Below are 113926 nucleotides of genomic sequence, written 5' to 3'. Positions count from 1 at the left end.
GCACGGACCCAGCAGATGCTCGCAGTTGTCCAGCACCAGCAGCACCCGTTTGTCGGCCAGACGCTCCACCAGCAGAGTCACGAGGTCCGGTCCGGTGTCATGGATTCCCAGCGCGGCGGCCACGGCCGGGGCCAGCAGGTCCTCATCGTCGATGGTGGCCAGCTCTACCAGCCGGACCCCGTCCCGGTACTTCTGCTGCGCGATCTCGCTGACACGTCGCGCCAGCCGCGTCTTGCCGACACCGCCCGCGCCGGTCAGGGTCAGCAGGCGGGTCTTGGGCAGGACCCGCTTGATTTCGGAGATCTCATGCCTTCGTCCGATGAAGGCAGGGGTGTCGGGCTGCGACCCGTCCGCCGCCGGCTGTTCGGCAGCCGGGACGTTCCGGATCGTGTCGTTCGCCGTCATGCTCGTGCTCCGCCGGGAGGTTCCTCGCCGGAGAGGCGGGCCTGCTCGACGACCCAGCCGGCGATCTGGGCCCTGGAGTTGAAGCCGAGTTTGCGCAGGATGTGCTGGGTGTGGGCCTCGGCGGTGCGCTGGGCGATCACCAGCGTCGCCGCGATCTCCTTGTTGCTCTTTCCCTGGGCAATGAGGCGGGCGATCTCGATCTCCCGTCGGGTGAGGGTCGAGCGCTCACCGGTCTCGCCGGACCGGCCGCGGGACGGCGCCTCCTCCATGAGGGCGTAGGCGACCGCCTGCTCACGGGAGAGCTTGGCGCCCCGCTCGATGGCGGCTTGGAAGGCCCGCTCGCCAAGGGCGCGACGCGTACGGGCCTCGCATTCGTCGTGGTATCGGATGAGGTGGCCGATTCCCAGGAGTGGCACGCCGATCGGCTCCCAGAGGTTACGCAGGATGCCCAGCAGCTCGCCGGCCCGCGTGAACGCCCTTTCCGAGGCGGCGATCCAGGCCAGCACCTCGACGTTGCCCCCGACCCCGACCGTGTCGTCCACTGCGTGGAAGACGCGCAGGCTCTGCTGTTGCAAGGCCGCCGCGCGGCGCGTGTCGCCTTGGCGCCAGAACTCGACGCCGAGCGCCGTCATCGCGTACGACTTGTGCCAGCTCTCGCCATGAGCGTCGCAGACGGCGATGCCCTCCTCGGCGGCGGCGACGGCGCGTTCCGAGTCGCCGAGGTCGGAGTGCGCGAAGGTGAGCCAGGTCAACGCCTGGACCTCGCCCGCCGGGTCTCTGACGGCGCGATGACGGTCCAGCGCTTCCTGGAAGGCGCTGACAGCCGATGCGGTGTCTCCCTCCTCCATTGCGATCATGCCGGAGTACTGCGCGACGTAGCCGAGAACCGGTTCGAGCCCGAGCCGCTCGCCGAGCGCTCTGCTCTCGGCGAGCCGCTCGACGGCCGAAGCCAGATCACCCTGGAGGATGGCGAGCCGGCCACATGCCCACAACGCCCGAGCCCTGACCTCGGACAGGCCGGCGGTGTCCGCGAGTCCCCGTTCGAGCCAGTCGCGTCCTTCGCCCAGGTGGCTGCTGGAGATCCAGTGGTAGAGGAGGTCGCTGGCCATGTCGATACAGAGCCCGGCGTGCTCGGCGTGGCAGTATTCCAGAGCCGTGCGCAGGTTGGGATGCTCGACCCGCAGCCGGTTCAGCAGTTTGACCTGCGCGGGGCCGAACAGCTGCGCCCGCGCCTCGCGCGACAGCTGCCGGTAGTAGTCGCGATACCGGCGTTTCAGCTGCTGGTCCTGCCCGGAGGCCATCAGCCGCTCCCTGCCGTACTGCCGGATCGTGTCCAGCAGCCGGTATCGCACTCCCCACGGATGCTCCTCCCTGATCAGGACGGACTTCTCCGTCAGGCCGGCCACAAGGCCGACGATCTCGTCATGGGCGATGCCGTCCCCGGCGCAGACTGCTTCCGCCGCCTCCAGATCCAAGCTGCCGCTGAACACCGAGATGCGTGCCCACAGCAGGCGCTCGTGCTCGGTGCACAGGTCGTGGCTCCAGTCGATCAAGGCGCGCAGCGTCTGGTGGCGCGGCGCAGTGACACTCGATCTCGCGGTGAGTAGCCGGAAGCGATCGTCCAGCCGGTCGAGCAATTGGTGGACCGACAGCGCGCGCATCCGCACGGCGGCGAGCTCAATGCCGAGCGGCAGGCCGTCCAGGCGGCGGCAGATCCGCTCGATGATGTCCTGGTTCTCGTGCGTGACGGTGAAACCGGGCAGGACGGCCTCGGCCCGCTCGGCGAAGAGCCGGGCCGCGTCGGACATGGGGTACGGCCCGCCGTGCCGGGAATCGAGGCCCGACAGCGTCGGCACCGGGAACGCGTGCTCGCTGGTGATTCCCAGCAGCTGCCGGCTGGTGGCCAGGATGCGCAGCTCCGGGGCGGAGCTCAGCAGCGTCTGGGCAATCATGGCGGACTCGTTGAGTACGTGTTCACAACTGTCCAGGAGGATCAGCGCCCGCTGCTCCCGCAGGTGATTCGTGAGCACCTGGATGGGCGGGTGGGCGGAGTGATCCTGGATCTTCAGCGCGCCGATCACGGCCTGAGGCAGCAGTGCGGGGTTGTTGAGCTCGGCGAGTTCGACCAGCCAGACCCCGTCGGGGAATGCCCGTCGCAGGTCGGCGGCGACGCGCAGGGCCAGCCGCGTCTTGCCGACGCCGCCGGGCCCGGTGAGGGTCACCATGCGGGCGTCGGCGATCAGGCGCTTGACCGTCGCCACTTCGTGCCGGCGCCCGATGAAACTTGTCAGCTCGGCAGGTAGTCCGTCGGTGTACGTGTGCGCCAAGGTGCGCAATGTGGCATTGGTCATCGATGCCTCGCATCGGCTCTGGCGAGTAGGCGACCGCACGCGAAAATCGAGCCGACCTAACCAACATATGCCCGATGGCGTGTCCTGGACACCGGGACGATATGCCTGGTCATCGCGTATGCCGGGCCACATACCCGATCGCCGGCAACCCATGGCGAAGATCAGGCTCGCACATGGGACAGATTTTGCAAGGAGCTGCCCGGCGTCCCTCCGGCGCGTCGTGCCGGTCGGTGGTGACCTCGGGGTGCGTGTTCGACGTCGGGGACGACTGCATCGCGATCAAGGCGGGGCGCGGGCCCCACGGGCGGCGGGTCGGGGTGCCATGCGAGGACGTGCTGATCGACGACTGCGACATGCGCTACCGGTACGGGTCGGTCGCGATCGGGACGGACACGACCGGCGGGATCCGGAACGTGTTCGTCCGCCGCTGCAGGTGGGGCGGGCCGGGGCTGTACTTCGGGGACTACATCAAGACGAACTCGGTGCGGGGCGGGATTATCCCGAGCAGCCGCTGCGGGACATCACGGTCAGGGACAGCTCCTTCGAGCGGGTGCAGCGGGCCGACGTGGTGAGCGACGTCGAGGGCCTGTCCGTCACCGGGGTCACGGTGGGCGGGAGCCCGGTCTCACGACGCACGGCCTTCCAGCACGCGGGCGAGCGCGTGCAGGGTCTCCAGGGGCGTGCCGGGCGGCGGGGACACGCGCAGCACGGGCTCGCGCAGGTCGAGCGGCGCCCGGGCCACGGGGGCTGCGCCCACGAGCAGGCATGCCCCGGCCGCTCGTGACCTGGCGTCTTCGGCCGAGTCACCCGGCGGCGGCCTGAGGGTGACGAGTGCGGAGGGCTCGTCGAGCGGCTCGACCACCCGCCAGCCACCGGCGCCGTCGAGGACACGCCGGGCGATGCCGCCGAGTCCGGCCAGGTGAGCGTGGACGGCGGCGGGATCGAGGGCCTGGTGTTCACGGGCGGCGACCCCGAGCCCGGCCCGGGCCGCGATCGCCCCCTCCGAGCCCTCGTAGCGGATCGCGCCGGGCAACGGCGACGGGAGGTCCCGCATCGCCCTCGGCAGAGCCGGCACGCCCGGCAACCCCCGCGTCGGCGTGCCGGCCGGCCAGAAGTGGCCGCCGAGCGTCGGGGCGGCGGCGTCCATCTCCTCCGTGAGGCCGGGCACGACGAGGAAGCCGGCGCCGCGTGGCCCGGCCAGCCACTTGCGGGAGGTGCCCACGTAGGCGGTCGCGCCCACGCCGGTGACGTCGACCTGGCCGAGCGACTGGCAGACGTCCAGCACCAGCGGGACCCCGGCGGCCCGGCACAGCGCGCCGATCTCGGCGGCGGGCTGCACGACGCCCCGGTGCGAGGCGATGTGAACCACGCTGACCAGATCGAGGCCCGCCGCCAGCCGGGACCGCAGCCCGTCCAGGTCGAGGCGGGAGTCGTCGTCCACGGGCAGCTCGACCAGCGTCCAGTCGCGTTCCGCGGCGAGGCGGCGCAGCAGCATGAGCGTGCTGCCGTACTCCGTGCGGGCGAAGCCGACCCGGCTGCCCGGCGGCAGTCGCCAGCCGCCGAGCAACGCCGCCATCGCCGCCGTCCCGCTCTCCGTGAAAGCGACGTCGGCGGGACCCGCCCCGACCAGGACGGCCAGCGCCGACCGGGCCGGGGTGAGATCAGGTTCGGCCGCGTAGCCGCCGTGCTCCCGTTCCAGGCGCAGGTGCCCGACGACGGCATCGAAGACGCGGTCGCTGGGCACGTTGCACCCGGCGGCGTCCAGGAGCCCCGGCGGCACGACGGACCGCGCCGCTCGCCACGCCTTCGCGACGGTCTCCGCCGTCTCCCGGTCCGCTGTGGTCTCTTCCCGGGTCACGCCTCGGCCAGGAGGAGGGCGAAGTCGCCGGACGGGTCGGTGTACCAGCGGCGGACCGCGAAACCGGCGGCGGCCAGTTCCCTGCGCAGGCCCTCCGGGCGGAACTTGGCGCTGATCTCGGTACGCGTCTCCTCCCCTTCTGCGAAGTCCACGACCAGGCCGAGCCCGCCGACCCGCACCCGCATGGCCCTGGACGCGCGCAGCCGCATCTCGATCCAGTCGTTGTCGTCGTCGTACAGGGCGACGTGCTCGAAGGCGTCGGGCTCGAAGCCGGCGTCCAGCTCCCGGTTGATCACGTGCAGCACGTTGCGGTTGAAGGCGGCCGTCACGCCGGCCGCGTCGTCGTAGGCGGCGACCAGCCGTCCCCTGTCCTTCACCAGGTCGGCCCCGAGCAGAAAGGTGTCGCCTGGGAGGAGGCTGTCGCGCAGCTCCTTCAAGAACACCTCACGGGCGGCGGGATCGAGATTCCCGATGGTGCCGCCCAGGAAGGCCACCATGCGCCGCCCCGTACGCGGCAGCAGGCGCAGGTGCCGTTCGAAGTCCGCGCACACGGCCTGCACGGCGAGCCCGGGGTAGCGGTCGGCCAGCCGGTGCGCCGCCGAGCGCAGCGTGACCGCGTCCACGTCCACCGGCGTGTAACCGCGCAGCGTCCCGGCCTCGGTGAGCGCGTCGAGCAACAGGACGGTCTTCTCGCTGGTCCCCGACCCCAGCTCGACCAGCGTGTCCGCCCCGCTGGCCGCCGCGAGCTCGCCGGCCCGCGCCCGGAGGATGGCCAGCTCGCGCCGTGTGGGGTAGTACTCGGGCAAGCGGGTGATCTGGGAGAACAGATCGCTGCCCACCTCGTCGTAGAACCACTTGGGCGGCAACCATTTGGGGGTGGCGGTCAGACCGGTGCGGACGTCGTGTTCGAGGGCATGGCGCAGGTAGTCGCGGTCAAGATGGTTGATCGGCTGCACGGTGGACTGGCTGATAGGCACAAGATCTCCTGGAGGTCACAAGGGCTGGACGCATACGCCGCCGGAGGAGCCGGCCAGCAGCAGGCTGCGCTCCGGCACGGCCTGCCAGCCGGGCAGGTCGTCGAGCGGCTCGCTCGCCACGAGCAGGCCGTCCTCGGCAGGCCGGTGGAAGAGGGTGTCGCCCCAGACGGTCGCGGCGAGCGAGGCGCCGTCGCAGGCGAGCAGGTTCAGGCGGGCGCCGGGGTCCCTCGCCCCGGCTTTCACGACGACCTCGGCGACGGACTGGCCGAGGTCGAGCCCGGTGCGCAGCCGCTGGAACACGGCGGCGGCGAGCCAGGCGGAGTCGCAGGCGCTCTCGGCGTCGTCGGCGAGGTCCCTGACGGCCTCCCGCGCGACGCGGCCGTTGTGGCTGAGCAGCCACAGCCCGTCGGTGAAGGGCGCGGTGGCGCTCTCCTCGACCGGCATGCCCGTGGTGGCGCAGCGCACGGCCGCCAGCAGGCAGCCGGAGCGGGCGACCTGGGCCAGGGCGGGCAGGTTGGCGTCCGCCCAGATCGGGATCGAACGGCGGTAGCGTACGGGTTCGGCGCGGGCGGGGTCGTACCAGCCCATGCCGAAGCCGTCGGCGTTGACCGTGCCGTGCCGCTGCCGCCGGGGCGCGTAGGACTGCGTGTGCAGGCCGTGCTCCGGCTCGTGGATCAGCGTGGCGGCGGGTCTCGGTGCGCCGAGCCAGGCCGCGTGGCGGCACACTAGCGCCGCTCCGCGGTGCGGGCGCAGCGGAAGCCGGTGAAGATCTGCCGGCGGATCGGGTAGTCCCAGTTCCTGAACGTGGTGCGGACCGCCGCGGGGTCCGCCGCCCACGAGCCGCCGCGCAGCACGCGGTAATCCCGGCCGAAGAAGACCTCGCTGTACTCGCGGTAGGGGAAGGCGCTGAAGCCGGGATAGCCGTCGAACCACGTGCCGGTCCACTCCCACACGTCCCCGACCATCTGCTCGGCCCCGTACGGGCTCGCCCCGCCGGGATAGGCGCCGAGCGGCGCGGGCCGGGCCGCTCGGTGGCCGAGGTTGGCGAGCTCTGGGGTCGGGTCCTGGTCGCCCCAGGGATACTTGCGCGCCCGGCCCGTGGCGGCGTCCCAGCCGCAGGCCTTCTCCCACTCGGCCTCGGTCGGGAGCCGTTTGCCTGCCCAGCGGGCGTAGGCGTCGGCCTCGTACCAGCACACGTGCTGGACCGGCTCGTCCATCGGCACGGGCTCGGTGCGGCCGAACCGGCTGCGCCACCACGTGCCGCCGTCCTTGACCCAGAACAGCGGGGCGAAGACGCCGCTCTCCTGCCGCCACTTCCAGCCCTCGGGCGTCCACCAGCGCGGGTCGTGGTAGCCGCCGTCCTCGATGAACGCGGCGTAGGCGGCGTTGCCGACGGGGCGCCGGTCGATCCAGTAGGCGGGCAGGTCCACCCGGTGGGCGGGACGCTCGTTGTCGTAGGCCCAGGGCAGGGTGTCGGTGCCCATCAGGAACGGGCCGGCGGGGACGTACACCTCGTCGGCGCCGCCGGGGCGGCCCGGCGGCAGGGCGCCGTCGCGTACCATGCCGGGCTGCCGCGACAGCTGCAACGTGGCGAGCATGGTCTCGTCGTGCTGGTGCTCGTGCTGGATCACCAGCCCGAACACGAACCCGTCGCGGCGCAACGGGCTCGGGTCCTCCAGGTCGACGGCGTCCAGGACGTCGAGCACGCGGCCGCGTACGCCGCCGATGTAGTCACGGGCCTCGGCCGGGCGCATGAACGGCAGCGTGGGCCGGTCCTTGCGCGGGGTCTTGAACGCGTCGTAGATGTCGTCGATCTCGGGCCGGAGCGGCGTGATGCCCGCGGCCGCCCGCAACACCCACAGTTCCTCGTAGTTGCCGACGTGCGCGAGGTCCCACACCAGGGGCGACATCAGCGGCGAGTGCTGGCGGACGAGCAGGTCGTCCTCCGCCTCCGTGTAGGCCAGTGACCGGTCGCGCACCGCGATCAGCTCGGCCGCGATGCGTTCCTTGAAGTCGTTCACGTTCGTCCCCCTTCGGTCAGCCAGGCCTCCGGGCCCAGATCTATGAGGTCGGCCGCCGGCGAGCGGCCGGGCGTCACGTACCGGTCGGCGAAGGCGGCCACCTCGCCGACCAGGGCTGGAGCCGCGCCGAGACGCGGCAGCGCCTCGATCGCGGCGCGGAAGCAGACGCCGGCGGCTCTCGCCAGCCGCGGGTCCGCCAGCCCGCACCGTGCGGCCTCCTGCCACAACTCCCGGTACGGTTCCGCGGCGGCCAGCGCCGCGTCCGCGGCCCGGTCGTCGGCGACGAGGGCGCAGGTCACGGCCACGCACACCGCCCAGGTCGCCGGGTGCTGGGCGTCGAGGTAGCGGATCTCCAGCCAGCCGCGGGGGCGTACCGGGGGGAACACCGTCGTGGCGTGGTAGGCCAGATCCGCCGCCGTGGGCTCGCCGGTGGCCAGCCAGTCGCGGAAGGTCGAGCCGTCGCGGACCGGGCGGCAGCGGTCCGCGTCCTCCCGCACCAGCATGAGGCGGGCGTCGAGCAGGTAGTCCGCCCACTCGGCCGCCGGGTCGCCGGACCCGCGGACGGGGGCCGTCCTGGTGGGATCGAGGTTTTCCCACACGGCCTGGCGGCCGGACATCCAGCCGCACGGGCGGCCACCGCTGAGCGGGGAGTTGGCGAAGGCCGCGGTCAGGACGGGGCCCAGCATGTGCGCCCGCTCCCACCGCGTTTCCGGCCGCTCCCCCAGGTCCAGGTTGACCTGGATGGAGGCCGTGGAGCACATCATCAGCGGCCCGTAGGGACCGCCGAAGAACTCCGCCATCGCGTCATATCTGGGCCGGCGCAACTGGCGTCGCGGTGGTCGTACCGGATCGAGGCCCACGCCCGCCAGCACGAGCCCCGCGTCGGCGAGGGCGCGGCGGGCGACGGCCACGTCGGCGGCGAGCCCGCCGATCGCGCCGGGCAGCGTGCCCGCCGGTCCGGAGAGCTCCAGCTGGCCGCCCGGCTCGAACGTCACCCGGCTGCCGCCGGGCAGCGGGGGCAGCGCCCGCGCGACCTCCTCCAGCGGCACGTGCCGGGCGACCGCCGTGCGGTCGAAGACCAGGAACTCCAGCTCGACGCCCACGCGGTCCCCGCCGTCCGCCTGGAAGCACCGGCGGGCGAAGGCGGCGACCTCTGATGCGTTGAGCGGCGTGTCGTCACGTTCCGCCGCGTCGTCGTCACGGTATGCTGTTGCGGAGGCGTCCCTGGAGGGCGCCCCCGGGGGCGGCGCTGCTTCCGCGGCCGCCTTGGGTGGGGTCGGCCCGATCGTCGCGTGGCGCATGAGTCTACAGACCCGCGAGCCACGCGAGCGTTACAGGAGAATTCTCAGGCGTGCCGCCGGTTCCTGAAGGCGGACATCAGTCGTTCCCGCGTGCGGTCCGACAACTTCTCCGGCGGCGGGTCGGCGAGGGCGCGGATGGTCGCGCGGAACTGGTCGACGTAGTGCCCGCAGTCTTCGCAGCAGGTCAGATGGAGCTCGACCCCGGCGCGGGACGGCTGGTCGAGGGCGTCGTCGAGGTAGGCGGTGATGACTTCCACCAGTTCGCCGCACGTGAACCGCTTCACGACGTTGCCCGCCTTACCCTCTGCGATATGAACCGTTTCACCTATTCTGACTGCTTCACCGTCTCGAAGTAGCCCTCCAGCCGTCCGCGGACCGCCGCACGGGCGCGGTGCAGCAGGACCCGCTGGTTGGCGGGAGAGATCTCCAGGATCTCGCAGACCTCCTCGGAGGTACATCCCTCTACATCACGCAGGGTGATCACGATCCGCTGCCGCGGCGGCAACCCGGCCACCGCCTCACCGATGAGGCCGCGCACCTCCGCGGCGAGCGCCTGGCTCTCCGGGGTCGGCCAGATCGCCGGCGACTCCTTCCAGCTTCCCGGCAGGGCGGCGTCCGCGCCGTGGAACCGCGAGGGATCGACGGTCGGTCCGGCGTCCTGATCGAGGGCGCTCCACGGAAGTGTACGGCTCTCCCGCACGCTGCGCTTCTTCGCCGTGTTCACGAGAATGCGGTAGACCCACGTCTTGACCGACGAGCGCCCCTCGAAGCCGTCGATCGCACCGATCACCGCGAGCCAGGTGTCCTGCACCACCTCCTCCGCGGAGTCGTCGGTGGACACATATGTTCTGGCCACCCGCAGCATGCCCCGCGACCAGGTGTCGAGCAATATCGCGAACATCGCCTCGTCACCCGCCCGCAGAGCCGAGACGACGACGTCATCCGGGGGCAGCGTGCTGCCCGCGAAAGACCCCACGATCGCTTTCTCCCCCCGTCGCGCTTGGGGACATCATCACACGGCCGCCGGAGCCGTCGTTGCTCCCCCCATCTTGCGGGCGGCACGGCGGTGTGAAAACCCGGGCGGCTCAGTGCATGGGCGTCCACACGGTACCCCCTGGGCTCCCGCCGGCCACGTGGTCGCCTTCGGCCAGGCAAAGCTCGGCCGCGGCAGCCACCGCCGCCGGGATGACGGCGCAACGGCCCGGCCCGCACCGCGCCCGCCGGTGTCGGCTCCAGCGACGGGACCGGCGTTGTCCCCGCCGGTCGGGAGGCGGTGCTGCGCCGACCTGCGGGATTCCGGCCGCGTCTGGCTGAACCTGGACCATGGCCGGCAGGGGATCGGCAGCGCCTCCTGCGGGCCCGCGCTGCCCGAGCGGCACCGGCTGACGGTCCGCCGCTTCTCATGGTCGATGATGCTGGGGACGACGGAGAGGATGTTGATGGCATGACCGAGTTCGACTTCTGCCCGTGGCGGTTCTGGAGCGATGCGACCGAGGAGGACCGGCAGGCCCAGGCGGACCACGTGGCGGAGTTGCGCGGCCGGATGGAGCTGGAGGCGCCGGAGAAGGTGTTCATCTCGCCGCTGGCGGCCGTGTACGCGGATCGGCTCCGGATCGGAGAGCGCAGCTACATCGCGGCTCACGCGTACGTCACGGACGACGTCGTGATGGGCGACGACTGCACGCTCAACCCGTACTCGGTGGCGCGCGGGCGGGTGGTGCTCGGCAACGCCGTGCGGGTCGGGGCGCACACCTCCCTGCTCGGTTTCAACCACGGCGCCGCGCCCGACCGGCCGGTCTTCCGCCAGGCGATCACGTCGAAGGGCATCCGCATCGGCGACGACGTATGGATCGGGTCGAACGTGGTCGTGCTGGACGGAGTGACGATCGGCGACCACGCCGTCGTCGGGGCGGGCGCGGTGGTCACCAAGGACGTGCCCGCCTGGGCCATGGTCGCCGGCAACCCGGCCCGCCTGATCCGCGACCGCCGCACCCCGCGCCCCACCGCCCCGGCCCCCTCGTCGCAGGACGTGCCGTCGCCGTCGCGATCGGAAGGCGACCTGGCACGGCTGCTCGCCGACTTCGCCGACCGGGCCAGGGAGCAGGCCGATGCGGTGCTGCGCCGCTGCTGGACGGGTGAGCGTTACGTCGACCGCCCCGACGCCGAGCCGACCGTCCGCGCCTGGTGCGACGCCGTCGAGATCGCCGACCTGCTGCTCGGCGGCCCACCCCCGATCCCCGCCCGGGACGAGATCGTCGGGTTCCTGCAGGACCGGCAGGACGCCGCCACCGGCCTGGTCCCGGAGATCGGCGCCGCCGGAACGCCGACGCTCGACGGCATCGCCGCGTACCACGTGCTCTGCGTCGGCTACGCCCTCGACCTGCTCGGCGCCCGCTTCCGCCACCCGGTCCACGCCGTCACCGGCCTCGGCTCCCAGGACCTGATCGCCGCCCTGGACGCCCTCGACTGGAAGCGGAAGGCGTGGACGGCCGGCTCATGGGTGGACGCCGTCGGCACCGGCCTCTACCGCAACCTCGCCGACTTCGGCCTGCGCGGCGAGATCGAGACCCTGTACGGGTGGCTCCTGACGAGGTGCTCGCAGGCCCACGGGATGTGGGGCGAGCCGGACCCCGACGCGGGCCGGCTGCAGGTGGTCAACGGCTTCTACCGGCTCACGCGCGGGACGTTCGCGCAGTTCGGCGTGCCGCTGCCGTACCCTGAGCAGGCCGTCGACACCGTGCTCGCCCAGGCGCGCGACCCTCGCTACTTCGGCCCCGACACCGGGAACGCGTGCAACGTGCTCGACGTCATCCACCCGCTCTGGCTGGCGGGCAAGCAGACGCGCTACCGCCGCGCGGAGGGCGAGGCGTGGGCCAGGGAGCGGCTCGTCCGCGCGGTGGGCGGCTGGCAGGACGGCGCGGGCTTCAGCTTCGCCCTGACAGTGGGGAGCGGCACGACCCGCACGCCGGGACTCCAGGGCACCGAGATGTGGCTGGCCATCATCTGGCTGCTCGCCGACTATCTGGGCGTCTCGGACGCGCTCGCCTACCGCCCCCGCGGCATCCACCGCCCGGAACCGGCCATCCAGCTCCCCGGCCCAGGCCACTGACCGCGCCCGCCGCGGCTAACACCCCTTCCGGTACGGCCGGGCGGGCAGGTGGCGGCGCCACTCCGCCTCCGTCAGCACCCGTCCGGCCCGCGCGCACACCGCCGTCATCAGCGGCCCCACCGCCGTCGGCACCCGGGTCAGCCGCCCGCCCCGGCCGATGGCCAGCACCTCGCCGGTGGGCGAGAACGCGATCGACCGCGCGCTGTCCCACAGCCCGATCTCGGGCCCGACCCGCTCCCCCGCCTGCACGTCCCACAGGGTCAGCGACTTGTCCTGGGACGCGAACGCGAACAGCCGCCCGTCCCCGGAGAACACGCCGCCCCAGGGCGCCGAGCCCACCCGCATCCAGTCGCCGACCTGCCGCCCCGTGGTGGTGTCCCAGATGCCGATCTTGCCGGAGAAGTTCGCCGCCACCAGCTTCAGGTCGGCGCTGAACCAGACGTCGTCGGCCGGCGCGGGAAGCGGCACGCGCGCCCCCAGCGGCCGCCCCGTCTCGAGGTCGACCAGGCGCAGCAGGCTCGCGTCCAGGCCGACGAGCCGTCCCTCGGCGGTGACCGTCCAGCCGATCAACCGCGGCCTGGACACCTGCTTGAGCTTCTTCCCGCCGAGCAGCCGCCAGAGCGTGAACGAGTCGTCGGCGGCGGTCCAGAGCCCGGCCGGGGCGGGCTTGGCCGCGTCCGGCTCGAAGGTGCCCGCCCATTCCGGGCCCATGGTGGCCAGCCGGCGCCCGGTGGCGGGGTCCCAGACACTGACGTCGTCGCCCCGCCTGATCGCCAGCCGGCTGCCGTCCGGACTGAAGGCGAACATGCTGTCGTACGGATCGAACCTGCCCACCTCGAAGTCCCGGCCGTTCACCGTGACCTTGGTGGAGTCGAGTTCGTGGGTGGCCAGGAAGCGGCCGTCCGGGCTCAGGCGTACCTCGTCCATGGGCTGGTCCGCGGTGAGGGGAGCCTGGAGCGTGACGACCGTGTCCTCACTCAGGTAACGCAGCCCGTCCCCGGTGAACGCGACCGCCGAGATCGGGTCGGCCACCTCGCGCTCCAGCAGCAACGGCTCGTCGGCCCCCGGCTGGTAGACGCGGATGGCCGTGTCGAATCCCGCGATGAGCTCGCCGTCCGGGCTGAACACCGGCGTCGTCGTGTCCTCCCACTCCCCGATGGTGCCGATCTCCTTGCCGCTGCGGGCATCGAGCACGAGCAGGCCGTCGTCGCCGTTGATCGCCACCAGCCGCCCGTCGGGGCTGAACGCCGGGGTCCCGGCGCAGTCGGCGCAGGCGCCTGGAAAGCCACGTTGCCTCTTGCCGGAGGGCAGTGCCCAGCGCTGTGTCCCGGTCACCGCATAGTCGCCGCCGGGGTGCACGGCGGTCGCGAACATGGAGGGCAGGGAGGTCTTGGTCCCGGTACGCGGGTCGTAGACGTACGTGCCCTGCCCGAGGTCGATGACGAGCCGGCCGCCGCTGAAGGCGATGCGCAGGTCGAACTCCTCGGCCGCGGGGTGGCGGCGCCCGGTCGGCCGGCCGGTGGCCATGTCCCACAGCCCGACGCCCTGGCTGTCGGCGACGGCGAGCAGCTTGCCGTCCTCGCTGACCGCGGTCTGCCGCAGCCGCCGCCCGGTCAGGCCCAGCCCGCTGAAGCCACCGGTACGCCGTCCCGTCCCGACGTCCCACACCCTGACCTCATCAGGGCTGACGCTGACCAGTGAGCGGCCGTCGGCGCTGAGCGCCCGGACCACGTCCGGTCCCGTGTCCGGATCGTGAAAGGCCGTGCCTGCCGGGTCCACGACCGAGGCGAGCAGGCTCGACCTGGCCTCGGCCGTGGGCGATAGCCGCCCGGCGGCGGCGCTGAGCAGCATGCCGAGCACCGGATCCCGGCCCCGCACCGCGTCGGCGGCCGCGGCCAACCTGGCCGAGTCGGCCGCGTCGCGCTCGCCGGCGAGCGTGGCGCTCTGCTCGGCCAGGGTGGCGCTCTGGCGTACCGCCAGGCCGCCGGCGATCAGGGCCAGCGCCAGCAGCACGGCCAGGCCGGCGGAGACGAATCTGCTCCGGCGCGAGCGTCGCCTGGTGAGCGCGGCGCTCGCCTCCAGGAAGTCCCGCTCCGCCGGGGTGAGCGTGATGTTCCTGCGCTCGGCGGCGGCCCAGCGCAGGGCGGCGTCCAGCGAGCTGCCGTGGAACAGGTCGGCCTCCCTGCGACCGTGCTCCTGCCAGCGCTCGGTGGCCGCGCAGATCTGGCGGTGCACGGCCAGGCCGTCCCTGTTGGCGGCGATCCAGGCCCGCAGGCGCGGCCAGGCCAGCGGGAGCGCGGGACGCAGCAACCGTACCGGGTCACCACCGGACACCACGTACGTGAACGCCTCCAGCACCCGCTCGGCGCCCTCGGGCAGCTCGGACCTGCGCGGCTCGCGCAGCGTCAGCTCCCCCTCGTCGGTCACCGTGACCAGGCGCAGGAAGACCTCCGGGACCAGCTCCTTTCCTTCGGGTGAGAGCGCGGCATAGGCGTCCTCGGCCAGGACGCCGAGCGCCGGATCGTCGGCGGGCGAGCCCACCCGCCGCCCGTCACCGGCGCCCAGCTCCAGCAGCCGGGCGAGGTCCGTGCCCGCACCGGCAGCGACCCCCGCGCCGCCGCGGGAGCCCGCCGGCCGTGCCCGCTCCACGTCCCCGTCCCCGCTGACCAGCGCCAGCAGCAGTTCTCGGGCGGCCGGGCGGAGGGCGGGCTCCTTGGCCAACGCCGCGCGTACCGGGCCGCGCAGCGTGCCCGGCAGCACGCTGAGGTCCGGCTCGTGGCTGAGCACGCGATGCATGACCGCGCCGAGCGCCTCCCCCGTGAACGGGTCCTGGCCGGTGGCCGCGTACAGGACGACGGCGCCCCACGCGAACACGTCGGCCGCCGGCCCGGCCCGCTCGCCCGAGAACACCTCCGGCGCCATGTAGCCGGGCGTGCCGGTGACCAGCCCGGTGGAGGTGAGCGACATCTCCAGCGTCCGGGCCACGCCGAAGTCGATCACGCGCGGCCCGTCCGGACCGAGCAGCACGTTGTCGGGCTTGAGGTCACGGTGCACGACGCCCGCGTCGTGGATGGCGGTCAGCGCCGTGGCGATCGCCGTGGCCAGCCGGTGCAGGTCGTCGCCGCTGAAGACGCGCCCGGCCGTCCGCAGGCTGGGGCCCTCGACGTACTCGCTGACGATGTACGGCCGCGGCCCGTCCAGCTCGACGCCGAGCACCCTCGCCGTGCAGAACGACGCCACCCGCCGCGCCGACACGGCCTCCTTGGCCATGCGCTCACGCAATCCCGGCTGCCCCGTCGGATCGCCGCGCAGCACCTTGATCGCCACTCGGGCGCCGGCCGGGTCGTACGCCTCGTACACGACCCCCTGGCCGCCCGCTCCGAGACGGCTCGACAGCCAGTACTCCCCGAGCCGCCGCGGATCCCCGTCAATCAACGCGCTTCCCATGCTGGGTTCGACTCGGGATCCCGGCAAGTCGTTCACGCGCGTTCCGATGACCGCCCGGAGACGTCAGGCGGCGGACTCGTCCGAGACCGGGACGTCGAAGTGGGCGGCGCTCATGTCGACCAGCATGGCGCGACCCTTGATCTCAGCGGTGGCCTCGGGACCCACGATGCCGTCGTGGCCGGGCAATTGGCCGGCGCCGCCCTCCGGGCCGAGCGGCACCAGGATCATGGCCGGCCGCCGTTCGTACGCGGTCATCTCGCCCTCACCGGTGATGAGGGTGCGGAGATTCTGTGCGAGCAACTCGCCCTGCTGCCGGGCGAAGGCCGCCATGTTCCGGTCCGCGTCGGCCATGTCGCCGATGGCGAAGACCCGGTCATGCCCTCTGACCCGCAGGTGCTCGTCCACACGCAGGTGCCCCTGGGCGTCGCGGGACTCGGCGAGCGAGCCGCGCAGGTAGCCGGTGTGCGGGGTGACGCCGAAGCAGCGGAACCAGATGTCGGCGCTCAGCTCATCGCCCGCCTCCGTGGTGACCGCGACCGGCGCGGCCGTGGCGGGCGGGGTGCCGGGGAGCTCCCGCAGCGGACTGCCCAGCTTGAGCTCGACCCCGAGCTTGTCGAGCTGCGCGCGGAGCTCGTCGCGCAGCGCCTGGTCGAACGGCCCAGCCAGGATGTCGGGGGCGACGTCGGCAAGGGTGACGTGCTTGTCGGGGAAGGTGGACTTGATCTCCCCGGCGAGCTCGATGCCGACCGGACCGGCGCCGATCAGCAGCACGCTCCGGGAGCCGGCCAGCGCCTCGTGCGCCTCCCTGACCTTGGCCTTGGCCGCCTCGGACGCCGCCTCGTCGATCTTGGCCGGGAACGGGTACGACGACCCGGTCGCCAGGACCAGGTAGTCCGGCTCCAGCCGGGTGCCCGACGCGAGCGTGACCTGGAGCCCGTCCACGGCCACGGCACGGTCGCGCAGGAAGCGCCCCCGCGCCAGCAGCCGCTCGTACGGCAGGAAGATCCGGTCCAGCCACTCCGGCTCCACCAGGGCCCGCAGCGCCGCCAGGTTGTGCAGGAAGGAGTCGGACGGGTCGACGAGCGTCACGTCGGCGACGTCGTCGAGCAGCTTGGCCACGGTGTGGCCGCCGTACCCGCCGCCCAGGACCACGACGCTCGGCCGGCCACCAGCATTCTCGATCATCAGCTCTCCTAGCTAGCTTTCGAAGTGTCACTAGGCTATTCATACTCGCTTCGGAAATCAAAGCGGCATGGAATCTGCTAGTCTTGGAGACGCCATGGCGACGATCTCTCCCCACGACGCGGACTCCTGTGATCGCAGTGACGCCGCGCTGACACGGGCCTTCTCCGTCCTCGGAAAACGCTGGAGCGGTGTCGTGCTCGGCAGCCTCCGCCAAGGACCGGCCGGCTTCCGCGAGCTCTCGCGCGCCATCGGCCGCATCAGCGACTCGGTGCTGTCCGACCGGCTGTCCGAGCTGACCAAGAGCGGGCTCGTCGCCCGCACCGTCGACGAGGGTCCGCCCGTCACGGTGTCCTACGAGCTGACGGCGAGCGGCCGCGCGCTCATGCCCGCGCTGGACGAGCTCTCGAAGTGGGCACAGGACCACCTCTCGCCGGAGTGATGCGTTTCGGCCCCGGAAGGGATCTTCATCGGCTACGCTCCACCGCGGGCACTGCCGACTGCGGAGGAGCTCCCCCATGCGACGCGTCACCCGCGGCTTAGCCGCCCTGGTCCTGGCCCTCTCGACCGCCGCATGCTCCGGCGCCGCGGACAACACGCCGCCGCCGAAGCCCAGGCTCGAGAAGGACACCATCAAGGTGGGCGTCATGCCGACCACCGACGTGGCGCCGCTGTATCTCGCCCTGCTGAAGGGTTATTTCGAGCAGGAGGGGCTGACCGTCGAGCCGGTGACCGTGACCGGCAGCGGAGCGGCGGTTCCGCAGGTGATAAGCGGATTCCTGGATCTCGCGCAGACCGACTACGTCACCTCGTTCCTGGCCGGCTCCCACGACGTGCCCGTCAAGGTCGTCGGGGCCTTGGCCCAGGCGGGGCCGAACACCTTCGGCCTCGTGGCCAGGAAGGGCGCGAAGATCGAATCGGTGGAGGATCTCAAGGGCAAGAAGATCGCGGTCAACAACCTCAACGGGATCGCCACGCTCACCGTCACCGCCATGCTGCGGGACGCCGGCCTGAAGGCCGGCGACGTCAAATTCGTCGAGATGCCCTTCCCCGAGATGCCGGCCAGGGTCGCGGCGCGGAAGGCGGATGCGGCGTGGGTGGCCCAGCCCTTCCTCACCCAAGGCGAGCGGAGCGGCCAGTTGCGCCGGGTCACGGACCCCTTCGCGGACCGGATCGCCGACATGCCGGTGAGCGGCTGGATGGCGAGCGCTCCCTGGGCGAAGGAGAACCCGAACACGCTGGCCGCCTTCCAGCGTGCCATCGCCAAGGCTCAGCAGCTCGCCACGGGCAACCCCAAGGAGGTGGAGGCGGTGTTGCCGATGTACATAAAGATCGACCGGGAGACCGCCGCGAAGACGTCCCTGGGCGCCTATCCCACCGCCATAGACCCGCAGCGGTTGCAGCGCCTCGTCGACCTCATGCGGCAGAACGGGCACCTCAAGCGCCCCCTGGACGTGAAGACCGTCCTCGCCCCGTGACCGGGCGGCCGGTCAGACCTGGACGCTGAAGATGACGGCGGCACGCAGGGCGAGCACACCGGCCAGCACCAGCAGGGGCACCACCAGTGAGTGGCGCAGCGCCGCCGCGCCGTTCGCCGACACCCCCTCGGTGAACAGGCCGTACAGGCCCGGGACCAGGCCCGCGAGCACCACCAGCCACAACACCAGCCAGGGCGGGCCGAACACGATGCCTTGGGTGCCGGCCGCGAACAACGTCACCGCGAACACCACGATCAGCGCCAGCTCCAGCAGCGCGTACAGCCGCTCGGAGACCGACAACATCCCGGCGCTCAGCCGTGCCTCCGGCCGGAAGCGGGTCAGCAGCACCATCAGCGCGGCCGAACCGGCCAGGCCTGAGGCGAGGAAGAGCCCGCCGAGGGCCCAGGTGTCGCTCCACACCGGCTGGTTCGACACCGACAGCAGCACGCCCGTGTAGCCCGCGATGAACAGGCCGAACAGGGATCCGAGGACGTTGAAGGCGCGGTTGTCGAGCCACGTCACGAGCGGGAGCCGGAGCTTGCCGTCCCGGACCAGCGACGCGGCGAAGGAGACCGTGGTGATCGCGCCGAACACCACCAGCGCCCAGGAGCCGATCGACATCGGCGACCAGTACTTGAAGGTGAGCCCCGGGTGGCCGGGGGTGGTGTTCACCAGCATGTGCCAGAAGCGCCACGGCTGACCGAGGTCGAGGGCGAGCAGGAGCGGCGCGATGAGCATGGGCGGGAACGCGATGTAGTAGCCGATCCTGGCCATCGGCTCGTCGCCGGGGGCGTTGCGCAGCCTGAGCAGGGTGGCGAGGACGTACGAGCCGCCGGACAGGCCCGCGAGGAAGAAGTAGGCCAGGATGTACCAGAGCCAATCCGGAGGGCCGGCGAAGTGCTGGACGTCATCCATTCTCGGCCTCCACCTTCTCCTTGCGGCGGCGCAGCGCGATCAGGCCGCCGAGCACGCCCAGGACCGCGGTGACCGCGGCGGTCAGGTAGCCGCCGACGTTGTTGCGGCTGGGCAGGACCGCGTTGCGCTCGTCCGGCAGTCCGTACTTCTCCGGTCTGTCCATGAGCAGGAAGAACGCGTTCAGGCCGCCGTACACCTTCTCGTCATGGCCGTACAGGCGGGCCGCGGTGACGCCTTGGGCGTGCAGGGTCTCCAGGCGCTTGGCGGCGGTCTGGCGCAGCTCCGAGACCGGGCCGAATCTGATCGACTCGGTGGGGCAGGCCTTGGCGCAGGCCGGGGTCATGTCGTTCTGCAGGCGGTCGTAGCAAAGTGTGCACTTCTGCGCGATGCCGCTCGTGTGGCTGGTGCCGATCACGTCGTACGGGCAGGCCGCGATGCAGTTGCGGCAGCCGTTGCAGACGTCGGGCTGGATGAAGACGCTGTCGAACTCGGTGCGGATGATCGCGTTCGTCGGGCAGACCTCCATGCAGCTGGCCTGCTTGCAGTGCTTGCAGACGTCCGACATCATCAGCCACGCCTTGCCGTTGCCCGAGGTGAGGCTCTCGTCGGGCACGTTGTCGTGGAACTGCACGTGCCGCCAGTTCTCGGCGTCCAGCCTGCCGGTGTTGTCGAAGCCGTCCAGGAACGACGGTTCGTTGCCCTCCAGCTGGTTCCACTGCTTGCAGGCCACTTCGCAGGCCTTGCAGCCGATGCACACGCTGGTGTCGGTGAAGAACCCGTACGCCTGGCCCGGTGTGATGTGCGGCATCTTCAGAACCCCATCAGGTTGGGCGTGATCTTGGTGTAGCCGTGGTCGGCCATGTGCAGGTCGATGGGTATCGCGGCCAGCTCGTCCACGTGCGGCACGGCGCGGGGGTCGCGGCCCAGGTCGACGTCGATGAGGTAGCCGCGGCAGGTCTCGCACGATTCGGCCCTGAGGTGCGGGAACAACGCGTCGTCTGCGGCGCTCCCCCGGCCGACCCGCGGTTGCCCGCGCGGCGACTCTTCGGCGGCCTCGGCGTGGACGGTGCGTTTGCCGGTCTCGCCGCACTGGGGGCAGGTGGTGGCGGAGAAGCTCCACTCGTGGGCGCATCGCGCGCAGTGCAACATGCGGCGCCCGCTGACGAGCGGGTCGTCGCCGGCGGTGCGGTAGCTGAGCTGCGGCGCTCCGCCACAGGCGGGGCAGCGCCCAGGCTCCCGCCGCGGGTCACTTCGAACGGGCCCGGCGCCCGCCGCCTCGTGGTCGGGCGGCGTGGCGAGCGGGACGACACGCATCGTGGCGCGCGCGAGGTAGCGCTCCACGGGCGGGAGCTCCTCGCCCGCGAGCCAGGCGTCCAGCAGGCCACCGGCCGAGCGCCTTGCCGTCCCGAGCGGGCCGCCACCTGACCCTGCGGCCGTCCCGAGCGGCCCCTTGGCGGCGGCGGGCGGACCGGCCCGCGCATCCGGGGCCAGGAGGCCGTTGCCGACGGCGATGCGGACCGCGGCCGCGAGGAGCGGGGGGCCGTGCGCGGCGGTCGCCTCGATGACGCGGGGCAGCACGTGGACGTGCGCCCACTCCACCGCCCCATCGGACGGGACGCGGTCGCCCACCGACTCCCACGCCTCCACCAGCGCCAGGTAGAGCCCGAACACCTCGGCCGCGTGCGGATACCGTTCGCGTAGTTCCGCGGCTCGTGCCCGATCCCTGGCGAACATCAGATCTTCTCGATGTTCACCAGGAACGCCTTGTACTCCGGCGTCCGCGCGCTCGCGTCCCCCACGAACGGGGTGAGGGCGTTGGCCAGCCAGTGCTGTCCGGTGTTGATGCCCACGAACCCCCAGTGGATGGGGATCCCGATCTGGTACACCGTCCGCCCGTCCACGTCGAGCGGCCCGAGCCGGTTGGTCACCACGGCGCGCACCTCGAGCTTGCCGCGCCGGGACGACACGCGTACCCGGTCGCCGGTCTCGATGCCCTTCTCGCGCGCCAGCGCGGCCGGCACCTCGACGAACGCCTCCGGTTGCAGCTGGACGAGGTGCTCGACGTTCTGGGTGACGTAGTGCTCGTGCTCGGTCAGCCGGTACGACGTCGCCACGTACGGGTAGTCGGCCACCGTGCCGAACCGGTTGGGCCGCCCGGCCCGCTCGTCGTACCTGAAGGCGGCCGGCGTCGCCGACACCTCCGGATGCAGCGGGTTGGCGATGGGCGACTCGATGGGCTCGTAGTGCTCGGGGAACGGCCCGTCCGCCACCGCGTTGCTGAACAGGCGGCCCACGCCCTCGCCGGTCATGATGAACGGCAGCGGCGCGTCAGGACCCGGGCCTGTCGTGGGCGGGTAGTCGGGCACGTCGCCCACCCACGTGCCGTTCTCCCAGGCGATGCCGGGACGCGACGGGTCCCACGGCCGGCCGTTCTCGTCGGCGGAGGCGCGGTTGTAGAGGACGCGGCGGTTGGCGGGCCAGCTCCACGCCCAGTTCGGGTAGAAGCCCATGCCGCTGGGGTCGTTCCTGGCCGGGTCCTGCACGCCGTCGCGGCGCTTGGCCAGGTTGCCCTCCTCGGGGTAGTGGCCGGTGTAGATCCAGTCGCCCGCGCTGGTGGTGCCGTCGTCGTTGAGGTCGACGAAGGTTGCCAGCCGCTTGCCGGTCCGCAGGTCGCGGCCGTTGATCTCCTGCGCGATCTCGTCCAGCTCGGGTTTGCGCGGGTTGGCGTACGGCAGCGCCATCTTCAGCACCGGGTCGGGGAACTTCCCGCCCTGGGCCTCGTACAGGTCCCTGACCCGCAGGAACAGCTCGGAGAGTATCCAGTGGTCGTGCCTGGCCTCGCCCTCCGGCGGCAGCACCTGGTCCTTCCACTGCACCCAGCGGCCGCTGTTGGTGAACGAGCCGTCCTTCTCGATCCAGTGGGTGGCCGGCAGCATGAACACCTCGGTCTGGATCTTCGCCGGGTCCATGCCGGGCGCCTGCCAGAACTCGGAGCTGGTGGTGGCGAACGGGTCCATCACGCACAGCCACTTGAGGTTCGACAGCGCCTGGAGCACCTGGTTGGAGTCGGGGCCGATGCTGGTCGCGGTCATCCCGGACAACATGATGCCCTGCATCTTGCCGCGCAGCGCCTGGTCGAAGATCGAGATCCAGGAGGCGTTGGCGGCCGGTTTGGGCAGGTAGTGGAAGGCGAACTCGTTGTCCTTCGTCGCGGCGTCGCCGTACCAGGCCTTGAGGAGGCTGACCAGGTAGCGGCGGTAGTTCTCGCCGAAGAAATTCACCGCTCTGGGATGTTGTTTGATGCTGGCGCTCTCGTCGAGGTAGGCCTTGATGTCCTTCTGGCGCGGTGCCGGGATGCGGAGGTAGCCGGGCAGGATGTCCCAGGAGATGGCGTGGTCGGTGTTGCCCTGGATGTTGGCGTGGCCGCGTTCGGCGTTCATGCCGCCGCCGGGGCGGCCCATGTTGCCGAGCAGCAGTTGCAGGATCGCGCCCGAGCGGATGAGCTGCACGCCGGTGGTGTGGTGGGTGAGGCCGACGGCGTACACGATGGTCATGACCTTGTCCGGGCGGCCCATCTCGCCGACCTGCCTGGCCACCTGGAGGAACTGCTCGCGCGGGATGCCGGTGATGCGGGCGACGGTGTCGGGGTCGTAGCGCTGGTAGTGGGCGCGTAGCAGGTTGAGCACGGAGCGCGGGTGGTCGAGGTCGATCCTGGCGTGGCCCTCGTCATCGGTCTCGTACGCCCACAGCTTCGTGTTGTAGACGCCCTGCTCCCGGTCATAGCCGTTGAACATGCCGTCCTGGAAGGCGTACCCGTCCTTGACCACGAAGCCGGCGTTGGTGGCCCACCTGACGTAGTCGTCGTGATGGAGCCGATTCGTCAGGACGTAGTTGATGAGGCCGCCGAAGTAGGCCACATCGGTGCCGGTCCGAATCCTGACGTAGGTGTCCGCCACGGCCGAGGTCCTCGTGAACCGCGGATCCGCGTGGATGATCTTCGCGCCCCGGTCCAGCTTGGCCCGCATGAGCCAGCGGAAGCCCACCGGGTGGGCCTCGGCCGGGTTGGCGCCGTTGACGAGGATCAGATCGGCGTGCCTGATGTCACGCCAATGATTGGTCATGGCCCCTCGGCCGAACGTGGCAGCCAAACTGACCACCGTGGGACCGTGTCAAACACGGGCCTGTTGTTCGAGGTGAACCAGGCCCAACCCCCTCATCAGCTTCGTCGCGAGATAACCCTCTTCAGAGCTGAACGCCGCCCCGCCGGCGAAGGCGACGCCCTCGCAGCGGTTGACGACGTTGCCGTCGGCGTCCTGGGCGACGAACGTGGCGTCACGCGAAGCCTTGATGTTCCTGGCGAGCCGGTCGAGCGCGAACTCCCAGGACACCTGCTTCCATTCCGCCGCTCCCGGCGCGCGGTAGAGCGGGTGCGGCACCCGCCTGCGCGAGACGGCCAGTTGCAGTGACGTCGCGCCCTTCGGGCAGAGCGTGCCCTCGTTGACCGGGCTGTCCGGGTCGCCCTCGATGTGCAGCAGCTCCGTCTTGCCGTTCGCGGCCTTCTTGGTGTGAGCGATGAGCGAGCACCCGACCGCGCAGTACGGGCAGAGCGAGTGCGACAGCGTGGCGCCTTCGATGCGCAGCCGCTGCTTGATCCTGACGGACTCGGTCAGGTCGAACCCCAGGGCGGAGCCGCCCAGCACTCCTGCCGAACCGATGCTCAGGAACTGCCGCCGGCTGACGTCCATGACTGGACTCCCTCAGTGCCGTTCACTTTCTTCACCGTATGATCTGACCGGTTGTGCGTCTAGCCCTGGGCGAGTTGGAGGTCGTGGCGGCCCCCTGGATCGTCGGGGTTACGCAACAGGTCGAGCAGTCGCGGATCGGCCGGCACGAGCACGCCGTGGTCGCCGCGTTCGGCCGCGAGGCGCAGCGTCTCCCGCCAGGCGGCCCGCCCGGGCGGGACGGCGGCGGACACCCACCGTCCCACCCCGGCCACATCGGTCGTGCCGGTGATGAGGGTGAGCCGTCCGCGGCTCAATCGCTCCACCGTCGCCAGCACCGGCGGTTGGGACGGTTCCGGTACGGCCACGACGAGGAGCGATCGGTAGGTCAGCGCGGCGAGCGCGGCGGTCAGCGTGAGCGGATCGAGCGACGGCGCCGCACCGTGCTCCACCCACAGGGCGTCGGCCCCGGCCGCCTCGAACGCCACCGCGTCGGAGAGCCACTCCCCCGGATCGTCCGACGGCCTCGGCAACACGACGCCGACCTTCACCCGCTCAGTCATCGTGCCGCTCCCTGTCCACGACGACCCTCAGCCGGTCGTCGATCCTGCGGGTGAGGTGAAGTCTGTCGAGGTGCTCCAGCAGCGGGATCACGACCCGCCGGTTGGTGCCGAGCGCGGCCCGCGCGTCCCCCGCCGTGAACGGCTGCGGCAGCTTCGCCAGAAGCCGTGCCGCCTCGGTGTCGGCGCCGGGCAGGAGCACCACCCCGTCGGCGATGCGCAGCACCAGTCCGGCCCGCGCGGCCAGCGCGACCGCCCGCCTGCTGAGGCCGAGCGCGGGCAGCCGCGCCGCCTCCGGCGCCAGGTACGGCGTCCCGGCCAGCTCGGCACGCAGCCGCTCTACGGCGCTGACGACCTCCGACGGCACGCCGTCGCCGTCGATCCTGCCGTCGGACACGTGCAGCGGCGGGCAGCTCTTGACCAGCTCCTCGACCAGGTCGCGCGCCGGCAGGCCGAGCACGGCTCGCGCGGCGTCCACCGGGATGCCCGGTTGCTCGGCCACCACCGCCCTGAGCCGCTCCGTCAGGCCTGCCCACCACTCGGGATCGACCGCCCAGTCACCAGCCCCCGGCACGTCGAGCCCGCCCGGATCGCACCCCATCGCGGCCAGCTCGGACCGCCGCGCCACCCCACGCCAGCCCAGCACGGTGGCCGCATCGGGCACCCGACCCGCCGGGACAGGCTCCTCGGCCGGGACGGCGAAGGGCGCCAGCTCCGCAGCCCGTTTCGTCGCCGCGCCGCGGCGGCGCAGCGCCGGTGGCCGCACGTCCAGCACCAGCACGCTCGTGATCGGTCGCCCTGAACAGCGCAGCAGCGCCCGGTCACCGACACGCAGCGGGAGCGCCTGGGCCAGCGTCAACCGCGCCGCCCTCGTGCGACCGGGGAAAGGGCGGACGCGTACCGGCACCGAGGCCGACCCGATGTGCAGGACGGCCTCGCGCGGCGGTGGCCCGCCGTCCACCCGTACGTCCACCACGCCGGTCTCGATCCAGGCGTCGGGCGTGAGCAGCGTCTTGCCGCGGACCACGCGGTCGCGGTCGACGCCGCGCAGGTTGACCGCGACGCGGGCGGCAGCGGTGACCTCGGCGACCGGCTCTCCGGTGACCTGCAACGCCTTCACCCGTACCCGCTCGCCGTCCAGGACGAGCGTGTCACCTGTCCGCAGGGCGCCGGCGGCGAGCGTGCCGGTGACCACTGTGCCCGCGCCCGTGATCGTGAAGGCCCGGTCGATCCACAGCCGCACCGGAGCGCGGGGGTCGGGCGGCGGGAGCGAGGAGACCAGCAGGCCGAGCCCGCGGCGGAGGTCGTCGAGCCCTTCCCCCGTGGCGCCGCTCACCGTGACCACGGGCCAGGAGGTGATCCGCTCGCGAGCCTCCTCCACCGCCAGCGCGGGATCCATGAGATCGCACCGGGTGACCACCAGCAGGCCCCGCTGCACGCCGAGCGCCTCGATCGCCTCCCAGTGCTCCTGGGACTGGGCCTGCCAGCCCTGGTCGGCGGCCAGGACGAACATCACGGCCGGCACCGGGCCCAGCCCGGCCAGCATGTTGGTGACGAACCGCTCGTGCCCCGGCACGTCCACGAAGGCCAGGCGGCGGCCCGACGGCAGCGTGGTCCAGGCGAAGCCGAGGTCGATGGTCATGCCGCGGCGGCGCTCCTCGGCCCACCGGTCGGGTTCGATGCCGGTGAGCGCGCGGACCAGCGTGGACTTGCCGTGGTCGACGTGCCCGGCCGTGGCGATCACGTACATGCTCGCACCGCCTCCGCCAGCTCGTCGTCCAGGTCGGGCGATACGGAGCGCAGGTCGAGGAGGAGCCGTCCGCCTGCCACCCGGCCGACCACGGCGGGGTCGCCCAAGCGGAGCGGGAGCGCCAGCCGTACGGGCAGGGCGAGCGCCACACTCGGCAACTCGCAGCCTGGCGCTCCCCCACCGCCCACGACGGCCACGCTCTCGACCACCTCACACTCCACCGGGGCGTTGCCATCCGGCCCGCCGGCACCGATGAGGGCGGCCAGGCGGTGGGCGCGGCGGCGTAACCGGTCGATGTCGGTGTGGAGCGCGAGCCGTACCGGTGGTTCCGAGCGGAGCGTCGCCTCCAGGGCGGCCAGGGTCAGCTTGTCCACGCGTAAGGCGCGAGCGAGGGGATGGCGGCGCAGGCGCTGCACCAGGTCGGCGCGGCCCAGGATCAGCCCGGCCTGCGGCCCGCCGAGGAGCTTGTCGCCGCTTGCCGTCACCAAGGCGGCGCCGTCGCGCAGCGCCGTGCTCACGTCCGGCTCGTCCGGCACCAGCGGATCCGGCGCGAGCAGACCCGAGCCGACGTCGACCACCACAGGCACCGGCAGCGCACTCAGCTCGGCGACCGAGGCCGCGGCGGTGAAACCCTCGACGCGGAAGTTGGACGGATGGACCTTGAGCACGAACCCGGTCTCGTCGCCGATGGCGTCGGCGTAGTCGCGGGCGTTGGTGCGGTTGGTGGTGCCCACCTCGCGCAGCCTCGCGCCGGTGGATTCCAGCAGGTCGGGGAGGCGGAAGCCGTCCCCGATCTCCACCATCTCGCCGCGGCTGATGACGACCTCCCGCCCGGCCGCCAGCGCGGTCGCCGCCAGCACCAGCGCCGCCGCGTTGTTGTTGACGACGTGGACGTCCTCCGCGTCCGGAACCGCCGCCGCCAGCGCGGCCATCGCCGCCCGCCCGCGCCGCGCGCGCTCCCCCGTCACCAGGTCGAACTCCACGTCCGTACATCCGGCGGCCGCGCTCATCGCCTCGACGGCGGCCTGCGAGAGCGGCGCGCGGCCCAGGTTGGTGTGGACGAGGACGCCCGTGGCATTGATCACCCGGCGAGGGCCGGCGGCCAGGGCGGACACGGTGGCCGCCACGACGTCCTCGGGCGCGATCAGCCCCTCCCTGGCCCGCTGCTGCGCGGCGACGACCGCGGCCTTGGCCACGGCCCGGCCCGCGCCTCTGACCGCCTCGGCCACCCGGGGGTCGGCCAGGACGGTGTCGGTACGCGGAATCCGGCGACGGGGATCATCCTTCATCTGAGACCTCACGCGGAGGCGCACGGGAATCGAACCCGCCGGCGACGCCGCGCGCCGCCCACCGGTTTTGAAGACCGGGGTGCCCACCAGAACACAAGCGCCTCCAAGGTCAATAATTCACGATATGACGGTCCTAGTCGTTGAGCACGTCAGGATCGTGACATCTCCGTGAAGCGAGGCCGATCTGCTGCCCGTTGGCGGAACATCTCCTTGGCTGCGTCGAGCTCGCTCTTGCCCCGCCACGCGCCACACGCAGGCGCGTGCCGGACCGTGAGGAACACCCCGTTGCCATCACATGTGGCCGCCGTTCTGGGGACCCCGCCTTTCAACAGCGAGCACACCTGGTCACGGACACTAGGCAGCCCGTCACGGTGCAGGCGGCGGGTCCGCACGCCTGGCCAGCGACCGGCGCTACGGCGAGCTCGTGGCCGCCGGAGAGCGGGCCCCTCTGATCGTCCGGTGGCCCGGCCGGGCCTGCCAGGTTACGTTGAGCAGAACCCCCACTGAGACCTGCGAAGGAAGTGGTTCCCGTGCTCTACCTGTTCGGTTTCGAGCGGATCGGCGTGGCCGTGGGCGACATCTACTTCGTCGACCCTGACCCGATCCCGGGCCAGGAGGGGGCCGAGCGGGGGGTGCGCCTGGAGATCCGCAGGCTCGAACCCGGCGAGTTGAAGGGCTCGATGTACTCGGCTCGGCCGATCGCCGTCGATAGGCCGCTCTGGCGCATCGACCTGCTGGAGTCGGTCGACAGCCCGCCGGGAAGCTTCGACCGCACCCATCATCACCCGTCCATCGACGGGTGGGAGCCGGGGCCGCGGGTGTTCGACAAGGAGTTGTCCGGCAAGCCGCTGAAGTGGCTGCACGATCGGCTGTCCGATCTGGAGGGTGTGCTGGAGGAGGTCGGATTCGATCGGAGCGAGGTGTCCGCGGCGGATGTGGCGGCGCTGCGCGACCGGGCACCGGAGATCGTCGACACCGTCGGCCGGCTCCTGGAGCGTATCCGCGCCGGGGAACTGGGCACCCCTCCGGACGCCGAGTCGGCCGACAGCGTACGGGCCAGCTGGCTCTGACCGGGACCTTCGGCTTTCTGATCAGCCGTCCTGGCCGGTGAGACGGGGCTGTGTGGTCAGGCGGGTGGGTGGCCGGGGAGCGCGGGGCGGCGGTGGAGGAGGCCGAACTTCGCCCACATGGCCTCCGCCGCCTCGATCGAGCCGCCCGTTCGGGCCGGGTCCACCGCCGCCAGCTGCGTGACCAGCGCCTGCGCCACCGCCATGCCGGCCTGGCGGGCGAGATCGGCACGCTGGCGGTGGGCGCGCATGCCGACCTGCTGGTGCTCGACGGCGACCCGCTGGCGGACATCGGCGTGCTGGCCGACCCGAAGCACATCCTCCACGTGGTGCAGGCGGGCGTACCGTTTGATGCGTGACGTCAGTGACGCGGGCCGCTCTCGTGATCGTCGCGGTGCTGCTTCTGCTGCTCGGGCTGCTGTGGTTGTTCCAACGGCAGCTCATCTACCTGCCTGACCGATCGCCTGTGCCACAAGCGGGGAAGGTCATCCCGGGCGCGCGGGACGTCTCGCTGACCACGAGCGACGGCCTGCGGCTCAACGCCTGGTACGTGCCCGGGGACCGCGACGTGACCGTGCTCATCGCGGGCGGGAACGCGGGCAACAGGCTGCACCGCGCTCCGCTGGCCAGGGCGCTGGCGGCGTACGGGCTGCCGGTGCTGCTGATGGACTACCGCGGCTACGGCGGCAACCCGGGCACGCCCACCGAGGAGGGGCTGCACCTCGACGCCCTCGCCGCCCGCGCGTTCCTCGGGGACGGGCGGGTCGTCTACTTCGGCGAGAGCCTGGGCGCGGGGGTGGTGACCCGGCTGGCGCTGGAGCACCCGCCGGACGGGCTGGTGTTGCGCTCGCCGTTCACCGATCTGGCGGCGGCGGGGCAGGCCAACTACCCGTTCCTGCCGGTACGGCTGCTGCTGCGCGATCGCTTCCCGGTGGCGGAGCAGATCGCCGCCGTACGGGCGCCCACGGTGGTCGTGTACGGCACCCGCGACACGATCGTGCCGGCCCGGCTGAGCCGGGCGGTCGCCCAGGCCGCCGGGGGCCGGGTGACGACCGTGGAGCTGGCCGGGGCGGGGCACAACGACCTGTCCATGCTGACCGGCGACGAGCTCATTGACGCCGTGGTGCGGTTGACCGACGGGATCTAGGCGAGAGGCGTGCGCGCGTGTACGGTCGGGGCGCCCACGCGTGTACGGTCAGGGCGCTCCCCGCCGGAAGGAGATCTCCGTGCGCCTCATTCCCGCCGTGACGATTCTGCTCCTCACCACCGCCCTGGCGGCCCCGGCCGCGGCCGACGCCCGCTCCCCGGCGCTGGTGCGTACCGACAAGGGCGTGGTCAAGGGGGAGGTGCTGCAGGACCACCGGGCGTTCCGCGGCATCCCGTACGCCGAGCCGCCGGTCGGCGAGCTGCGCTGGAAGGCGCCGCGGCCGGCCCGCTCGTGGGCGGGCGTCCGGGACGCGACGGCCCCCGCCGCCCAGTGCGCGCAGCCCGCCACCCCGTACGGAGGTCAGGCCTCGTACGGCGAGGACTGCCTCTACCTCAACGTCAGCGCCCCCCGGCACGGCACGCGGCTGCCGGTCATGGTCTGGGTGCACGGCGGCGGCAACACCACGGGCAGCAGCGCGCTCTACGACCTGTCCAAGCTGGTCGTAGAGGGCGACGTGGTGGTGGTGTCGGTCAACTACCGGCTCGGCGTGCTCGGCTGGCTGGCGCATCCGGCGCTGGAGGCCGGCGAGCGCTACCAGGCCGGCAACTACGGGCTGCTCGACCAGCAGGCGGCGCTGCGGTGGGTGCGGCGCAACATCGCGGGGTTCGGCGGCGACCCGGGCAACGTGACGGTGTTCGGCGAGTCGGCCGGTTCGGCCGACATCTGCGCCCTGCTGGCGTCCCCGACCGCGGCCGGGCTCTTCCACAAGGCCATCGGCCAGAGCTACAGCTGCGCCTACCCGACCCGTACGGAGGCCGGCGCGGAGGCGAGCGCGGTCACGTTCGCACAGCAAGTGGGATGCGCGGCCGACGCCGTCGCGTGTTTGCGGGCGCTGCCGGTCAAGACCCTGGTGGACGCCTTCCAGGACCCGAACCCCTACGCGGTCGCGGGAGGCGATCAGGTGCTGCCCGCGCAGCCGCACGAGGCGATCGCGAGCGGGCGGTTCAACCGCGTTCCTGTGATGCACGGCAACAACCTGGACGAGATGCGCCTGTTCGTCACCGACCCGATCAGCGAGGCGGAGTACGCGGCGTACGTGCGCCAGACGTTCGGTGCGGCCGCCGACGCGATCCTGGCCCGCTACCCGGCGGCGAGCTACCCCGACCCGCGCACCGCCCTGGCGACCGTGCTGACCGACTTCGGCGGGCCGCTGGCGACCTGCGGGCACCAGGACGCGCTCCGGCTGTTCGCGCGGGCCGGGGTGCCGACGTACGGCTACCAGTTCGCCGACAGGACCGCGCCGCCGCTGATCGACGTGCCCGGTTTCGAGGAGGGCGCCGCGCACGCGGCGGAGCTGCCGTACCTGTTCCCCGGCCTGTTCGGAGGGCCGCTGAACGCGGAGCAGGAGCGGCTGTCGGACGCCATGGTGGCCTACTGGACGTCGTTCGCCAGAGACGGCCGGCCCCATGCCGCCACCCGGGCCCCGCGCTGGCCACGGTTCCGCACGTCCGGCGACGTGCTCAGCCTGGCGCCCGGCGCCGGCGGCATCCGGCCGGTCGACACGGCCGTGCCGAGCAACTGCGCCTTCTGGGCGTCCCTGCCCATCAGCCGGCGGTAGTGCCCGCGAAGAGGGGGCGGTACCGCGCATTCCCGCCCCCTCTTCGCGGACCGTCGCGGCGTCCCGTGCTGTGCTGGGGCGACAGCGTACGAGCACGGAGAAGATCGCGACCTCAGTATAGTAATTAGGCAAGCCTTGCCTAATCAAGCAGTCAAAGCAGAGACGGCGTTCACGAAGCCCGACATGGCCCGGTTCGGCGGTTGGCGGGACAGGTGCGCGAAGGAGGCCGGGGAGTACGATGAGCGCGTGGATCGTACTCACCATCCTGGGTACACTCCCGCGACCGAGACCCGGCGTCTCATCGCCCACGGTCTGCCGAAGGTCCTGCCGGAGACCCTCGGCGGACGGCACCGCTTCTCACCGCTCTCCCTTTACGTCGGCGACCGGCTGGCCGCGGCGGCCTTCGCCCGGCTCGACGAGGTCGGCCTGTTCTGGCTCGACGTCTGGGTCCTGTCACACAGCCGCGCCGGCCGCTGGACCCTGCGCGACGGCATCAGCACCGCGGCGGGACCCGACGACGACCTGCTGGCCCCGGCGGCCGCCACGCCGCACGGGCACGGCCGTGCCGACGGCACGACGCGCTCCAACATCAACGCGGAGCGGTGGTTTCCGTGGCCGGCGAAATGGGTGGCGTACGGTGCCCTGCGGCTGTCGTCGGAGGTGGGCGCCGTCAGGTTCGAGGGCCGGCACATCACGGTCCCGGAGCACGGCCTGCAGGTGCTGGCCTGGTCACCGAGCCGCAAGAAGGAGACGAACGTGGAGTTGCTCGACCAGAGGGGCGAGCCGATCTCCACACTCCCCCTCATGTAGCGAGCCGGCTCAGGAGGCGTGGCCGAGCAGGGACTCCAGCTCGGCCACCGCGTGGGCGCGGTGCACGTCGAGCGTGGCGACGGCCTCGTCGGCGGCGCGGCGGCGCAGGGCGTCCAGGGTCGCGCGGTGTTCCTTGATCACCCGCTCCCGGTTGCCGGCGTCCCCGTAGTACATCGACCGGTACGCGTCCGTCGTGTCCCAGAGCGTCCTGATCAGCCGGGCCAGCCGCGGCATGCCCGCGCACTCGAACACCGTCATGTGGAACAGCCGGTTGGCGGTGGCCATGGCGAGGACGTCCCCCGCCGCCGCGGCCCGCTCGACCTCGTCCTGGGCCGCTTCCAGCCGGTCGAGGTCGGCGTCGGTGAGACGATCGACGGCCCGCCGCACGGCCTCCTCTTCCAGCAGCTCGCGGATGCGGTAGACCTCGCGCAGGTCGTCGAGCGAAAGCGTGGCGACGCAGTAGCCCTTGTGGGCTTTGTACGTCACCAGGCCCTCGCCCTCCAGCGTCTTGAGCGCCTCGCGCAGGGGGACGCGGCTGACCTGGAGCTCCTCGGCCAGCGCGTCCTGCCGGATGGGGGTGCCGGGACGCAGGCGGCCGGTCGTGATGGCACGGCGCAGCTCGCCCAGCACGAACTGCTGGGCCGTCGGCGGCCTGCGTCGTGCCTCGTCCGGACTCACGGCCCCAATATCTCACGAACCCACGCGTCGTCCTGCCCGAGCGCCGGGGGCGGACGCCGGTAGGAGGGCGGGGTGGCGCTGAGGCGGATCGGGTTGGCGACCTGGCCCACGCCGCCGAGCTCCACGGCCGGCTCCAGTCCGAGCTCGTCGGCGAGGGCGAAGGCGGCGGCCAGGTCGTTGATCGGACCGCAGGGCACCCCGGCGGCGGTGAGCAGCTCGAACCACTCGTCGGCCGGGCGTTCCCTGAGGGCGGCGTTCAGCTCGGCGACCAGCTCCTCGCGGGCGGCGACCCGGCCCGCGTTGGTGGCGTAGCGGGGGTCCTGCGTGAGGTCCTGGCGGCCCAGCGTCTCGCAGAGGGCCTGGAACAGCCGGTCGTTGCCGGCCGCGATCACCAGCGGCCGGTCGGCGGTCTCGAACACCTCGTACGGGACGATGCTCGGATGCCGGTTGCCCATGGCCCGCGGCACCACACCGGCGGCGGCGTAGGCGGAGGCGTGGTTGGTCAGCGCCGAGAGCAGCGAGGACAGGAGTGAGACCTCGATGCGCTGGCCCTCGCCGGTCCGGTCGCGGTGCCGGAGCGCGGCCAGGATGCCGAGCGCGGCGTGCAGGCCGGTGATCACGTCCACCAGCGCCACGCCCGCCTTCGTCCCGGGCCCGTCCGGCTCGCCGGTGACGCTCATGAGCCCGCCCACCGCCTGCGCGATCAGGTCGTATCCGGGCAGCCCGGCCCCGGCCCCCGACCCGAACCCGGTGATCGAGCAGTGGATCAGCCCCGGGTTCAGCTCCCGGAGCGCGTCGTACCCGAGCCCCAGCCGGTCCATCGTCCCCGGCCGGAAGTTCTCCACGAGCACGTCCGCGCGGGCCGCCAGGGCCCGCGCGACGTCCACGTCGGCCCGCAGGTCGAGCGCGATCGAGCGTTTGTTCCTGTTGACGCCGAGAAAGTACGTGGCCTCGCCCGCGGGCCCGTACGGCGGCCCCCACGCGCGCGTGTCGTCCCCGGACCCGGGCCGCTCCACCTTGACCACCTCGGCCCCGAGGTCGGCCAGCAGCATGGTGGCGTACGGCCCGGCCAGCACCCGGCTGAAGTCGGCCACCAGCAACCCGGACAGAGCCGCACTCATGCGCCCTCCTTCGTCGGTCGCATGAGCGTGCCATTGCTGTGTCTCATTGTTCGCTCGCTACGCTCGCTCACGCGGCGTCCCGAGGTAGACGGTCATGGTCTGGGTGAAGAACTCGCGTGCGGCCCGCCCCTGCTCCTTCGGTCCGAAGCCGCTCTGCTTGGTCCCGCCGAACGGCACGTACGGGAACGTCCCCGCCGACTCGGAGTTGACGTGCAGCACCCCTACCTCCAGCCGCTGCACGGCCTGCAACGCGACCCCGAGGTCCCGGGTGAAGAGAGCGGCGGACAGGCCATGGTCGCTGAGGTTCGCCAGGCCCAGCGCCTCCTCGGTCCCGTCCGCGCGCACGGCGCCGACCACCGGTCCGAACAGCTCGGTGTGCCAGAAGTCCACGCCGGTCCCCGGCAGGTCGAGCACGGTCGGCGGCGCGAACCACCCGTCACGATCGCGGAAACCGTCGCCGGCGAGCTGCTTGGCCCCCTCCTCGACGGCCCGCACGATCCCGGCCGACACCCGGTCCCTGGCGGCCGAGCTGACCAGCGGCCCCATCTCCACGCCCGCTTCCAGCGGGTCACCGACCACGAGGGCCGAGGCCCGGGCGACGACCCGTTCGAGCAGCTCGTCGGCCACCTGGGACGCCAGGATGAGCCGCGACGTGGCCGTGCACTTCTGCCCCGTGGAGCGGAACGCGCCCAGGCACACCTGCTCGGCGGCGTGTTCCAAGTCGGCGTCGGCGAGCACGATCGAGGCGTTCTTGCCGCCCATCTCGGTCTGCACCGGCTTGCCGAGCTCGCCGCAGCGGGCGATGACGGCCCGGCCGACCGCCGTGGAGCCGGTGAAGGAGACGGCGTTCACGCCGGCGTGGTCGACGATGGCGGAGCCTGCCTCGGCCTCGCCGTACACGAGGTTGAGCACTCCGGCCGGCAGGCCGGAGTCCGTCAGGGCCTGTGCCAGCCGGTACGCCAGCAGCGGCACCAGCGACGACGGCTTCCACACGACGGTGTTGCCGTAGCTGAGCGCGGGCCCGATCTTCCAGGCCGGGATGGCGATCGGGAAATTGAACGGCGTGATCATGCCGATGACGCCAACCGGCTTGCGCACGACGAGGACGTTCTCGCCCGGCCGTGGCGAGGCGTAGATCTCACCGTTCTCCCGGTCGGCCTCGCCCGCGTAGTACCGCAGGATCCGGGCCGCGCCGCGCACCTCGGCGACCGCCTCGGGCAACGTCTTGCCCTCCTCGCGGGCCAGCTCGGCGCCCCACGTGTCGGCCTCGCGGTCCACGATGTCCGCCGCGCCCAGCAGGACGGCGGCGCGGGCGTGGTGAGGGGTGGCCGCCCAGCCGGGTGCGGCCTCACGGGCCGCCGCGACCGCCCGCTCGACCTCCCGCGCCGAGGCGAACCGGCCGTGCGCCACCACTTCCGCCGGCCGGGCCGGGTTGGTGTCGGCGAACTCCTCGCCCTCCCCCTCGACCCAGCGACCACCAATGAGATTCAGAAGGTCCATGGTCAACGCACCCTAACTGTGTCATATTGGATTTTCAATATTGGATCCAAAATACAGGAGGCTTGCTGCGATGATCGCCCCGACCGCGCTGTTCGCCGTCGACACGCTGCTCACCGATGAGGAACGCGAGATCAGGAAGACGGTCAGGAAGGTGTGCGACCGGGAGATCCGGCCGCACATCACCGGCTGGTTCGAGAGCGGGGAGCTGCCGGCCCGCGAGCTGGCCCGCGCTCTTGGCGAGGTCGGCGTGCTCGGCATGCACCTGGAGGGGTACGGCTGCGCCGGCCTCGGCGCGGTCGCGTACGGGATGGCCTGCCTGGAGCTGGAGGCCGCCGACTCGGGCCTGCGCAGCCTGGTGTCGGTGCAGGGCTCGCTGGCCATGTACGCGATCTGGGAATACGGCAGCGAGGAGCAGAAGCAGCAGTGGCTGCCGGCGATGGCGGCCGGCGAGCGCATCGGCTGCTTCGGCCTGACCGAGCCGGACTTCGGCTCCGACCCTGCGGGGATGCGGACCACGGCCAAGCGCGAGGGCGGCGACTGGGTGCTCAACGGCACCAAGATGTGGATCACCAATGGCTCGGTCGCGGACGTGGCCGTGGTCTGGGCCCGCACGGATGAGGGGATCAGAGGCTTCCTGGTCCCGGCGGGCACGCCCGGCCTCACCGCCAACGACGTCAAGCACAAGGTGTCGCTGCGCGCGAGCGTCACGAGCGAGCTGGTGCTGGACGGGGTACGGCTGCCGGAAGAGGCCATGCTGCCGGGCGCGCGCGGCCTGTCCGGCCCGCTGGGCTGCCTGAACGAGGCCAGGTTCGGGATCGTGTTCGGCGCGATGGGGGCGGCGCTCGACTGCCTGGAGACGGCCATCGCGTACGCCGGCGACCGCGAGGTGTTCGCCAAGCCGCTGTCGGCGTACCAGCTCACCCAGGAGAAGCTCGCCGACATGGCGCTGGAGCTGGGCAAGGGCCTGCTGCTCGCGGTGCACCTCGGGCGGCTGAAGGAGGCGGGCACGCTCACGCCCGAGCAGGTGAGCGCCGGCAAGCTGAACAACGTGCGCGAGGCCCTGGAGATCGCCAGGACGTGCCGGACGCTGCTCGGGGCGAGCGGCATCACCCTCGAATACCCGGTGATCAGGCACGCCGTGAACCTCGAGTCGGTCCTGACCTACGAGGGCACCTCGGAGATCCACACGCTGGTCCTGGGCAAGGCGCTGACCGGGATCCCCGCCTTCCACTGAGCGGCTCAGAAGGTCTGCCAGGTCTCCTCCGTGACCTGGCAGGGGCCGCCCTTGTGCACCCGCAGCCGCCCTGCGGGCACGTCGAGCGCGATCGTGGCGACGGTCTCCCAGCGCTGATTGATCGGCTGCGTCAGGTCGGGGTGGGCGCAGACGGGCGCGCCGGGGCCGTGGCTGAGCATGGCCAGCGCCCGCGTGGTGTGGTCGTCGCTGCTCAGGCCCTCGGTGTTGGCCTCGAGGTGCTGGAGCCTGAGGTATGTGCTGGGCCGGTCGGTGGCGTGCCGCTCCCCCGCCGCAAGGTCAGCGTCGAGGAAATGGTTGCAGTGTTGCAGCACGCCGCGCTCCGGTCCGATGACCCCGATCCCGGCCGGGGAGATCTCGATCGAGGCGGCGTCGTCCGAGGTCACGGCGGTGATGACGGTGGAGGCGGAGACCGGGGCGGACCGGGCGACGGCGATGGCGTCCTCGACGGTGGCGGCGTCCTCCAGGATCCTGCGGGCGATCAGGTGCACCGGGACGCCGAGGTCGGCGGAGTCGGACTCGTGGCGCAGGATGTTGAAGTGGATGCCGAGGCCCGCCGTGTTGACCCCGATCTTGGCCACCGCCCCGGCCTCCGTGAACGTGCGCACCACGTGCCCGGGACTGCTCTCCAGCTCCCACAACATGGGCGCGTCACGCAGGTGGTCGTGCCAGTCCCAGGTCTGCACCGTACGCGGCCCCGGCAGCACGACGGACGTGGAGCACTCCCCCTCACCGACCGCGTCGACGGCGGCCAGGATCTCGGTGCGAGCGTTGATCATGGCCACCTGCCACGGCTCCAGCCCGGCGCCGGACGCGATCCCGGCGATCTCCTCGGCCAAGTGGGGCGCCCAGTCGGCGGCGCGGTCGAGCGCCTGCTCGCCCCATGCCCGGACCTGCGCGGCGGTGGCGCCCGCGACGGCGAAAAGGTCGGAGTAGCCGGCGAGGTTGGCGACGATCGCCTCTTGCCGATGCGTGCCGAGCTCCTTTCCGCGGGCGCGGGGATCGATCTGCGTGGACGTGAAGCTGGGGAAAGTCATGAACCACCCATCAGGTCGGCGAGCCTGGGGTTCTCGGCCGCGAGCGAGGCGCGGACGCGCGTACCGCTCGGCGTCGAAGTCCTGGCTCAGCTTGAACATGCTCTTCTCGGTATGCACATGCACCCGAAAAGCCACTACCCGTGGCAGCAGCGCGGCGAACCTGTCCCGTGACGCCGCGGTCGGCGCCCGGGAAGGCGAGCGGAGCGACTCCAGCGCCGCGACCGTCCGCTCCACCACCTCCAGCGTGTCGTCGATCAGCCCCACCCGGCCGGTCACGTGCACGGCCGCGAAGTCCCAGGTGGGGACGGCCGGGTCGGTAGCGTACACGGTGGGCGAGACGTAGCCGTGCGCCCCGGAGAACACCACGAGCACGTCGGGCGAGGACTTGCGCCCCAAGGAGGCCGGGGCCGGTTGCGCCGAGTTGCTCTTCGAGCTGCTGTCGGGTGTGGCGCCGGTGGGGAGGGAACGTGTGCACCCCATCGAGCCGGCCGTCCGCGCCTCAACGCACCGGCGCACCTGACGCCTGCCGCGCTGCGTGTGGCGCCCGATCAGGCCTCGAGCCGATCCCAGCGTGTGGCGCCCCGAGCACAACGCCGCCCGCCGGACGCGCGAGGGCCGTCCGGCGGGCGGCATTGCGTTGTCTCCGTGTTCAACCGGGGGTCCGGATGATCGGAGCGCTCCCGTCGGGGACGGTATCTGACACCACCGATCCGCACAAATACCGGGGCGATGTCAACGCCGTCCCGCGCCGCCGCGCATTCCCTTCAATGCCAGGACGAGCAGCGAAAACATCCTTCCGGCGCCGGCACGGACCTGCTGAAAGTTTCGACGGCCACGGCCGGAAGCCCAGGCGTCGTCCGGCGCCGCCGATCCCGATGGATGAATCCAACGACGCAAAGGTCCGACCAGCCATCAGTCCCCTCCGTGGATGAGGCTCCGGCGCCCACGGCGCGCCGCCGGACGCGCGAGGCGCCCGGCGGCAGTGTGCAGGCCGTCGGCTCGACCGGCTCGACCGGCTCGACCGGCTCAGGTGAAGTTGACGTCGCTGCAGAAGTAGTAGGTCTGGTCCATGTGCGAGGCCTTCCAGATCGTGTAGATCACGTGGCGGCCGGTGCGCGACCCCTTGCTCAGCCCGTTGATCATGTACGTGTCGCTGGCGGCGTACCTGCCGGTCTCGCGGACCAGCTCCAGGTGACCCCACCCGAGGGGCGTGGTGAGCGCGTTGTAGCCCTGGCGGGTGATGTAGACCCTGATGTAGTCGGCGCCGTGCCTGGCCTGGTCGGTCAGGCGGATGTTGAACGTGCTGGGGAGGTTCGCCATCGTCCACGCCCCCGGCGTGTCCATCGAGCGGTAGCGGCCGCCCTGCGTCTGGCCGGCGCTGCACAGTTGCCCGTCAGGAATGACGGCCTGGTGGTTGCCGCCGACGTTGTCCCGGTAGAGCCCGTTCCAGTTCCACATGGCGTTGGTGTTGTCCTGCCACGCCTGCCAGCACATCGGGTCCCGCTGCTGCATGGTGGGGTTCTGGAAGTCGTTGCCCCAGCGCAGCCAGCATCCGTAGTTGCGGGAGGCCGGGTCGGTGACCGACCCGTGCGCCGACGCGGTGTCGGCGAGGGGGACGGCGAAGATCATCGCCATGGACATCAGCACGGCCAGGGCGCGCAGCGCCCAGCGGTTGTGTGCGACTTGGGGCATTGTGCGGTCTCCGTGTTCCGGTCGGGGTTCCGGTGTCTGGGAGCGCTCCCAATACGGACGCTATCTGACCGCATCCACCCGGCCAAGTGATGGCCATTTGTCAATGTCGCGGTCGCCACGCCATGCCTGGTCAATGCGGCGTATGAACAGCGGAAAAGGCTTTCCGAACAGCGGTCGCAAGGGTGAAAGTTTCACCGCAGGCCGCCACCGGTCGGGCACAAGGACGAGGGCCCGGCCGGAGGCGACGGCGGTCAAGGGGTGAAGTCGAGAGGACCATCGTTGAACATGCCGTCGACGTGCCTGTAAGGCCATTCGGTGATAGCCGACTTCAGCCGCTTCTGCTCCTGGTATTCGGCTCCGCGCTGGTAGCTGCCGGAGCCGTAGTCGTCCTCGAGGTACCTCTCGCGAGCCGCTTCCTCGTAGCCGAGCTGACGCCGCGCGTGTCGCCGTCCAGGATGACCCGCACGTCCACGTCGCGGCGGTGCGCCTTGATCAGCTCGTCGGCGAACTCCGTGCCCGCCGCGCCCGACATGACGAAATGGGCGATCTGGATGCGGGCCTCCGCAGGCGCCTGCCGTACCATGCCGCACAGTTCGCGCCAGATGGCGACCGGGTCGCCGCCCACCGGCTCGCTGAACACCGCGCTCGTCGTCACTGGCCTCGCCGCGGCGTCCGCGCACGTGGCGGCGGCCGCGGCCGGGCTGCCGCCGGCGAGCGCCGCCGTGGTCAGGCGCCCGTGGTCAGCGTGGACAGGAACGTGCCGGGCATGGATCACTCCTTCGCGAGGCGGCCTTCTGGCCCGCCGCCGCAGTGGGGGTCGCAACCGCTCCGGGGAAAGGGGCAGGCGACCGGGCGACCCGGGTCTCGGTCGGTCAGCGCCGGCTCCTCGTCGCGGCGTCGATCCTGGGCCCCGCCGCGGCGCGCCTGGGAACGCCCGCCTGTCGGCGGGTTCAACAGTGAGGAAACATCTCCTGTCAGGACGTCAGCGATCCTCGCGGCATGGCGCCATCCACAGATCTCAGCGCGACAGCTGCGGGTGGGCGGCTCCTCGTCGGTCGCGACGGCCTGCGCCACGTTATGGTGCAGGGAATCCATATTCTCCGGCAACCGCGGCTCGCACTCAGAAAGCTCAACAAATGGACACTCGCGCTCGGACCGCTGGATATCTGATGGCGACGGTCGGTGCCGTTGTCACGCTGAGTGCCTGTGGCCGGCAACCGCAGTGGTATGACATCGCGTCCGCGACTGTATCCCCCGATGGGAAGACGGTCACTGTCACCGCGCAAGTGGGTTCCTGCCATGAGATAACTAGTTCGACAGTCTCCGAACAGGCTACCGACGTGACTATTGGGATAAGGGTTCGTGATAACTGTGAGCCGCTGTTTCCCTGGGAGGAAGGATTAGCGCACACGGATATGGCCTATTACCGCAAGGTCGAGCTTCACCTCAAGAACCCATTGGCTGATCGGCGGCTCATAGACCAGACGGCCCAGCGGGAGATCCCCATACTTGAACAGCAGGGAGGGCGGTCAGCACTGGGCGAATTCCCCAGAAATGCCGCCTTCGATGCAGTCTGTGATCGCCCCGACGACTTCAGGTGACGAAAATCGGGGAAGTAGCATGTGAGCGAGGGCGAGACTCCCGATATTGAGTGGGTGACCGCAATGGCAACGATCGAACCAGCCAAGATTCCTTTCGGCAAGCCGGCGTACACGGTCGACGACCTGCTCGAGTTCCCAGATGACGGGAACCGCTACGAGCTCTTCAACGGGAGCCTACTGGTGAACCCTTCCCCTACCCCCCTCCACCAGCGCGTCATCCGTCGGCTGGAGCGCTTACTCGAGGTGCGCTACCGCTTGAGTTGGAGCCCTTGTCGACCGTCAATCTGAGGGTGACGGACAAGGACTACTACATACCCGACCTCGTCGTCGTGCGCGAGGAGTCCTCGGAATCCGTGGGACTCATGTTCTCTCCCCGCGACATTCTGCTCGCCGTAGAGGTCGGCAGCCCGAGCACAAGAATGCGGGACGAGGGTCTCAAGGCTCTTGCGTATGCCAGGGCTGGCATCCCCCTCTACTGGCGGATCGAGCCGGACGAAGGACCGACCCTCTACGTCTATCAGCTCAACGGCGACAACTACGATCCACCCACCGCCTACAAGGCCGGTACCATCGCCAATTTGACGACGCCGTTCCTGGTCAGTTTCGACCCTGCCGAGCTTCTCCGCGGACGCCGATGACCTGGACCCCGGTCCTGCCGGCCCCCTCCTGCCGGTAGGCCCGAGGTCCAGGAGATTCATCCCTGGTCAGGCGACGTCTTGGCAGCCAGGGACGTGTAGATGATGACCTCGTCGGGTTGGATGAGGCCGTCCTGGATGGCGCAGATCAGGAGTTTCTCCTTGGTGGGGGCGGGGCGGCCGGCCGCCGCGTACTTGACGCGGGCCCGGTCGATGTACTGGCGCACCGTCCGCTCCTTGATCCCCATCCGCGCCGCCACCGACGCCTTCGACATCGACTGGAACCAGAACAGCAGGGCCTCCCGCTCCTTGTCCGACAGCTGCGGCCGGTGCGGCCGCTCGTCGGTCGCGATCGCCTGCGCCATCGGCGGCGTCACGCTGGGCCGGTCGGCGGCCACCTCCAGGATGGTCTCGACGCACGATTCGCGCGTGGCCCGGCCCTTGCCGATGAACGCCGAGGCCCCCGCATCCAGCACGGCGCGTACCGTCTCCGGCTCCTCGTGCTCGGAGAAGACGATGACCCGCTGCCCGCCCTGGCACAGCTCGGCCACCCGGTCGATGACCATGGTGCCGTTGAGGTTGAGGTCGAGCAGCAGCACGTCGGCGTCGGTGCCGGCGACCGACTCGATCGTGGGCCCCTGGGCGACCAGCTCGACCGGCCTCGGCTCGAGCTCCGACGGCCCGGAGGCGGCGGAGCTCGCGAACCATGACCGCACCCCGTCCACCACGACCTGGTGGTCCTCCACCAGGGCGACCGTCACGGGCCTTGCCAGATGCTGTTGACCCATACCTCACCTCCCTGCCGCTGATAGGTGACGACGACGCCGCTCGGCTCGTGTACGGGTGCGGCGCTGATCGGCAGGTCGTCATTGTCGGCCACGACGGCCACGCTGACCATGGTGGACATCGCGGACACAGTGACGCGCGCCCGCGACCTCGCGCCGTCGAGCGCCCGGATGGGTGCTCTGAGAAGATCCTCCCGTACCCCGTCGGGCAGGCCGGGCAGGTAGCCGCCGAACGGCGGGGCCGTCACCATGACCTTGCGCCGCTCGGCCGCCTCGATGCGCTCGCGCAGCGTGGCCACCAGCTCATCGGGTACGTCCTCCCGTTCCGTGATGAGCCGCCGCAGCCGCAGGGCCCCGGCCGTGCAGTCCTCGCGCACGCGCGGGTCGCCCGGGTCGGCGCCGTCGCCGAGCTGCTGGAGCAGCGACTCGGCCACGTCGCGGATCGCCGCGTACCTGCGGATCCGGTCGGCGTGGATGCGCTGGGCGGACTCGCGCAGGGCGTCGTCGGCGGCGAGCCGGCGGGCCAGCAGGACTGCGTCCTCGGCGCGGGACAGCAGCATGCGGCAGCCCCACGTGTAACCGAGCTGCATGGTGACCCCGCCGGCGATGACCACCAGGTATTTGGAGATGGACACGCGGTCCAGCGTCCCGGTCAGGATCATGGCCGCCAGCATGATGCCGGCGTTGGCGGCGACGAAGGCGATCAGCTCGGCCCGCCAGCGGGCCCGCCCCCACACCAGCATGACGGCGACCCAGCCCACGGACCCCCACGCCCAGTCGCTGATGCCGAGCAGCTCTCCTGGGCGGAGCGACAGGATCACCGCGACGTCGATGGCCAGCGTGACGACGGCGAGCTCGCGGATCCTCGCGGGACCGCGCGACGTGCGCGTGAGGGAGCGCAGGGCGACCACGAAGATCGCCGAGTACGCGGTCCAGGCCGCCAACGCCAGCCACGGCCACCGGAAGGCGGACCAGCCGGTGATCGTGACGGTGAGGTCGTACCCGATGTGCCACACGGCCGCGATCACCGCGGCGCCGAGTGCGGTGAAGCGGGCGTACCGCTCCGCCACCTGCTCGATCTCTTCCGTCATGGCCGCCACCACAGGCTCACGCGGGTGCCGTGCGCGCTGGAGGAGATCTCGGCGCCGCCGTTCGGCAGGGAACGCATCATGTCGAGGATCGAGCCGCGGACGCCGAACCGGTCGGGCGGCAGCTGATCCTGATCGAAGCCGCGGCCCGCGTCGGCCACCTCCACCAGGATCTGGCCGTCGCGTCTGCGGGAGACCAGCTCGGCCTCGCGTACGCCGGCGTGCAGGGCGATGTTCGCCAGCGCCTCGGTGACGGCACGGGCGAAGCGCTCGGCGACGTTGCCCGGCACCGTCTCGGGTGTGAGGTCCCTGCGGACCTCCAGGCCCGTGACCCGCCCGGCGACCTCGTCCAGCAGGGTGTCCAGGGCGATCGGGGCGGCGTCGGCGCGGGGCGCGTCGCGCAGTTTCTCCAGCGCCGCCAGGTCGGTCCTGACCTGGGCGCTCAGCGTGGGCGACGGCTCGTCGTAGGTGCCCAGGCCGACCATCGTCAGCGTGTGCAGCGCGGTCTCGTGAATGCTGCCGACCTGCTTCAGCTCGTCCTCGCGGCGTAGCCGCTCGACCATGAGCGAGATCTCGGCGCGTACCTTCCGCTCCAGGAAGGTGTCGGTCGCGGCGGCCGAGCGGCGCAGCAGCGTCATCAGCAGGACGATCGCGAGCAGCTGCACGAGGTGGATGCCCAGGGTGCCGGCCACGTCGTGGGAGGGCGAGGCGATGCGTACGCCGGCCGCGTACGCCCCCGCGACGGCCAACCCCACGGGGACGACCACCTGAGGTTTCCAGGTGACCCCGGCGATGACGATGGTCATCGTGACCAGCCCCGCGACCCAGCTCGACCCCGTGTCGAGCGCCTCGGTGGCGACGAGATGGCGCTGCGCGAGGCACAGCGCGACCGTGATGACCACATCACCGGCCACCAGCCAGTGAGGCAACGGCGCCTTGCGCCACCACACGCCCACGAACAGGGCCGTGCACACGAGGTGCGTCGCCACCATGGGCGCCAGCCACGACCAGGAAACCGGCGCGACGGCGCCGAACGCCGCCGAGACGACCGCCACCGCACCCACCACACTGCGCGCGCCCGCAGCGGTGCGCGCAGTGGCCTTTTCGAACTGCCTGGTCGCCGAGTCGTACCTCGTGGAACCGGGGTGAGCCATGGGCCGTCCGCACGCGCTGGGAGCACAAGACGGGTCTCACGATAACGCAGCGCAGGGTGGGCAAAAAGAAACGGAATGGGGTTTCCCCGGTGAATCGGGACCGTCTTTCCGTAGTCGTGACGGCGGTCGTCGCGGCCGTCATCGTGCCGGTCGTCGTGGCCGTCATCGTGCCGGTCGTCGTGGCCGTCATCGTGCCGGTCGTCGTGGCCGTCATCGTGCCGGTCGTCGTGGCCGTCATCGTGCCGGTCGTCGTGGCCGTCATCGTGCCGGTCGTCGTGGCCGTCATCGTGCCGGTCGTCGTGGCCGTCATCGTGTCGGTCGTCGTGGCGGTCGTGACGGCGGATGAGGTCATGGGTCGCATGGCTCTTTTCCTGGGGCCGGCTTTCCTGCGGTGTTCATCGCCGTTCTCACCCTGGTGCGCCGTCCAGGGGGCGGCACGACGGCCGATCGGCCGTCAGCCGTTTCGCCACGTACAGGCGTCTACTGGGCGCGGGCCGCGACAACCGCGGGTGGGAGGGGACCCATGACGCTCTTCGTGATCTCGTTTCTGATCGGCTGCCTGTCCGTGATGACCGTGCGTGGCAAGCGGGGGAATTGGCCGCCCGGCATGCCGGTGACGCGGCCCGAGGTGGGCACGGTGCCCATCCGTCCCGGCGACAGGGTGGTCATCGTGACGCACAGCGTCATCCAGGCTCTCTGACCGCTCAGCGCCCGTGGGACTTCTACGGCTACAGCCCCACACATGGGAGGAAGATGCCCTAAATGCTCTAAATCCGAGCATGACCTAGGATTCTGGTCGTGAGCGAACCTCAGGGGATCAACCCGAACATCCCCCACTCGGCCCGCGTCTACGACTACTGGCTGGGCGGTAAGGACAACTTCGAGGCCGATCGCCGGGTGGCCGAAGCGACCATGGCCGCGGTGCCAGGGGTCCGCGAGAGTGCCAGGAACAACCGAGCTTTCCTCGGCCGGGCCGTACGCCACCTCGCGCAGCTCGGCATCCGGCAGTTCCTCGACCTGGGCACGGGCATCCCGACCCAGGGCAACGTGCACGAGGTCGCGCAGGCCGAGGCGCCGGAGTCGCGGATCGTCTACGTCGACAACGACCCCATCGTGATGGCTCACGCCCGGGCCCTGCTGACCGGCACGCGCGAGGGCAAGACCGCGTACATCGAGGCGGACGTGCGCGATCCGCGTTCCGTCCTCGACCACCCCGAGGTACGCGAGACGCTGGACTTCACCCAGCCGATCGCGCTCATGATGGTCGCGATCCTCATGCACATCCCGGACCAGGACGACCCGGCCGGCATCGTCAAGGCGTTCGCCGACGCCCTGCCCGCCGGCAGCTATCTGGTGCTGAGCCACCTGACGCTCGACCTCGTGCCCAAGCAGATCGCCGACGACTACCTGGCGGCGACCCGGAGCCAGGCGATGCACCGCACGCCGCGCACCGGCGCGCAGATCGCCCGCTACTTCGACGGGTTCGACGTGATCGAGCCGGGCCTCGTCGGGGTCTCCCAGTGGCGCGAGACCCCGCTCTTCCCCGACACGGCGACCTGGATGTACGGCGGGGCCGGCCGCAAGCGCTGACACGGCCTGGTGCGCGCTCGCCGCGCACGAATCCGTTTAAGGTTCAAGTTGTGATGCCAATCGGGGGACAGGACTGCGGAGTGAGCACGACGGTCGGGACCGAGCCGGCCGCGGCGGACGCCCAGCCGGCGACGAAACGCCGGCGACGCAGGAGATGGATGTCCTGGACGGTCGTCGCCTTGCTGGCCCTGTGGGCCGCGATCAGGGCCGGCGGCCTGGAGCAGGGTTCGTTCGTCACCCAGCTGATGACCGTGACGCCGTACGGCGTGGTGCTGGCAGCGCTGACCGCCCTCTTGCTGATCAGGCGCAACCGGCCGGCCGCACTCGTCGCCGCGCTCGCCTGCGTGGTCATGGCCGCCTGCGTGGCGCCGCGGCTGATGACCACGGACCAGCCTGCGGCGACCGGCGCGCCGCTGCGGGTGCTGACGATCAACCTGTTCGGCCGGGGCGATGCCCCGACCGTGGTCGACCTCGTGCGGCGGTACGACGTCGATGTCTTCACCGCGCTGGAGCTGACCCCGGACGCGGTCGAGCGGCTGGACGCGGCCGGTCTGAAGCAGCTGCTGCCACATCGTGTGCTGCAGGAGGAGTTCGGCGCGACCGGCAGCGGCATCTACGCCACGCACCCGGTGACCGAGCTGACGGGGCTGTTCACCCCGATCGGGCACAACATGCCCGCCGCCACCATGGCGTTGCCCGGCGGCAGCAAGGTCGAGATCGTGGCCATCCACCCCAATCCACCGCTGGGCCGCATGGAGGCGGAGTGGAACGCCGCGCTGGGCGCCCTGCCGCCCGCGTCCCCGTCGGCTGTCCGGGTGCTGGCCGGCGACTTCAACGCCAGCCTCGACCACCGCGCGTTCCGCGATCTGCTGAGCCGCGGCTACGTGGACGCGGCCGACCAGGTGGGCAAGGGCCTGGTCCCGACGTGGCCGAACTTCCGGGCGATCCCGCCCATCATCGCCATCGACCACGTCGTGGCAGACCGGCGGGTGAGCGTGCACCGGGTCGAGGTCGCGGACGTGCCGCGCACCGACCACCGCGGCGTGTTCGCCGAGCTCCGCCTCCCCTAGCCCCCTGTCACCTGTCCAGGGCTTTCGCATGGCGGCGCCCGCTCTCCTGCGCGAGAGCGGGCGCCCCCCTTGTGCGGCTGGGAAAAGTGGTCAGGCCACGTTCTCCTCGGCTTCGCGCTCCAGCGTCCTGAGATCGAACGCGCCCGACTTGACCGCCGTGGTGAACGCCTCCCAGTCGTGCCGGGGGACCTCGAACACGACGTCGGGGTTGTCGACGTGGACAAGCTCGACGTGGTCGTTGATCCGCTTGGCCGCGACGCGGCCGGCGCCTTGAGTCATCGGAATTCCTCCGTGGATACTCCGGCATTCAGGCCGGAGAGGAAACGGACTCCCGCGTAGCGGGTTAGGGAAAGCCGTCTCGCCGTCCGGGCGAACCGGCGTCAAGGTATGCGGTGCCACCCCGCGGCCAGAAGCACGCGGGACGGCACGGGGTGCGGTCTCACGACCGCGTACGCCGCTCGCGCGGGTGACGCCCGCCGCGTCAGGTGAGGCGTGGCGGGTCTCCCCTCGACCATGTTGGGCACTCTGCTGCCCGAAGGCGTCCGCGCCCCGTTTCGTCCCTGCTCCAGGGGTGTCTGCTGACGCGGATTCCAGGGTCCGCCGCTGAGGAAGCACGGCGGAGTGGATCTGCTGACGTGTGTCCAACGTAGCCACCAGGGTCACCTCCCTCTCGGTGGTGGCTGGGTCTGGTCACTCCGGCCGTCCCAGATCAATCGGGTCAGGCCCTGGCCTTCAGACCGGCGAGCGAGTGACGCCGCATAGCGAGCGCCAGCAACAGTTCGTACCCTGCCATCCTTTGGGGGCACCGGCCACCGGTTCCGATCGGAGAGCGGGCGACAAAACCCCAACGCGGGAGTCGAATCTCTTTCCCCTCGGTACAAGAATCCCCCACCAGTCGGTGGCCGGGTCTGCGGAGGTCGACCATGTATCCGAGCACTCGCGTCCTTCGTGACAAGTGGGGTCAGGCACCGCAAGGGCATCTAGTCAGAAGTTGGCGAAGGGGCATGGCGCTCGGCTCAAGATCAGTGGGCCAGGACGGCGAAGCGGTGGGCGGTCGCCTTCAGGGGGTGGCCGCGTTCCATGGCCTCGTGCAGGACGCGGAGCCGGGCGTCGTAGCCGGTCGCGTCGAAGTCCGGGATCTGCCACGGGATGACGCGCAGGAACAGGACGAGCGCGCCGATGTCGTGGAATGTGGTGGTGAAGCGCGCCTCCTGGCTCCAGGTGACGTCCAGACCGGCGGTCGCGGCGGCAAGATCCCAGCCGCGGTTCCGGTGCGGCGGGGCGCCCAGCGTCTCGTTGATCTCTTCCAGGTCTCGGCCGGAGACCTGCTGGGTGACGAACGTGCCGCCGTCGGCCAGGAGGCGGTGGATCTCGCTCGGGTCGTACGCCTCGTGGCGGTTGATGATGAGGTCGAACGAGCCGTCGGGGAACATCCCGGTGGTCTCCGTCACCTCGACGCCGAGCGGCTCCAGGCGGCGGCGCGCCACCGGGATGTTCGGCGCATGGCCTTCGGTGGCCACGGTGCGGGGCGGGAGCGGGGCGAGGGACGCCAGGAGCTCGCCGCCTCCGGTGCCTAGGTCGAGCAGCGCCGACGCCTTCGGCAACCGGTCGCGGACCAGTTGCTCGTAGTCCCAGGGCAGCGTGCCGTCGTCGGTGACGCGGCCGCGGAGCACGCCGAAGTCCCAGCCCTCGAAGGGGGTCGTCAGCGCCTCGTGGATCAGCTCGTCATAGCCCATGGCTCCTGATCATGCCCCGGGGCGGGGCCGGCGCGCCTGCCGTTTTCCGGCCGGCGCGCGGCGCGGGGTGCTCTCGCGGAGGACGACGTCGGCCGGGAGGCGGACATCGCCGGTGTCGTCGGAGAGCGCGAGCCGCATCGCGGCCAGGCCCGCTTCCTGGAGCGGCACCGCCACGGACGTCAGCGCCGGCACCACGTCCACCGCCGAGCCGATGTCGTCGAAGCCCGCCACCCCGATGTCCACCCCGGGCACCACCCCGGCGTCGCGGAAGGCCGTCATGGCGCCGATGGCCATCACGTCGTTGACCGCGAACACCGCCTCCACGCCCTCGATCCCCTGCTCGACCAGCCGGCGGGCGGCGCCGTAGCCGCCCGCCCTGGTGAAGCCGGTCTCGATCGCGAGCGGTTCGGGGACCCCGGCCGACCGCAGCGCGGCCACGAAGCCGGCGTGGCGGTCGCTGGACGTGCGGATCTCGGCCGGCGCGTGGAAGACGGCGAAGCGCCGGTAGCCGAGGCCGAGCAGGGCGCGGGCGAGCCGTTCGGCGCCGCCGTGGTTGTCGATGGCGACGGTGCTGAACGGCAGGTCCCGCTGGCTGATCATGACGACCCGGCCGCCGGCCGTGCGGTATTCCTGCAGTTCGTCCACGAGTGCGTCCCGCGTGCCGGCGCCCTCGACGCGGCTGCCCGCGACGATGATGACGCGGGGCCGCTGCCCGCGCAGGGTCTTGACGATCTCCAGCTCCCGTTCCGGCGACCCGTCCGCCACCGCCATGGTGACGATGAGCTGGGCGGACTCCGCCGCCTGACCGACACCGGCGGCGATGGAGGAGAAGTAGGGGTCGGCCACGTCACGGACCACCAGCGCCACCGTCCTGGTCGAGCCCTTGGCGATGGCCTGCGCCGACAGGTGTGGCTCGTAGCCCAGCTTGGCCGCCGCCGCCCGGACCCGGGTGGCGTTCTCCGACCTGACGTTGCGCGCGCTGCCGTTGAGCGCGCGCGACGCCGTGGCGATGGAGACGCCTGCCTCCCTCGCCACGTCATGCAGGGTCGGCGAGGAGGACAGGGTCTGCGACCCGTCGTCCATACCGGTCATTCTGTCACCAGAGTCAGCGGCTTGCTCGTGGTCACGCCGGCTGCGTTCTCCAGCTCCGCCACGTACGTGTGGGTGCCGGCCGGCCGGTCCGCCAGCACGGTGGCGGCGCTCTGCGCGGCCGGCGTGGCGGCGTCGAGCCGCTGGATGTCGACGAGCACGCCGTCCTCGTAGAGCCGGTAGGTGGTCGCGTTCGTGCCCCACCACATGTTCATGCGGATCGTGTAGTCGCCGTCGCCGTCCCAGTTGTCGGAGCTGAGCACGGGCTCACCGGGATCGGCGTCGGTCACCTCCGCCTTCACCTGCGTGGTGGCGGTGCGGCCGGCCTGGTTGAGCAGCTCGCCGGTGTAGAGGTACGTGCCGTTCTTCCTGCCGGTGATCGCGACCGTGGCCTTCTGGGCGGACGGGGTCTTCGGGGTCAGGTCGCGCCTGGCGATCTCCTTGCCGTTCTCGTAGAGGATGAAGACGCTGCCGTTGACGCCGTACCAGAGGTTCATGGTCACGTCGAACGTGCCGTCGTGGAGGCCGTGCTGCCAGCCGCTCGTGGTGGACAGCGCGGCGCGGGCGGGTGGTGCGGTGGCGCCGTCCTGGGGCAGCCCCGGCCCGGTGACCGTGACCTTGTACGTCGTGTCCGCCGTGCCGTCCTCCGAGACCACCTTGATGGTGATCTCGGCGGGAACGGTGATCGCCGGCGACTTGGTCCCGCTGGTGACCGCATGGTCCTGGACCGTGATGGCCGAGCGAGGGTTCAGCGCGGTCGGGGTGAAGGCGACGCGGTCCCCCGGGATGGCCAGCTCGTACGCGTGCACGTCCGGTTCGAAGGCCGGGTCGAGCGTGCCCGCGTCCGGGACGAGGGCGGACAGCGTGGTGTCCTGGGCCGGCGAGCGCCGCTTGATCCGCAGCGTGTGGGCGCCTTCCGTGCCGTCCTCGGCGGTGACCACGATGCGCACGTCCGCGCCGGTGTCGCCGAGCGTGATGCGCCGCGCGGCCTGCGCGCCGTCGGTGCGCTCCCCGTCGATGGCGACCGACCTGGCGAACGGGCTGCGGGCCACGGCGGTCACGTCGACCTCGCCGACCGGCGCCGGCACCTCGAGCACCAGGTCGTCGTCGGGCGCGCCCTGGCTGGTCTCGACGCTGAGCAGCGCGGTGTCGGAGCGGGCGAGCCCCACGCCTTGGGAGACCCGGATGTCGTCGATGTCGATGTCGCCGTAGTTGGTGCTGTTGGCGTAGTAGTCGATCTGCGCGACGGTGTCCATCGGGTTGCGGAACGCGGCGCCCTCCAGCACGCGGCGGCCGTCGAGCAGCAGGTCGAAGCGCTGGTTGACGGTGTCGATCACCGCGGCGACGTGGTACCGGCGGCCCGGCTCGTACGTGCCGACCGTCCTGGTCGTGGCGCCCGCGTAGGCGACGATCGTGTTCTTGGTGAAGGCCACGCTGACGGCGTTCTGCCCGGCGGCGTTCCTGATGTAGGGGACGGCCCACCAGTGGTTGCCGGAGGTGTAGGCCTGCCGGCTCATGACGTTCGCCTCGACGGTCACGATGCCCTTGAGCGCGAACGTCCTGGACACGCTCGTGCTGCCGCTGTTGGCGGTGCGCGTGAGCCGGACGTTCCTGTCGGCCGTGACCTCGACGCTTCCGCCGGCGGCGCTCACCGTGAGGCCGTCGCCGCTGGCCAGCGGCCCGGCCGGCAGGTCGTTGAAGTCGTGCACGGCCACGTAGGACGGGATCGGGCGGACCAGGAGGAACGCGCCGGCGTCGGTCGCCGTGGCGGCCTCCACGCGCACCCCGGACCGGGTCGCCGCCACGTACCCGCCGGCGTCGGCGCGGACCGTGTACCCCTCCCCCACCGGCACGTTCTCCAGTGTGAAGGCGCCGTCGGCGCCGCTGGCGGCGGTGGCGAGCGTCTGGTCGCCGTCCTTGACGGTGACGCTCGCGCCGGGCAGCGGCTGGGCGGCCTGGTCCAGCACCCGGCCGGTGATCGTCCCGACCACGCTGGTCGAGGCCATCGTGAGGTGCACGGTGGTGGTGTTGCCGAAGCGCACGTGCACCGTCTTGGTGACGCTCTGGTAGCCGTTCCTGGTGGCGGTGACCTCGACGCCGTCGGCGAACGGGATGTTCGCCAGCGTGAACCTGCCGTCGGCGCCGGTGGTGGCCGTCACGCCGGCCCCGGCCGATGTCGCTGTCACGCTCGCGCCGCTGATCGGGGCGCCGGACGGGGTGCGTACGGTGCCGATGACGGCCTCGGCGGTCGCGCCTTCGGCGGTGGTGTACTCGAAGGCGCCCACGTCCGGGCCGCCGTTGTAGAGGGTGGCGCCGGCATAGTCGCGGCCGCCGTTGCCGGCGATCTCGGCGCCCGTGTCGATGGCCGCCGAGCCGGAGGTGACGCGCAGGCCGTGCGCGGTCTCCAGGCGGGGCCCGGTCTCCGGCGTGCCGTAGGGGCCGTCGAGCGGGGCGGCGGCGAACTTCGGGGCCGCGACCACCGCGTCCTTGTCGCCGGCCGGGACCGCCAGGGCGGCGCCGCCGTAGAGGTTGTGGCTGTAGGTGATGGTCGGGCTGGTCGTCAGCGTCGCCGCGGCCCGGGTCGAGTACAGGACGTTGTTGGTGATGGCGTAGCGGGCTTCGAGGTAGCTGCCGTAGCCGTAGATGAGGTACGCGGATCTGTCGTTGTAAATCGTGTTGTTGTAGATCTGCGCGGTGGCGGCGCGGTCCGAGTGCAGGTAGATCTGGTAGCGGGAGTTGCCGGCGATCACGTTGTTCCTGACGATCGCGTCCCCGAAGGCGAACTGGCACAGCAGCACGCCGTCGCCGTTGCCGTGCAGGTAGTTGTACTGGACGACCTGCCGCGTGGTGCCCTTGTCCGGGTCGATGCCGTTGGAGTCAGCGCCGCCGGCCTTCTGCTGCGTCTCGTACACCTCGTTGAACTGGAACGTCACGTCGTCGGCGTAGTACGTCTCGATCCCGGAGGTGCCGGTGCGGTAGACGACGTTGCGCTCGATCAGCGCGCCGCGGACGTTGGTGACGTACATGCCGTTGCACCCGTACGCCGTGTCGGCCTGGGTGACGTAGTTGTTCCTGATGACGATGTTGGTGTGCGGCGTGAACTTGGGGTCGTCCGGGCTCTGCCGGGTGCCCCAGCCGGTGGGCTTGGCGATCGTCTGGCCGGCGTCGTTCTTGCCGTCGCCGGTGTACTGCTTGACCACGATGCCGGCGAACGACGTGTTGGCGATCTGCGAGTTCTGGATCACCACGTCGTTGAGCACGGTCGCCCGGTCCGGCGGGTTGTCGATGTCGGCCACGGTCGTGTCGAACACGATGCCGCCTGTCTTCTTCGAGCCGTCCCAGCCGGTCTGGAACCGCACGCCGGGCGCGTTGTTCTCGATGCTGCCGCCGATCCAGTTGACCTGGCCGGTGACGTCGTGCACGTTGACGCCGTCGATGACGAAGCCGTCGAGGGTCTGGCTGTTGTCGCCGGAGACGTGGATGCCCCGCAGGTCGCGCAGGTTCTCCCCCGGGGTGCCGGTGGCCGGGACCTCGTTGGTGACCTCCAGGTTGCGGATCGTCCAGTGCTCCTGGTTGAACAGCCGGACGGCGTCGCCGACCTGGCCGGCGCCGTCGATACGCGGCTTGCCGCCCTCGCCGTACCGGTCGACGGTGATGGGCGTGCCGCTCTCCCCGGAGCCCTTGGGCCACAGCTGGCCGGTCCACCGCCGGCCGGCCCGCAGCAGGATGCGGTCGCCTGGAGCGAACGTGGTGGCGTTCACCTTGTCCAGGCTCTTCCAGGCGTGCGCCTCGTCCAGGCCGGAGGCCGCGTCGTCACCGGCGGCGGCATCGACGTAGTACGTCGTGCCCTGCGCCGCCGCCCTGGCGGGCAGGGCGGGCAGGGCGAGCGCGGCGACCATGGCGGCGGCCGTCATCATGCGCAAGAGGGTAATCGGGCGGACAAAGGCAGCGTCACATGGCATCGCCGCGCTCCTAGTGGGGGGTGTTGTCCGGGTCGGGATGGTTCAGTGGACGATCGGGTTGGCGACGTCGTGGGCGCGCAGGTGGCCGCACATGCCCCACCGCTGCTGCGGCGGGCTCTCCATCAGCGCGGACCGCAGCAGGTGCGAGCCGTCGCCGCCGGCGAGGGCGTCGAGGATCTCCCCGGTGCGGCGGGTCTCCTGGGCGACCGTGCGTTCCCAGATCTCCCGCCAGCCCGCGACCTTGGGCCGGACGAGGGCGACGGCGCTGTCGTAGAAACGCCGGAGCGCGTCCGTGCCCCCGTCGGCGAGGCGCAGGAAGCCCTCCACGGCCAGCTCCCGCCGCCGGGCGACGGCCTCCTCCACGCCGTCGGCCGGCAGGGTGGCGGCCTCGCGGTAACGCTCGGGGTCGGCCACGATCTCCGGCGGGAACGTCATGACCGCGTCGCCGGCCTCGGGCAGGCCGGCGTTCGACATGACGACCAGCACTTCGAGGCCGCCCCGGTTGATCGCGCGATGGATGGTCCCCGGCGTGAACCACACGGTCGAGCCGGCGCTGAGCTCGGTCTCCTTGAGGCCGCCCGCATCGAGGGTCTGCAACGCGCCGCGCCCGCCGACGACGACGTACGCCTCGGTGGAGGCGATGTGCACGTGTGGCGTGCCGCCTTCCAGGCCGTCGGCGCACGCGCCCGTGTAGACCGTCAGCCGGCTGATCGAGGTGCCGCCGGGGAATGTCATGCCAGCGCCGCCCGTCCCTGCTTGGCCAGCAGCGCCGTGCCGTCCTCGCCGCGGTCGCCGTCGGCGATCACGACGGCGTACCGGAAACGCAGCGTCTCGCCGTCCGGCAGCGGCACCTCCTCGCTGAAGAACGGCGCCGGGCACAGGCACGCGAAGTCCTCGCTGCGGGCGAACCACTGCGGCGGATGCTGCGGGTTGGCGGCGTCGTCGACCATGACGATCGTCGAGTGCTCGCCGGTCTCGTCGTGCCTGCCGCGGAAGCCGAACCACTCGGCCCGCGTGCCGCGCAGCTCGTCGCCGCCCGCGCCGGCCGGCGACTGGATGATCCCGCCGGTGAACGACCGGGGGCCGCGCCAGAACAGGCCGCCGTACCCGGCGTTCTCGCGGCCCTTGGTGGTCGGGGAGCCGAAGTGGAGGGTGCCGCCCGACACGTTCGTCATCGTCGTGTCGAACACCAGCGCCCACGTCGCCTCGTCCAGCACGGTGGCGGCCAGGGACCGCTGCTCCTCGATGACCGGGGCGCCGGCCTGGGAGGTCCAGTCGAGCGTGTGCCCGATCTCGACCCGCTTGTCCTCGGCGGTCAGCGTGGTCATCTCGCGGTGCGTGGCGCTGCCGTTGTTCTCGACCTGCACGTAGGACTTGCCGTGCACGTACGTCGGCCCGCCCCAGAAGTTGTGCTCGCCCACGTGCGGCAGCGACCAGGCGATGCCCTTGTGCCACACGTGGTCGTGCGGCCGGAACAGCGACACCAGCGCGCCGCCGACGGTGCGGATCGGGTGCAGGTACGGCTTCGGCGACTCCAGCACCGGCGTGTCCGGGCGGTAGACGTAGCTGAACAGCTCGACGTCGCCCGCCGTGACGGTGACCGACCGGCCGAGCGCGTGGTTGGCCTGCAGAGTCACTTGTTCCTCACCTTTTCCCATGGGGCGCCCGTGCCCTCCATCGTCGTGGCGAACGGGCTGTCGGCAGTGATCTGTCCACTTCGTACGCGCTCGCCGGTGAAGGCGGAGGCGTACAGGGCGGCGATGAACTCCATCGTCCGCCTGGCGTCCGCGGCGGTCACCGGCGGCGCCTGGCCCTGGTCGAGGGCGTCGAGCACGGCGGCGAGCCAGCCGTCGTGTCCGCTGGTCTCCGTGCTGTGCCCCTGCGCCCACAGCTGCGACACGTTCTCGTGGCCGGGCGCGGGGGTGATCGTCCAGTCGTCGTCGGTGTAGCCGTACAGGTGGTCGACCTCGACGGTGGCGTGCTCGTAGTCGAACCTGAGCTGGGAGGTCTGGCGCGGCGACACCACCGAGTTGACGATGCTGGCCACCGCGCCGCTCTCGAACGTCACCAGCGCCATCGACACGTCCTCGGTGTCCACGTCGCGGGCCCGGCGGGCGGCCATCGCGGTGACCTCCCGCCACGGGCCGAGGATCGAGAACAGCAGGTCGAACTGGTGGATGCCGTGCCCCATGGTCGGGCCGCCGCCCTCGGACTCCCAGGTGCCGCGCCATGGGACCGCGTAGTAGGCCGCGTCCCGGTACCACTGGGTGGCGCAGGTGGCCAGCAGCGGGCGGCCCAGCTCGCCCGCCTCCTGCAGGCGGCGCAGGCGGATGGCGCCCGTGCCGAAGCGGTGCTGCAGGACGGTCGCGACGTGCGCCGTCGAGCGGCTCTCGGCCTCGATCAGCGTGTCGAACTCGCCCAGCGACAGCGTCGGCGGCTTCTCGATCAGCGGCGTCGCCCCGGCCTCCAGGCACTCGACGGCCTGCGGCGCGTGCAGCTGCGGCGGGGTGCACAGGTGGACCAGGTCCACCTGCTCCTCCCGTAGCAGGTCGGTCAGGCTCGCGTGGGTGCCGGGGACGTTCCACGTCTCCGCGAACGTCTTGGCCCGGCCGAGGTCCACGTCGGCCACGGCGGCGAGCGTCGCCCTGCCACCGGAGGCGGCGATGGCGCGGGCGTGGGCGGTGGCGATCGCACCGGTGCCGACGATGGCGGCCCGGTACTTCCGTTGAGACAAGTTGATTACTCCTGGTTGAAAGGGGTCAGGCGCCGTCGATCTCGCCCTGGAGCTCCCTGATGAACGACTTGGCGGCCTGTTCCGGCGTCTGCCGGTCGAACAACACCTCTTCAGTGTGCCGCTTGATGATCGCCTCGGGGTTACTGGCCCCGTCGGGAGTGACCCGGGGGGGCGGTGCCGACCTTGACCGTGTCCAGCCTCGGCCGGGTTCGCCGAGTGTGCTCAAGCGGGCCTCCTCGACGCGATCATCAGTAACCTCCAGTCACCGCCGTACTGTGGCGGGAAAACGTATTCCGCAGTTTGCATGCCCGCAACCCGAGCGTCAAGAGCGGTTATCGGAGGACCATGGGGATGGTGATCGCGGCGTTCGTCACGGGGTGTGAGTGATCACACAGCCAGCCGTTATGCCGCCGTGACCTGCTGCGATACGTCGCCGGTGGGGTGTCGGCGGGGTCGGGGGCGCGCCATCGGGCCAGTCCGCGGGGTCCTCCACCCGGCTGGGCGCGGTCGTCCCGCCCCAGGTGGCAGCCGGGGCCCCGGCCGGACGCGAGACCGGCGTTCGTCACGGACCGTAATACTCCGGGGATGCAACCGGCGGCGAAATCCAGCGCCGGCGGAACGTCGTCATCGCCGCGTCGGACGAGGCCGGGAGAGGCGCGGACGCCGCTACTGCGCCTGACGCGGACGGGTGCTGTCGCGGACGATCAGGCGTCCCTCGACGATCAGCCGTCGCGGCTCGCCCCCCGCTTCGGCGAGCGCGAAACGAATGGCCTCCGCTCCGGCGTGGGCCAGCGGAAGCGCGACCGTGGTCAATCGCGGCGTCACGTCTCCGGCGAGCGGAATATCGTCGATCCCGGTCACGGAAACGTCCTCGGGAACGTTTATCCCGGCCGCCCGGAAACCCGACATCGCGCCGATGGCGACGATGTCGTTGACCGCGAGAACCGCCTGCCGGCCGTCCATTCCCGCCTCCGCCAGCCGCCGCGCCGCGTCGAATCCACCCTGCCGGCTGACTTCGCAGGAAACGATCCGGATATCCCGCTCGTCAACGCCTCCGGCCCGCAATCCGTCGACGAATCCGGCCGTACGGTCGGACACGGTGCGCAGCTCCCTGACGCCCGCGAAGACGGCCACGCGCCGGTGCCCCGTTTCGGCGAGAAAAGCGCCCGCCGACCGCCCGGCGCCGTAGTCGTCGAAGCCGATCGCGTCGAAGGCCATGTCCGTCTCGCCGACGATCACCACCCGGCCGCCCTCTTTCTCGTACGCGGCCAGTTCCTTGAACAGCCGCCCGCCGAGCGCGTTCGCCACGAACCGGCTGGAGGTCAGCACGAGCGCGCGCGGGCGCAGGGCCCGCAGCAGGCGGACGGTCTCCAGTTGCCGTTCGTGCGCCCCCATGGTGGCGGACACGGTGACGAAGGCCCCGCCGGCGCGGGCCTCGCGTTCCATCGCGGCCACGACCATGCCCATGGACGGCGTCGTGAGGTCGTCGGCCACGAGCGCGATCGAGTCGCTCGCCCGCCGCATCGCCCTGGCCGAGGCGTCCACCGTGTACCGCAGGGCCGCGGCCGCGGCCAGCACACGGGCCTCGTACTCGGGCGCCACCTTCCTGGTGCTGCCGCCCAGGACCCGGGACGCGGTGGCGACCGAGACGCCGGCCGCCGCTGCCACGTCGTGCAGCGTGACCGTGGGTCGCGCCGCGTGGGGCATGGGCGGTGTCCTTTTCCGAGGCGTACGGGTCGGTCAAGAAGAGTACCCCGGGGTGTGCCGGCCTTCATCGACTCACGGAGCAGGCATGACCCTTGTCATATCGAGCCGGTGACATAGCGGACTAACCCCGTGTCCCCCTTTGGATCATGATGAGGCCATGATCTCTCGCCGATTCACTCAGAGCGGCAGGCGGATGGCCGTCGCGACCGCGACGAGCGCGCTGCTCGCGGCCGGAACCCTCGCGGCCCCCGCCGCCGCGACCCCCGAAGGGCTCGACCGGCGGGCGCTCCAACAGTCGTTGGACGCCGTGCACGAGGCCGGCATGTACGGCATGTACTCGCACGTCCGCGACGGGAGCCGGACGTGGCGGGGGGCCTCCGGTGTGGCCGACGTCGACACGCGCCGCCCGGTGCGGCCGGACATGGTCCACCGGGTCGGCAGCATCACCAAGACCTTCACGGCGGTGGCGATCCTCCAGCAGGTGGAGCGCGGCGCCGTCGAGCTGGACGCCCCGGTGGGCCGCTACCTGCCGGACCTGGTCCCCGGCGAGCGCGGCCAGAAGATCACCGTGCGGATGCTGCTCAACCACACCAGCCACATCGCCGACTACATCGGCCCGGCGTTCCCCTCGCTGCTGGAGGGCTCGCCCAAGAGCCTGGACGACAACCGGTTCCGCACGTTCGCCCCGGAAGAGCTGGTCAAGCTGGGGCTGGACGGCACCCCGACCGGCGAGCCGGGGGTGGCGCCCGGGTCGTACTCCAACACCAACTACATCCTCGCGGGCCTGCTGCTGGAGAAGGTGACCGGCACGGACGCCGAGGACTACATCACCCGCAACGTGATCCGCAAGGCGGGTCTGCGGCACACGTCGTTCCCGCGTACGCCGCGCATCCCCGGGCCGCACTCGAAGGCGTACGAGTCGATGTTCGGGTTGATCGACCCACCGCGCGACTACAGCGTCTACGACATGTCGTGGGGCGGCGCGGCGGGGGCCGTCACGGCCACGATGGACGATCTCAACCGCTTCTACCGGGCGCTGCTGCGCGGCGAGCTGGTCGGCGCGGCGCAGCTCGCCGAGATGCAGAAGACGGTCACCGTGCTGGCGGGCGGCGCCCCGATCGACTACGGCCTCGGAATCTACGCGATGGACCTGCCGTGCGGCCGGTTCTGGGGGCACAGCGGCGGCGTCTGGGGCATGGAGACGCAGTCGATGTCCAGCCCGGACGGCGTCCGCCAGATGTCCTTCGGGGTCAACCGCACCAAGCACCAGACCATCGACGAGAACGGCGCCATCGTGTTCGGCCCGATCGACCACGCGATGGGCGCTCATTTCCTGCTGGCGTTGTGCGGGCCGGACACGGCGACCGCGAAGGCCGCTGCGACGCCGTTCGTGCCGGTGCCGGTGGATCGGCTGTCCGTCAAACGTTGATCTGGCTCAGCGGCGGTTACGCGGGGGGCGGGCGGGCTTGCTGGTGGACGGCCGGTCCTCTGGCGTGGCGGCGCCCTGGTGCCCGAGCTGGGCCGACATCGCGCCGGTGGTATTGAGCAGCTCCGCCGACACGGCTCGCAGGACGTCGTCCGTCGCGAGCCGGGCGGGCAGGACGATCGCGACCGCCAGGGGCAACGCCTCGCCGGTGGTGAACACGGGTGCGGCCACGGAGGTGACTCCGGGGATCACGCCGCCGGAGGTGACGGCGAAGCCGTTGTGGCGTACGTCGGCCTTGATGCGCTCGATCTCCTCATCGGTGAAACGCTGGTCGGCGGTGGCGTCCTGGGCCGCGATGACCGGGTCGGTCAGCGTCCGGGGCAGATGGGTCAGGTAGACACGGCCGATCGAGGAGGACAGCATCGGCAGCGTCGCGCCCACACGCACGGTGATGGGAAGGACGTGCGAGCCGTAGTCCCAGCGGACGATCACCGGGCCGTGGTCGCCCCACACGGCCAGGTTGATCGCGTGCTTGGTGCGGTCGCGCAGGCCCGGCAGATATTCGGAGGCCAGGGCCACCTCGTCCATCCTGCGGAGCGCTTCGGCGCCGAGCCGCCGCATCGCCGGGCCCAGGTCGTACAGGCCTGAGCTCGGCGACTGGGAGACCAGCCCGGCCCGGCCCAGGCTCACCAGGTAACGGTGCGCCTTGCTGGGCTGCATGCCGCTGAGCGCCGCGATCTGCGTCAGGCTCGCCGGTCCCGCGCTCTGCTCCAGGGCCAGCAGCACGGTCATCGCGATCTCGACCGACTGGATGCCCTGACGGGACGCGGCCGGCGACCGGTCCTCGTCACCGGCATGCTGTAGGTCATTCACCTTGCCCGCCCCCGCGAATCTCGTCTGCGTATCGCCGAAACTATACGGAGTCGGCGACGTCCAGCACGAAGTCGAAGTCCATCGTGAAGAAGGCGGTGTCGAGCACCCGGCCGTCGGGGGCGAGGCCGGCGTCGTGCCGGACGAAGTCACGTACCAGCGAGTCCTTCTCCCCGAAGACGGCGTCGGAGCCGAGGTACGGATCCCCGGCCACGAACACGTGGGTGGTGAGCGTCGCGAATCCCGGAGCGCTGATCTGGAAGTGCACGTGGGCGGGCCGCATGGAGTCGCGCTTGGCGGCGGCCAGCAGCTGCCCGACAGGCCCGTCGTGCGGGATCGGGTACGGCACCGGCAGCACGGAGGAGAACCAGTAACGGCCGTCGGCGTCGGAGCGCAGGCGGCCCCGGCCCTGGGCCCCGTCGAGCTGGGCGTACTGCACGTCGTAGTTGCCCTCGTCGTCGGAGTGCCAGACCTCGATCCGCGCCCCGGGGATCGGCGTGCCCGTCGCCGAGAGCACCCGACCGGAGTAGAAGCACAGCTCTCCTCCGGCGCCACCGGAGATGTCGTCGCCGCCCGCGAACTCGGGTGCGTCCTCGACGAAGAACGGCCCGACCACGGTGGAGGCGGTCGCGGTCTCGGTCGCCGGATGGTTGATGCCGATGACCAGCATCGACAGCCCCAGCACATCGGAGAGCAGGATCAGCTCCTGCCGCCGGTCGTCGCTGATCTGCCCCGCCCGGGTGAGGAACGAGACCGCGGCGGCCCACTCCTCCTCGGTGAGCCGCACGTCCGAGGCGAAGGCGTGCAGGTGCGCGACCAGGCTGTGCATGACCTCACGGAGCCGGGCGGAGGGGGCCGCGTCGAAGCTGGCCAGCACACGATCGGTGAGCGCCCGGTCGGCCGTGGGCATCGGCTGAGTGGTCATACTGTTTCTCCTCGCAGCGCGGCGGTCAGGATCCCCCGTACCTCGGGCTCGCCCACGGGCCGCGGGTTGTCGCCGAAATCCTTCTCCAGCACGAGTCGTACGGCTGTGTCCAAATCGTCCTCCGCCAGCCCGATCTGGGCCAGCGATACCGGGACGCCGATCCGGGCCGCGAGCGAGGTCAGTCCGCGGGCGACGTCGTCGGAGCCGAGGGCCGGAGCCACTCGCGTCCGCAGGGCGGGCACCGCCGGCGCGTTGAAGGCCGCCACGTACGGGAGCACCACCGTGTGGGTCTCTGCGTGCGGCAGGCCGAACGCGCCGCCCAGCACGTGGCAGATCTTGTGATGCAGCCCGGACCCGGCGGCGCCGAACGCGGACCCGGCCAGGTAGGCCCCGTACAGCAGTCCGGCGCGCCCGGCCGCGTCGTCGGGGCGCGCCATGACGGCGGGCAGCGCGTCGGCGATCGTCCGGACGCCCTCGGCGGCGACGAGGTCGGTGACCGGGTTCGCGCCGGGCGCGTAGAACGCCTCGACGCAGTGCGCCATCGCGTTCATCGCGCTGGCGGCCGTCATCGCCGCCGGCAGGGTCGCGGTCAGGTCCGGGTCGTACAGCACGGTCTTCGGCACGACCAGTCGTGATCGGCCGGTGGTCTTGCGTGCGCCCTCGGTCGTGCCCCAGACGGGGGTCACCTCGGAGCCGGCGTACGTGGTCGGCACGGCCGCGATGGGCAGCGACGTGCGGAGCGCGATCGCCTTGGCCGTGCCCGTCGTGGAGCCGCCGCCGACGCTCAGCACCGCGTCCGCGCCGGTCCGCGCGGCCAGCTCGACGGCCTGGTCCACCGTCTCCACCGGCACGTGCGGGCGTACGCCGTCGAAGAGGCCGGCCACGGGCAGCGGCCCGGCCAGCGTCGTGGCGAGCGGGGCGGTGCGCGGCGTGGTCACGATCAGCGGGCGACGCGCGCCGAGGCGCTCGACCTCCGCGGCCAGGGAGCTCTGCGCGCATCCGGCGCCGAAGACCACCCGGGCCGCGAAGGTCTCGTACGTGAAGCGCCTCATCCGGCACCTTCCGGCACCGCGTGCCGGGCGGCGCGGGCCACCGGGACGAGGGCGGCCGCCGTCGCGCCGATCAGGCCGGGGATGGCGAAGAGGTAGAAGTTCCACTCCACGCCGAGCTGGGAGGACAGGATCCAGCCGCCCATGGAGGGCCCGAGGATGGCGCCGAGCCGTCCCACCGACAACGCCCAGCCGATCCCGGCCCCGCGGACGGCCTCGGGATAGCGGTTGACGATGAAGGCGTTGGTCATCACCTGCGAGCCGATGAACCCCAGCCCGCTGACGAACATCAGCAGGAACAACAGCACGATCGCGGGCCGCGCGCTCATCGCGATGAGGCTGATCGAGCCGACGAGGAAGGCCGTGGACACGACCGGCTTGATCCCGATCCCGTCGGCGATGCGCCCTCCGGCGATCATGCCGAGCCCCGCGCCCACCCACATCGCGGCGGTCTGCAACAGCGCGGAGCCGAGCGAGTAGCCGCTGTTCCGCATGATGGTGGGCAGCCAGGTGCTGATGCCGAAGACCAGCAGCAGCCCGCAGAACGACGCGATCCAGAACAGCAGGGTCACCGTGCGCGTGCCGGGGGCGAGCAGAGGCTTCAGGCCGAACAGGTCGTTGCGGGCGGCGGGCCGGGCGCCGCGGTCGGCGTGGACGGGGCTCTCCGGGAGGATCCGTGCCGCGATCGGCAGCAGCACCAGCGCGGGCGCGGCGCCGATGACGTAGATCCAGTGCCACGACGCGTGCGGCAGCAGCGCCGCGCCGAGCAGCGGGGCGAGCAGCGCGCCGAAGGCGTAGCCGGACATCATGAGCCCGACGTTGCGGCTGCGCCGTCCCGGGTCGGAGAGGTCGGCCACGTACGCGGTCAGGGTCGGCAGCACCACGCCGAGCCCGACGCCCACGAGCAGGCGCGCCGCGCCGAACACGGCGAAGCCGGGCGCCACGGCGCAGGCGAGCATGCCGGCGGAGAACGCTCCGGCGCCGGTCAGCAGCAGCCGCCGCGGGCCGAGGCGGCTGATCGCCGCGCCGGCGAGGGCGGCGCCGATCATCATGCCGACGGCCACCAGGGATCCGACCGTGCCCGCCGTCGCCGCGTCGCCGCCCATACTGCGGTCGGCGAGCATCGAGGGCACGGTGACGCCGTAGCAGGCGAGGTCGTAACCCTCCAGGGCCGCGAAGATCGCGACCACGATGAGCATGGTCTTCTCGGAAAGTGGTCGTCGGGCGGTGGTGGGGTTGGTGTGCATGGCCGCTCCAGCCGTGTTTCGCAGGGGGTGTTCGGAGTTCAGAGGCTGTGGGACGCGCCGGCGGGTACGGTCGCGCCGGTGCCGAGGGCCGCGAGAAGCTCGCAGGCGAGAGTCCGGGCCGCCGCGGCGTCGCGGGCGGTGCCGAAGACATAGAAGTCGGGACGGACGGCGACGGCGGAGCAGCCATGCTCGGTGAACCACTCATGGTAGGTGCCGTCCACGTCGACCAGGACATCGCCGCTGGTGGGAGGCTGCCAGGCCAGCGCGGCGACACGGACGCCGGCGGCCTCCAGCGCGGTGACGAGGCCGTCGCGGCCGAGGTCCCGGCGCACCGCTTCGGTCACCAGCAGGTGGAACCCGTGGCCGACGATCTGGTCGAGGCGTCCGCGGCGAACCCCGTCGTCCACCACGCCGTGGACCGACAGCTCGCCCCGCCCGGCCGCCGGCTCCTTCGCCAGGAAGCCCGTCGCCAGACCGGGGAAGCGGATCTTCTCCTGCTCCTGTCGCGCGGCCCGCCGGGCGAGCAACTCCCTGTTGCGGGCGGCGGCGGCTTCGGGGTCGCGGATGGTCTGCAGCCGGCCGAGCTCGATTCCCTTCTCGACGACCGCGCGTACGTGCGGCTCCCGCTCGGGCTGGTAACTGTCGAGGAGGTCCTCCTCCGCCCGCCCGGTCAGGATCAGGTCCAGCTTGAAGGCGAGGTTCTGGGCGTCCCTGATGCCCGAGCACATGCCCTGCCCGAGGAAGGGCGGCATCTGGTGCGCGGCGTCCCCGGCGAGCGTGATCCGCCCGATCCGCCACCGGTGCGCGATCAGCGAGCGGAAGGTGTACGTCGCGACCCTGATGAGGTCGGCGTCCTCCGGGCCGAGGTAGGCCGCGACCCTGGCCCAGACCAGCTCGGGAGCCCGCTGGACCGCGAAGTCCGCCTCCGAGTCGAGCATGAAGCTGAACCGGTGGTGCGACGGCCCGAGCGAGATGATCGACGTCGGCTGCCGGGGATCGCCGACCTGGCGCGCCGGCGGCACCTCGACCGGCCGGCGCAGGCGGAAGTCGCAGACCATCCACGGCTCGGAGAATCCGTAGTCGTCCTGGCCGATGCCGAGCGACTGACGGACGAAGCTGTTGCCGCCGTCGCACGCCACGACGTAACGCGCGGTCACGGTGCCGGGGCCGCCGGGGCCGTCGACGGTGAGCACGACGCCGGACGCGGTCTGCTCCAGCGCGGTCACCCGGTTCGCGTGCCTGACCGCCACCTGGGGGAAACTCCGGCACACACGATCGAGGGCGTCCTCGAGATCGGGCTGGTACATCATGTACCACTCTGCCCAGCCGCTGCGGCCCACTTCGGCGTAGTCGACCTCTATGAGAACCTCGCCGTCGGCGTCGCACCACTCGTAGTTGCGCTGCACACGCACCTTCGGCAGCAACTCCTGGGCCACGCCGAGCTTGTCCAGCGTCCGCATCGTCTCGTCGTCGAAGATCGCGGCGCGGGGCAGGTTGTACAGGCCGGCGTACCGCTCCAAGACGATCACGCGATGCCCCGCCTGGGCCAGCAGGGCCGCCGTGGCCATTCCGACCGGCCCGTACCCCACTACGGCGACATCGCACTCTCCCATCACCGTGGGGGAACCGTGTTGTGAGCTTGACATGCGGTCACCGTACTTTCCACTATTAATGAAGTCAATGCATATTGGTGAAACAGACAGAGGGGTACGGACATGCGCAAGATCGGCCTGGAGGAGCACTTCGTCACGGAGGACCTCGTCGGCTACGGCGCCGGGACGGCCACGGTCGCCCGCCCCGACGCGTGGCGGGAGGCCTCGCGGCGGCTGCTGGACCTCACGGAGGAGCGCCTGGCGGCGATGGACGCGGCAGGCGTCGACGTCCAGGTGCTCTCGCTCAACTCGCCAGGCATCCAGGCCGAGCCGGACCCGGCGGTCGCCGTGGCGCGGGCGGCGGCGGTGAACGACTTCCACGCCGGCGTCATCGCCGAGCACCCGACCCGCTTCGCCGGCTTCGCGGCGCTGCCGCTGCAGGACCCGCAGGCGGCCGCCAAGGAGCTGGAGCGCGCCGTCACCCAGCTCGGCATGCGCGGTGCGCTGGTCAACGCGCACACCCAGGGCCGCTATCTGGATCATCCCTCGCTGCGGGTCGTGTGGGAGTACGCCGAGGGGCTCGACGTGCCGCTGTACCTGCACCCGGCCAACGGCTTCGACGTTCCGCACGTGTTGTCGGACCACCCCGAGCTCATCGGCCCCATGTGGAGCTGGGGCACCGACACCGCCGCGCACGCGCTGCGCCTGGTCTTCGGCGGTGTCTTCGACGACTTCCCCAACGCGAAGCTGCTGCTGGGACACATGGGCGAAGGACTGCCGTACGTGTTGTGGCGCCTCGACTCGCGCTGGGGCTTCCACAACCACCACGGCATCGAGCTGAAGCTGGGCAACCCCTCGGCGTACCTGCGCCGCAACCTCTACATCACCACGAGTGGCGTCTGCTCGGCGCCGCCGCTGCTGTGCGCCCTGCTGGCCCTCGGCGCCGACCACATCCTGTTCGGCTCCGACTACCCCTTCGAGGACATCGTCGAGGCCGCCGTGTTCCTCGACAACGCCCCCATCAGCGAGGCCGACCGGGCGAAGATCAGCTACCAGAACGCCGAGGCCCTGCTCAAGCTCTGACGGCCATTCGCCCCGGCTCCGCGAAGGGCCGGGGCACGCACCGCCGCCGTCAGGCCTTGAGCAGGGCGGCGGCGAGCTCGGCCGGGCGGGTGAACTGGGCTTCATGGCTGCCCGGATGCTCGATGACGGGAGTGCCGGCTCCGAGGCGCTGCGGGAAGCGGGGTGTCCAGCCGAGGTCGCCGGGCGGCAGGGCGAAGTCCTCGGATCCGATCACGTAGCTGGCCGGCAGGCCGAGCGCCGCCGGGTCCACCGGGGTGACGGTCTCGGTGAAGTACCGCATCGGCTGGGGCACCAGCAAGCTGTGGATCAGGCGTTGCGTCGACTCGTCGGCGTCCTGCATGAACGCGGCGCAGAACACCTCGTAGGGGAAGACGATGCTGTTGTTGCCGGACGCCGCCGCGAGCTGGGTGAACATCTCGGCGTAGTGCGGAGGGACCTCCTCCAGCAAAGGCGTGTCCTCCGCCGGGACGAACGCACCCCAGTAGACGAGCTTGCGCAGCCGGGGCGCGAGCCGGTGGGCGGCGCCGGTGAGCGGGTAGCCGCCCCAGCTGTGCCCGACGAGGGTGACGTCACTCAGGTCGGCGCCCTCGACGAGGTCGACGATGAAGTCGCTGACCTCGGCCAGGCTGTACCGCTCGGGGTGGTCGCCGTCGGCCAGGCCTGGGAGGGTAGGAGCCAGGACGCGGTGCCCGGCGGCACGCAGGTGCTGGGCGACCAGCCGCCAGGTCCAGCCCCCGTGACAGGCACCGGTGATGAGGACGAAAGTCTCTGCCATGGCGTCTCCTCGTGACGTGGCGGCCCCGCCACCGAACATGGCGGACTTATTGCAATATGGGCCAAGTGTGAGACGATCGTCAATGAGTTGAAACAAGTCATCGGGAGGCGCGAGTGAAGCCACGGTCTCTGGTCTTCGATGTGTTCGGGGACTATCTGCGCTATCGCGGAGGAGAGGTCCGGCTGCGCGGCCTGGTGGCGCTCATGGGGTGCTTCGACGTGCCCGAGGCGACGGTGCGCGTGGTGGTCGCGCGGATGCGCAAGGAAGGCTGGCTGGAGGGCCGTCGCGAGGGCAGGGAGACCAGCTATGTCCTCACCGGCGCCGCCTGGCGGCTGCTCGACGACGGCAGGGCGCGCATCTTCGCCCGCGAGCAGGGACCGTGGGACGGCCAGTGGCACATGGTCATCTACTCGGTGCCGGAGACCGAGCGGACCCTGCGCGAGCAACTGCGCAAGCGGCTGTCCTGGCTCGGGTTCGGCATGTTGTCGGCATCGGTGTGGATCAGCCCCCACGACCGCATCAAGCAGGTCAGGGCCGACTTCGCCGACCATCCCGCGATCCGGCTCGACGTGCTGCGCGCCCGCTCGGAAGGGGCCGCGGCCGACCGGGAGATGGCGTCCAGGTCGTGGGACCTGGACGGGCTGGACAAGGACTATCGCGCGCTGCTCGACCACTACCGCCCCCGGCTGGCCCGCTATCGCGCCGGCGAGGTGCGCGGCCGGGAGGCGCTCGTCGAGCGCATGCGGCTGATCCACGACTACCGCAAGTTCCCCTTCCGCGATCCCGACCTGCCGCCCGAGCTGCTGCCCGAGGGCTGGAGCGGCCGGGCCGCCCATGAGCTGTTCCTGGAGGCCCACGGCCTGCTGCGGAGCGAGGCCGAGGCGTACGTCGACCGCCTGGTCGCCGACCCCACGGCAAGCTGATTCGTGTCACTTTCTAGACGACGGTGGCAAAGATGACATATTTTGGCGGTCGTGAGAGTGAAGGAAACACGATGAGGGTCGCGTGCGTGGGCGGCGGTCCCGGCGGGCTGTTCCTCGCCACGCTGATCAAGCGGGACCGGCCGGAGTCGGAGGTCGTGGTCTTCGAGCGCAACCGCCCCGATGACACGTTCGGGTTCGGGGTGGTCTTCTCCGATGCCACGCTGGGTGCGATCGACGCCGCCGACCCCGTGCTCAGCGAGGCGCTGGAGAAGCACGGCCGGCACTGGGACGAGATCGAGGTGCGGGTGCACGGCGCGCGGGAGCGCGTCGGCGGCATGGGCATGGCCGCGGTGGTCCGCAAGACCCTGCTCACCCTGCTTCAGGAGCGGGCCCGGGCCGAGGGCGTGACCATGCGTTTCCAGCACGAGATCAACGATCCGGCCGAGCTGGACGGTTTCGACCTGGTGGTCGCCTGCGACGGAGCCAACAGCCGGTTCCGGCAGATCTTCGCCGACGACTTCGGGCCCGCGGCGGAGGTCGCGGCCGCCAAGTTCATCTGGTTCGGCACGACGTACATGTTCGACGGTCTGACGTTCGTCCACGAGGACGGCCCGCACGGGGTGTTCGCCGCGCACGCCTATCCCATCAGCGACTCGCTCAGCACCTTCATCGTGGAGACCGACGCCTCGTCGTGGGCCGCGGCCGGGCTGGACGCGTTCGACCCGGCGACGCCGCCCGGGGTGAGCGACGAGAAGACCAAGGCCTACCTGGAGCGGCTCTTCCACGACCAGCTCGACGGTCACCTCCTTGTGGGCAACAACTCCCGGTGGGCGAACTTCGCCACTCGCAAGGCACGGTCGTGGCGGCGCGGCAACTGGGCGCTGCTCGGCGACGCCGCTCACACGGCGCACTTCTCCGTGGGATCGGGCACCAAGATGGCGATGGAGGACGCCGTCGCCCTCGCCCAGGCCCTGGCCGAGACCCCGCACGACGTCCCCGCCGCCCTGGAGCTCTATGAACGGCGCCGCCGCCCCCAGGTGGAGAAGATCCAGAACTCCGCGCGGCCCAGCCTGTCATGGTGGGAGCACTTCGGCCGGTACGTCCGCTCCTTCGACGACCCCGTGCAGTTCGCCTTCCACTTCCTGACCCGCTCCATCCCGCGGGCCAAGCTCGCCGTGCGGGACCGTCACTACGCCGAGCGCGTCGACCGATGGTGGCGCGAGCGGCACGGCGCTCCCCCGCTGGACACCCCCTTCCGCGGCCTGCCCGGCCGCAGGGTGACCGCGACCGGCGCCGCTCTCGTGGGCGACGACGGCACCGAGATCCCGATGGCCCCCTTCACCGGCCTGTCGTCCGCGTCGGGCGTGTGGATCGACGCTCCGGACAGCGAAGCCGATCTGCCGCAGGTCCTCGCCCAAGTCCGCGCGAGCGTGGGCGCTTCGCTCGTCGGCGTGCGGGGCGGGACTCCCCTGACCCGGGTGCTGGTCGCCGAGGAGGCTCGACTCGCTCATGGTCTTCCGGCCGCGATCGTCGGGCCCTACGACGACGACACCGCGACCACGCTGCTCCTGTCCGGCCGGGCCGACCTCGTGGGGGTCGCCGAGTGAACGCCCTCGATCCGCTGTTCGCGCCCCGTTCCATCGCGATCCTGGGCGCTTCGGACGTCCCCGGCAAGCTCGGCACGGCCATGACCGCTTCCCTGGACCGCTTCCCCGGCCCGGTCATGAAGATCAACCCGGGCAGATTCTTCCCGACCGTGGCCGCGGCGGTCGCGGCCGAAGGCATCGCCCCTGACCTGGTGATCTCCTGCATTCCCGCCGCCATGACCGCCGACGCGCTGCGTGCGGCCGCCGCCGCAGGGGCACGGGCGGCGCTGGTGTGCGCCGGCGGCTTCGCCGAGTCCGGCGCCGAAGGCACGGCTCACCAGCAGGCGCTGAGCGCGGTGGTGCGGGACACCGGCATCCGTCTCCTCGGTCCCAACACCTCTGGCTTCATCGCCCCGCACGCCTCGCTGACCGCCACTTTCGTCCCGGACGCCAGAGACCTCGAGGCGGGCCCCGTCGCCGTGGTCGCCGCCAGCGGCGGTGTCAACCACGCTCTCGCGTTCGCCCTCGCCGACGCCGGGGTGGGCCTCCGCCTCGGTGTCGGCCTCGGCAACAGCGTCGATGTCACGCAGGCGGACGTCCTTGACCACCTGTGCGGCGACGACGGGCTCGGCGCGGTCGCCCTGCACGTCGAGACCGCGGCGGACGGCCGCCGCCTGACCGCCGCCGTGCGCCGCCTGGTGGACCGGGTCCCGGTCGTGGCCGTGGTCGTCGGCCGCAGCGACGTCGGCGACTTCGCCCGCTCCCACACCGGCGCGCTGGCCACCTCCTGGCGGGTCACCCGTGCGGCCCTGCGTCAGGCGGGCGCGGTTCTCGTCGATGACGAGCGCGAACTCGTCGACGCCGTCTCCGCGCTCGGCCGCGTGCGCCTGCCCGCCCGGCCCGGCTCCGGCGTCGGGCTGGTCACCGCGCAGGCCGGCCCCGGACTGTTGCTCACCGACGCCCTGCGCACGGCCGGCGTCCGGGTCCCGCCGCTGTCGGAGCGCACCGTCAAAGAGCTCGGCGACGTGCTGCCCGACCTGACCTACCAGCGCAACCCCGTCGACACCGGCCGCCCCTCCCCCACGTTCACCCAGGTGATCGAGCACGTGTCCGAGGATCCGGACGTCGACGTCACGGCCGTGTACGCACTGCTGGAACCCGCCGCCCTCGACCTGCCCGCCGCGTTGCAGGCCGCTCGCCCGGCCACGCCGCTGGTCGCCGTGGTCGGCGGCCCGCCGGAACAGGCACGTCGAGCCCGCGCGGAGCTCGGTGCGGCGGGAATCCCGTGCGCCACCACGCCGGCCGCCGGCGCGACCATGGTGCGGGCCCTGGCGGAGGACGCGGCCAACCGCAGCCGTCTCGGCGAGGACATCGTTTCCACGACCTGGCCCGCGTTGGCGCTGTCCGATCCGGTCGACGAGCACACCGCCAAGAACGTCCTGGCCGGTTTCGGTGTCCGGACCCCCGTACGCCGCGTGTGCGCCGGACGGGAAGCCGCGCATGCCGCGCTCGACGAGCTCGGCGGCCCGGTCGTGGTGAAGATCCTCGACCCGGGTGTGCTGCACAAGACCGAGGTGGGCGGCGTCCAGGTCGGCGTCCGCACGCACGACGACCTCGACGCCGCGCTCGACCGCCTGCCCGCGAGCCCGGCGCTGCTGGTCGAGCACATGGCTCCGGCAGGCCCCGAACTGATCGCCGGCGTGCGCCGGGATCCGGTCTTCGGGCCGGTCGTCGCTCTGGGCGCGGGCGGAACGGCAGCCGAGACGCTCGGCGACGTCTCCCTGCGCCTGGCGCCCTTGACGGCGAACGAGGCCGACGCGATGCTGGACGACCTCGCCACCCGCGCCCTGTTCCAGGGTGCCCGCGGCGCGGCGCCGGTGGACCGGGCCAGGCTCGCCCACGTCCTGCTCGCCCTCTCGTCCCTGGGCGCCGACCCGGGCGTGGCGGAGTGCGAGATCAATCCCCTGCGGGTCCTGCCCGACGGCGACGTCGTCGCGCTCGACGCCGTGCTGCTCCTGCGTGACGATCAAGGAGGATCCGACGATGCGTGAGGGATTCGTCCCCTGGCCCGAGGAGACGGCCGACCGCTACCGCGCGGCCGGGTACTGGCGTGGCCGGCCGCTCGGGGACTACCTGCACGAATGGGCCGACACGTACGGGGACGCGGTGGCCGTCGTCGACGGCGACACCCGCCTGACGTACCGCGAGCTGGCCTCGCACGCGGACGGGCTGGCCGTCAGGCTCCTCGCGGCCGGACTGGCCCCGGGCGACACGATGCTCGTCCAGTTGCCCAACGGCTGGGAGTTCGTCACGCTGACGTTGGCCTGCCTGCGTGCCGGCATCGCCCCCGTGATGGCGCTGCCCGCCCATCGCGGCCACGAGCTGCGCTATCTCGCCGCGCACGCCGGCGTGACGGCCATCGCCGTCCCCGACCGCATCGGCGGCTTCGACCACCAGGCGCTCGGCGGGGAGATCACCGAGGTCACGCCGAGCGTAAGGATGCTGCTGGTCGCGGGCGCCGACGTGGACGAGAAGGCCGCGGACCTGCGCGCCCTCGCCCGGCCCGCGGACGACCCGGCCGCCGCCCGCGCCACACTCGACGAGCTCGCGCCCGACAGCGGCGAGGTCGCCGTCTTCCTCCTGTCCGGCGGCACCACCGGACTGCCCAAGCTCATCACCCGCACCCACGACGACTACGAGTACAACGCCCGCCGCAGCGCCGAGGTCTGCGGCTTCGGACCGGACACCGTCTACCTGGTGGCGTTGCCCGCCGGCCATAACTTCCCGCTCGCCTGCCCCGGTCTCCTGGGCGCGCTCATGAACGGCGGGCGGGTCGTCCTCGCGCGCACCCCGGAACCCGGCAAGGCGCTGCCGCTGATGGCGGCCGAGGGCGTGACGGCCGCGGCCGCGGTGCCGGCCGTCGCGCAACGCTGGATCGACGCGGTCGCCGCCGGCCGCCATCCGGCGCCGGAATCCCTGCGCCTGCTCCAGGTCGGCGGGGCCCGACTCGCCCCCGAGGTGGCCCGCCGCGTGGAGCCCCTGCTCGGCTGCACGCTCCAGCAGGTGTTCGGCATGGCCGAAGGGCTGCTCAACTACACGCGCCTGGACGACCCCGACGACGTCAAGATCTACACGCAGGGGCGCCCGATGTGCCCCGACGACGAGATCCTCATCGTCGACGCGGCGGACGAGCCCGTGGCCCCGGGCGAGATGGGCGCCCTGCTGACCCGCGGCCCGTACACGCCGCGCGGCTACTACCGGGCCGAGGACCACAACGCCCGTTCCTTCACGCCGGACGGCTGGTACCGCACCGGCGACGTCGTACGGCTGCACCCCTCGGGCAACCTCGTCGTCGAGGGCCGCAGCAAGGACCTCATCAACCGCGGCGGCGAGAAGATCTCCGCGGAGGAGGTCGAGAACCTCATCTACCGCGTCCCCGGGGTCTCCCGTGTGGCCGCCGTCGCCAAACCCGACCCCGACCTGGGCGAGCGGGTGTGCGCCGTCGTCGTCCCCGAAGCCGGGCACCAGCTCACCCTGGAAGGCATACGGGACGCCCTGGCCGGCATGGAGGTCGCCCGCTACAAACTCCCCGAACACCTCGTCCTCGTGGAGGAACTCCCGCTGACCAAGATCGGAAAGATCGACAAGAAGGCGCTGCGCGACATCGTCCAGTGAGGCCTGTGTCGCGCATCACTCTTGACGTGTGGATTTCTCCACAGATGATCCATTCCGCTCTCCGTAATGTCCGTGCTGCCGGACGAACCGGCAGCACCGATCAGGGGGAGAAATCCACATGCGTAAGATCCTTGCGATGGCGACTCTTGCCGGCTCGATGGCCGTCACCGGCCTCGCGCTCGCCCCGGCCGCCCAGGCCCAGGCCGCCACCCAGACGACCACCGCGGCCACCACCGCGGTGAAGTGGGGCAAGTTCTTCTCGAGCGACCACAAGGCCTACACCTTCGGCCACACCTTCAAGCAGGGCGACTACCTCTACACGAAGTGGTACGGCGTCGACAAGACGGGCGGCAAGAAGGGCTGGGTTTGGTTCGAGTACTACCAGAACGGCGGCTGGCACAAGTTCAACCGCGCCTGGGACGGCAAGGTCGTCAGCAGCTGGAAGGGCAAGGGGATCAAGAAGATCTACACCTTCACCTGCTGGGCCGGCAAGTTCGACAACTGCGGCAAGAAGTACCGCATCTACTAAACCCCGTGCTTGAGGCCCGGCGCCCCACCGCCCGTCGCCGGGCTTCATCCATGCCGTAGGTCCCGCGCCTATGCTGCTGCCGTGAGCCATTCCTATCGCCCGATGGTCACTCCTGAGCACGCGGAGCTCATCCGCCGCTGGCACGAGCGGGCCTATGAGGCCGCCAAATCCGAAGCCGCCTCCGAGCAGACGTTCACCTACCTGGGCAGGACGCTGGTCGTCCCGCCCGAGGTGCAGCCGATCACCGGGATGTCGCATCTGCTGGGCGAGGCCGTCCTGGCGGAGGCGCGTGCTGACGACCGCGTCCTGGACATGGGCACCGGGTGCGGGGTCAACGCCATCCTGGCCGCCTCGACGGCGACACGGGTCCTCGCGGTGGACATCAACCCCGTCGCCGTCGAGGCCGCCCGGCGCAACGCCGAGGTCAACGGCGTCGCCGACCGCGTCGAGGTCCGCCAGAGCGACGTGTTCGCCGACGTCGACGGCGAGTTCGATCTGATCGTCTTCGACCCGCCGTTCCGCTGGTTCGCCCCGAGGGATCTGCTGGAGACGGCCACCGCCGACCCCGGCTACCGCGCCATGACCACCTTCTTCCAACAGGCCAGACGGCATCTCACCCCGACCGGCAGGATGCTGATCTTCTTCGGGAGCTCCGGGGACCTGCCCTATCTGAGGCATCTGATCGATCAGCAGGGATTCGCCACGGAGGTCGTCGCTCAGCAGGAGCTGGCCAGGGACGGGTGGTCGGTCGGATACTTCACCTTCCGCCTCACCTGACCTGGCGGACACCACCCCGCCAGACGTCCGCGATGGCGCGGGTGGCGGTGATGTCGGTCGTCGGGTCGCCGTCCACCAGCAGCAGGTCGGCGCGCAGTCCCGGGGTGATCCTGCCGCGGTCGGCGAGGCCGAAGTGACGGGCCGTCAAGCTGGTGGCGGCCGTCAGCGCCTGCTCCGGGGTCAGCCCCGCCCTGGTCAGCATCAGCAGCTCGTGGTGGAACCCCGCCCCGTGGACGGGGCCGAACGAGGTGCAGTCGGTTCCGGCCAGCAGCGGCACGCCGGCTCGCAGCAGTGCCGCGGCCGACTGCGAGGCGTTCCGCACGCCCTGCGTATGCATGGGGATGTCCGTGGGCTCCCGGCCGAAGGCCGCCTTGGAACGTTCCGACATCCGCTCCGCCATCCTCGGGTCACGCAGCAGCTCTGTGGGGCCGGGGTCGCCGGTCACGGTCTCGATGAAGGTGATCGTGCTGATCACGAAGGCGTCGTACGAGGCGATCCTGGCGGCCGTCTCCTCGGCCTGCTCCTCTCCCGCATCGGAGTAGAGGTGCGCCAGGCCGTCGGCGCCCGCGTCAAGGGCGATGAGGGCCTCGCGTGCCGTGACCGTGTGCGCGATGACCCGCAGCCCGGCGGCGTGGGCGGCCTCGACGAGCACGGCGGCGAGCTCGGGGCTGAGCGCGGGCAGGCTCATGCCGGACGCCGAGCCGTCGTCGACGCAGATCTTGAGGTAGTCGACGCCTTCCGCCAGCCGCGCCTCGACGAACGCCTTGGCCTGGTCCGCGTCGCCCACCGTGTCCAGGCCCTGGTCCGAGCCGATGACCTCGATCAGGTCACGGGTCCAGAGCTGGGTGGGGTGGCCGCCGGGCGCGGTGGCGATCATGCTGGAGCTGCGCAGGTCGGCCACGTCGTCCCGCTCGGCGGCCTGCCGGCGCTGCCTGGCCAGGATCGGCGGCAGGTTGTTCATGTCGAGCTCGGTGGTGACGCCGAACTTCAGCGCCTCTTCGAGGTCGCCGTCGAACGCGTGCGCGTGCGCGTCGATCAGGCCGGGCAGCAGGGTCTTGCCCGCCCCGTCCACCTCCACGTCCACCGGTCCCGCGGTGACCTCGGCGATGCGGTCGCCGTCGATGAGGACGTCCGCCTGCGGGATGGTGCGCTCGCCGTCGAAGACACGAACATCACGGATCAAAGTACGCATGCCATATCTCCCATCTAGTTCTGTGTCTGATAGTACGATATCTAACTATTTGAGGCAAAGAAGAAGGGTACGGGCTCACGCCCGTACCCTTCTCAAGAGCGGATCAGTGCGAGAACGCCTGGAACTCGGCCGCCCTGACCTGGTCCCGCTGCGGGCTGGCCGTGGCGCAGTCCGTCGCGGAGTTCGGATCGTCGTCCTGCTCGCCCGCGTACAGCGGGTTGCCCGTGCACTGCGTGCTCACCACGCGGAGCATCAGGTGCGTGGCGCTCGCGGGCTGGACGTCGAACGACTTGAAGATCATGTCCGCGCCCCTGGGCCGCGGCAGCGTTGTGTGGAACGCGTCCGCGGGGCTGGTGTAGATCTTCGTGTAGTTCGCCGGGTCGGCGCAGCCCGACGCGCAGGCCAGCACCTCGAAGGCCCGCAGGGAGGAGAAACGGTTCTGGCCGCCCGGGTCGGCGGGGTCGCCGATGTTGGGACGGAGCATCGCGCTCACCTGCACCCGGCGGATCTTGACAGGCGCGTCGCCCGCCAGGTCCACGACCACTGACTTGCCGGCCGGGGCTCCGGTGAGCGAGGCCCAGTTCGTGGCCTCGGTCTCATCGATCAGCTTGGCCTGATTGACGCCGTCGCCCGAGGCCACGGCACCGCTCCCCGCCGAGGCGTGGTTACGCGGCAGGGCCAGGGGCAGCGGCAGCTTCACGCCGGGGACCACCGCGAACTTCAGCCTGCGGTGGCCGAACCCGTTGCCCGCGACCACGAAGTCGTAGACGCCGGGCGTCATCTCGACCGTGTCGGCGAGCGGGGTGGCCGGATCGGTGTCGGCAACCGGGACCACACGTCCCTCGTAGTCGCCGACGTACAGCCGCAGCGCAGCGTCCTTGGCCTCGCCCAGGGGCTTGAGCTGCAGTGAGCCGTTCTTGCCGACGGGGTTGACGAAGCTCGGCGTCGGATCGGCGTCGAGCGCGCCCGCGCTGGCCGCGTCCCTGCCCAGGCCGTGCTCGGCGAACGCGCGCCACATGATGTCCTGGTTCTTGCCGCCGAAACGGATCGCGTCGGCCGCGAGCAGCGCGTCGCGATGGTCGACGTAGCTGACGGCGCCCGAGGCCATAAGGAGCAGAGCGTCGAACGACAGTTGCGCCCAGCGCCGGTTGCCCGGGCACTTGTCGACCGGCGTCTTGCCGTCCGCGCACGAGCGCTGCTGCTTGGACGTGCCGTCGCCGTACCTCTTGAGGAAGGCCGCCCGCACGTCGAACTGCGTGGCCGACCAGATCTCGCCGTCGGCGTGGACCTGCTGGCCGACGATGTCATAGGCGACGTCGCTGTAGTTGAGCGGCGACTTCGACATGTCGTAGTTCCTGATGCCGCGGAACTTGTCGCCCGTCACGTAGCCGCCGGTGACGTACGGCGTCGCGCCGGAGGGGCGGAAGCCGTACTCGAAGAGGTACTCCATCGCGAACAGGTCGGAAGTGCTCTCGTTCATGGCGCCGGCCTGCGCGCCGCTCCATCCGGCGTTCGGGCCGGCGATCATGCGGCCGGAGATCGCGTGGGTGTATTCGTGGGCGATGACCGACATGTCGTAGTCGCCGTCGACGCACGGCGAATAGAAGGCGCCGGCGATCGGCTGCCACAGGTACATGTTGGTGATCGGCGCGATCCCGTCAGGGCCGGTGATCTGGTTGGCGTTGTCGCGAATCGACAACACCCGCGCCCCCGCCTGGGCGTTGCCCTGCTCGGGGTCGTTGCCGAGCCCGCCCCGAGGGCCGTTGTCGGCCTGCATGTTCCAGGCCGTCTCGGTGAAGCCGAGCCGGTACGACCAGTCGTGCATGCGATTGTGCATGGCGTTCAGGTTGGCGATCGCGGCCTCGAGGTCGTTCTCGCCTTCCTGGTCCAGCACCGCGGGGTTGCACTTGGCCTCGTACCAGGTGTTGCGCCACGGGAAGACGTAGTTCCTGCTCGGCGTGAGCACGTTGGAGCGGGTGCCCACGGTGAACGCGTCGGCGCTCGCCCGGTTCTCGAACGTCCTCGCCGCGTTGCCGAGGCTGGTGTTCGTCGGCTCGCCGGTGACATGGTCGACGTCCCAGGCCTTGCCGGTCGCCGGGTCGCCGCCGGCCACGTAGTCGCAGCCGGGGCCTGGCTGATGACACCAGGTCTGGCGGGCGTCGGCGGAGCGGTAGTCGTCACGCGGGTTGGACGGGAACACCTCCCAGTGCGGGTTGTCCGGGTCCTGGTGGTGGTCGACCAGGTTCTCCCGTACCAGGATGGCGCCGCTGACCGCGTCCACGTGCGTCGTGTACGCCGCCGCCTCGCCGTCCCCACCGCCGATCAGCACGACCTGGTACGCGCTGTGCACCCCGTCGGGTGCGGGCACCGCCACGGGGGTCACCTGCTTGGTGGCCGCCGTGGCCAGGTCGATGCCGCCGTCCCTGGCTGCGATCTCCATCGCCTGCTGCGCCGTGATCGCGGCGGCCGGGGGCGCCTGCGTGGCCCGCGACAACGTGGAGGTGACGTGCCGGACCGTGCCATCGACGACGCCGATCGCGACGAGCCCGTCCACCCCGGCCGGCAGGTCCCCGAACCGCTGCCGCAGCAGAACGGCATGGCCCGCGCCGATCGGGTTGACGGCGACCCGCTCCAGCGCGTCGACGGCCTCGGCCGGCAGGCCGAAGATGCTCTCGTTGTTCTTGAGGTAGGCGCGTGCGGCCTGCTCGGGGTCGGAACCGAGGCCCTCGGCCAAGGGTTCGGAGCTCACGACGGCGGCCGGGGTGCCGAGAGCGTTCCACCGGATGTCAGCGGCCGGGCCCGCCCTGCGGGCGTCGGCGCCGGGCGGCGGCGCCACCCGGCCCCGCCGGTTGTCCACGTCCGGCTTGCCGTGCTCCTCCGCCTGGAAGTCGTGAACGATCTTCGATGGCCGGTTGCCGCGCTCGCCTTGGGCGGCCCCTGTGGGGGCCAGCGCCGATGCGGCTAACACGACGATGATGAGGGTGCTGCTACGTAACCAGGACTTTGGCGACACGGTCGGTTCCCTCCTGCGTGTCTGGAGTGCGCGGATCACGCGCACTCGCAAGAGGTAACACCGCATTGATCCGGTGACAAGATCTACGTGCAGGACGGGCGGCCGGCGCCTCGCGGACCCGAACTACTGCTTGACGTCCAGCCACACCAGCCGGTGGTCGGAGCTGGGGAAGGGGAAGACGCCGGTGAGGCGGGACAGCGGGTCGCTGGACACCGGCCAGAAGACGCCGCCACCCGCCACTCGCAGCCGCTTGGACGGCAGCACGTAGTCGGCACGCAGGTTGCCGGGTGCGGTGTCGGCGAAGTCGGCGGTGTCATACTTCGGGTCGCCCTTGTGGGTGGCGTTCGCGCCGCCCTGCAACGCCGCCGCCTCGGTCGCGCCCGCGCTCGACGGCGCGAAACCGCTGTCGATCTTCGGGTGGTCGAGGAGCTGGTGGATGGCGCCCTGGTAGCTGTCGCCGTCGCTGGGGTCGGCATTCTGGTCACCCGCGATCACGAACGCCTCGCCGGGCTGGAGGCCGCCCCGCCGGCCGCGGTCGTCGTAGAGGTAGCCGCCGCGGTCCGGGCTCGTATAGTCGGCCCACAGCCTGATCTCGTCGTGGTTGCGGCGGCCGTTGCGGTCCTCGGCCCCGTCGAACGTGGGCGGCGTCGGGTGGCTGACCAGGAAGTGCACCGTACGGTGGCCGACGCGGACCGGCACGTCCCAGTGGCTCTTGGAGGACAGGCGCAACACCTGGAGCTCCTCCGGCGAGTACCAGTCGGCCGGCGCGGGCGTGGCCGGGTCGTCGGGCAGCACCGCGCCCGGCATGTCCTTCCACAGGAACTTCTGGAACGTGCGGACGCCGCGCAGGTCGATCGGGTACTTCGAGTAGACCACCATGCCGTACTGCCCGGGGAAGGCCCCGAACCCGAACGCGTCGTCCCCGTAGCCAGGCGCGCCAGGTGCGCTCACGACGGATCCGTTGTTGTTCAGGTCGAAGCCGGAGGCGATGCCGGTGTTGCTGGGGGCGGTGTACCGATACCGGTAGGTGATGGGCTGCGCGCCACCCTGCCCGATCGACAGGTAGTTGTCCTGGAAGAGGCGGGCGGCCGCGCCGGCGGCGTCGTAGTCGAACTCGTTGATGAGCAGGACGTCGGGGCGGGCCCGCTGGATGATCTCGGCGATGACCTTCGCCTGCGTGTTGCCCGGCGTGGACAGGTCGCTGACGAGCTGGCCTTCGACGTTGCGGTTGAGCGAGGCGTTGAAGGTGGCGAACCGGGCGGCGCGGCTCGCGGCCTCCGCTGTGCCCGGCGCCAAGGGCAGGAGCGCTGCCGCGGCGGCGGCGACGGACAGGACTCGACGGAATATCACGATCTTTCACCTCGCTGAGGGGCTGGCCCGGTGGACCGGATCATGGCATCTCCGAGGAGGCCGCGCCAGTACGCGAAGATAGGCTTCTACAGTCAGCCAGGAGTAAGACATGCCGACGTTCCCTCAGGGAAAACCGCGGCCGCGCCTCACCGGGTCGCAGGGGGGTGAGCCGAAATATCAGGCCATCTACCGTGATCTGCTCGCCCAGATCGACGGTGGCGCGTTCGCGCCCGGCGAGCCGCTGCCCGCGCAGCGGGAGCTGAGCGACTACTACGGTGTCAGCCTGATGACCGTGCGGCAGGCGTTGCAGCGGCTGAGCGCGGAAGGGCGCATCGAGCAGCGGCAGGGGCTCGGCACGTTCGTGGCGGGGAACGTGATCCCCTACCAGATGAACAGCCTGGGCAGCCTGGCCGAGGATCTCGCCGGGCAGGGGATCGAGCTGCGGACGGTGCTGCTCGGCGCGCGCCGCGCTCTGCCGCCGGCGGCGGTGCGGGCGGAGCTGGGGCTGGGCCCGGACGCCGAGGTCACGGTCATCGAACGGCTGCGGGTCGTGGACGGCTCCCCCGTGATCCACCAGGTGTCGTACACGCCACTCGACCTGGGCGGGGAGCCCGCGGGCGGTGAGCTGGAGCGCACCCCGCTCTACCGGCTGATCGAGGAGCGGTGCGGGGTGTCGCCGGCCTGGGCCACCGAGGCGATCAGGCCGGTCGTGTTGTCGGAGGAGCAGGCTTCGCTGTTGCGGCGGCCGGTGGGCGATGCGGCGCTCATGAGCACCCGGGTCACCTATGACGCGGAGGACCGGGCGGTGCTGGCGGACCGGGCGGTCATGTGCGCCGCCCAGATCGTGTTCACCACCCGGCGCCAGGTGCGGGAACCGGCCGTCTCGCTGCGCCTCGACGCCTGAGACGCCACCCGTTCACTTGGCCGCGACGCTTGCTGCCTTTCGCACACCGGCCGCGAGTTCCCTGGCCACCGCCTCGACCGCGGCCAGACCGGACGCCCGGTCCGGGGCGTCCATGAGCGCGCGGACGAACGCCGAGCCGACGATCACGCCGTCGGCGAAGCCCGCGACCTCGGCGGCCTGCGCGCCGGTGCCCACGCCGAGCCCCACGCACACGGGCAGGTCCGTGACCTCCTTGGCCCGTGCGACCAGGTCCTTCGCGGTCGTGCTCACCAGGTCCCGCTCACCGGTCACCCCCATGAGAGAGGCCGCGTACAGGAAGCCGCGCGAGGAACGGGCGGCCAGCGCCAGCCGCTCCGGCGTGGAGGTCGGCGCCACGAGGTGCACGCGGTCGAGCCCGTGTTCATCGGCCGCCGCGTGCCAGCCGGCGGCCTCGTCGGGGATGAGGTCCGGGGTGATCAGGCCGGCGCCGCCCGCGGCGGCCAGATCCGCCGCGAACCGCGCGACCCCGTAGCGGTCGACGAGCGTCCAGTACGTCATGACGAGCGCCGGCGCCCCGGCCTCCCGTACCGCGGTGAACCCGTCCGCCGGGGTGACGCCGCCGGCGAGCGCCGCCTCGGTGGCCCGCTGGATGAGGGGGCCGTCCATGAGCGGGTCGGAGTACGGCAGGCCCACCTCCACGACGTCCACGCCACCGGCCACCATGGCGCGCATCGCCGCCACCGACGTGCCGACGTCGGGAAAGCCGACCGGCAGGTACCCGATGAGCGCGGCCCGCCCCTCGCGCTTGGCTCCTTCGATGGTCGCCCGGACGCTCATTCGCCGCTCCCCTCCCCCAGCAGGCCGAAGTAGCGGGCCGCCGTGTCCACGTCCTTGTCGCCGCGGCCGGACAGGCTGACGAGCACGATCCCGTCCGGCCCCAGCCGCCGGCCCTCCCGGATCGCGCCGGCCAGCGCGTACGCGCTCTCGATGGCCGGGATGATCCCCTCGGTACGGCACAGCAGCGCGAACGCCTCCATGGCCTCCGCGTCCGGCACCGACGCGTACCGCGCCCGGCCGATGTCGTGCAGCCAGGCGTGTTGCGGCCCCACCCCCGGATAGTCGAGCCCTGCCGAGATCGAGTGGCTCTCCATGGTCTGCCCGTGCGCGTCCTGCAACACGAACGTCCGGGTCCCGTGCAGGATGCCGAGGCCACCGCCGGAGACGGACGCCGCATGCCGGCCGGTCTCGACCCCGTCGCCCCCGGCCTCCAGCCCCACCAGCCCCACATCCGGGTCGTCGAGGAAGGCGTGGAAGATCCCGATCGCGTTGGAGCCGCCCCCGACGCAGGCGCACACGACGTCGGGCAGCCGCCCGGCCAGCGCCAGCGTCTGCCGGCGTGCCTCCACCCCGATGACCTGCTGGAACTCGCGCACCATCGTCGGGAACGGATGCGGCCCGGCCGCCGAGCCGATCAGGTAGTGGGTGTTCTCGACGTTGGTCACCCAGTCGCGCATGGCCTCGTTCATGGCGTCCTTGAGCGTGCGCGAGCCCGACGTCACGGGGATCACCTCGGCGCCGAGCAGCCGCATCCTGACCACGTTGAGCGCCTGGCGCCGCATGTCGACCTCGCCCATGTAGACCACGGCGTCCAGGCCGAGCAGCGCGGCGGCCGTGGCGGTGGCCACGCCGTGCTGGCCCGCGCCCGTCTCGGCGATGACGCGGGTCTTGCCCATGCGCAGGGTGAGCAGCGCCTGGCCGATCACGTTGTTGATCTTGTGGGATCCGGTGTGGTTGAGGTCCTCGCGCTTGAGCAGGATGCGCGCGCCGCCGGCGTGCCGCGCGAACCGCGGGGTCTCGGTGATCAGGCTCGGCCGGCCCACGTACGTACGGTGCAGCTCGTCGAGCCGCTCCATGAACTCCGGATCCGCCAGCGCGTCCCGGTAAGCGGCGTCCAGCTCGTCCAGGGCGGCCACCAGCGCTTCCGGGATGAACCGGCCGCCGAACGTGCCGAAATACGGCCCGGTCCGCCCGGTGAGCGGTGTCCGCACGGCTTGTGCGTGCATCATCGGCTCCCCCTCTCAGTTAGTTCTAGTCTTCTAGAACACCTGTTTTGAGGCTAGCCGTGCGGACTCCGGCGCGTCAACGGTGGCCGCCCGAGGGCGGCCACCGTCAAGTGCTACGACAACGCCCGCTCCCCCAGCACCGCGGCCGCCTGCGGGGCGACCCGGCCGGCCCAGGCCGTCAGGACGTCGTCCAGGTGCGGGAGTTGCGCTTCGAGCACCGCCAGCCCGGGGGTGGGCACGGTGGCGCCGAGCTCCACCAGCAGCGGCCTCAGGTGCACCTCGACCGCCAGCGCGTGCTTGGGATCCCCCATGACCAGCAGCGGCAGCGCCGCCTTGCCGGCCAGCGCGTCCGGCGGCAGGCGGTCGAGGAAGGATTTGAGCAGTCCGGTGTAGGTGCCCTTGTACGTGGGGCTGGCCACCACGAGCACGCTCGACTCGGCTACCAACTCCAGTGCCACCTCCACGCCAGGGGACGCGCCGGGCGAGAGCAGGTGCGGGCCGAGCGCGGACAGGTCCACGACCTCGTGGGCTCCGGCCGTGCCGATCCTGGCCGCGATCGCCTCGGCGGCCGCGATGGCGACGGTGCGCGTCCGGGAGACCGCCCGGGGATTGCCGACCAGCGTGACGATGCTCATCCGGCCACCGCCAGTTCCTGCCGCGCGGCGTACTGGGAGGCGGGCCGGTCCAGGCCGTAGTTGTCGCGGAGCGTACGGCCCTCGTACTCGTGCCTGAACAGCCCCCGCGCCTGCAGTTCCGGCACGACCTGGTCGACGAAGTCGGACAGGCCGCCGGGCAGGATCGGCGGCATGATGTTGAACCCGTCGGCCGCGCCGTTGAGGAACCACTCCTGGATCTGGTCGGCGATCTGCTCGGGCGTGCCGGCGACGACGCGGTGGCCGCGCCCGCCCGCCAGGCGGCCGAGGAGTTGCCTGACCGTGAGTCGCTCGCGCCTGGCCAGGTCCAGCACCAGCTTGCGGCGGCTCTGGGCGCCCTCCGTCTCGACGGGCACGTCGGGCAGCGGCTGGTCCAGCGCGTCCTCGGTCAGGTCGATGCCGGTCATGTGGGAGAGCTGGGCCAGCCCGTACGCGGGGATGATGAGCTCCTCCAGCTCCTTCTCCAGCCGCAGCGCCTCCCGCTCGGTCGAGCCGATGATCGGCGAGATTCCCGGCAGGACCAGCAACTCGTCGTGCCTCCGGCCGTACGCCGCGAGGCGGCGCTTCAGGTCGGCGTAGAACTCCTGCCCCTCGGCGAGCGTCTGCTGCGCGGTGAAGACGGCCTCGGCGTAGCGGGCGGCGAACTCCTTGCCGTCCTCCGACGATCCGGCCTGGACGAGGAGCGGGTGGCCCTGGGGCGGGCGGGAGGTGTTGAGCGGGCCGCGCACCGCGAAGTGCTCGCCCACGTGCTCGATCGCATGGATCTTGGCGGTGTCTGCATAGTGGCCGCCGACGCGGTCGCCCAGGATCGCGTCGTCCTCCCAGCTGTCCCACAACTTGCGCACGACCTCCAGGAACTCGCTCGCCCTGGCGTAGCGGGCGGCGTGCGCGGGCCGCTCGACGCCGAAGTTGCGGGCTTCGGCCTCGCCGGCCGAGGTGACGATGTTCCAGCCGGCCCGGCCGCCGCTGATGTGGTCGAGCGAGGCGAACTTGCGTGCCACGTGGAAGGGCTCGTTGTACGTCGTCGACACGGTGGCGATGAGCCCGATGTGGTCGGTGACCGCGGCCAGGGCCGACAACAACGTCAGCGGCTCCAGGCCGCCGAGCGCGTTGTGCGCGGCGTTGCCCTGCAGCGCCACGCCGTCGGCGAGGAAGACCGAGTCGAGCTTGCCGCGCTCGGCGATCCTGGCCAGGTCCTGGTAGTGGCGTGCGTCGGTGAGGCGGGCCGGCTCGGTGCGCGGGTGCCGCCAGGCCGCCTCGTGGTGGCCCACGCCCATGAGGAAGGCGTTGAGGTGGAGCTTTCTCGTCACGTGGTCCTCCAGGTGGAGAAGCGGCGCTCGACGGCGACCAGCAACAGGTTGAACAGCAGGCCGAGCACGGAGATCGTGATGATGCCGGCGTACATGTCGGGGATGCGGAAGCTGGACTGGGTGTCCAGGATGAGATAGCCGAGCCCGGCCTTGGCCCCGACCATCTCGGCGAAGAGCAGCACGAGGATCGAGTACGCGCCCGCCAGCCGCACGCCGGTGAAGATCGTGGGCACGGCGGCAGGCAGGATCACCTTCTGGAACAGGCGGACCGGGCCGAGCCCCATGGATCTGGCCGACTTGATGAGCAGGGGTTCGACGGTCTTCACGCCGCTGATGGTGTTGAGCAGGATCGGCCACGAGCACGCGTACAGGACGAAGGCGATCTTCGTGGTCTCGCCGATACCGAGGATCAGCGTGAACACCGGCAGCAGCGCCACCGCCGAGGTGTTGCGGAAGACCTCGAGCAGCGGGGTCAGGAAGTCGGCGACCGGACGGTACCAGCCGATCAGCAGGCCGAGCGGGATGGCCAGCACGATGGCCAGGCCGAAGCCGGCCAGGGAACGGGCCAGGGAGGCCTGCAGGTGCTCGGGGAGTTGCCCGCCGATGAGGAGGTCGTACCAGGCGACGAGGTCGTCGGAGAGCGGGGGGACGAAGACGCGGTCCACGACGCCGAGCCTGGGCAGGATCTCCCAGGCGGCCAGGAGGAGCAGGATGGCCGTGGAGTTCACGGCGGCGCGCCGGACCGCCCGCCCGAGGCCTGCCGCCCGGCCCTCGCGCGGGAGGCCTGTTGTCCGGGTCTCGTGCGGGCGGGCGGCGGTGTCCTCGTGTGCTTCGTCGTCGGGGAGGTCGTACCAGTGGAGTTCGCCGGGTGGCGTGTCCTGCCGGGTCTCAGCCATGGGAGATCGCCACCTCCCGCTCCTGGACCTGCGCCGCCGCCACCTCGTCACGCAGCAGCTTCCACACGTGGTGGCGGTACTCGCCGAACACCGGATCGGCCCGCAGGTCGCCCTCGCGCGAGTCGAACGCGATCTCCACGACCTCCTTGATCCGGCCGGGCCTGGAGGTCATCACCGCGACCCGCTCCCCCAGGTAGACGGCCTCGTCGATGCCGTGCGTGATGAAGATGACCGTCTTGCCGGTGTGCTGCCAGACGCGTACCAGCTCCTCCTGCAGGGACTCGCGGGTCTGCGCGTCCAGCGCGGCGAACGGCTCGTCCATCAGCAGCACGTCCGGGTCGAAGGCGAGGCTGCGGGCGATGGCCACCCGCTGCCGCATGCCGCCGGACAACTCGTGCGGGTAACGGTCCTCGAACCCGGACAGGCCGACGAGCGCGAGGTGCTCGCGTGCCCGCCGGGCCCGTTCCTTCCGTGGCACGGCCTTGGCCTCCAGCCCGAACTCGACGTTGGCCTGGGCGGTACGCCAGGGGAACAGCGCGTACTGCTGGAAGACGACCCCCCGGTCGAGCCCGGGACCCGTGACGGGGGCGCCGTCGATGACGATCTCGCCGGATGTCGGCTGCGTCAGCCCGGCGACCAGGTCGAGGAGCGTGGACTTGCCGCAGCCGCTGGGGCCCACGAGCGTGAGGAATTCCCCCTCGCGCACGTCGAGGTCCACGCCGGACAGCGCGGTGAACGGCGCGCCGGAGTCGCGGACGCGGAAGGTCTTGGTGACGTTCCTGATGCCGATCTTGGTCATGATCCGCTCCCGCCGGCGTCGGTGCGAACTCCGCTACCCGCGGTGGTCCGCTGGACGGGGCCACCGTAGGGGTTGAACGCGTTGGTGTAGAGGTCGGCCGCCTTGACCTGGCCGGGCTTGATGTCGCCTTCGCGTTCCAGCCAGTCGATCCAGGTCTGGAACTCCTTTTCGGCAATGACACCGCCCTTGCCGGCGATGCCGGTGCTCTTCCAGAACCGGACGGTGTCGGTGCTCTCGTTGCGGCCGCGTTCGGCGATGATCCGCTCGAACGTGGCGATGACCTCCTCGCGGGGGTGGGTCTGCGCCCATTCGACGGCCTTGGCGAAGCCGGTGACGAAGGTCTTGGTAGTGGTCGGGTTCTGGGCGATGAAGTCCTCGCGCAGGACGACGGATCCGGCGGTGAACGGGCCGAACAGGTCCACGTCGGTGAACAGGGGACGCAGCCCGCCGCGTTCGAGCGCCTTGTCCTTGAGAAGGCCGCCGAGGGTGCCGGCGTCGAGTTGCCCCTGCCGGAGGGCCTGCTCGGTGTTGACCGGCGGGATCACCACGAGCTGGACCTGCTTGATCTCCTCGGGCGTCAGTCCTTCGCGCCGGAGGTACTCCTTGATGACGGCCTCGTGGTGCGCGCCGAGCGTGTTGACGCCGATCTTTTTGCCGATGAGGTCGCGGGCGGTCTTGATGGGGCTGTTCTCGTTGACGTAGTAGCCGTTGAAGGTCTCCTGGTCGGAGCCGTAGTAGCCGATCACCGCCTTGATGGGGGCCTTGGCCGCCTTGAGCTTGATGATCGCGCCGTCGAAGGCGCCGCCGAAGTCGGTCTGGCCGGTGGCCGCCGACTGGATGTCCTGCGGTCCTGAGGTGGTGTTGCCCACCCACTTCAGCTTGACGTCGCCGAGAAAGCCGAGCTCCTCGGCGAGTTCGGGGAAGGTGACGGAGCCGGCGCTGCCCTGGTAGCGCAGCACCTTCACTTCCGAGTCGGCGGATTGCGCCTCGGCGCCGCCGCACCCGGCCAGGACGGCGGGGAGCAGGGCGGCCATGAGGGCATGTCTGAGCTTGATCACGATGGGTTCCTCTGGGGAGGGAAAAGAGGTCTGCCTGCGGTGCGTGATCAGCGACACTGCGCGCTGGCGACGTGGCCGAAGTCCACGTGCGGGCGCCGGGTCAGGTAAAGGCCCTGGCTCATGCCTATGAAGCTACGGACCGGCACCCATAAAGTCAACATTTCCTACATGACATACATGGAAATCGCGCTCGCTAGGCTCGGCTGGTACCGATCCATGGAGGGCCGATGATCTTCATCACCGCAAAGTTCCGCATCCTGCCCGAGCACGCCGACCGCTGGCCGGAGATCTCCGCCGAGTTCACCCAGGCGACCCGGGCCGAGCCCGGCTGCCTGTGGTTCGACTGGTCGCGCAGCCTCGATGACCCGAACGAGTACGTCCTGGTCGAGGCGTTCCGCGACGACGCGGCCGGGGGCGCGCACGTGCAGTCGGACCACTTCAAGCAGGCTCAGCGCACGCTGCCGGACTACCTGGCCGAGACGCCGCGCATCGTCAACGCCGCAGTTCCGCAGGACGACTGGTCGGAGCTCGGCGAGCTCGCCGTGCCGCCGCGCGGTTAGTCCACCCGGACGTTGCCGTAGGCGAACAGGCTGATCGGGCCCGGGCCGGCGGGCACCGGCTGCTCGGCGGTGACGGCCAGGGCGAGGGTGTTCGTGCCGTGCTCGTTCAGGAGCCCCGCAGGGACGGAGAACTCGCGTTGCGGGCCGATGTCGCCGCCGTACTGGCCGACGTTCCAGCCGTTGAGGAAGATCTGCACGAGGTACGCGGGGGACGGCTCGCCGCCGAAGCGGAGCCCCACCGGGACGTCCTGGTTCGCGGGCAGGTCGAGCCGGAACGAGGTCCTGTACCAGGTGACGCCGGGGGGCAGGGGCGTGGCGGCAGGGTTAGCGGGTTTCCATGATTTGTCGGGATATGTCGGGAGATGCCAGCCGGTGCGTTCGCCGTACAGGCCACCGTTGTTGAGCCCGCCGCGCACCGGGTCGACCCCGGCGGCGCCCTGGATGCGCCAGGAGATGGGGGTGCCGCCGGCGGAGGCGCCCACCAGGCCGCGTGGCTGCTTGAAGCGCAGGTCGTCGGCGATCCAGTCGTCGTTGTGGCCCATGTTGGCGACGAGCACGGCGATCACGTTGTCGGCGCCCGGCTTCAGCAGGCCTGACGGGATGGCGAAGTGGCCGGGGCCCGGGTCGGGGTTGGGCGGGGTCCATTGGTCGCCGGAGTCCGCCTGCACGCCGCCGGCGGCCGAGCCGAGGTAGCGGCCGTTGAGCCAGACGAGGTAGTTGCCGCGCAGGCCGGTGACCGCGTTCAGGTCGATCGTGGTCTCGGCGCCGGTGGCGGTGAAGTGGCCGCGGTACCAGACGTTGCCGTAGTGGTAGCCGTAGTCGTCGGCGTACAGGACGGGCAGGGTCTTGGGCGGGTGCGGGCTGGTCGTCGTGGTGCGGTCGGCGACGGTCCAGCGGGAGTCGTCGAAGCCGGGCTGCGCCTCGGGGGACTCGGCGTGGGCCCGCCAGCCGGTCAGCGCGGGCAGCGGCGCCGGGCCGGGCGGGCGTGTGCTGCCGAGCAGTGAACCGCTGGAGGTGCGGGTCACGCGGACGTCGTCCGCGCCGATTCGCAGGCGGTGGGCCGCAGGTGGCGCGAACACCTCGACCTCCCCCGCCGCCGCCACGTCGGCCGTCAGGCGCACGGTGCCGTCGTTCACCGACGCCGCGCGGACGAGGTCCGTGCCGCGCACCAGCACCGGGCCCGACGCCGTGTCCGTCCGCCAGAAGCTCGCCGCCTCCGCGTCCGTGCCGATCAGGAGCAGCAGCGGCCGCCGCCCGCCACCGGTGACCAGCACCCGGGCGAGCCCCTCGTGGGTGTAGTCGAGCCGCAGGTCGCCGCCGGAGTAGGTGCTGGTGACGCGGCCGTCGAGCACTGTGACCCGCGGCTCGGACCCGTACCGCAGGATGGTGGCCCCGGGCGAGCCGCTCGTGCCGTAGAGGACGGCGACGTCGCGGCCGCCGATGGCGGCGTGCGTCATGAGCTCGGACGTGGACAGGGTCAGGCGCTGGGCGCCGAGGTCGTACCCGGCGACGAGGACGTGCGCGTCGCGCCCCTTGACCTGCACGGGCACCCGGTGTCCCGCCCAGTCGAGGGTGGCGGCGTCCGTGCTCGTCGCGGCCCGGTCGGCGTGCTTGACCAGGACGAACTGGGTGCCGGTGTCCGGGTTGGCGCGCGCCACCGTGGTCAGGGCCGGGTTGTCCACGGGCGGCGCGGCGAGCGGGTCGGTCTTGGCCAGCGGGGTGACCGCCTGCAGGAAGTAGCCCTGGCGCTTGAACTCGTCGTACTTGGGAGTGAGCCGCCTGGCCTCGGTGATCGGGGCGCCGTAGTCGTAGGAGGTGTAGACGTCGTTGGGCTGGGCGAGCCAACCCCAGTTGGTGCCGCCGTACCCCATGTAGTACGAGAACATCGTCGCCCCGGTCGTGACCAGGTTGTTCTTGTAGAAGTACTTCATGAAGGCAGGTCCGGTGAGCTCGCGGCACTTGTCGTAGCCGGCGTTGCCCACGTCGATCGCGCCGGCCTGGTATTCGGCGGCGAACACGGGGATGTCGTCGCGCAGCCGCTCGGTCAGCCCTTCGCCCCACGGCCCCCACAGCCCGGGATTGGCGCACTCGAAGGACTGCGGGTAGTCGTCGATGCCCGGGATCTGCACGGCTCCTGGCCCGGTCGCCCAGGTCGAGCTCCAGCTGCCGCCGTCGCAGCAGTCGTTGGTGGTGATGGGCACGTCGATGCCGTCGGCCCGGGCTTGGTCCTGGATGTCCTGCATGTACGCGGCATCGGTGTTGACCTGGTACTCGTTCTCGGCGTTGTAGAGGATCACCGGCCCGCCCCCGGTGATCTGGTGCCTGGCGATGATCGGGTTGATGTGGTGCAACCACTCGCGATAGGCGGCCTGGTATCCGCTCTCGCTGCTGCGGGCGCGCCCCGGCACGGTCTTCACCCAGGCGGGCAGACCGCCGCCGCTGCTCTCGGCGTTGATGTACGGCCCCGGCCGGGCGATCACGTACAGCCCGGCCTCGGACGCCATCCGCAGCAGCCGGTCCACGTCGCGTACGCCGGTGAAGTCGTACACGCCGGACTTCGGCGAGTGGTAGGCCCACGAGAAGTAGAGCGAGACCGCGTTGAACCCGGCCGCCTTGAACTTCTCCAGCACGTCCCGCCACAACCGCGGGCTGGGAAGCCGGAAGTAGTGGAACTCGGCCGCCTGCAGCACGACCCGGCGGCCGTCCACCATCAGCGAATACCGGTCGTAGGTGACCTCACGCGCGGCTGCGGCGCGAGCGGGCGCGACGAGGGCAGCGCAGGTCAGCAGCATGGCCAGGAGCACCGAGAGGGTCCGCCTCATGCATTTAATTTGGCGATTAACCAAACAAAAGTCAACGGCCAATCGATGCGGCCGCGCCTCTGACGGCGGACCGCCTGAGCCTGCCGGAGGGTCTGGTTTACGCGACTGCCGCACTCGGCCTGACAATTCCCGCTATGGTGCCCAAGATCCCATAACGTTGTCACAGGAGTCCCATGTCGCGCGTCGAACCCCTCCGGGAAGGCGACCCCGCTGCCGTGGGCCCCTACCGGCTGCTGGGGCGTCTGGGCGCGGGCGGCCAAGGGGTGGTCTACCTGGGCCAAGGGCCCGGCGGCAGGGCGGTCGCGGTCAAGGTGCTCCGCGAGGGACTCGCCGACGAGCGCTTCGCCAAGGAGATCGACGCGGCGCGCCGGGTGGAGCCCTTCTGCATCGCTCAGGTGCTCGACGCCTCGCTGAGCGGACGGCCGTACATCGTGACCGAGTACGTCGAAGGGCCCTCACTCCAGCAGGCCGGCCGCCACGTCGGCGCTGACCTGCAGCGGCTCGCGGTGGCGACCGCGACCGCGCTGACGGCCATTCATCAGGCCGGCATCGTCCATCGCGACTTCAAGCCCGCCAACGTGCTGCTCGGACAGGGCGGGCCCCGGGTGATCGACTTCGGGATCGCCCGGTCTGTCGGAGCGGGCCTGACGGCTACCAGCAGCATCGTGGGGACGCCTGCTTACATGGCGCCGGAGCAACTCGCCGGCGAGCGGATCGGCCCGGCCGTCGACGTGTTCGCGTGGGCGTCGGTGATCGTGTTCGCCGCCACCGGGACGCCTCCGTTCGGCGAGGACTCACTGCCCGCGGTGATCAATCGGATCCTGCACAACGAGCCGCAGCTCGGCGACCTGCCGCAACCGTTGCGCGGGATCGTGCTGAGGTGCCTGGCCAAGGATCCGGCGCGCCGGCCGGCCATGCGGGACGTGTTGCTGCAGCTTCTGGGCGGACAGGCTCCCGAGCGTCCGGACGGCCCCGATGGCGGCGGTCCGTCCACGGTTCCCGGGCAGCGCCGGCGCGGGAGCAGGGCGGCGCTCGTCGCAGGCTTCTCCAGCGTGGGTGCGCTGGCGGTCGCGGCCACCGTCGCCTGGGGTGCCACGCACGCCTGGGTCCAGGAACCGCGACAGAGTACGCAGCCGCTGGCGATCACCTCAGCCGTGACCCCCACTCCGGCGAAAACGCGTGAGCGCCCGAAGAAACGGACCAAGAGTCCGTCCACCGCGAAGCCGGTGACCACCACGAAGCCGGCCGTCAAGCCGACCATCAAGCCGACGCGGACCGCTCCCAGGCCGACGACCTCGTCGACGAAATCCTCATCAGGCGGCGGCTCTTTCCGGATCGTGTGGGTGCGGGTCATCGGCCCGAGGCATGCCGACACCCCCGACTGCGTGTTCGGCCAGGGCAACGTCTCCGGCCTGGTGGAGGGGACCAAGCTGGCCACCACGTTCCGCTACGAATGGGTCCTGGACGGGCGGGTGGTGCAGCGCTCTGAGTCCGTCATCGCCGACACCCACACCCGGCAGGTCACCGGCCCGCTCGTGGAGTCGGACGGCCCGCACCGGGTCGTCCTCCGCCTCACCTCGCCACAAGCGGTGTCGAAGACGTTCTCGTTCACCATCTGCCCCACGGGGAGCGAAGGATGAACCCGCTCCTGCCAGAAGATCCCCCGTCCGTGGGCCCCTACAGGCTGCTGGCGCGGCTGGGCGCGGGCGGCCAAGGCGTGGTCTACCTGGGCCAGGCTCCCGACGGGCGGCGGGTCGCCGTCAAGGTGCTGGCGGACGGCGTGGCCGACGATCATCGCTTCGCCAAGGAGATCGACGCGGCGCGGCGGGTGGAGCCCTTCTGCATCGCTCAGGTGCTCGACGCCTCGCTGAGCGGCCGGCCGTACATCGTGACCGAGTACGTCGAAGGGCCCTCACTCCAGCAGGCCGGCCGCCACGTCGGGGCCGACCTGCAGCGGCTCGCGGTGGCGACCGCGACGGCGCTGGCCGCGATCCACCGGGCCGGGGTGGTGCATCGCGACTTCAAACCCGCCAACGTGCTGCTCGGGCGGGATGGGCCGCGGGTCATCGACTTCGGCATCGCCCGCGCGTCCGGCCATTCGCTGACCGTGACGAGCAGCATCGTCGGCACGCCCGCCTACATGGCGCCCGAGCAACTCGCGGGCGCGCCCCTCGGTCCCGCCGTGGACGTCTTCGCGTGGGCGTCGGTGATCGTGTTCGCCGCCACCGGGACGCCTCCGTTCGGCAACGACTCACTGCCCGCGGTGATCCGCCGCATCCTCCACGACGAGCCGTACCTGGGCGACCTGCCGGGTCCGCTGCGTCCGATCGTGCTGTCCTGCCTGGCCAAGGACCCCGCCGCCCGGCCCGCCATGCAGGACGTCCTGCTCCGGCTCATCGGTGCCGCACCCGCCGGTACGGCAGATCGTCCCGTGAGCCGCCCGCGCTGGAAGGCGCTGCTGGCGGGCGCGGGCGCGCTCGGTCTGTCCGCTGCGCTGGTCGCCGGGGCGATCATGTGGATGCCCACCTCGGCGACGACGGCCGCGCCCACCCCGGAACCGGCCACCGCCACCCCGGCAACCAGCCCACCGGCCAAGAACCTGAGCACCACCACCAAGACCCCCAGCGCGCCGGCCAAGAAGACGCGCCCCACCAGGACCGCCCGCTCGACCCCCACTGCCTCCCGCCGCCCGTCGACGCCCAAACCCACGACGTCCCCGGCGAAACCCGCGACCACGACGGCGGCCGCGGCGACCGTACGCCTGGTGTCGTTGACGCTGGAGGGGCAGCAGATCGGAGGAGACGGCTGCTGGTCGCCCAGTCTCTACCCGGTCGCCGTGATCAAGGGTCCATCGGGCAAGCAGACGGAGTACACCTACCGCTGGGTGGTGGACGGCCAGGACGAGGGACGGCAGACGGGCTGGGTGACCGGCACGACCGACGACCGGCGTAACCCCTTCGGGGCCTTCGAGCCGGGGTCGCACACGATCGTCTACCACCTGCTGACACCCTCGAGGGCCACCAGGAGAGTGTCGTTCACGGTGTGCGAGCGGAACTCCTGACGCACATCGACGCGGCTCGCGAGGCCGCGTCGCCACGTTACGGGAACGTTACAAGGCTCGCCAACCCCCTCCCTAGCCGCGTTTTCCCCGCTCACGGCACCACGTCATGCCTCAGACGTTTTTTTCCGGGTTATTGACGAAAAACCGTGGCCGTGGGCAGACTCAGCGTCATGTCACACCCCCGTGGCCCCTTGTCACAGCTGCGGCGCGGGCACGAAGAGCTCGTGCTCGGGCTGCTGCGCAAGCACGGTCCGCTCAGCCGGGGCGAGCTGGGCAAGCTCTGCCGGCTGTCCCGTACCACCCTGTACGACATCCTCGCCGAGCTCATCTCCACCGGCGCCGTCGTCACCGCCACCCAGCAGGACGACACGCCGCGCGGCCGTGGCCGGCCGGCCGAGACGCTGACGCTCAACCCGGACGCCGGGCAGGCCATCGGCATCGACTTCGCCCGGCGCGCGCTGCACGTCGCGGCCGTCAACCTGGCGCACGAGATCGTCGGCGCGGCCAGCGAGCCGCACGACGCCGACCTGCCGTGGGAGCAGCGGGTGGAGCTGGCCGAGCGGCTCATCGGTTCCCTCAGCAAGGGTGACCTGCGATTGGGCGCGCTCAGCGCGATCGGCGTCGGCGTGGTCGGCCCGGTAGGCGGCCCGGACTCCCGCACGGACGACGACACTCCGCATCCCGCGCAGGTGCTGGTGCGCGAGCGGTTCGGCGTGCCGGTGCTGCTGGACAACAACGCCCGGCTGGCCGCGCTGGGCGAGGCGATCTGGGGCGCGGCCGCGGGCGGCCAGGACGTGCTGTACCTGCGGCTGTCCCACGGCGTCGGCGGCGGACTGGTGATCGCCGGGTCGCTGCACCGCGGCGCCTACGGCCTGTCGGGCGAGTTCGGCCACATCATGGTCGACCCGCAGGGCCCGCCCTGCTCCTGCGGCGGCTCGGGCTGCCTGGAGACCGTGGCCTCGATAAGAGCCGTCCTGGACGCCTACCGCGCCGCCGGCGGCCGGGCCGACGACGTCCCCGGGCTGATCAAGGCCGTCGAAGCAGGCGACGCCACGGCGCTCGGCCTGCTGGAAGGCGTCGGGACCAACATCGGCGGCGTGCTGGCGGCCCTGTGCAACGCCATCGGCCCCAGCGCGATCGTGGTCGGAGGCGAGCTGGCGGCGATCGGCGCCGCGTTGTTCCAGCCGATCGAGCGCACGCTGCACGCCCGGGTCATGCCGATCTCCAGGCACCGGATCACGCTGCGCCCCGCGACGCTCGGCGAGGCCGCGGGCGCCCTCGGCGGTATCGCCTTGGTACTGCACGAATCCCCCCTTCTCTCCCGCTATCCGGCCGGGCCAGATCTCGCGCAAGAGGACCCCATGAACCATCCGAGGCCCATGACCGAACGCAGTGAGGTCATCCATGAACGCAGCACCCTGGTCATGAGACCGGCGAAGGAGGGCTCATGACCCAGCTGACCGCGCTGGGCAAAGCGCCCGCGGCGCGGCGCGAGCCCAAGCGCTCCAGCCGTGCCCTCGTTCTCAACCTGATCGCGGTCATCGCCGGCCTCGTCGTGTGGACGTTGCTCGCCACGGTCGGCGTGCAGGGCCTGCCGACTCCTTTGGAGGTGGCGGCCAAGGCAGGCGAGCTGATCGCGGACGGCACGCTCCTGGACGACATGCTCGCCAGCCTGCGCAGGGTGTTGCTGGGTTTCCTGCTCGGCACGCTGCTGGCGATCCCGGTCGGCTTCCTGATGGGCTGGTACGCCACCGCGCGCGGCCTGCTGGAGCCGTACGTCCAGTTCTTCCGTACCATCCCGCCCCTGGCGATCATCCCCCTCGCCATCGTGCTCATGGGCATCGGCGAGGTGCCGAAGGTCTTCGTGATCTTCCTGGCGGCGTTCCTGTCCAGCGTCGTGTCGACGTTCCAGGGCGTGGTGGACGTGGACAAGACGCTGATCAACGCCGCCCGCGTGCTGGGCGCCTCCGACCGGACGATCTTCCTCAAGGTCGTGGTGCCGGCGTCGACACCGTTCATCCTCGTCGGGATGCGGGTCGGGCTCGGCTCGGCCTGGGGCACGCTGGTCGCCGCCGAGCTGATCGCCGCCCAGGAGGGCCTGGGCTTCCGCATGCAGCAGGCCCAGCTCTACTACGACCTGTCCACGATCTTCGTGGGCCTGATCGCCATCGGCGTGCTCGGCCTGCTGATGGACCGGCTGCTGCTGCTGGCCGAACGCCACCTCACCGACTGGCAGGAGCGCCGTTGACCACCAAGATCTCGTTCAGGGACGTCGTCAAGACCTACCCGATGAAGGACGGCACGTTCACCGCGTTGAGCCAGGTGTCGCTGGACATCGCCGACCGCGAGTTCGTCACGGTCGTGGGCCCGTCCGGATGCGGCAAGAGCACGCTCATGAGCATGGCGGCCGGGCTGGTCGAGCCCACCTCGGGCGAGGTGCTGGTGGACGGCGTGCCGGTCACCGGTCCCGGGCCGGACCGCGGGGTGATCTTCCAGCAGTACGCGTTGTTCCCCTGGCTGACCGTGCGCAAGAACGTCGAGTTCGGGCTGAAGCTGGCCCAGCTCCCCGCTGACGAGCGCAGGCGGCGGGCCGAGCGAGCGATCGAGCTCGTCGGGTTGTCCGACTTCGCCGACGCGCTGCCCAAGACGTTGTCCGGCGGCATGAAGCAGCGTTGCGCGATCGCCCGCGCGTACGCGGTCAACCCGCAGGTCCTGCTCATGGACGAGCCGTTCGGCGCGCTGGACGCGCTGACCCGGGTGCAGTTGCAGGACCAGCTGCTCGACACCTGGAGCCAGGACCAGCGCACGGTCATGTTCATCACGCACGACGTGGACGAGGCCGTCTACCTGGCCAGGCGGGTGATCGTCATGGCGGCCAGGCCCGGCCGCATCCAGCAGGTCGTCGACGTCGGCCTGCCGTACCCGAGGACCGAGGAGATGCGGCTGTCGCCGGAGTTCGGGCGCATCCGCAACGAGGTCTGGCACGGCGTGTACCACCAAGCTTCAGCCGCCTGAATCACCCCCCGGAAAGGAATGATCCGCCATGCGTTCTCTTCGCCGCGCCCTGACGGCCGCCACGGCGGTGAGCCTGCTGACACTGTCCGTGACCGCCTGCTCCGACGACGGCACCACGGTCCGCTTCGGCTACATCAGCGACTACAACGGCGCGAGCCTGCTGGCCATCGCCGACAAGCAGGGCCTCTGGGAGAAGCAGGGGCTCACCCCCGAGATCAAGGTCTTCACCAACGGGCCGCTGCAGATCCAGGCGCTCGGCGCCGGCGACCTCGACTTCGGCTACATCGGCCCGGGCGCCATGTGGCTGCCGGCGTCGGGCAAGGCCAAGGTCATCGCGATCAACACGCTCGCGTACGCCGACCGCGTCATCGGCCGTCCCGGCGTCACCTCCATGCAGGCGCTCAAGGGCAAGAAGGTCGGCGTGCCCGAGGGCACCTCCGGCGACATGGTGCTCAACCTGGCGCTGAAGAAGGCCGGGATGACGACCCAGGACATCCAGAAGGTGCCGATGGACCCGGCCACCGTCGTGTCGGCGTTCTCGGCCGGGCAGATCGACGGGGCCGGCATCTGGTACCCGCTGATCGACACGATCAAGCAGAAGGTGCCCGGCACGGTCGAGCTCGCCAGCACCAAGGAGTTCCCCGACAGCTCGTTCCCGACCGCGTTCGTGTCGGGGCCCAAGACGGACCAGGAGCTCACCAGCAAAGTGATCAAGGTGCTGCAGGAGGCCAACGACTGGCGGGCCGCGCACCCCGAGGAGTCGATCACCGAGGCGGCCGCGCTGCTCAAGCTCGACCCGGCCAAGGTCAAGGCCGACGCGGCGAACGTCCAGACGATGCCGACGGCCGACCTGGTCGCCAAGACCAAGGACGGCACGGTCGCCAAGTGGCTCGACAGCCTGGGCGACTTCTTCGTCGGCACCGGCCAGCTCAAGTCGAAGCCCGACCCGGCGACGTACTACACCGGCGATCTCTACGAAAAGGCCTTCAGCAAGTGAACCTGCTGTTCCTGATGACCGACCAGCACCGTGTCGACACGCTGGGCTGCTACGGCAACCCGCACGTGGCCACGCCCAGCCTGGACAGGCTGGCCGCCACCGGCACGCGGTTCGACCGGTTCTACACGCCGACGGCCATCTGCACGCCGGCGCGGGCCAGCCTGCTCACCGGGCAGGCCCCGTTCCGGCATCGGCTGCTGGCGAACTACGAGCGCAACGTCGGCTACCTGGAGGACCTGCGCGAGGACGCGTTCACCTTCCCCGGCGCGCTGAAGGAGCGCGGCTACCAGTTGGGCTTGATCGGCAAGTGGCACGGCGGCACCAGCCGCAACGCCGCCTCGTACGGCTTCGACGGGCCCGACCTGCCCGGCTGGCACAACCCGGTCGACCATCCCGACTACCTGGCGTACTTGGAGGAGCGGGGGCTGCCGCCGTACCGGATCTCGGATCTGATCCGGGGCACCACCCCCAACGGCAACCAGGGCAACCTGCTCGCGGCGCGGCTGCACCAGCCGGTGGAGGCCACGTTCGAGCACTACCTGGCGACCCGGGCCATCGAGCACCTCGACCGGTATGCCGCCGACGGCCGGCCGTTCTTCCTCGCCACCCACTTCTTCGGGCCGCACCTGCCGTACCTGCTGCCGGACGAGTACTTCGACATGTACGACCCGAGCCTGGTGGAGCTGCCGCCGTCGATCGCGGAGACGTTCGAAGGCAAGCCGCCCGTGCAGCGTAACTACAGCGAGCACTGGACGTTCGACACGATCCCCATCGACGTCACCCGCAAGCTGATCGCCGTCTACTGGGGTTACGTGACGCTGATCGACCAGCAGATCGGCCGCATCCTCGACCGCCTCGACGAGCTGGGGCTGACGGACCAGACCTCGGTCTTCTTCACCGCCGACCACGGCGAGTTCACCGGCGCCCACCGCCTGCACGACAAGGGCCCGGCCATGTACGAGGACATCTACCGCATCCCCGGCATCGTCCGCATCCCTGGCGAGCAGCCGCAGGTCAGGAACGAATTCGTGACGCTGACCGACTGCACCGCCACGATCCTGGACCTGGCCGGTTGCGACACCAAACCGGCCGTGGACAGCCGAAGCCTGGTCCCGCTGGTGCGCGGCGAGCACCCGGAGTGGCCCGCCGAACTGCTGGCCGAGTTCCACGGCCACCACTTCCCCTACCCGCAGCGGATGATCCGCGACGACCGCTACAAGCTCATCGTCAATCCGGAGTCCGTCAACGAGCTGTACGACCTGCACGCCGACCCGCACGAGCTCAGCAACCGGTACACCCACCCCGAGCTGGCCCCGGTCCGCCGCCGCCTCATGCGCCGCCTGTACGACCTGCTGCGCGAGCGGGGCGACAACTTCTACCACTGGATGACCCCGATGTACGACATCGGCGCCCTCGACTACGACCCCACGCTGAGCTCCTTCGAGAAAGAGAGCACGGAAAAATGATCTCTACAAATCCCCTTGGGAGGGCAGACGACGACGAGGAGCGCTGGGAGTGGCATTGGCGGGTTCGTGTCTGGTGACGGCGTCGCCAAGCAGGCTAGTACAGAGGGTCTTGATCGAGCGTCTTTACTTTCGGCCGCGGGTTGCCAGCCGCACGATGAGGAACACCACGCCGCCGACAACCCCGACGAAGATGAGCAGCATCACAAGCAGCTGGATGAGTTCCGGAACGCCTAAGTTCATGCTTCTCCTTGTGTCGAGAGGTGACATGAAGGAAACGCGCGAGGCTCGAGCGACGTTCCTAGGGCTCTACACGTTGTCCAGCTGATGCGTACTCACCCAGCGTGCCGGCAGCCCTGGCGAGATGACTCGCCGGGGCAACCCGGCGGCTGTCCTCCGACATGAGCGCTCACTGACTGGTCAGGTTCGCGGCGTCCTCACGGAGTCGCTTGGCCCGGCGGCGGAGGTTCTCCGCGGTGGCCAGGCACGAGTCCTCGAGCTCGTCCATGTCGCGCCGGAGCCGGATGGCGTGCGCGCGATACCGCTCCATCGCCGGGCCCTTCCAGAACGGGTCGAACTCGCCCTGCTGCGACGGGATGCCGTCGAAAGCGTCGGCCAGCCCTTTGGCGTACCGGGTGAAGGTGGAGGCGAGCGCCTCCTTCGCGGCGGCTTCCCTGAGGAGCTGTTGTCTGGTGGTCACGGGCTGCCGCTCCCTGTCTTCAGCGCCTCGATGCCGGGCAGTTCGGTGTTGCTGCGGATGACGGTGAACCAGGCACGCTCGCGCAATCCTTCCGCCCCGGTGCCCGGCTTCAGGGCGTTGTGCAGCGCGTCCGCCAGCGCCGCCGGGTACGCGGGGTTGCCGGTGTCCGCGGCCAACAGGACGCCCGACTCCTTTGGGCGCTCGGCCAGCAGTTGCTGGAATGCGTCCGGGTTGGCCGTGTACGCCTTGGCGAGGTTGTGGAGATTCCAGTCGGGGGCCGTGGGTCCGGCGTCCGGTGGGCGGTTCAGGAGGTCGATGGCCACCCTGTTGAGGAAAGTGGTGGATTGGCCGGCCAGTGCCACCAGTGTCGTCAGGACGTCCGCCGGGGCGGTCGCGACCATCTCGTACCATTCGCTGCCGAGCCGTCCTGTGCGCTCGGCGCTGGAGAAGGCGGCGGCCAGCTGCCCTGGGGTGGAGGCGGCCGCTTGTTGGAGCGAGGTGGGCGGAAGGCCTCGGTACTGTCCCGGGGCCTGCGTGTTGATCCAGTCACGGAAGAGCTTCACGAACGCCTCGGGGCCGCCGAGTTCGGCCAGCAGCGCCGCCGCGTAGGCCGGGTCCCGTGCCCTGTCCTTGAGCGGTCCCGCTGCTGTCTCCACCCGGCCGGGCAGGTATCGGTCGTGGTTCTGGAACGTGTCGGCGAGCTCGTTCGCATCGTTCACGGCGGCCGCCATGGCCTCGGCCTGGCTGGGGAACGGGAAGGTTCCGGTGAGCATGCCCTTCTCGCGTACCGGCACCAACTGCTCGATGGTGTCGATGCGCCACTTCAGGTCCTGCTGCGACTCGTCGTAGAAGGCCCAGGTACGGTGCATGGCCGCGGTGCCCTGGCGGCCGGCCCAGTCCTCGCCTGCCTCGGCGATGGCCGCGTCGAGCCCTGACCGCGTCCTGGTCAGGGCCTGTTTTCCCGCCTCCATCCGGCGGATCAGCTCATGTGCGCCTCGGGGGTCGATCCCCACGAACTCCCCCATGAACCCTCCCAGAGGGTGTGGTTACCGGGCGGAAGTCAAGCACACCGGGCGTTGGGGGTTGACGCGTTTGGCATTCCCATAAGCAACCGGAATCACGCAGAAGGCGGGAGCCCCGCATCCCGGACGTGAGCGGCACCATGGCAGTGTTCGAAATCAGGTCCTGGCCGGCCGGCCGGGGGGCGCCGGGCGGCGCTCCCTCAGTCGGCAAACGGCGTGCAAGCATCAGTCAAGCGCTCTGCCGTTACCTGATCAGCGTACGAACAGGACCGGTGAGAAGGAACACGCTGATGACGCGTAAGGGAATGCTGCTCCCGATGGGAGTGGCCGTGGAAGTGATCGGCGGCCTCGTGCTGGCGGCCGGGGTCACCGGGATGCTGATGTGGCCGATACCCGACTGGGCGACTATCGCCTTCTCCGTCGGCATGACGCTGTCGATCCCCGGAGCGTTCATGATCGTGCTCGGCCTGACCAGTCGCGCGATGCGCACGGCCATGTCGGCGGTCGGTGGAGAGGTGCAGTCGAGCCGATCCGGCGGGCTGTTCGGAATGATCAAAGACATGGCCGGTGGCAACCATGACCTCCGGCACAACGGCGTGCCGGCCGGTGCCGTCATTCTCTCGATGCAGGACACGGGCGTGACGATCAACGACCAGCCCGTGGTCGCGTTCGACCTCGAGGTACGCCCCGAGAGCGGGGACGCCTACCGCGTCGCCCACCGCGAGCCGATTCCGCGCCTCCTCGTGGGTGCCGTCCTCCCCGGCGCCCACCTCGCCGTCTACGTCGACCCGCAGAACCGCGGCCTCCTCCTCATCGACTGGGAGCGCGCCCCGAGGTGGAACACCCCGTCGGCTGGGGAGCGAGTTTCGGCTGCCGACATTCTCGCTCGGGGCGTGCCCGCCATGGTCACGGTTCTCGGCACGTTCTCGACGGACGGCATGACCGCCGACAACGGCGACCCCATCCTGGGCCTCGTCCTCCGCGTGAGCGGCCCGAACGGCTCGTACGAGGCACGCCTCGCCCACCGGGTCCCGCCGCAGTACCTGGCCCTCATCTTCCCCGACACCCGGCTCCCCGCCAAGATCGCCCCGGAGGACCCCCAGAAGGTGGCCATCGACTGGGATCAGGTCCACGCCACCCCCGAGTCCCAGCGAAGCCTCTGAAAGCTTTGCGGGCTGGGCGCGGAGGACGCCGGATCAGCGCATCGCTTCCAGGCCTCTGACCACGATGGTGGTCAGGATGCCGATCTCGGAGATGCCGATGGTCACGGTGTCCCCGTCCTGCAGCGTGAACGGCAGGTCGGGGACCAGGCACGTGCCGGTGGCCAGCACCGCGCCGTCCGGGAAGGAGTCGGCCCTGAACAGGTAGCCGGCCAGGTCGTCCAGGCGGCGGTTCAGCTGCGACGTTGAGGCCTTGCCGTCCCACACCGTCTCCCCCGCCCTGCCGATGGTGAGCGTGATGTCCAGCGCGTACGGATCCGCGACCTCCCATGCGGGCCGGATCGCCGGGCCCACCGCGCACGCGCCCAGGTAGATCTTGGCCTGCGGCAGGTAGAGCGGGTTGACCCCTTCGATGGTCCGCGAGCTCACATCGTCGACCACCGTGTAGCCGACGATCTCGCCGAGCGCGTTGAGCACCAGGCCCAGCTCCGGCTCCGGCACGTCGATCTCCGAGTCGGCCCGCACCGCGATGCGCCCGCCGTCCCCGCTCACCTTCCACGCCACCGACTTGAAGAACAGCTCGGGCCGCTCGGCGTCGTAGACCAGCTCGTAGACGTCGGCTGCCCGCTCGCTCTCCAGCACCCGCGCCTCGCGCGAACGCCGGTAGGTCACGCCCGCCGCCCAGACCTCCATCTGGCCGTCCACCGGCGCCAGCCTGCGTACCGAGCCCGACGGATGCCGGGTCCCGTCCGCCCCGGCGCACCGTTCCCGCAGCTCACCGGACCCCAGCCTCAGCAACTCGCCGACGGTCGTGACCCCGGGCAGCTCCACCACCTGTTCGCCGTCGTCGACGCCGACCGCGGCCGCGCCGGTCAGGGGGCTGACGAACCGTACGATGTGCATGGCCTGCTCCTCACTCTCATCAGATAAGTCCGATGAGAGTCTTTCCTACCCGGGCGGTGCAACGTCCCGCCGGGTGCCTCAGGCTTTCGATCGCGATCGCCTGACGGCACTGGGTATGGCTTGCTGTAATTGATGGCGTACGAAGCGCGACAAGACTTCGAGGCGGTGCCGGTGACACAGGATGTGCGCTCCCGTCTCCTCCCCGGCCGGACGGCGTCAGGACATGGGAGGCGTACGTCGCCTGCCTTCGTGCACTGCGTCTCTGGGCCGGAGCGCGGACGACGTCGAGCCGGCGTAGGCAGTGCCGGACCATCCTGACCAGACGCTCAGCGGCGTAACGATCAAGGCGAAATAGGCCATGTGGACAGCGATCCTCAGGGAGGACAAGTCCCTGCTGGTGCCTTTCCATGCTGATCTGTCCGAGGGGTGGCACGCTGACAGCGCCGTGCCTCTACGGCCCGGCGACAGCGACTATGACGAGCACCTTTCCACCTCGATCAACGCCGGAATCCTCGATGGCGACCGCACTCGCGACGAAGAGCTGATCGCGAACTGGGAGGCTCAGGCCATCGACATCCCGGCGCGACGTAGCGCCTGAGCCTTCTCCGCTCTCCCGTACCCGACATGCGGACCTGCCCGACCTAGATCACGTCGAAGTCGGCCATCATCGCCATGTCCTCGTGTTTCAAGGTTGTGGCAGTGCAGCATGTAGCGGCCCCGGTAGCCGTGGAAGCGGGCGAGCACGTCCACGACCTCGTACGGGCGCACGTCCACCGTGTCCTTCCAACCGCCGTCGGTGGCGGCCGGCGGCCGGCCGTTGCGCGCGAGCACCTGGAAGTGGGCCAGGTGCACGTGCACGGGATGGTGGAAGTCGCTGGTGAGGCGCCAGATCTCGGCCGTGCCCAGGCGGGGCCGTCGGCCAGGGTGTTGACGAGGGTGACCGGGCTGCCGGCCGGGTAGGCGGCGAAGTCCACGACCACGTCGTACCGCTCCCCCGGCGCGATCGGGATCGTGTCGTGGGCCACGGGCGCGGCCAGGAGGCCGCTGTCACTGCCGACCTGGGTGAAGCGGCCGCCGGGCACGAGCGCGAGCCGGTAGCGGCGGGCGTTGGAGGCGTTCAGCAGGCGCAATCGGTAGCGGGTTGCCGTCACCTCGGCCACGGGCCAGGGCGCGCCGTTGACGAGGATCACGTCGCCCTCGACGCCCTCCATGTAGTCGCTCCCGAAGTGGCCGCCCGCGCGCAGGTCCGGGTAGCGAAAGGAGCCGTCCTCGTCGAACGACCGGTCGCAGATCATCAGCGGCAGCTCGCGCTCGTCACGCGGCAGCGGCAGCGCGTCCTCCTCCGCGTCCCGCACCAGCGCCATCCCGGCCAGCCCGCGCCACACCTGCGGCGCGGTGTGGTCCATCCGGTGGTCGTGGTACCAGAGCGTGGCGGCGGGCTGGTCGACCGGGTAGTGATAGTCCTTCACGAGGTGGTGGCGGGTCTCCGCATGCTGGTGCCCGTCATGTCCCGCGGCGTTCCCGTGGTGTCCTGTGCCGTAGCCGGCGGGCACCACGAGGTCGGCCGGGTAGCCGTCGGAGTCCGGCGGGTTGACGCCGCCGTGCAGGTGAGTGGAGGTCGGCACGGGCAGCTCGTTGCGGACGGCGACGGTGACGGGCTCGCCGCACCGCAGTTCGAAGGTGGGTCCGGGGAACGTCCCGCCGTAGCCCCAGACCTCGGTGGTCGTGCCGGGAACGATCTCGACTCTGGCCACGCGCTGCGTCACCTCGTAACGGCCCGGGCGTGCCGGGCGGACGACATCGGGGACGGGCAGCGGCACGGTGAAGGGCCGGGGCAGTGGCAGCCGGCTGGCGAGCAGTTGCCCCGAGGTCTCCGCGAGGGCTCCGCATCCGGCGGCGGCCAGCCCGGCCCCGCCCAGGACGCCGAGGAACGCCCGCCGCGAGACGGCCCTCATGACGTGCTCACACGACGGCCGGCGCGCCAGGTCCACACGGTGAACACGGCGGACAGCCCGAAGATCGCCATCCCGAGCGGGAAGTGCAGCGCCAGGACCCGATCCTGCCCCGCCGCGACCTGCACGGTCTCGGCCGCCACGAGGCCCAGGCTGACCAGGGCGGGCCACAGCGGCCCCCGGCCCGGCCGCCACAGCAGGATCGCGGCCACGAGCTGCAGGTACAACGCGCTGTGCGTGAACCCGGCGTTGTTCCTGTGCCAGGTCAGCAGGTCGACGTCGCCGGTGACGAACAGCCCGGCCAGCTCCGCCTGCGCGAGCACCCCGGCAAGGTGCACGGTCGCCGTCACCCGTAGCGACCAGACGATCCACGATGAGGTCATGGCCGCCATCGTGCGACCTGACGCCTGGAGATCGCGTCGGCCGGCGGAGGGCACCGGGACGTACTCCCGTGGTGGTACATGCCTGCTCCGCGCCCGCGAACGTACGCCAGGGGGATGACGTCGGGTGCGCGTGGTCTGGCCTACCTTGTGGGCATGGACAGCCGGAGGATCGACGCGCTCATGGCGGCGGGCGCACTGGTGGCGATCACGGCAGGCACGTACGGCAACCTGTCGTGGACCGGCCCCTACGAGCGGCCGCTCGACGGGGTGGGCATCACGCTGATCGTCGTCGCGTCCGTGTCGCTGGCCTGGCGGCGCGCGGCTCCGCTGGCCGCCGGCCTGGTCGCGGTGGCCGCTGCGATCGCCTACTACAGCGCGCACTATCCCGGCGTGTTCGCGGCCGAGCCCGCACTGGCCTCGATCTACACCCTCGCCTCGCTCGGCCGCCGCAAAGAGGCGATCTGGCTCGCGGTGGCGCTGGCCGTGCCGGTCTACGGGCTCATGGCGCTGGCCGAGGAGGACCCGGCGGCCGCCGGCGGGATGAACCTGCTGAGCGGCTGGCTGGTGGCGATGGTGGTGGTCGGCGAAGTAGTGAAGAGCCGGCGGGCGTACCTGCGGGCCGTGGAGGAACGGGCGGAGGAGGCCGAGCGCACCCGCGAGGAGGCGGCGCTGCGCCGGGCGGGCGAGGAGCGGCTGTGGATCGCCCAGGAGCTGCACGACTCGCTCACGCACAGCATCTCCGTGGTGAACGTGCAGGCCGCGGTGGCCATGGAGCTGCTGGAACGCGACCCGGCGCGGGCCCGCGCGGCGCTGGCGGCGATCAAGGAGTCAGGGCACGAGGCCATGAACGAGCTGCGTGCCACGCTGGGCGTGCTGCGCCAGGCCGCACCCGATGGCGGGCTCGCCGGGGTGCCACGGCTGGTGTCCAGGGCTGAGGGGGCGGGACTGCGGGTGTCCTACACCGTCACCGGCACCCCGTACACGGTGCCGCCCGAGGTGGACCGGGCCGCGTACCGGATCGTGCAGGAGGCGCTGACCAACGTGCTGCGGCACGCGGGCGCGGCGGCGGTCGCGGTGTCCGTCGGCTACGATCCGGCGGGGATCGCGCTGCGGGTGGACAACGACGGCGAGGCCGGCACGGCCGGGCCAGGAATGGGGTTGATCGGGATGCGGGAGCGCGCGGTCGCCGCCGGCGGGTCGCTCACCGCCGGCCCGGGCGAGGGCGGCGGCTTCAGCGTGCACGCGGAGCTGCCCGTTCCGGTACGGCCGTGATCAGGGTCCTGCTGGCCGACGACCAGCCGCTCATCCGGGCCGGGTTCAAGGCGCTGCTCGAGCTGACCGACGACATCACGGTGGTCGGCGAGGCGGGCGACGGGGCGCGGGCCGTGGAACTGGCCAAGCGGCTGCTGCCGGACGTGGCGCTGCTGGACGTGCGGATGCCGCTGCTCGACGGCATCCAGGCCACCCGCAGGATCGGCGCGGACCCGGAGCTGGATGGGGTGCGGGTGGTGATCCTCACCAACTACGCGCTCGACGAGTACGTCTTCGCCGCGCTCCGGGCGGGGGCCAGCGGGTTCCTGCTCAAGGACATCGAGCCGGGCGACCTGCTGCAGTCGGTGCGGGTGGCCGCCCGGGGCGAGGCGCTGCTGTCGCCGTCGGTGACGCGCCGCCTGATCGAGGAGTACGTCAGCACACCGCCGCGACCGGCACCGGTGCCGGGTTCGGACCGGCTGACCGGGCGGGAGCGGGAGATCGTGTCCCTCGTGGGACGGGGCATGTCGAACGAGGAGATCGCCGCGCACCTGGTGATCAGCGAGGCCACCGCCAAGACCCATGTGAGCAGGTCCATGACCAAGCTGGGCGTGCGTGACCGGGCGCAGCTGGTCGTGTTCGCGTACGAGTCGGGGCTGGTGGTCCCCGGCGGGCATGGTCAGAAGGCCAGCAGGAACTCGTAGACGTTCAGCAGCCAGACCAGCATCCACAGCAGGACGGCGGGAAGCCGGACCATCCCCCGTCCGCTTCCGTCAGCATGCAACGCGATACCTCAACGCCTTCCGTGCACGGCGACGATATCTACCCAGTCTGCGTCCTTCGGGCCACCGCCGCGCACGCCCGGTCAGCCGTTGACCGGTTTGCCCAAGGCGCTGCCCGCGAGCCAGTCCTCCCAGGACTTCGCCCACGGGGTCGGCCCGTTGCCGAACTGGAGTTTCCTGGACGTTCCCGTCACCTCGATGATGTCGCCGCGCTGGGTGAACTCGTAGAACCAGCGGGCGTTCTCCGGGCTGGCGTTCACGCAGCCGTGGCTGACGTTGCGGCTGCCCTGCGCCCCCGTCGACCACGGCGCGGCGTGGAAGAAGGTGCCGCTGTAGGTCATCCGCACATTCCATTTGGTGCGGATGCGGTACTCGCCGGGTTTGCCGACGGTGGCGGAGTCCATGACGATGTCGGCGGCCTTCTCCTGGGCGATCATGGTGCCGGAGTAGCTGTCGTCGCCCGGTTTGCCGAGGCTGACCGGGATGGTCCTGACGACCTTGCCGTTCTCCCGCACGACCGCCCGATGGGTCTCGTTGCTGACCTTGGTGATGTGCGACGGCCCGACGGTGAAGGTCAGGCTGCGGTCCTTCGTGCCCCACAGCCCTCCACTCGCGCGCAGCCCGGCCAGATGCGCCACCACCGTGACCTTCTCGCCGACCGGCCAGTACTCGCGCGGCCTGAACTGCACCTCCCGGTCGCTCACCCAGCTCCAGGCGCCCTCGACCGGCTCGGACATACGCACCACCAGGGCCCGTTCGATCCTGGCCCGGTCCTGCTCGGCGGTGATCGGCTGGGACAGCAGCAACTGCACCGGCATCCCGACGCCCACCGTCTCGCCGTCCAGGGGCGACATGCCGCTGTCCAGCACCCGTTTCGGCTTCAGCGTGGTGAATCTCGCCTGCGCCGCGACCGGCTTGCCGTCCGTGCCCGTCGCCTCGGCGCTGACGGTGTACGTCGTGGACGGCCGTAACGCCCACTGGGGACGCCACGTTCCGTCCGCGGCCACCGAGCCGCGTACCTGGCGTCCTTTGGCGTCGGCGACGGTCAGCTTGGTGACCTTGCCGTCGGTGACCTTGACGCTGATCCCGCTGTCCGGCGGCACCTTCTTCGTGCCGTCGGCAGGCGTGAACGCCAGCTTGGCCACCGACCCTTGCTCCACGGGCTTGCCCGGCGCCGACGTGCCCCCGCCGGAGGTGCATCCGGAGATCAAGAGCACCGCCGCGGTCAGAGTTGTCGCGATGGTCCGGCCGTTCCGCATCGTTGATGCCTCCCGTGCCTGACAAATAGGTCACCGGTGGACTTTCTTCCCGCATTGGGAGGGTTGACACAAGAGCGGCGCCGGTCTTCCCTCGACGGTACGGGGATGATCGGAGGGGAGCTGTCATGCTCGCGATGCGTCGGTCCGTCCTTGCCCTGGTCTGCTCCGCCGCGCTGGTCGCCGTCCCCGTCGATCCGGTCCAGGCCGCCGCGCCCGCCCCGGGCGGGCCGGGGACGCTGTCACACTTCGGCTTGGCACGCAAGGACTGCGTGGGCACGGCCGCGAACAGGTCGTCCAAGGTCTGGTACACGGTCGCGGGCGGCGTCCTGTCCGACGTGTACGAGCCGACGATCGACAACACCAACGTCGAGACGATGCAGTTCGTGGTGACCGACGGCAGCACGTTCACCGAGCTCCAGGCCCGCGACACCACGTACGAGCTGGCCACCGACCGCTCCGGCATGACATGCACGATCACCTCTGCGAGCAAGAACGGCCGTTACCGGCTGACCACCACCTACCTCACCGACCCCGGCAGGAACGCCGTCGTCGTGCGGACCCGGCTGCAGCCGCCCGGGTTGCGGCTGTACGTGCGCCTGGACGCGAGCGTCAACGGCAACGGCGGCGGCGGTCCGGCGAACGGCGGCGCGGACAGCGGCGTCGTCGACGGGCCGACCGGCGCGCCGGTGATCGCGGACGAGAACACCGAGACCTCGGCCCCGGCCCGCGACTACGCGGTGCCCACCCACCTGGCGCTGCGGGCCGAGCGGCGGTTGCCGCAGGCGAGCGTCGGCTACGCGGGCACCTCCAGTGACGGCGCCGCCCAGCTGGACGCGGCCCGCACGCTGACCCCGTACGCCGAGGCGCCGGACGGCAACGTGGTCGCCACCGCGCGGCTGCCGCTCGACGCGGCCGGCGAGGTGACGTTCGCGCTGGGGTTCGGCCGCAGCCGGGCCGCCGCGCTGCGGGTCGCGGGCGAGGCCGCCGCCAGACCGTTCCCGGCGACGCGCGCCCACTACGAGGGCGGCTGGGCGGCCTACGACGCCGGACTGCGCCGGCCACCGGCCGCGCAGGCGGACCTCTACCGGCTGTCGGCCAACGTGCTGAAGGCCAGTGAGGACAAGACGTTCCCCGGCGCGGTCGTCGCGTCATTGGCCAGCCCGTGGGGGCAGGCGGTTTCGGCGGGCGACCTGGTCGGCGGCAAGGCGGTGTACTTCGGCTCCTACCGCGAGGTGTTCTCGCGCGACCTGTACGAGGCGTTCACCGGTTTCCTGGCCGCCGGTGACGTGGCGACGGCCCGGGACACTGCCCGGTTCCTGCTGGAACGCCAGCAGTTGCCGGACGGGCGGCTGCCGCGTAACTCTCTGCTGAACGGCGCGCTGGCGCCCGACTCGGGCGGCGACCAGCTGGACGAGACCGCGTACCCGATCCTGATGGCCTACCAGTCCGGCCTGACCGGCGTGTGGGACGACGTGCGGGCGGCGGCCGACTTCCTGGTGTCGCACGGTCCGGCGTTCGGCGTGGAGCGGTGGGAGGAGCAGTCGGGCTACTCGCCGTCCACGATCGCGGCCGAGATCGCCGCGCTGGTCGCGGCCGGGGAGCTCGCGGCCAGGGAGGGCAGCCAGGCGCGGGCCAGGCTGTATCGGGCCACGGCCGATCATTTCGCGCGGTCGGTCAAGGAATGGACGGTCACGACCACCGGTCCGTACGCCTCCCGGTACTTCCTGAGGTTGTCCAGGAACGGGAATCCGGACGCGGCGGTGTCGTACAACCTGGGCAACGGCGGGCCGACCGAAGATCAGCGTCGGGTCGTGGACGCCGGGTTCCTGGAGCTGACCCGGCTCGGCATCCTGCCGCCCGGCGATCCCGACGTGCTGGCCAGCGTGCCGGTCGTGGACCGGGTGCTCAAGCGCACGACGGCGAGCGGCCCCGGCTGGTACCGCTACGGCTCCGACACCGAGGGCACCGAGGACGGGTACGGCGACTGCTACGAGCCCGACCCGACGTCCTGCGCGCCGTCGGGCAGACCATGGCCGACCGGCAACACCGGCTCGGGCCACGTGTGGCCGGTCCTGGCCGGTGAGCGGGCCGAGCAGGCGCTCCAGACCGGTGACCAGACGACCGCGGCGGCGCTGCTCAAGGCCATGCGCGACATGTCGTCGGGCACCGGGCTGATCCCCGAGCAGGCGTGGGAGAACCCCGACCTGGCCGCCTCGCCCTACGGCACGGATCCGGCCACCGCCTCGATCGGCATGCGCGACGGCGGTCCCGCCGGGTCGGCGTCCCCGCTCACCTGGGCGCAGGCCCAGGCGCTCCGGCTCGTCCTGTCGCTCGGCTCCACCCGCCCGGTGGAGCAGCCCGCCGTCGTGCGCAAGCGCTACGCCGACCGCGGCATGCCGCAGGCCGCCCCGCTGACCGTGACCGCCCCGGCCGACGGGACCGCGGTGGCCGGCACGTCGGTCACCGTCGAGGGCGCCACGGCGCCCGGCGCGCGGGTGGACGTCGCCGCCACGCCCATCGACACCGGCGCCCCCACCCGGATCGTCTCGGCGCGCGCCGGGGCGGACGGCGCGTTCACGGCCCAGGCGCCGGTGTCGTTCGGCGAAGTCGTGCTCACCGTGACCGCCACCACCGCGGACGGCCGCACCGGGCACGCCCGGCGCACGGTGGTCGGCGACATCGTGGGAGCCACGACCGTGCTCGACGTGGCCGATCCCGAAGGGGACGACGACGGGCCGGGCACCTACGCGTACCCGACGGCCGCCGACTTCCACGACGGGGCGTTCGACCTGCGCAGGTTCCAGGTGATCACGGACGCGACGACCGTCTACCTGCGGGCGGAGCTCCGCGACCTGTCCCCCACGTTCGGCAACCAGATGGGCGCGCAACTGCTCGACGTGTACGTCCAGGACCCGGCCGTGGCGACGCGGTCAACCGAGGCGGCGTTCCCGCAGCGTAACCACCGCATCGCCGAGCAGGACGCGTGGACGCAGCGGGTGGAGGTCCAGGGCTTCGCCGCACCGGTGTGGGTGACGGCCGCCGGCGCGGCCCAGGCGGGCGCGGCGGTCCGGGCTTCGGGGACCACGCGGACGATCACGGTCGCGCTGCCCAAGAGCACGTTCGGCACGCCAGGGCCGGGATGGCGGTTCGCGGTCGTGCTGACCGGGCAGGACGGTTTCAGCGCCGACCAGGCCAGGGGCTTCGCCGCGACGCCGCAGCCGTACCTGTTCGGCGTGTGCGCCGAGGGCGGGACGGATCCGCTGTGCGGGGTGGATCCCGGCACCGTGCCCAAGGCGATGGACATCATCGTGCCGGCCGGGCAGTCCCAGGCGGACGTGCTCAACCCGCTGCCCGGCCCCGTCGCCGTGCCTGCCGTCCTCGTTCCGTGATCACCGGGTCCACGAACGTTGCGCGGCGTCGCGGATCCGGCGTCCGACCGGGGCCGGGACGTCGCCGTTCGGCGCGGGCGGCAGGGCGGGCAGTGCCGGTGGCACGAGCACCGCGCTCTCCTCCTCGGTGACCGGCCGCTCTACCTCGGCGAACCCGCCCTCGGAGCCGCGTACGATCACCCCGGTCTCCACGCCGTGGGCGGCGGTGTGCCGGTCGCGGGCCTGCAGCCCCATGGCGATGCGGCGCGCGACCACGAAGCCCAGCACCGGCCCGGCCACGACGGCGACGCGGAAGATCCATGTCGTCGCGTTGAGCGAGATGTGGAAGGTCGAGGCGATCAGGTCGTTGCCGCCGGCCATCCACAACACGCCGTAGTAGACGACCCCGGCGATGCCGAGGCCGAGTCGGTTCGGCGCCTCCCGCGGCCGGTCCAGCAGGTGGTGGATGGCGTGGTCGCGGGTGATCCACCGCTCGGCGAACGGGTAAAGAGCCAGCGCCGTGAACAGCAGCCCCGGCGCGGCCAGCGCGGGGATCAGCACGCTCATGGTGACCGTGTAGCCGAAGACGGTCAACTCCCACGGCGGCATGATCCGCAGCGCGCCCTCCAGGAAGCCCATGTACCAGTCCGGCTGCGAGCCCGCGCTGACGGTGCTCGGCACGTACGGGCCGTACAGCCAGATCGGGTTGACCTGGAACACGGTGGCGAGCAGCGCGACCACCCCGAGCACCCACAGGAAGAACACCGTCGTCTTCGCCACGAACGTCGGGAAGAACGGCGCGCCCCGCACCACCCGGTCACTCAGCCCCTTGGCACGGAACTGGGTGTGGGTCTGCCGCCACGTCAGCACCACCGCGTGCAGCGGGATGAGCACGAGCAACAACCCGGGGATCAGCAGCACGTGGATGCTGTAGAGCCGGGAGATGATGTCATCGCCGGGGAATTCGCCGCCGAACAGGAAGGCCGCCAGATACGTCCCCACCAGCGGGATCGACAAGGTGACCCCGTGCAGGATGCGCAGCCCCGCGCCGGACAGCAGGTCGTCGGGCAGCGAGTAGCCGAACAGCCCGTTGAGCATCACCAGCACGAACAACGCC

General features: G+C 71.3%; 99 protein-coding genes, 1 tRNA gene and 2 pseudogenes (2 of these 102 running past the window's edge). 38 read left to right on the top strand and 64 right to left on the bottom strand.

What is annotated here, in order from left to right; genetic code table 11:
• On the bottom strand, positions 1-405 hold the beginning of the coding sequence (locus EDD27_RS04335) for an ATP-binding protein (protein ID WP_127931188.1). It extends 1701 nt beyond the left edge of the window; the window shows 405 of its 2106 coding nt (coding positions 1-405); it begins with the start codon at positions 403-405; its stop codon lies beyond the left edge, outside the window.
• Entirely contained in the window at positions 402-2756 is a 2355-nt protein-coding gene (locus EDD27_RS04330; RefSeq protein WP_127931187.1) for an ATP-binding protein, read from the bottom strand. Before EDD27_RS04330 ends, EDD27_RS04335 begins: the two co-directional genes overlap by 4 nt.
• Before the next feature lie 248 nt (positions 2757-3004).
• Here EDD27_RS04330 and EDD27_RS04325 point away from each other — a divergent pair, with 248 nt between their 5' ends.
• A complete protein-coding gene (locus EDD27_RS04325) occupies positions 3005-3328 on the top strand; it encodes a glycoside hydrolase family protein (protein ID WP_127931186.1) in 324 nt (107 codons plus the stop codon).
• Between the two features lie 53 nt (positions 3329-3381).
• Here EDD27_RS04325 and egtE read toward each other — a convergent pair whose 3' ends face one another.
• Genes egtE through EDD27_RS04290 form a run of 7 tightly spaced genes read right to left on the bottom strand, consistent with a single transcriptional unit; the run spans position 3382 to position 9889 of the window.
• Positions 3382-4614: an ergothioneine biosynthesis PLP-dependent enzyme EgtE gene (gene egtE / locus EDD27_RS04320; RefSeq protein ID WP_241563859.1), complete on the bottom strand. Its 1233-nt coding sequence runs from the start codon at positions 4612-4614 to the stop codon at positions 3382-3384.
• A complete protein-coding gene (gene egtD / locus EDD27_RS04315; protein ID WP_127931184.1) occupies positions 4611-5591 on the bottom strand; it encodes an L-histidine N(alpha)-methyltransferase in 981 nt (326 codons plus the stop codon). Before egtD ends, egtE begins: the two co-directional genes overlap by 4 nt.
• 15 nt (positions 5592-5606) lie before the next feature.
• Complete coding sequence (egtC, locus tag EDD27_RS04310) at positions 5607-6317, bottom strand: ergothioneine biosynthesis protein EgtC (protein WP_127931183.1); 711 nt, start codon at positions 6315-6317, stop codon at positions 5607-5609.
• The gene (gene egtB, locus EDD27_RS04305; RefSeq protein ID WP_127931182.1) at positions 6317-7612 is read right to left on the bottom strand and encodes an ergothioneine biosynthesis protein EgtB; all 1296 of its coding nucleotides are present in this window, start codon (positions 7610-7612) and stop codon (positions 6317-6319) included. The genes egtC and egtB overlap by 1 nt, the downstream gene beginning before the upstream one ends.
• On the bottom strand, positions 7609-8913 hold the full coding sequence (gene egtA, locus EDD27_RS04300; protein ID WP_127931181.1) for an ergothioneine biosynthesis glutamate--cysteine ligase EgtA: 1305 nt from the start codon (positions 8911-8913) through the stop codon (positions 7609-7611). The genes egtB and egtA overlap by 4 nt, the downstream gene beginning before the upstream one ends.
• Before the next feature lie 44 nt (positions 8914-8957).
• The gene (locus EDD27_RS53925; protein ID WP_164903474.1) at positions 8958-9197 is read right to left on the bottom strand and encodes an anti-sigma factor family protein; all 240 of its coding nucleotides are present in this window, start codon (positions 9195-9197) and stop codon (positions 8958-8960) included.
• Between the two features lie 41 nt (positions 9198-9238).
• Complete coding sequence (locus tag EDD27_RS04290; protein WP_127931179.1) at positions 9239-9889, bottom strand: RNA polymerase sigma factor; 651 nt, start codon at positions 9887-9889, stop codon at positions 9239-9241.
• Between the two features lie 468 nt (positions 9890-10357).
• On the opposite strand from EDD27_RS04290, the gene EDD27_RS57625 reads away from it, so the two are divergent.
• Positions 10358-12022, top strand: coding sequence for an acyltransferase (locus EDD27_RS57625; RefSeq protein WP_127931177.1), 1665 nt, complete (start codon positions 10358-10360; stop codon positions 12020-12022).
• Positions 12023-12037: 15 nt separating this feature from the next.
• Here the strand turns inward: EDD27_RS57625 and EDD27_RS04275 are convergent, their stop codons facing one another.
• Positions 12038-15457 carry a serine/threonine-protein kinase gene (locus EDD27_RS04275; protein WP_164903472.1) on the bottom strand — a complete coding sequence of 1140 codons (3420 nt, stop codon included), beginning with the start codon at positions 15455-15457 and terminating at the stop codon, positions 12038-12040.
• A gap of 75 nt (positions 15458-15532) precedes the next feature.
• Complete coding sequence (locus EDD27_RS04270) at positions 15533-16654, bottom strand: NAD(P)/FAD-dependent oxidoreductase (RefSeq protein ID WP_127931175.1); 1122 nt, start codon at positions 16652-16654, stop codon at positions 15533-15535.
• Positions 16655-16748: 94 nt separating this feature from the next.
• On the opposite strand from EDD27_RS04270, the gene EDD27_RS04265 reads away from it, so the two are divergent.
• Together EDD27_RS04265 and EDD27_RS04260 are read left to right on the top strand one after the other, a co-directional pair.
• On the top strand, positions 16749-17093 hold the full coding sequence (locus tag EDD27_RS04265; RefSeq protein ID WP_127931174.1) for a winged helix-turn-helix transcriptional regulator: 345 nt from the start codon (positions 16749-16751) through the stop codon (positions 17091-17093).
• 76 nt (positions 17094-17169) lie between these two features.
• Positions 17170-18129 carry an ABC transporter substrate-binding protein gene (locus EDD27_RS04260; protein WP_127931173.1) on the top strand — a complete coding sequence of 320 codons (960 nt, stop codon included), beginning with the start codon at positions 17170-17172 and terminating at the stop codon, positions 18127-18129.
• Positions 18130-18141: 12 nt separating this feature from the next.
• Here EDD27_RS04260 and nrfD read toward each other — a convergent pair whose 3' ends face one another.
• The 9 genes from nrfD to EDD27_RS04220 all read right to left on the bottom strand — a co-directional run bounded on the left by nrfD (position 18142) and on the right by EDD27_RS04220 (position 27469).
• Entirely contained in the window at positions 18142-19044 is a 903-nt protein-coding gene (nrfD, locus tag EDD27_RS04255; protein ID WP_127931172.1) for an NrfD/PsrC family molybdoenzyme membrane anchor subunit, read from the bottom strand.
• Complete coding sequence (locus tag EDD27_RS04250; protein ID WP_127931171.1) at positions 19037-19852, bottom strand: 4Fe-4S dicluster domain-containing protein; 816 nt, start codon at positions 19850-19852, stop codon at positions 19037-19039. The genes nrfD and EDD27_RS04250 overlap by 8 nt, the downstream gene beginning before the upstream one ends.
• 2 nt (positions 19853-19854) lie before the next feature.
• A complete protein-coding gene (locus EDD27_RS04245) occupies positions 19855-20778 on the bottom strand; it encodes a formate dehydrogenase accessory protein FdhE domain-containing protein (RefSeq protein ID WP_127931170.1) in 924 nt (307 codons plus the stop codon).
• Positions 20778-23201 carry a formate dehydrogenase-N subunit alpha gene (gene fdnG, locus EDD27_RS04240; protein WP_206641235.1) on the bottom strand — a complete coding sequence of 808 codons (2424 nt, stop codon included), beginning with the start codon at positions 23199-23201 and terminating at the stop codon, positions 20778-20780. Before fdnG ends, EDD27_RS04245 begins: the two co-directional genes overlap by 1 nt.
• A gap of 12 nt (positions 23202-23213) precedes the next feature.
• Entirely contained in the window at positions 23214-23789 is a 576-nt protein-coding gene (locus EDD27_RS55300; protein WP_206641234.1) for a dehydrogenase, read from the bottom strand.
• Between the two features lie 59 nt (positions 23790-23848).
• On the bottom strand, positions 23849-24328 hold the full coding sequence (locus EDD27_RS04235) for an LLM class flavin-dependent oxidoreductase (protein ID WP_127931168.1): 480 nt from the start codon (positions 24326-24328) through the stop codon (positions 23849-23851).
• The gene (gene selB, locus EDD27_RS04230) at positions 24321-26075 is read right to left on the bottom strand and encodes a selenocysteine-specific translation elongation factor (protein ID WP_127931167.1); all 1755 of its coding nucleotides are present in this window, start codon (positions 26073-26075) and stop codon (positions 24321-24323) included. Before selB ends, EDD27_RS04235 begins: the two co-directional genes overlap by 8 nt.
• Positions 26066-27364 (bottom strand): L-seryl-tRNA(Sec) selenium transferase, encoded by a 1299-nt coding sequence (gene selA, locus EDD27_RS04225; RefSeq protein ID WP_127931166.1) that lies wholly within the window; start codon positions 27362-27364, stop codon positions 26066-26068. Before selA ends, selB begins: the two co-directional genes overlap by 10 nt.
• A gap of 12 nt (positions 27365-27376) precedes the next feature.
• Positions 27377-27469, bottom strand: a tRNA-Sec gene (locus EDD27_RS04220).
• Positions 27470-27894: 425 nt separating this feature from the next.
• Between EDD27_RS04220 and EDD27_RS04215 the strand changes: the two genes are divergently transcribed.
• Complete coding sequence (locus tag EDD27_RS04215; protein WP_127931165.1) at positions 27895-28434, top strand: hypothetical protein; 540 nt, start codon at positions 27895-27897, stop codon at positions 28432-28434.
• Between the two features lie 56 nt (positions 28435-28490).
• Here EDD27_RS04215 and EDD27_RS58230 read toward each other — a convergent pair whose 3' ends face one another.
• Positions 28491-28757 (bottom strand): hypothetical protein, encoded by a 267-nt coding sequence (locus tag EDD27_RS58230; protein ID WP_338324631.1) that lies wholly within the window; start codon positions 28755-28757, stop codon positions 28491-28493.
• A gap of 29 nt (positions 28758-28786) precedes the next feature.
• Between EDD27_RS58230 and EDD27_RS04205 the strand changes: the two genes are divergently transcribed.
• The 3 genes from EDD27_RS04205 (at position 28787) to EDD27_RS04195 (ending at position 32006) form a co-directional block, all read left to right on the top strand.
• Positions 28787-29578, top strand: coding sequence for an alpha/beta hydrolase (locus tag EDD27_RS04205; RefSeq protein WP_206641233.1), 792 nt, complete (start codon positions 28787-28789; stop codon positions 29576-29578).
• A 79-nt stretch (positions 29579-29657) separates the two neighbouring features.
• Positions 29658-31196 (top strand): carboxylesterase/lipase family protein, encoded by a 1539-nt coding sequence (locus tag EDD27_RS04200; protein WP_164903471.1) that lies wholly within the window; start codon positions 29658-29660, stop codon positions 31194-31196.
• 246 nt (positions 31197-31442) lie between these two features.
• Positions 31443-32006: a hypothetical protein gene (locus tag EDD27_RS04195; RefSeq protein ID WP_127931162.1), complete on the top strand. Its 564-nt coding sequence runs from the start codon at positions 31443-31445 to the stop codon at positions 32004-32006.
• A gap of 9 nt (positions 32007-32015) precedes the next feature.
• Here EDD27_RS04195 and EDD27_RS04190 read toward each other — a convergent pair whose 3' ends face one another.
• Genes EDD27_RS04190 through EDD27_RS04180 form a run of 3 tightly spaced genes read right to left on the bottom strand, consistent with a single transcriptional unit; the run spans position 32016 to position 35305 of the window.
• The gene (locus tag EDD27_RS04190; protein WP_127931161.1) at positions 32016-32684 is read right to left on the bottom strand and encodes a GntR family transcriptional regulator; all 669 of its coding nucleotides are present in this window, start codon (positions 32682-32684) and stop codon (positions 32016-32018) included.
• Entirely contained in the window at positions 32681-33805 is a 1125-nt protein-coding gene (locus EDD27_RS04185) for a CaiB/BaiF CoA transferase family protein (RefSeq protein ID WP_127931160.1), read from the bottom strand. The genes EDD27_RS04190 and EDD27_RS04185 overlap by 4 nt, the downstream gene beginning before the upstream one ends.
• A 57-nt stretch (positions 33806-33862) precedes the next feature.
• Positions 33863-35305, bottom strand: a complete 1443-nt coding sequence (locus EDD27_RS04180; protein ID WP_127931159.1) for an aldehyde dehydrogenase family protein — start codon at positions 35303-35305, stop codon at positions 33863-33865.
• 70 nt (positions 35306-35375) lie between these two features.
• On the opposite strand from EDD27_RS04180, the gene EDD27_RS04175 reads away from it, so the two are divergent.
• Entirely contained in the window at positions 35376-36539 is a 1164-nt protein-coding gene (locus EDD27_RS04175; protein ID WP_127931158.1) for an acyl-CoA dehydrogenase family protein, read from the top strand.
• A gap of 5 nt (positions 36540-36544) precedes the next feature.
• Here EDD27_RS04175 and EDD27_RS04170 read toward each other — a convergent pair whose 3' ends face one another.
• The 3 genes from EDD27_RS04170 to EDD27_RS04160 all read right to left on the bottom strand — a co-directional run bounded on the left by EDD27_RS04170 (position 36545) and on the right by EDD27_RS04160 (position 40061).
• Positions 36545-38074 (bottom strand): C45 family autoproteolytic acyltransferase/hydrolase, encoded by a 1530-nt coding sequence (locus EDD27_RS04170; RefSeq protein ID WP_164903469.1) that lies wholly within the window; start codon positions 38072-38074, stop codon positions 36545-36547.
• A 546-nt stretch (positions 38075-38620) separates the two neighbouring features.
• Positions 38621-39286: a lytic polysaccharide monooxygenase auxiliary activity family 9 protein gene (locus EDD27_RS04165; RefSeq protein WP_127931156.1), complete on the bottom strand. Its 666-nt coding sequence runs from the start codon at positions 39284-39286 to the stop codon at positions 38621-38623.
• Between the two features lie 328 nt (positions 39287-39614).
• A complete protein-coding gene (locus EDD27_RS04160) occupies positions 39615-40061 on the bottom strand; it encodes a phospholipase D-like domain-containing protein (protein WP_127931155.1) in 447 nt (148 codons plus the stop codon).
• A 394-nt stretch (positions 40062-40455) separates the two neighbouring features.
• Here EDD27_RS04160 and EDD27_RS04155 point away from each other — a divergent pair, with 394 nt between their 5' ends.
• From EDD27_RS04155 to EDD27_RS04145, 3 genes and pseudogenes are all read left to right on the top strand, one after another.
• Positions 40456-40887, top strand: a complete 432-nt coding sequence (locus EDD27_RS04155) for a hypothetical protein (protein ID WP_127931154.1) — start codon at positions 40456-40458, stop codon at positions 40885-40887.
• 21 nt (positions 40888-40908) lie between these two features.
• A complete protein-coding gene (locus tag EDD27_RS04150) occupies positions 40909-41175 on the top strand; it encodes a PDDEXK family nuclease (protein ID WP_127931153.1) in 267 nt (88 codons plus the stop codon).
• Positions 41124-41525: pseudogene (locus EDD27_RS04145) on the top strand (Uma2 family endonuclease); the annotation flags it as partial. The gene EDD27_RS04150 and the pseudogene EDD27_RS04145, both read left to right, overlap by 52 nt.
• Positions 41526-41581: 56 nt before the next feature.
• Here EDD27_RS04145 and EDD27_RS04140 read toward each other — a convergent pair.
• The 3 genes from EDD27_RS04140 to EDD27_RS04130 are packed head-to-tail and all read right to left on the bottom strand — an operon-like array spanning position 41582 to position 44549.
• Positions 41582-42310: a response regulator gene (locus EDD27_RS04140; RefSeq protein WP_127931151.1), complete on the bottom strand. Its 729-nt coding sequence runs from the start codon at positions 42308-42310 to the stop codon at positions 41582-41584.
• Positions 42280-43398, bottom strand: coding sequence for a hypothetical protein (locus tag EDD27_RS04135; protein ID WP_127931150.1), 1119 nt, complete (start codon positions 43396-43398; stop codon positions 42280-42282). Before EDD27_RS04135 ends, EDD27_RS04140 begins: the two co-directional genes overlap by 31 nt.
• Positions 43395-44549, bottom strand: a complete 1155-nt coding sequence (locus EDD27_RS04130; RefSeq protein ID WP_127931149.1) for a sensor histidine kinase — start codon at positions 44547-44549, stop codon at positions 43395-43397. The genes EDD27_RS04135 and EDD27_RS04130 overlap by 4 nt, the downstream gene beginning before the upstream one ends.
• Positions 44550-44638: 89 nt before the next feature.
• Between EDD27_RS04130 and EDD27_RS56285 the strand changes: the two genes are divergently transcribed.
• From EDD27_RS56285 to EDD27_RS04115, 4 genes are all read left to right on the top strand, one after another.
• Positions 44639-45076, top strand: a complete 438-nt coding sequence (locus tag EDD27_RS56285; RefSeq protein WP_241563857.1) for a hypothetical protein — start codon at positions 44639-44641, stop codon at positions 45074-45076.
• Positions 45073-45249: a hypothetical protein gene (locus EDD27_RS53915; protein WP_164903468.1), complete on the top strand. Its 177-nt coding sequence runs from the start codon at positions 45073-45075 to the stop codon at positions 45247-45249. The genes EDD27_RS56285 and EDD27_RS53915 overlap by 4 nt, the downstream gene beginning before the upstream one ends.
• Positions 45250-45347: 98 nt before the next feature.
• On the top strand, positions 45348-46139 hold the full coding sequence (locus EDD27_RS04120) for an SAM-dependent methyltransferase (protein WP_127931148.1): 792 nt from the start codon (positions 45348-45350) through the stop codon (positions 46137-46139).
• A gap of 80 nt (positions 46140-46219) precedes the next feature.
• The gene (locus EDD27_RS04115) at positions 46220-47209 is read left to right on the top strand and encodes an endonuclease/exonuclease/phosphatase family protein (protein WP_127931147.1); all 990 of its coding nucleotides are present in this window, start codon (positions 46220-46222) and stop codon (positions 47207-47209) included.
• A 90-nt stretch (positions 47210-47299) separates the two neighbouring features.
• On the opposite strand, the gene EDD27_RS04110 is transcribed toward EDD27_RS04115, so the two are convergent.
• The 9 genes from EDD27_RS04110 to EDD27_RS04070 all read right to left on the bottom strand — a co-directional run bounded on the left by EDD27_RS04110 (position 47300) and on the right by EDD27_RS04070 (position 58437).
• Positions 47300-47488: a hypothetical protein gene (locus EDD27_RS04110; RefSeq protein WP_127931146.1), complete on the bottom strand. Its 189-nt coding sequence runs from the start codon at positions 47486-47488 to the stop codon at positions 47300-47302.
• Positions 47489-48231: 743 nt separating this feature from the next.
• Positions 48232-48945, bottom strand: a complete 714-nt coding sequence (locus tag EDD27_RS04105) for a class I SAM-dependent methyltransferase (protein WP_127931145.1) — start codon at positions 48943-48945, stop codon at positions 48232-48234.
• A gap of 9 nt (positions 48946-48954) precedes the next feature.
• Positions 48955-50028 (bottom strand): LacI family DNA-binding transcriptional regulator, encoded by a 1074-nt coding sequence (locus EDD27_RS04100; protein ID WP_127931144.1) that lies wholly within the window; start codon positions 50026-50028, stop codon positions 48955-48957.
• 5 nt (positions 50029-50033) lie between these two features.
• Complete coding sequence (locus EDD27_RS04095; RefSeq protein ID WP_127931143.1) at positions 50034-53951, bottom strand: carboxypeptidase regulatory-like domain-containing protein; 3918 nt, start codon at positions 53949-53951, stop codon at positions 50034-50036.
• 87 nt (positions 53952-54038) lie between these two features.
• Entirely contained in the window at positions 54039-54731 is a 693-nt protein-coding gene (locus tag EDD27_RS04090; protein ID WP_127931142.1) for a cupin domain-containing protein, read from the bottom strand.
• Positions 54728-55633 carry a DUF6807 domain-containing protein gene (locus tag EDD27_RS04085; RefSeq protein WP_241563856.1) on the bottom strand — a complete coding sequence of 302 codons (906 nt, stop codon included), beginning with the start codon at positions 55631-55633 and terminating at the stop codon, positions 54728-54730. The genes EDD27_RS04090 and EDD27_RS04085 overlap by 4 nt, the downstream gene beginning before the upstream one ends.
• Complete coding sequence (locus EDD27_RS04080) at positions 55630-56730, bottom strand: Gfo/Idh/MocA family protein (protein ID WP_127931140.1); 1101 nt, start codon at positions 56728-56730, stop codon at positions 55630-55632. Before EDD27_RS04080 ends, EDD27_RS04085 begins: the two co-directional genes overlap by 4 nt.
• A gap of 25 nt (positions 56731-56755) precedes the next feature.
• Positions 56756-56956, bottom strand: coding sequence for a hypothetical protein (locus EDD27_RS04075; protein WP_127931139.1), 201 nt, complete (start codon positions 56954-56956; stop codon positions 56756-56758).
• Between the two features lie 440 nt (positions 56957-57396).
• Complete coding sequence (locus EDD27_RS04070; protein ID WP_127931138.1) at positions 57397-58437, bottom strand: LacI family DNA-binding transcriptional regulator; 1041 nt, start codon at positions 58435-58437, stop codon at positions 57397-57399.
• A gap of 157 nt (positions 58438-58594) precedes the next feature.
• Between EDD27_RS04070 and EDD27_RS04065 the strand changes: the two genes are divergently transcribed.
• Positions 58595-59866, top strand: a complete 1272-nt coding sequence (locus EDD27_RS04065) for a serine hydrolase domain-containing protein (RefSeq protein WP_127931137.1) — start codon at positions 58595-58597, stop codon at positions 59864-59866.
• Between the two features lie 6 nt (positions 59867-59872).
• Here EDD27_RS04065 and EDD27_RS04060 read toward each other — a convergent pair whose 3' ends face one another.
• The 5 genes from EDD27_RS04060 to mhpA are packed head-to-tail and all read right to left on the bottom strand — an operon-like array spanning position 59873 to position 65600.
• A complete protein-coding gene (locus EDD27_RS04060) occupies positions 59873-60736 on the bottom strand; it encodes an IclR family transcriptional regulator (protein ID WP_206641232.1) in 864 nt (287 codons plus the stop codon).
• Between the two features lie 40 nt (positions 60737-60776).
• A complete protein-coding gene (locus EDD27_RS04055) occupies positions 60777-61658 on the bottom strand; it encodes an intradiol ring-cleavage dioxygenase (protein ID WP_206641231.1) in 882 nt (293 codons plus the stop codon).
• Positions 61655-62710 carry a maleylacetate reductase gene (locus tag EDD27_RS04050; RefSeq protein ID WP_127931136.1) on the bottom strand — a complete coding sequence of 352 codons (1056 nt, stop codon included), beginning with the start codon at positions 62708-62710 and terminating at the stop codon, positions 61655-61657. Before EDD27_RS04050 ends, EDD27_RS04055 begins: the two co-directional genes overlap by 4 nt.
• On the bottom strand, positions 62707-63954 hold the full coding sequence (locus EDD27_RS04045) for an MFS transporter (RefSeq protein WP_127931135.1): 1248 nt from the start codon (positions 63952-63954) through the stop codon (positions 62707-62709). The genes EDD27_RS04050 and EDD27_RS04045 overlap by 4 nt, the downstream gene beginning before the upstream one ends.
• A 38-nt stretch (positions 63955-63992) precedes the next feature.
• On the bottom strand, positions 63993-65600 hold the full coding sequence (mhpA, locus tag EDD27_RS04040; RefSeq protein ID WP_127931134.1) for a bifunctional 3-(3-hydroxy-phenyl)propionate/3-hydroxycinnamic acid hydroxylase MhpA: 1608 nt from the start codon (positions 65598-65600) through the stop codon (positions 63993-63995).
• Between the two features lie 69 nt (positions 65601-65669).
• Here mhpA and EDD27_RS04035 point away from each other — a divergent pair, with 69 nt between their 5' ends.
• Complete coding sequence (locus EDD27_RS04035; RefSeq protein WP_127931133.1) at positions 65670-66629, top strand: amidohydrolase family protein; 960 nt, start codon at positions 65670-65672, stop codon at positions 66627-66629.
• Positions 66630-66678: 49 nt separating this feature from the next.
• Here the strand turns inward: EDD27_RS04035 and EDD27_RS04030 are convergent, their stop codons facing one another.
• On the bottom strand, positions 66679-67404 hold the full coding sequence (locus EDD27_RS04030) for an alpha/beta fold hydrolase (RefSeq protein WP_127931132.1): 726 nt from the start codon (positions 67402-67404) through the stop codon (positions 66679-66681).
• 113 nt (positions 67405-67517) lie between these two features.
• Between EDD27_RS04030 and EDD27_RS04025 the strand changes: the two genes are divergently transcribed.
• From EDD27_RS04025 to EDD27_RS04000, 6 genes are all read left to right on the top strand, one after another.
• Entirely contained in the window at positions 67518-68327 is an 810-nt protein-coding gene (locus EDD27_RS04025; protein ID WP_127931131.1) for a PaaX family transcriptional regulator, read from the top strand.
• A gap of 71 nt (positions 68328-68398) precedes the next feature.
• Complete coding sequence (locus EDD27_RS04020) at positions 68399-69934, top strand: FAD-dependent monooxygenase (RefSeq protein ID WP_127931130.1); 1536 nt, start codon at positions 68399-68401, stop codon at positions 69932-69934.
• Positions 69931-71964 carry an acetate--CoA ligase family protein gene (locus EDD27_RS04015; protein WP_127931129.1) on the top strand — a complete coding sequence of 678 codons (2034 nt, stop codon included), beginning with the start codon at positions 69931-69933 and terminating at the stop codon, positions 71962-71964. The genes EDD27_RS04020 and EDD27_RS04015 overlap by 4 nt, the downstream gene beginning before the upstream one ends.
• Positions 71957-73588, top strand: coding sequence for a (2,3-dihydroxybenzoyl)adenylate synthase (locus EDD27_RS04010; RefSeq protein WP_127931128.1), 1632 nt, complete (start codon positions 71957-71959; stop codon positions 73586-73588). Before EDD27_RS04015 ends, EDD27_RS04010 begins: the two co-directional genes overlap by 8 nt.
• A 118-nt stretch (positions 73589-73706) precedes the next feature.
• Entirely contained in the window at positions 73707-74117 is a 411-nt protein-coding gene (locus tag EDD27_RS04005; RefSeq protein ID WP_127931127.1) for a hypothetical protein, read from the top strand.
• An 81-nt stretch (positions 74118-74198) separates the two neighbouring features.
• A complete protein-coding gene (locus EDD27_RS04000; protein WP_206641229.1) occupies positions 74199-74894 on the top strand; it encodes a methyltransferase in 696 nt (231 codons plus the stop codon).
• On the opposite strand, the gene EDD27_RS03995 is transcribed toward EDD27_RS04000, so the two are convergent.
• The 3 genes from EDD27_RS03995 to EDD27_RS03985 all read right to left on the bottom strand — a co-directional run bounded on the left by EDD27_RS03995 (position 74887) and on the right by EDD27_RS03985 (position 80449).
• Positions 74887-76086 (bottom strand): amidohydrolase family protein, encoded by a 1200-nt coding sequence (locus EDD27_RS03995; protein WP_127931126.1) that lies wholly within the window; start codon positions 76084-76086, stop codon positions 74887-74889. The two genes, EDD27_RS04000 and EDD27_RS03995, sit on opposite strands and share 8 nt — an antisense overlap.
• A gap of 103 nt (positions 76087-76189) precedes the next feature.
• Positions 76190-79054, bottom strand: coding sequence for a M36 family metallopeptidase (locus EDD27_RS03990; RefSeq protein WP_241563855.1), 2865 nt, complete (start codon positions 79052-79054; stop codon positions 76190-76192).
• A gap of 168 nt (positions 79055-79222) precedes the next feature.
• Complete coding sequence (locus tag EDD27_RS03985; RefSeq protein WP_421914700.1) at positions 79223-80449, bottom strand: endonuclease/exonuclease/phosphatase family protein; 1227 nt, start codon at positions 80447-80449, stop codon at positions 79223-79225.
• 109 nt (positions 80450-80558) lie between these two features.
• Here EDD27_RS03985 and EDD27_RS03980 point away from each other — a divergent pair, with 109 nt between their 5' ends.
• Positions 80559-81353 carry a GntR family transcriptional regulator gene (locus EDD27_RS03980; RefSeq protein WP_127931123.1) on the top strand — a complete coding sequence of 265 codons (795 nt, stop codon included), beginning with the start codon at positions 80559-80561 and terminating at the stop codon, positions 81351-81353.
• 12 nt (positions 81354-81365) lie between these two features.
• Here EDD27_RS03980 and trpA read toward each other — a convergent pair whose 3' ends face one another.
• The 7 genes from trpA to EDD27_RS03945 all read right to left on the bottom strand — a co-directional run bounded on the left by trpA (position 81366) and on the right by EDD27_RS03945 (position 88111).
• Positions 81366-82169: a tryptophan synthase subunit alpha gene (gene trpA / locus EDD27_RS03975; protein WP_127931122.1), complete on the bottom strand. Its 804-nt coding sequence runs from the start codon at positions 82167-82169 to the stop codon at positions 81366-81368.
• Entirely contained in the window at positions 82166-83395 is a 1230-nt protein-coding gene (trpB, locus tag EDD27_RS03970; RefSeq protein WP_206642084.1) for a tryptophan synthase subunit beta, read from the bottom strand. The genes trpA and trpB overlap by 4 nt, the downstream gene beginning before the upstream one ends.
• A gap of 113 nt (positions 83396-83508) precedes the next feature.
• Positions 83509-84030: an NADPH-dependent FMN reductase gene (locus tag EDD27_RS03965; RefSeq protein WP_127931120.1), complete on the bottom strand. Its 522-nt coding sequence runs from the start codon at positions 84028-84030 to the stop codon at positions 83509-83511.
• Positions 84027-85358, bottom strand: a complete 1332-nt coding sequence (locus EDD27_RS03960; RefSeq protein ID WP_206641228.1) for an LLM class flavin-dependent oxidoreductase — start codon at positions 85356-85358, stop codon at positions 84027-84029. Before EDD27_RS03960 ends, EDD27_RS03965 begins: the two co-directional genes overlap by 4 nt.
• Positions 85355-86254, bottom strand: a complete 900-nt coding sequence (locus EDD27_RS03955) for an ABC transporter permease (protein ID WP_127931119.1) — start codon at positions 86252-86254, stop codon at positions 85355-85357. Before EDD27_RS03955 ends, EDD27_RS03960 begins: the two co-directional genes overlap by 4 nt.
• Positions 86247-87053, bottom strand: coding sequence for an ABC transporter ATP-binding protein (locus EDD27_RS03950; RefSeq protein WP_127931118.1), 807 nt, complete (start codon positions 87051-87053; stop codon positions 86247-86249). Before EDD27_RS03950 ends, EDD27_RS03955 begins: the two co-directional genes overlap by 8 nt.
• Positions 87050-88111, bottom strand: coding sequence for an ABC transporter substrate-binding protein (locus EDD27_RS03945; protein WP_241563854.1), 1062 nt, complete (start codon positions 88109-88111; stop codon positions 87050-87052). The genes EDD27_RS03950 and EDD27_RS03945 overlap by 4 nt, the downstream gene beginning before the upstream one ends.
• 227 nt (positions 88112-88338) lie before the next feature.
• Here EDD27_RS03945 and EDD27_RS03940 point away from each other — a divergent pair, with 227 nt between their 5' ends.
• Positions 88339-88671 (top strand): putative quinol monooxygenase, encoded by a 333-nt coding sequence (locus tag EDD27_RS03940; protein WP_127931117.1) that lies wholly within the window; start codon positions 88339-88341, stop codon positions 88669-88671.
• Here EDD27_RS03940 and EDD27_RS03935 read toward each other — a convergent pair.
• Positions 88668-91493: a beta-galactosidase gene (locus tag EDD27_RS03935; protein ID WP_127931116.1), complete on the bottom strand. Its 2826-nt coding sequence runs from the start codon at positions 91491-91493 to the stop codon at positions 88668-88670. The genes EDD27_RS03940 and EDD27_RS03935 overlap by 4 nt on opposite strands.
• Positions 91494-91666: 173 nt before the next feature.
• On the opposite strand from EDD27_RS03935, the gene EDD27_RS03930 reads away from it, so the two are divergent.
• The 7 genes from EDD27_RS03930 to EDD27_RS03900 all read left to right on the top strand — a co-directional run bounded on the left by EDD27_RS03930 (position 91667) and on the right by EDD27_RS03900 (position 100032).
• Positions 91667-93133: a serine/threonine-protein kinase gene (locus EDD27_RS03930; RefSeq protein WP_127931115.1), complete on the top strand. Its 1467-nt coding sequence runs from the start codon at positions 91667-91669 to the stop codon at positions 93131-93133.
• On the top strand, positions 93130-94554 hold the full coding sequence (locus EDD27_RS53910) for a serine/threonine-protein kinase (protein WP_164903466.1): 1425 nt from the start codon (positions 93130-93132) through the stop codon (positions 94552-94554). The genes EDD27_RS03930 and EDD27_RS53910 overlap by 4 nt, the downstream gene beginning before the upstream one ends.
• 170 nt (positions 94555-94724) lie before the next feature.
• Positions 94725-96005: an ROK family transcriptional regulator gene (locus EDD27_RS03920; RefSeq protein ID WP_127931114.1), complete on the top strand. Its 1281-nt coding sequence runs from the start codon at positions 94725-94727 to the stop codon at positions 96003-96005.
• Positions 96002-96802 carry an ABC transporter permease gene (locus tag EDD27_RS03915; RefSeq protein ID WP_127931113.1) on the top strand — a complete coding sequence of 267 codons (801 nt, stop codon included), beginning with the start codon at positions 96002-96004 and terminating at the stop codon, positions 96800-96802. The genes EDD27_RS03920 and EDD27_RS03915 overlap by 4 nt, the downstream gene beginning before the upstream one ends.
• Positions 96799-97569, top strand: coding sequence for an ABC transporter ATP-binding protein (locus EDD27_RS03910; RefSeq protein ID WP_127931112.1), 771 nt, complete (start codon positions 96799-96801; stop codon positions 97567-97569). Before EDD27_RS03915 ends, EDD27_RS03910 begins: the two co-directional genes overlap by 4 nt.
• A 28-nt stretch (positions 97570-97597) precedes the next feature.
• A complete protein-coding gene (locus EDD27_RS03905; RefSeq protein WP_127931111.1) occupies positions 97598-98566 on the top strand; it encodes an aliphatic sulfonate ABC transporter substrate-binding protein in 969 nt (322 codons plus the stop codon).
• Positions 98563-100032 (top strand): sulfatase family protein, encoded by a 1470-nt coding sequence (locus EDD27_RS03900; RefSeq protein WP_127931110.1) that lies wholly within the window; start codon positions 98563-98565, stop codon positions 100030-100032. The genes EDD27_RS03905 and EDD27_RS03900 overlap by 4 nt, the downstream gene beginning before the upstream one ends.
• A 406-nt stretch (positions 100033-100438) precedes the next feature.
• On the opposite strand, the gene EDD27_RS03895 is transcribed toward EDD27_RS03900, so the two are convergent.
• Together EDD27_RS03895 and EDD27_RS03890 are read right to left on the bottom strand one after the other, a co-directional pair.
• On the bottom strand, positions 100439-100729 hold the full coding sequence (locus EDD27_RS03895; RefSeq protein ID WP_127931109.1) for a hypothetical protein: 291 nt from the start codon (positions 100727-100729) through the stop codon (positions 100439-100441).
• The gene (locus tag EDD27_RS03890) at positions 100726-101754 is read right to left on the bottom strand and encodes a hypothetical protein (RefSeq protein ID WP_127931108.1); all 1029 of its coding nucleotides are present in this window, start codon (positions 101752-101754) and stop codon (positions 100726-100728) included. The genes EDD27_RS03895 and EDD27_RS03890 overlap by 4 nt, the downstream gene beginning before the upstream one ends.
• A gap of 287 nt (positions 101755-102041) precedes the next feature.
• Between EDD27_RS03890 and EDD27_RS53905 the strand changes: the two genes are divergently transcribed.
• Positions 102042-102914, top strand: a complete 873-nt coding sequence (locus EDD27_RS53905) for a hypothetical protein (protein ID WP_164903377.1) — start codon at positions 102042-102044, stop codon at positions 102912-102914.
• Between the two features lie 33 nt (positions 102915-102947).
• On the opposite strand, the gene EDD27_RS03885 is transcribed toward EDD27_RS53905, so the two are convergent.
• Positions 102948-103814 carry a fumarylacetoacetate hydrolase family protein gene (locus EDD27_RS03885; protein ID WP_127931107.1) on the bottom strand — a complete coding sequence of 289 codons (867 nt, stop codon included), beginning with the start codon at positions 103812-103814 and terminating at the stop codon, positions 102948-102950.
• A 358-nt stretch (positions 103815-104172) separates the two neighbouring features.
• On the opposite strand from EDD27_RS03885, the gene EDD27_RS03880 reads away from it, so the two are divergent.
• Complete coding sequence (locus tag EDD27_RS03880) at positions 104173-104412, top strand: hypothetical protein (protein ID WP_127931106.1); 240 nt, start codon at positions 104173-104175, stop codon at positions 104410-104412.
• On the opposite strand, the gene EDD27_RS56280 is transcribed toward EDD27_RS03880, so the two are convergent.
• The 3 genes and pseudogenes from EDD27_RS56280 to EDD27_RS03870 all read right to left on the bottom strand — a co-directional run bounded on the left by EDD27_RS56280 (position 104376) and on the right by EDD27_RS03870 (position 106149).
• Positions 104376-104666: a multicopper oxidase domain-containing protein gene (locus tag EDD27_RS56280; RefSeq protein ID WP_241563853.1), complete on the bottom strand. Its 291-nt coding sequence runs from the start codon at positions 104664-104666 to the stop codon at positions 104376-104378. The two genes, EDD27_RS03880 and EDD27_RS56280, sit on opposite strands and share 37 nt — an antisense overlap.
• A 119-nt stretch (positions 104667-104785) precedes the next feature.
• Positions 104786-105769 (bottom strand): annotated as a pseudogene (locus EDD27_RS03875) (multicopper oxidase family protein); the annotation flags it as partial.
• The gene (locus EDD27_RS03870; protein WP_241563852.1) at positions 105766-106149 is read right to left on the bottom strand and encodes a hypothetical protein; all 384 of its coding nucleotides are present in this window, start codon (positions 106147-106149) and stop codon (positions 105766-105768) included. The gene EDD27_RS03870 and the pseudogene EDD27_RS03875, both read right to left, overlap by 4 nt.
• Before the next feature lie 153 nt (positions 106150-106302).
• Between EDD27_RS03870 and EDD27_RS03865 the strand changes: the two genes are divergently transcribed.
• Together EDD27_RS03865 and EDD27_RS03860 are read left to right on the top strand one after the other, a co-directional pair.
• Positions 106303-107421 (top strand): sensor histidine kinase, encoded by a 1119-nt coding sequence (locus tag EDD27_RS03865; RefSeq protein WP_164903465.1) that lies wholly within the window; start codon positions 106303-106305, stop codon positions 107419-107421.
• Positions 107418-108104 carry a response regulator gene (locus EDD27_RS03860; protein ID WP_127931103.1) on the top strand — a complete coding sequence of 229 codons (687 nt, stop codon included), beginning with the start codon at positions 107418-107420 and terminating at the stop codon, positions 108102-108104. The genes EDD27_RS03865 and EDD27_RS03860 overlap by 4 nt, the downstream gene beginning before the upstream one ends.
• Positions 108105-108265: 161 nt before the next feature.
• Here the strand turns inward: EDD27_RS03860 and EDD27_RS03855 are convergent, their stop codons facing one another.
• Positions 108266-109441, bottom strand: coding sequence for a L,D-transpeptidase (locus EDD27_RS03855; protein WP_127931102.1), 1176 nt, complete (start codon positions 109439-109441; stop codon positions 108266-108268).
• Positions 109442-109566: 125 nt separating this feature from the next.
• Between EDD27_RS03855 and EDD27_RS03850 the strand changes: the two genes are divergently transcribed.
• Positions 109567-112830 carry a glucodextranase DOMON-like domain-containing protein gene (locus tag EDD27_RS03850; RefSeq protein WP_206641227.1) on the top strand — a complete coding sequence of 1088 codons (3264 nt, stop codon included), beginning with the start codon at positions 109567-109569 and terminating at the stop codon, positions 112828-112830.
• Here the strand turns inward: EDD27_RS03850 and qcrB are convergent, their stop codons facing one another.
• Positions 112831-113926, bottom strand: partial view of a cytochrome bc1 complex cytochrome b subunit gene (gene qcrB, locus EDD27_RS03845; protein ID WP_127931101.1) — the 3' portion only. Its footprint extends 416 nt past the window's final position; only the last 1096 of its 1512 coding nucleotides appear in the window; its start codon lies off the right edge, out of view — the gene reads right to left on this strand; the stop codon is at positions 112831-112833. It abuts the gene before it with no gap.

Origin of the sequence: Nonomuraea polychroma, from assembly GCF_004011505.1 — a bacterium.
Classification (GTDB): domain Bacteria; phylum Actinomycetota; class Actinomycetes; order Streptosporangiales; family Streptosporangiaceae; genus Nonomuraea; species Nonomuraea polychroma.
Note: the sequence above shows the minus strand (reverse complement) of the source record. Positions and strands in the feature narration are given on the sequence as shown.

What these genes read in the sequence shown, in the direction of transcription:
- EDD27_RS04330 (WP_127931187.1), bottom strand. Translation starts at nt 2,756, where the DNA reads ATGACCAATGCCACATTGCGCACCTTGGCGCACACGTACACCGACGGA.
- egtA (WP_127931181.1), bottom strand. Translation starts at nt 8,913, where the DNA reads ATGCGCCACGCGACGATCGGGCCGACCCCACCCAAGGCGGCCGCGGAA.
- EDD27_RS57625 (WP_127931177.1), top strand. Translation starts at nt 10,358, where the DNA reads ATGACCGAGTTCGACTTCTGCCCGTGGCGGTTCTGGAGCGATGCGACC.
- EDD27_RS04270 (WP_127931175.1), bottom strand. Translation starts at nt 16,654, where the DNA reads ATGATCGAGAATGCTGGTGGCCGGCCGAGCGTCGTGGTCCTGGGCGGC.
- EDD27_RS04265 (WP_127931174.1), top strand. Translation starts at nt 16,749, where the DNA reads ATGGCGACGATCTCTCCCCACGACGCGGACTCCTGTGATCGCAGTGAC.
- EDD27_RS04260 (WP_127931173.1), top strand. Translation starts at nt 17,170, where the DNA reads ATGCGACGCGTCACCCGCGGCTTAGCCGCCCTGGTCCTGGCCCTCTCG.
- nrfD (WP_127931172.1), bottom strand. Translation starts at nt 19,044, where the DNA reads ATGGATGACGTCCAGCACTTCGCCGGCCCTCCGGATTGGCTCTGGTAC.
- EDD27_RS04250 (WP_127931171.1), bottom strand. Translation starts at nt 19,852, where the DNA reads ATGCCGCACATCACACCGGGCCAGGCGTACGGGTTCTTCACCGACACC.
- EDD27_RS04245 (WP_127931170.1), bottom strand. Translation starts at nt 20,778, where the DNA reads ATGTTCGCCAGGGATCGGGCACGAGCCGCGGAACTACGCGAACGGTAT.
- EDD27_RS55300 (WP_206641234.1), bottom strand. Translation starts at nt 23,789, where the DNA reads ATGGACGTCAGCCGGCGGCAGTTCCTGAGCATCGGTTCGGCAGGAGTG.
- EDD27_RS04235 (WP_127931168.1), bottom strand. Translation starts at nt 24,328, where the DNA reads ATGACTGAGCGGGTGAAGGTCGGCGTCGTGTTGCCGAGGCCGTCGGAC.
- selB (WP_127931167.1), bottom strand. Translation starts at nt 26,075, where the DNA reads ATGTACGTGATCGCCACGGCCGGGCACGTCGACCACGGCAAGTCCACG.
- selA (WP_127931166.1), bottom strand. Translation starts at nt 27,364, where the DNA reads ATGAAGGATGATCCCCGTCGCCGGATTCCGCGTACCGACACCGTCCTG.
- EDD27_RS04185 (WP_127931160.1), bottom strand. Translation starts at nt 33,805, where the DNA reads ATGAGTGCGGCTCTGTCCGGGTTGCTGGTGGCCGACTTCAGCCGGGTG.
- EDD27_RS04180 (WP_127931159.1), bottom strand. Translation starts at nt 35,305, where the DNA reads ATGGACCTTCTGAATCTCATTGGTGGTCGCTGGGTCGAGGGGGAGGGC.
- EDD27_RS04175 (WP_127931158.1), top strand. Translation starts at nt 35,376, where the DNA reads ATGATCGCCCCGACCGCGCTGTTCGCCGTCGACACGCTGCTCACCGAT.
- EDD27_RS04170 (WP_164903469.1), bottom strand. Translation starts at nt 38,074, where the DNA reads ATGGGGTGCACACGTTCCCTCCCCACCGGCGCCACACCCGACAGCAGC.
- EDD27_RS04165 (WP_127931156.1), bottom strand. Translation starts at nt 39,286, where the DNA reads ATGCCCCAAGTCGCACACAACCGCTGGGCGCTGCGCGCCCTGGCCGTG.
- EDD27_RS04155 (WP_127931154.1), top strand. Translation starts at nt 40,456, where the DNA reads ATGGCGACGGTCGGTGCCGTTGTCACGCTGAGTGCCTGTGGCCGGCAA.
- EDD27_RS04140 (WP_127931151.1), bottom strand. Translation starts at nt 42,310, where the DNA reads ATGGGTCAACAGCATCTGGCAAGGCCCGTGACGGTCGCCCTGGTGGAG.
- EDD27_RS04135 (WP_127931150.1), bottom strand. Translation starts at nt 43,398, where the DNA reads ATGACGGAAGAGATCGAGCAGGTGGCGGAGCGGTACGCCCGCTTCACC.
- EDD27_RS04130 (WP_127931149.1), bottom strand. Translation starts at nt 44,549, where the DNA reads ATGGCTCACCCCGGTTCCACGAGGTACGACTCGGCGACCAGGCAGTTC.
- EDD27_RS53915 (WP_164903468.1), top strand. Translation starts at nt 45,073, where the DNA reads ATGACGCTCTTCGTGATCTCGTTTCTGATCGGCTGCCTGTCCGTGATG.
- EDD27_RS04110 (WP_127931146.1), bottom strand. Translation starts at nt 47,488, where the DNA reads ATGACTCAAGGCGCCGGCCGCGTCGCGGCCAAGCGGATCAACGACCAC.
- EDD27_RS04105 (WP_127931145.1), bottom strand. Translation starts at nt 48,945, where the DNA reads ATGGGCTATGACGAGCTGATCCACGAGGCGCTGACGACCCCCTTCGAG.
- EDD27_RS04100 (WP_127931144.1), bottom strand. Translation starts at nt 50,028, where the DNA reads ATGGACGACGGGTCGCAGACCCTGTCCTCCTCGCCGACCCTGCATGAC.
- EDD27_RS04095 (WP_127931143.1), bottom strand. Translation starts at nt 53,951, where the DNA reads ATGATGACGGCCGCCGCCATGGTCGCCGCGCTCGCCCTGCCCGCCCTG.
- EDD27_RS04090 (WP_127931142.1), bottom strand. Translation starts at nt 54,731, where the DNA reads ATGACATTCCCCGGCGGCACCTCGATCAGCCGGCTGACGGTCTACACG.
- EDD27_RS04070 (WP_127931138.1), bottom strand. Translation starts at nt 58,437, where the DNA reads ATGCCCCACGCGGCGCGACCCACGGTCACGCTGCACGACGTGGCAGCG.
- EDD27_RS04065 (WP_127931137.1), top strand. Translation starts at nt 58,595, where the DNA reads ATGATCTCTCGCCGATTCACTCAGAGCGGCAGGCGGATGGCCGTCGCG.
- EDD27_RS04055 (WP_206641231.1), bottom strand. Translation starts at nt 61,658, where the DNA reads ATGACCACTCAGCCGATGCCCACGGCCGACCGGGCGCTCACCGATCGT.
- EDD27_RS04050 (WP_127931136.1), bottom strand. Translation starts at nt 62,710, where the DNA reads ATGAGGCGCTTCACGTACGAGACCTTCGCGGCCCGGGTGGTCTTCGGC.
- EDD27_RS04045 (WP_127931135.1), bottom strand. Translation starts at nt 63,954, where the DNA reads ATGCACACCAACCCCACCACCGCCCGACGACCACTTTCCGAGAAGACC.
- mhpA (WP_127931134.1), bottom strand. Translation starts at nt 65,600, where the DNA reads ATGTCAAGCTCACAACACGGTTCCCCCACGGTGATGGGAGAGTGCGAT.
- EDD27_RS04035 (WP_127931133.1), top strand. Translation starts at nt 65,670, where the DNA reads ATGCGCAAGATCGGCCTGGAGGAGCACTTCGTCACGGAGGACCTCGTC.
- EDD27_RS04030 (WP_127931132.1), bottom strand. Translation starts at nt 67,404, where the DNA reads ATGGCAGAGACTTTCGTCCTCATCACCGGTGCCTGTCACGGGGGCTGG.
- EDD27_RS04020 (WP_127931130.1), top strand. Translation starts at nt 68,399, where the DNA reads ATGAGGGTCGCGTGCGTGGGCGGCGGTCCCGGCGGGCTGTTCCTCGCC.
- EDD27_RS04010 (WP_127931128.1), top strand. Translation starts at nt 71,957, where the DNA reads ATGCGTGAGGGATTCGTCCCCTGGCCCGAGGAGACGGCCGACCGCTAC.
- EDD27_RS04005 (WP_127931127.1), top strand. Translation starts at nt 73,707, where the DNA reads ATGCGTAAGATCCTTGCGATGGCGACTCTTGCCGGCTCGATGGCCGTC.
- EDD27_RS03995 (WP_127931126.1), bottom strand. Translation starts at nt 76,086, where the DNA reads ATGCGTACTTTGATCCGTGATGTTCGTGTCTTCGACGGCGAGCGCACC.
- EDD27_RS03980 (WP_127931123.1), top strand. Translation starts at nt 80,559, where the DNA reads ATGCCGACGTTCCCTCAGGGAAAACCGCGGCCGCGCCTCACCGGGTCG.
- trpA (WP_127931122.1), bottom strand. Translation starts at nt 82,169, where the DNA reads ATGAGCGTCCGGGCGACCATCGAAGGAGCCAAGCGCGAGGGGCGGGCC.
- trpB (WP_206642084.1), bottom strand. Translation starts at nt 83,395, where the DNA reads ATGCACGCACAAGCCGTGCGGACACCGCTCACCGGGCGGACCGGGCCG.
- EDD27_RS03965 (WP_127931120.1), bottom strand. Translation starts at nt 84,030, where the DNA reads ATGAGCATCGTCACGCTGGTCGGCAATCCCCGGGCGGTCTCCCGGACG.
- EDD27_RS03955 (WP_127931119.1), bottom strand. Translation starts at nt 86,254, where the DNA reads ATGGCTGAGACCCGGCAGGACACGCCACCCGGCGAACTCCACTGGTAC.
- EDD27_RS03950 (WP_127931118.1), bottom strand. Translation starts at nt 87,053, where the DNA reads ATGACCAAGATCGGCATCAGGAACGTCACCAAGACCTTCCGCGTCCGC.
- EDD27_RS03940 (WP_127931117.1), top strand. Translation starts at nt 88,339, where the DNA reads ATGATCTTCATCACCGCAAAGTTCCGCATCCTGCCCGAGCACGCCGAC.
- EDD27_RS03935 (WP_127931116.1), bottom strand. Translation starts at nt 91,493, where the DNA reads ATGAGGCGGACCCTCTCGGTGCTCCTGGCCATGCTGCTGACCTGCGCT.
- EDD27_RS03930 (WP_127931115.1), top strand. Translation starts at nt 91,667, where the DNA reads ATGTCGCGCGTCGAACCCCTCCGGGAAGGCGACCCCGCTGCCGTGGGC.
- EDD27_RS53910 (WP_164903466.1), top strand. Translation starts at nt 93,130, where the DNA reads ATGAACCCGCTCCTGCCAGAAGATCCCCCGTCCGTGGGCCCCTACAGG.
- EDD27_RS03920 (WP_127931114.1), top strand. Translation starts at nt 94,725, where the DNA reads ATGTCACACCCCCGTGGCCCCTTGTCACAGCTGCGGCGCGGGCACGAA.
- EDD27_RS03915 (WP_127931113.1), top strand. Translation starts at nt 96,002, where the DNA reads ATGACCCAGCTGACCGCGCTGGGCAAAGCGCCCGCGGCGCGGCGCGAG.
- EDD27_RS03905 (WP_127931111.1), top strand. Translation starts at nt 97,598, where the DNA reads ATGCGTTCTCTTCGCCGCGCCCTGACGGCCGCCACGGCGGTGAGCCTG.
- EDD27_RS03890 (WP_127931108.1), bottom strand. Translation starts at nt 101,754, where the DNA reads ATGGGGGAGTTCGTGGGGATCGACCCCCGAGGCGCACATGAGCTGATC.
- EDD27_RS53905 (WP_164903377.1), top strand. Translation starts at nt 102,042, where the DNA reads ATGACGCGTAAGGGAATGCTGCTCCCGATGGGAGTGGCCGTGGAAGTG.
- EDD27_RS03885 (WP_127931107.1), bottom strand. Translation starts at nt 103,814, where the DNA reads ATGCACATCGTACGGTTCGTCAGCCCCCTGACCGGCGCGGCCGCGGTC.
- EDD27_RS03880 (WP_127931106.1), top strand. Translation starts at nt 104,173, where the DNA reads ATGTGGACAGCGATCCTCAGGGAGGACAAGTCCCTGCTGGTGCCTTTC.
- EDD27_RS03870 (WP_241563852.1), bottom strand. Translation starts at nt 106,149, where the DNA reads ATGACCTCATCGTGGATCGTCTGGTCGCTACGGGTGACGGCGACCGTG.
- EDD27_RS03865 (WP_164903465.1), top strand. Translation starts at nt 106,303, where the DNA reads ATGGACAGCCGGAGGATCGACGCGCTCATGGCGGCGGGCGCACTGGTG.
- EDD27_RS03855 (WP_127931102.1), bottom strand. Translation starts at nt 109,441, where the DNA reads ATGCGGAACGGCCGGACCATCGCGACAACTCTGACCGCGGCGGTGCTC.
- EDD27_RS03850 (WP_206641227.1), top strand. Translation starts at nt 109,567, where the DNA reads ATGCTCGCGATGCGTCGGTCCGTCCTTGCCCTGGTCTGCTCCGCCGCG.